Consider the following 112,834-nt stretch of genomic DNA (forward strand, 5'->3'; position numbering starts at 1 on the left):
AGCCGGAGCCGAACACGCCCTTGGGCTCCTTCGCGACGCGGTGCAGGAACACGCGGTCGCCCGGCAGGATGCCGCGCGCGAAGCCGCAGCCCCACACGTCATGCACGGCCTCGCCTGCCTTCACGCGTGCGGCGACGTCGGGCAGTTCGGGCCACGGCCATTTCTTGGGGCTCCAGATCAGCAGGAAAGCGGTCATCGGTTCGGTCGTATGTCGAATGGATCGGACAAGCGCAGCGGGAAGCCGCAAGCTTAATCGAATCCGCCCGTGTGCTCGCGAGTGCACGCGACGCGCGTGGGCGGCTCCCCGGCCGCCGCACGCGGCCCGAGGCACGCAAAAAAGTTGCGCGTACAATCATGGGCCTGAACGCGCCGCTTGCGGTGCGGCTTCCCGTCTTCACCGTCGCGCGCGCCCCGATGCACGCGGACTCCCATTCCGGATACCCATGTCCCACGTCGTCCGGCGCCGGCCCGATGCCCGGCTGATCCTGTTGCTCGGCGCGCTCGCGGCCTGCGGGCCGATCGCCACCGACATGTACCTGCCGAGCCTGCCGTCGATCGCCGCCGGCTTCTCCGTCAGCCCCGGCGCTGCGCAGCGCACGCTGACCAGCTTCATGGCCGGCTTCTCGATCGGGATGCTGCTGTACGGCCCGCTGTCCGACACGTGGGGCCGCCGGCCCGTGCTGCTCGGCGGGATCGCGCTGTTCACGCTCGCGAGCGTCGGCTGCTTCGTGTCGGGCTCGATCGACATGCTGATCGTCGTGCGCTTCCTGCAGGCGCTCGGCGCCGGCGCCGCGTCGGTGCTCGCGCGTGCGATCGCACGCGACGCGCACGAGCCGAGCGACGCGGCGAAGGTGCTGTCGATGGTCGCGATCGTCACCGCGGTCGGGCCGCTGCTCGCGCCGCTGATCGGCGGCCAGATCCTGCGTTTCTCCGGCTGGCGCGGCGTGTTCGTCGTGCTGGCCGCGTTCGGCGCGATCTGCGCGACGACCGCGTATCTGCGGGTGCCCGAAACCTGGCCGAAGGAGCGGCGCAAGAGCGCGGCCGTGCTCGCGTCGTTCGCATCGTACGGGCGCATCCTGTCCGACCCCGTCGCATGGGGGCACATGCTGTGCGGCGGGATGGCGTTCGCGTCGATGTTCTCGTACATCACCGCGACGCCGTTCGTGTACATCGAGTATTTCCACGTGTCGCCGCAGCACTACGGGCTGCTGTTCGGCCTGAACGTCGTCGGGATCATGATCGGCAACTTCGCGAACACGCGCCTCGTCGGCCGCATCGGTTCGCTGCGCATCATCGCGGCCGCGTCGCTCGTGAGCTGCATCGCGTCGCTCGCGGTCGCGCTCGTCGCGCTGACGGGGTGGGGCGGGCTGTGGTCGATCGTCGTGTGCCTGTTCTTCGTCGTCGGCGTGGTCGGGATCCTGTCCGCGAACTGCACGACCGACCTCATGCACCGCTATCCGCACAACGCGGGCGCGTCGGCAGCCGTGTTCGGCGCGATGCAGCTCGCGCTCGGCGCGCTGGCGAGCGTCGCGATCGGCGCGCTCGCGGACGGCACGCCGTTCGCGATGGGCGTGACGATCGGCGTGTCGGGCCTGCTGTGTTTCGCCGGGCGCTGCCTCGTGCTGCGCTGGCACGGCCGACCGGTGAAAGCGGGCGCCTGAGCTGCCCCGCCAGCCGGGCCGCGCAATGAAAAACGCCACCGCGCGCGATGCGCCGGTGGCGTTTTTCGTCGGGACGCGGGCAGCGGCGCTCGCCGTGCCGCGCGTCAGTCCCGCGCGACGTCCTTCGCCGCCGGCGACGCGCCGTGGCTCAGCCAGTCGAGCACGTCGGCCGTTTCGTCGTCGGTGGCGCGCGCCTTCGCCTGCGCGACGGCCTCGGGCAGTTCGCCGTTGGTCGACGCGCGACGGATCGCGACACCGACCGCGAGGATGTCGATCATCAGCAGATGCAGGATCCGCGAGATCATCGACAGCTGCGATTCGCGCATCTCGATGTGGTCGGTCTCGAGCGCGACGGTCGCGCGCTTCGCGAGCGGCGTGTTGCTCGACGTGATCGCGATCACCTTCGCGCCGGCCTGCATCGCGACGTCGAGCACGCGCAGCAGCTCGGGCGCGCGCCCCGACTTCGACACCGCGACGATCACGTCGCCCTTGCCGAGCAGCGCGGCCGACGCGGCCTGCATGTACAGGTCGCCGTACGCGATCGTCGGAATCCCGAAGCGGAAGAACTTGTAGTGCGCGTCCTGCGCGACGATGTTCGAATTGCCGAGCCCGTAGAACTCGATACGCCGCGCGCCGTTCAGGATCTCGATCGCGTTTTCGACGTGCTCGAAATTCAGGTGCTCGCGCAGTTGCAGGATCGCGGACACCGTGTTGTCGAGCACCTTCGCGCCGAAATCGGTGGCCGTGTCGCCGAGATGCACCTGGCTGTGGCTCATCGGAATCGTACCGGTGAGCCCGGTCGCGAGCTTCAGCTTGAAGTCCGACAGACCCTGGCAGCCGAGCGAGCGGCAGAAGCGGATCACCGTCGGCTGGCTCACGTCGGCCTTGCGCGCGATGTCGACGATCGGGTCGTTGATGATCGACCGCGGATGGTTCAGCGCGAGATCGGCGACGCGTCGCTCGGCCGGCGTCAGCGCGTCGCGCATCTGGCGGATCCGCTCGAACACGGCAGACGACGCGCCGCCCGAACGATTCGACAACTGCTCCGCGAGAATCGCCGACACGCCGAGGAACGCCGGGTATTCGGCGGTGATCAGGTAGGTCGGGATGTTCGCGAGATAGTGCGCGAAGCGGCCCTTCGCCTCGAAGCGCGCACGGAACGACGAGCGGGTGAACAGCTCGCCGAGCTTCAGTGCGACACCGCCGCCGATATAGACGCCGCCGAGCGCGCCGAGCGTCAGCGCGACGCTGCCGGCGAACGAGCCGAGAATCCCGCAGAAGCATTCGACCGTCTCGAGCGCGAGCGCGTCGCCCGCATGCGCGCGCTCGACGATCTCCACCGTATCGACGGACGCGGCGACGCGCTTCTTGTCGCGCGCGGCGAGCGCCCGGTAGATGATCTCCATGCCGGGGCCCGCGCACACGCGTTCGAACGATACGTGCGGAAATTTCTTGCGCGCGTATTGCAGCACCAGATCCTCGCGCTCGTCCTGCGGCGCGAACGACGCATGACCGCCTTCGCTGCCGAGCGCGATCCAGCGGTCGTCCGCCGGAATCAGGCCCGACACGCCGAGCCCGGTGCCGGGCCCGAGCAGCCCGATCACGCTGTTCTGGCGGCGCGTGCCGCCGCCGATCTGTACGCGCTGCGCATCGGTCAGGCCGGGCAGCGCCATCGCGAGCGCGGTGAAGTCGTTGACGACCAGCAGCGTGTCGAAGCCGAGCGCGCGACGCGTCGCCTCGATCGAGAAGCGCCAGTCGTGATTGGTCATCGTGACCTGATCGCCGTCGACGGGGTTCGCGATCGCGATTGCCGCGTGGTTCACGCGGCTGATCTTCACATCCTTCAGATACTTGCGGATCGCGTCGGTGATCGTCGGATAGTCGGCGCCGGGATACACGCGGATTTGCGTGATCTCGCCCGGGCCGGTTTCCAGCGCGAAACGCGCGTTGGTGCCGCCGACGTCCGCGAGCAGGCGCGGGCCGTCGGCATGCTGACCCGCGACGACCGCCTTACTTTGCGCACCAGTAGACATCGAGCTGGGTCCCCTTGTCGTTGGCCAGTTGGGAAATCGCGTTCTTCTGCAGCGACGCGGCCGCGGCGTCGAGCACGTCGCGCTTGCGGGCACCCGCGATCAGCAGGAACAGCCGCTCGACGCGCTTGAGCGCATCGAGCGAATAGCTCACGCGTGCATGGGGCGCCGCGCCCGGATGCACGGCGACGAAACGCTCGGGCGTCGTGATCGCGTGGTCCCATTCGGGCGCGTCGGCGAAGATCGACGCGGTGTGGCCGTCCTCGCCCATGCCGAGCACCGCGACGGTCGGCACGCGGTAATCGGCGTTCGCGTTGAGCGCGGCGACCTGCGCGTCGAGCGTGGTGCGCGTGTCGACGAGCGGCAGGAAGCGGGCAGGGGCCGCCGCGTGCTGCAGCAGCGTGTCGCGCACGAGTTGCGCGTTGCTCGCCGCGTCGTCGTCCGGCACCCAGCGGTCGTCGACCAGCGTGACGTCGACGCCGGCCCAGTCGAGCGCCGCATGCGACAGCGTGTGCAGGAACGGGCGCGGGCTGGTGCCGCCGGACACCGCGAGCGTCGGGCGCGCGGGGCCGGCGAGCGCCGCGCGCAGCGCGTCGCCGACGGCGCGCGCGAGCGCTTCGCTTTGCGCTTCCTGGGTGTCGAAAGCGTGGATCTCGATCACATCTCCTCCGGACTGCTTTGTCTGTTCAAATCGTACGAATCGTGAAGCGTGTTGCCGCGTACGGTGGCGTACGCGGCAACGGGTTGCATCAGTTTTCTTCTTCGAGCCAGCAGGTGTCGTGCTGCGCGAGCATCGCGCTCGACGCGGCCGGCCCCCACGTGCCCGCCGCGTACGGCTTCGGCGGCTTCAGCGTGCGCGCCCATTCGTTCAGGATCGGCTCGACCCACTGCCATGCGGCTTCCTGTTCGTCGCGACGCACGAAGAGGGCGAGCCGGCCGTTGATCACGTCGAGCAGCAGGCGCTGGTACGCCTCCATCTGCCCTTCCTTGAAGAACTGGTCGAACGCGAGGTCGAGGTGCACGCTCGCGAGATTCATCCCTTCGCCCGGCTGCTTCGCGAGGCAGTACAGGCGGATCGTCTCGTTCGGCTGCAGCCGGATCACGAGACGGTTCGCACCGGGGCGCAGCGCGGAGGCTCCGAGCGCCGAGTGCGGCACCGGGCGGAAGTTGACGACGATCTCCGCGACGCGGTCGGCCAGACGCTTGCCGGTGCGCAGGAAGAACGGCACGCCGGCCCAGCGCCAGTTCTCGATCTCGACCTTCAGCGCGACGAAGGTTTCGGTCTGGCTGTCGGGCTTCACGCCCGGCTCGGTCGCGTAGGCCGGCACCTGCACGCCCTTGATCACGCCCGCATGATACTGGCCGCGCACCGCGACCTTGCCGATGTCGCGCGGATCGACCGGCTTCAGCGCACGCAGCACGCGCAGCTTCTCGTCGCGCACCGAGTCGGAATCCATCGAGTGCGGCGGCTCCATCGCGACGATCGACAGCAACTGCAACAGGTGGTTCTGCACCATGTCGCGCAGCGCGCCCGTATTGTCGTAGAAATCGCCGCGCGCTTCGACGCCGAGCTCCTCGGCGATCGTGATCTGGATGCTCTCGACCCATTCGCGGCGCCACAGCGGCTCGAACAGCGCGTTGCCGAAGCGCAGCGCGAGCAGGTTCTGTACCGGCTCCTTGCCGAGGTAGTGGTCGATCCGGTAGATCTGGCCTTCCGCGAAGATCTCGCCGACCGCGTCGTTGATCGCGTTCGACGACTTCAGGTCGTAGCCGAGCGGCTTCTCGAGCACGATGCGCGAGCCTTCGTTCAGGCCGACCGACGCGAGCGCCTTGCAGATCGGCACGAACAGCGACGGGCCCGTCGCGAGGTAGAACACGCGGATGCCGGGCAGATGCGCGATCGCGTCGCGCAGCACGACGTAGTCCTCCGCGCGGCCGAGATCGAGGTTCACGTATTCGATGCGCTCGAGGAACGACTTCCAGGCGCTTTCGTCGAACGCGTTGCCGGCTGCCTTCGCCGCATGCGGTTTCACGTGCGTGTCGACCCACTCGAGATAGTGGGCCCGGTCCGATTCGTGTCGCGCGACGGCGATGATCCGGCCGCCTTCCGCGAGCATGTTGCCGCGGTGCGCTTCGAACAGCGCGGGCAGAATCTTGCGCATCGACAAATCGCCGGTGCCGCCGAAAAGTACGAAGGTAAAGCTGGAATCGGTATGCATGTGTCTCCGCCGTGTTGGGGTGCTGGGAAGCGATCCGTAGTGCGATAAAAATATTTTTGACACTGAATTGTAGTTTAACTACAATCCGCCGCAAGGGGTAGCACCTGGGTGAAGAAAAAAAGAAGTGCGGTCGATGAGCTGCGCGAGCTTCGCTTCCGGGAACGCCTTGTGCCGAATGTTATCGGACATTGACGAAGCGCATCGTCCGCGCGCCGTCGAGCCCCGGGCTCGTGCCGCATCGCGGCGGGCCAGAAACACAAAGAGGAGACACGCCGTTGAATCTCGATTCACGCTTTCTGTAAGAGCCCGGCCGGTCATCGGCCCGTACGCTGCATGCGTCCCGCGGCTCGATTTCCCCGTCGTTATCAAGAAGCCGGTTCCCGGTCAGGGAACTTCACGAGTTGATTCAGTCTGGAGGAGATAAGTAATGAAAGTTCGCTCGATCATGGGCGCGCTCTGCGCCGCAGGCCTGATGGCTGGCGCCGTGGCGGCGCAGGCAGCCGAAAACGTAACCGTGCTGCACTGGTGGACCTCGGGCGGCGAGTCGAAGGCCGTCGGCGTGCTGAAGGACGACGTGCAGAAGCAGGGCTACGTGTGGAAGGACTTCGCGGTCGCGGGCGGCGCCGGCGCCGCGGCGATGACCGCGCTGAAGACCAAGGTGATCAGCGGCGACGCGCCGTCGGCCGCGCAGATCAAGGGTCCGCTGATCCAGGACTGGGCCGACCAGGGCGTGCTCGTCAACATCGACTCGGCTGCCGGCGACTGGAAGCAGAACCTGCCGCCCGAAATCGACAAGATCATCAAGTACAAGGGCCACACCGTCGCCGCGCCGTTCTCGGTGCACCGCGTCAACTGGCTCTACATCAACAAGGCCGCGCTCGACAAGGTCGGCGCGAAGGTGCCGACCACCTGGCCCGAATTCTTCGCGGTGGCCGACAAGCTGAAGGCCGCGGGCATCCAGCCGATCGCGATGGGCGGCCAGCCGTGGCAGGACCTGACGCTGTGGGAAGACGTCGTGCTGTCGCAGGGCCCGGCGTTCTACAAGAAGGCGCTGGTCGATCTCGACCAGGCGACGCTGACGTCGCCGCAGATGCTGTCGGTGTTCGACACGGTGCGCAAGATCCAGGGCTACTTCGACACCGGCCGTAACGGCCGCGACTGGAACCTCGCGACCGCGATGGTCATCAACGGCAAGGCCGGCATGCAGTTCATGGGCGACTGGGCGAAGGGCGAGTTCGAGAACGCCGGCAAGAAGTCGGGCAAGGACTATATCTGCGCGCCGGTGCCGGGCACGGCGAACGCATACACGTTCAACGTCGATTCGTTCGTGTTCTTCCAGCAGAAGGGCGAGAAGAACGCGACGCCGGGCCAGCTCGCGCTCGCGAAGACGATCATGACGCCGGACTTCCAGGAGCAGTTCAGCCTGCTGAAGGGCTCGGTGCCGGTGCGTCTCGGCGTGAAGATGGACAAGTTCGACGACTGCGCGAAGAAGTCGTATGCCGACGAGCAGACCGCGATCAAGTCGGGCGGTTTCGTACCGTCGCTCGCGCACGGCATGGCGCAAGGCGACGCGACCGCCGGCGCGATCACGGACGTCGTGACGAAGTTCATGAACTCGCAGCAGGATTCGAAGAGCGCGGTCGCCGCGCTCGCGAAGGCCGCGAAGGTCAAGTAACGCGCGCCAGGCGCCCGGCCGGAAACGCTTCATCGGCCGGGCGTTTTTGCATGTGCAGCAAACGGGCTCGCCCGCGGGCTCGTGCCGTACCCGGCGCCGGCCCGGCCTGCGCCGCCCTCGTTCCAGGAGTCGAATCAAGTGGCTGCCCCTCTTAGCGGAAACGGATCCGGCGCTGCCGCCGCACGGCGTACGTCGCCGATGTCGGCCTTCGCCGATCGCTGGATCCCGAAGCTCGTGCTCGCGCCGAGCGTCGCGATCGCCGTGGTGTTCATCTACGGCTTCATCCTGATTACCGGCTATCTGTCGCTGACCAATTCGCGGCTGTTGCCCAACTACGAATTCGACGGCTTCGGCCGTTACACGGACCTGTTCCAGAACGACGTGTGGTGGACTTCCGCCGCGAACCTCGGCTGGTTCGGGATTCCGTTCATCGCGATCTGCGTCGCGCTCGGGCTGTTCCTCGCGATCCTGCTCGATCAGCGGATCCGCAACGAAGGCGCGCTGCGCGCGATCTTCCTGTACCCGATGGCGCTGTCGTTCATCGTCACCGGCACCGCGTGGCAGTGGATCCTGAACCCGGGGCTCGGCCTCGAGAAGGTGATGCACGACTGGGGCTGGACGAGCTTCTCGTTCGGCTGGCTCGACGATCCGGACAAGGCGATCTTCTGCGTGGTGATCGCGGCCGTGTGGCAGTCGACCGGCTTCGTGATGGCGCTGTTCCTCGCGGGGCTGCGCGGCGTCGACGGCGAGATCTTCAAGGCCGCGCAGGTCGACGGCGCGACGCTGCCGACCATCTACCGCAAGATCGTGATCCCGAGCATGCGGCCGGTGTTCTTCTCGGTGCTGCTGATCCTCTGCCACATCACGATCAAGACCTTCGACCTCGTCGTCGCGCTGACGGCAGGCGGCCCGGGCACGTCGTCGTCGCTGCCGGCCATGTTCATGTACACGTTTTCGTTCAATCGCGGCCAGCTGGGCTTGGGCGCGGCGTCCTCGGTGATGATGCTCGCGACCGTGGTCGCGGTGCTGGTGCCGCTGATGTATATGGAATCGAGGAGCACCCGCAATGCAGCCTAAGATGACGATCAGCCGGGCGGTGATCTATGCGGCACTGATCCTGTTCGCGCTGTATTTCCTGTTCCCGATCTACGTGATGCTGTCGACGTCGTTCAAGGACCTCGACCAGTTGCGCACCGGCAACCTGCTGACGCCGCCCACCACGTGGACCGTCGACCCGTGGGTGAAGGCATGGAGCGGCGCCTGCACCGGCGTGCGCTGCGACGGGATGAAGCCGTTCTTCCTGAACTCGCTGCAGATGGTGATTCCGGCCGTGCTGATCTCGTCGCTGATCGGCGCGTTCAACGGCTACGTGCTCACCCACTGGCGCTTTCGCGGCGCGGACGCGCTGTTCACGATGATGCTGGTCGGCTGCTTCATCCCGTTCCAGGTGATCCTGCTGCCGATGGCGCGCCTGCAGGGGATGCTCGGCCTCGCCAACACGATTCCGGGCCTCGTGTTCGTGCACGTCGTGTACGGGATCGCGTTCACGACGATGTTCTTCCGCAACTTCTACGTGAGCGTGCCGGCCGAACTCGTGAAGGCCGCGCGCATCGACGGCGCGGGCTTCTTCACGATCTTCACGAAGATCCTGCTGCCGGTGTCGCTGCCGATCTTCATGGTGTGCCTGATCTGGCAATTCACGCAGATCTGGAACGACTTCCTGTTCGGGATCGTGTTCTCCGGCGTCGATTCGATGCCGATCACGGTGGCGCTGAACAACCTCGTCAACACGTCGACGGGCGTGAAGGAATACAACGTCGACATGGCCGGCGCGATCATCGCCGCGCTGCCGACGCTGCTCGTCTACATCGTCGCCGGCCGCTACTTCGTGCGCGGGCTGACGGCGGGCGCGGTGAAGGGGTAAGCGCGGCTTTATCCGATACGACGAACCGGCCGCGCAGGACGCGCGGCGCATCGAAACGAACCCGACGCGGCGCCGGAGCGCGCCGCGCGAGACGAGACAGAGGATTCACAGCATGGCAAGCCTTTCCATCCGTGACGTGTACAAGACCTACCCGAACGGGGTGCCGGTCCTGAAGGGTGTCGACATCGAGATCGAGGACGGACAGTTCCTGATCCTGGTCGGCGGCTCGGGCTGCGGGAAGTCGACGCTGCTCAACATGATCGCCGGCCTCGAGACCGTGACGAGCGGCGAGATCTGCATCGACGGCAAGGTCGTCAACGACCTGTCGCCGAAGGATCGCGACATCGCGATGGTGTTCCAGTCGTACGCGCTGTATCCGTCGATGACGGTGCGCGAGAACATCTCGTTCGGGCTGAACATCCGCAAGGTACCGAAGAACGAACAGCAGCAGATCGTCGAGCGCGTGTCGCAGATGCTGCAGATCCAGCATCTGCTCGACCGCAAGCCGGGGCAACTGTCGGGCGGCCAGCGCCAGCGCGTCGCGATGGGCCGCGCGCTCGCACGCGATCCGTCGCTGTTCCTGTTCGACGAACCGCTGTCGAACCTCGACGCGAAGCTGCGCATCGAGATGCGCGCGGAAATCAAGCTGCTGCACCAGCGCCTCGGCACGACGATCGTCTACGTGACGCACGACCAGATCGAGGCGATGACGCTCGGCGATCGCATCGCGGTGATGAAGGACGGTGTCGTCCAGCAGTTCGGCGCGCCGCAGGAGATCTACGATTCGCCGTCGAACCTGTTCGTCGCGGGCTTCATCGGCGCGCCGCCGATGAACTTCATTAATGGCAAGCTGGTCGAGCAGGGCAGCGGGATCGCGCTCGAGATCGACACGGGCCTCGCGCGCAGCGCGCTGCTCCTGCCGTTCGACGCGGCGAAGCTGAAGTCGCACGTCGGCCGCGAAGTGATTCTCGGGCTGCGTCCGGAGCGCATCACCGATGCGCGCAGCGCGCACAACGGCGAGGCGTCGCGGCTGCAGCCGATCGACGTGCGCGTCGACGTGACCGAGCCGACCGGCCCCGACACGCACGTGTTCGCGCAAGTGAACGGCAAGCGGATCGTGAGCCGCGTGCATCCGGCCGCGAACCCGCAGCCGGGGCAGACGCAGTCGCTGCTGTTCGACGTGTCGAAGGCGGTGCTGTTCGATCCGGCGTCGGAAGAGCGGATCGCGTGACGCGGCGTTCGCGCTGAACGAAGGAGAAGGGGCCGTTTCGAACGGCCCCTTTTTCGTTTCGGCGATGCAGCCGACGCGTCGGCGGAGGCGTCGGTCAGTGCGGCAACCGCACGTCGAACTTGAACGTCGCGAGCCGTGCGACGAGGATGAAGCCGGTCGCGAGCAGCACGCTGTACACCGAGTCGAACTGCAGCCACACGAGCAGCAGGTAGAACCAGCAGCCGACGAACGCGCAGGTCGCGTACGGCCGCGAATCGCGCAGGATCAGCGGGATGTCGTTGCACAGCACGTCGCGGACGATCCCGCCGACCACGCCGGTAATCACGCCCATCATCACCGCGATGAAGCGCGGCATCTCGGCGTCGAGCGCGATCGCCGTGCCCGAGATGCTGAAGATGCCGAGCCCGATCGCATCGGCGATCAGCAGCAGCCGTTCGGCCGACAGCCGCGACAGCATCCGCAGCACGAACGGCGCGAACAGCGCGAGCACGAAGATCGCGATCACGTAGTCGTCGTGCACGACCCAGTAGAACGGCCGGCGCTCGAGCAGGATGTCGCGCAGCGTGCCGCCGCCGAATGCGGTCGCGAGCGCGACGACGAACGTGCCGACCGAGTCGAGGCGGTTCTTGCGCGCCTCGATGAACCCCGAAATCGCGAAGGCCAGCGTGGCGATCGCCTCCAGTACCGCGATCGCGAGCGTCAGCCTAGGATGCGGCACGCGGCCCCCGGTCGGCCGGCGCCGCGTGCGGCTGCAGCAGCACCAGCACCGCGCCCGCGCCGCCGTCGTGGCCGCGGGCCTCGCAGAATGCGATCACCTCTTCCTTCTGCACGAGCCATGCGCGCACCTTGCCCTTCAGCACGGGCTCCTTGCCGATCGAGCCGAGCCCCTTGCCGTGGATCACGCGCAGGCAGCGCAGCCCTTTCTTGCCGGCTTCGCGGATGAATTCGGCGAGCGCATCGCGCGCTTCGTCGCGCCGCATGCCATGCAGATCGATCTGCGCCTGCACGATCCATGCGCCGCTCCTCAGCTTGCGCACCACCTCGCGGCTGATGCCGGGGCGGTGGTAGTACAGCGATTCGTCGCTGTCGAGCAGCGTCTCCGGATCGAATTCGTCCGACAGCGTCGCGTTCAGCACGGCTTCCTCGTCGCGCTGCGTCTGTTTCGGCACCGGGTCGGGCGGCATGCGGCCGGACGACGCGCGCGGCGGCGCGTTCAGCGGCCGGATCGCGCCGATTTCGTTGCGGAACAGGTTCGCGTCGGCTTCCGCCTTGCGCTCGGCCTTCGCGGCTTCGATACGCGCGCGTTCGCGACGATCGGCTTCGCCTTGCAGCGACTTACGCAACGCACCGAGGCCCGCGAGGCCCTGGCCGCGCAACGCGGCCGCATCGGGCGCGGGCGGCGGCGCCTCGGGCGCCGGGGTCACGGGACGGGCAGCGATCTTCCGCTTCGCGGGATCGCTCGGATGGGGCTGGTTCTTCGCCATGATTCGGTAACGGGGCAGGCGCGTTCGGGCGCGCGGGCACAAAAAAGCCGCTGCGCGGCGGCAGCGGCTTTCCGGTCGAGCCCGCTTCGCGGCAGCGGACGCCATTGTAGCGTCCGGCGCGGCAACGCTCCCGGCTTACTTCTTGTCGTGCAGGCTTTCCAGGTAGCGCTGCGCATCGAGCGCGGCCATGCAGCCCGTGCCCGCGCTGGTGATCGCCTGGCGGTACACGTTGTCCTGCACGTCGCCCGCGGCGAACACGCCCGGCACGCTCGTCGACGTCGCGTTGCCTTGCAGGCCGCTCTTCGTCAGGATGTAGCCGTCCTTCATCTCCAGCTGGCCCTGGAAGAGGTCGGTGTTCGGCTTGTGGCCGATCGCGACGAACACGCCCTGCACGTGCAGGTCTTCCGTCGCGCCGGTCTTCACGTTCTTGATGCGCAGGCCCGTGACGCCCGATTCCTCGCCCGTCACCTCGTCGAGCACGTGATCCCACTTGATGTCGACGACGCCTTCCTTTTGCTTCTCCAGCAGGCGGTCGATCAGGATCGGCTCCGCGCGGAACTTGTCGCGGCGATGGATCACCGTGACCTTCTTCGCGATGCCGGTCAGGTAGAGCGCTTCCTCGACGGCCGTGTTGCCGCCGCCGATCACCGCGACTTCCTGGCCGCGATAGAAGAAGCCGTCGCAGGTCGCGCAGGCCGACACGCCCTTGCCCATGAACGCTTCCTCGGACGGCAGGCCGAGATACTGCGCCGACGCGCCGGTCGCGATGATCAGCGAGTCGCACGTGTATTCGCCCGAGTCGCCGATCAGGCGGATCGGCTGCTCGTGCAGCTTCGCGGTATGGATGTGGTCGAAGACGATTTCGGTGTTGAAGCGCTCGGCATGCTCGAGAAAGCGCGCCATCAGCTCCGGACCCTGCACGCCGTTCGCGTCGGCCGGCCAGTTTTCGACGTCGGTCGTGGTCATCAGCTGGCCGCCCTGCGCGATGCCGGTGATCAGCACCGGCGACAGGTTGGCGCGTGCCGCGTAGACGGCGGCCGTGTAGCCGGCGGGGCCGGAACCGAGAATCAGGACTTTGGCGTGTTTGGGCGTGGACATGTGCGAATCCGTAAAAGGCGGCCGCGGCGGGCGGGGTAGGGCTCGCCGTACGATCCGGGTTGACCGGGATGCCGTCATAGATGGGTATCAGACGCGCATTATAAAGGCCCCGTTGCTGCGCTGCCGAACGAGAGTTTCAATCGTGACGATAGTGTTTCGCGGGCGGCCGGCCGGCGCGGCAAGCAGGGCGGGGCGCCAGCGACGACCCCGGCACCGCCGCATCGGGCGGCGCACTGCCACAGTCGAGCGCGAGTGACGGGCCGGCGCGTGTCGGGCTCGCACGCGCGGTATCCCGGTATCCGCTCGATGCGTGATCCCGGCCCTCTTATGTAACCGTCATTTACACTTGGCGGCGCGGTGCAGCGTTTACAATAAGCGCGATCGAACGACAGGCGGGCGCACGGCCCGTCCTCTTTATACGGATTCATGGCAAAAGCTCCTTATTCCGCCCAGGCACAGGCGTTGCCGCACCGGATGTCGAAGCTCCTCACGGAGATCCGCTGGATTCTCCAGGTCGCGCTCTGCGCCTTTCTGGTGATGGCCCTGCTGAGCTACAGCCGGCGCGATCCAAGCTGGACGCATGCCGCCCAGGTCGATCACATCTCGAACTGGGCCGGCCGCGTCGGCGCGTGGACGGCCGACATCATCCTGCTGCTGTTCGGCCTGTCGGCCTACTGGCTGATCGTGCCGCTCGGGCGGCGCATCGCCGTCAACTACCGCCGCATCACGCGCCACGACGCGATTCCGGACGAACCGGAGCGCCCGATCGGCTGGCTGACCGAAATCCTTGCGTTCGTGCTGGTCGTGCTCGCCTGCGACGGCATCGAGGCGCTGCGCATGTGGTCGCTGAAGGTGCAGTTGCCGCGTGCGCCGGGCGGCGTCGTCGGCGAGGCCGTCGCGGGTGCGATGTCGCATGCGTTCGGCTTCACGGGCGGCACGCTGTTGCTGCTGATCGCGCTCGCGATCGGCCTGTCGCTGTATTTCCGCTTCTCGTGGCTGTCGGTCGCCGAGCGGGTCGGCGGCGCGATCCTGTCCGCGGTCAACGTCGCGAAGCTGCGCCGCGAGGCCGAGCGCGACCGCAAGCTCGGTGAGGCCGCGGCGGTGCGCCGCGAAGGCAAGGTCGAGGAGGAGCGCGTGCGCATCGAGGATCACGAGCCGGTGACGATCGTGCCGCCGGTCGTCACGCCCGCGAAGTCCGAGCGCGTCGAGCGCGAGCGCCAGGTGCCGTTGTTTACCGACCTGCCGGGCGATTCGACGCTGCCGCCGGTGTCGCTGCTCGATCCCGCGCCGAAGACGCAGGAAGCGATTTCCGCCGATACGCTCGAATTCACGTCGCGCCTGATCGAGAAGAAACTGAAGGACTTCGGCGTCGAGGCGAGCGTCGTCGCCGCGTATCCGGGCCCGGTCGTCACGCGCTACGAGATCGAACCGGCCACCGGCGTGAAGGGCAGCCAGATCGTCAACCTCGCGAAGGATCTCGCGCGTTCGCTGTCGCTCGTGTCGATCCGCGTGGTCGAGACGATTCCCGGCAAGAACTACATGGCGCTCGAGCTGCCGAACCAGCGCCGCCAGACGGTGCACCTGTCGGAGATCATCGGCTCGGAGGTGTATGCGGCCGCAGCGTCGGCGCTGACGCTGAGCCTCGGCAAGGACATCGGCGGCAAGCCGGTGTGCGCGGATCTCGCGAAGATGCCGCACCTGCTGGTGGCCGGTACGACCGGTTCGGGCAAGTCGGTCGGGATCAACGCGATGATCCTGTCGCTGCTGTACAAGGCCACCGCCGAGCAGGTGCGCCTGATCCTGATCGATCCGAAGATGCTCGAGATGAGCGTCTACGAAGGCATTCCGCACCTGCTGTGCCCGGTCGTCACCGACATGCGCCAGGCCGGCCATGCGCTGAACTGGACGGTCGCGGAGATGGAGCGCCGCTACAAGCTGATGAGTAAGCTCGGCGTGCGCAACCTCGCCGGCTACAACAACAAGATCGACGAGGCGGCGAAGCGCGAGGAGAAGATCCCGAACCCGTTCAGCCTGACGCCGGACGATCCCGAGCCGCTCGGCCGGCTGCCGAACATCGTCGTCGTGATCGACGAGCTGGCCGACCTGATGATGGTCGTCGGCAAGAAGGTCGAGGAGCTGATCGCGCGGATCGCGCAGAAGGCGCGTGCGGCCGGCATCCACCTGATCCTCGCGACGCAGCGGCCGTCCGTCGACGTGATCACCGGCCTGATCAAGGCGAACGTGCCGACGCGGATTGCGTTCCAGGTGTCGTCGAAGATCGACTCGCGCACGATTCTCGACCAGATGGGCGCCGAATCGCTGCTCGGGATGGGCGACATGCTGTACCTGCCGCCCGGCTCGGGATTGCCGGTGCGCGTGCACGGCGCGTTCGTCGCCGACGACGAAGTGCATCGCGTCGTCGAGAAGCTCAAGGAGCAGGGCGAGCCGAATTACGTCGAGGGCCTGCTCGAAGGCGGCACCGCCGACGGCGACGAGGGCTCGGCCGGCGCGGGAACCGGCGAAGGCGGCGGCGAGTCTGATCCGCTGTACGACCAGGCGGTCGAGATCGTCATCAAGAACCGCCGCGCGTCGATCTCGCTCGTGCAGCGTCATCTGCGGATCGGCTACAACCGCGCGGCGCGGCTGCTCGAGCAGATGGAACAGTCGGGGCTCGTGTCGGCGATGTCGTCGAGCGGCAACCGCGAAATTCTTGTGCCGGCGCGCGACGCGGAATGAGTCCGCGGCGCCGGCCACCCAGGGAGAAAACCGCAATATGCAGCAACATTCGTTCGCAATGTCTCTTCGTTCGACGCGGCGCTGGCTCGGCGCGGCGCTCGCCGGCGCATCGCTGATGCTCGCGGCGACGCACGCGTTCGCGGGCGGCACCGTGCAACTGAAGGCCTTCGTGTCGCAGGTACGTTCGGCGAAGGGCGATTTCACGCAGCAGATCGTCAAGGCGCCGGCCAAGGGCGCGAGCGCCGCGCAGGCCGCGCCGAAGCCCACCGACAATTCGAGCGGCACGTTCGTGTTCTCGCGGCCTGGCAAATTCATCTGGACGTATCAGAAGCCGTACCAGCAGGTGCTGCAGGCCGACGGCGACAAGCTGTACGTGTACGACCGCGACCTGAACCAGGTCACCGAGCGCAAGCTGAACGGCGCACTCGGTGCGAGCCCGGCCGCGATCCTGTTCGGCAGCAACGATCTCGACAAGAGCTACACGTTGCGCGATGCCGGCGAGAAGGGCGGCATCGAGTGGCTCGAGATGCTGCCGAAGGCGCAGGACACGCAGTTCCAGCGGATCGGCATCGGCTTCCGGAACGGCACGCTCGCCGCGATGGAGCTGCACGACGTGTTCGGCAACGTGACGCTGCTGACCTTCACGAACATCCAGACGAACCCGCCGCTGAAGGGCGATACGTTCAAGTTCGTCGTGCCGAAGGGCGCGGACGTGATCAACGGCTGACGGGCGCCGCGCGCTGCTTTTCCGCAAAGGGCCTGCCGGCGACGGCAGGCCCGTGTCGTTTCTGTGGGTGGGCACCGGCCCGGACACCGGGCGCGGCGGCGCCGTCGTGCGGCTGTCATAATGTCGAGTCCGGCGGCCGGTTCGGCCGCCATCGTTTGATGTGGAGCGAGGGTTCATGTCCGACCTGTTTCAAGTCGAGCCGCGCCGGCCGCTCGCCGAGGCGCTGCGGCCGAAAACGCTCGCCGAGGTGATCGGCCAGACGCATTTGCTGGGCGAAGGCAAGCCGCTGCGGCTCGCGTTCGAATCGGGCAAGCCGCATTCGATGATCCTGTGGGGGCCGCCCGGCGTCGGCAAGACGACGCTCGCGCGGCTCACCGCGCTCGCGTTCGACTGCGAGTTCATCGCGCTGTCCGCGGTGCTCGGCGGCGTGAAGGACATCCGCGAGTCGATGGAGCAGGCGAAGGACACGCTGAACCGCACCGGGCGCCACACGATCCTGTTCGTCGACGAGATCCACCGTTTCAACAAGGGGCAGCAGGATGCGCTGCTGCCGTTCGTCGAGTCGGGCCTCGTGACCTTCATCGGCGCGACGACCGAAAACCCGAGTTTCGAGGTCAATTCGGCGTTGCTGTCGCGTGCGCAGGTGTACGTGCTGAAGTCGCTGAACGACGACGAGATGCGCCAGTTGCTGAAGCGTGCGCAGGACATCGCGCTCGACGGCCTCGCGTTCGACGACAAGGCGATCGATACACTGGTCGGCTACGCGGACGGCGACGCGCGCCGCTTCCTGAACCTGCTCGAACAGGCGCAGACGGCGGCGACGTCGGCCGGGGTCGCGACGATCGATGCCGATTTCGTCAGCAGCGCGATGACGCTGAACGCGCGGCGCTTCGACAAGGGCGGCGACAACTTCTACGACCAGATTTCGGCGCTGCACAAGTCGGTGCGCGGCTCGAGCCCGGACGGCGCGCTGTACTGGTTCTGCCGGATGCTCGACGGCGGCGCGGATCCGAAGTATCTCGCGCGGCGCATCGTGCGGATGGCATGGGAAGACATCGGCCTGGCCGATCCGCGCGCGTTGCAGGTGGCGAACGACGCCGCCGAAACCTACGAGCGGCTCGGCTCGCCGGAAGGCGAACTCGCGCTCGGGCAGGCCGTGATCTATCTCGCGTGCGCGGCGAAGAGCAACGCCGGCTACAACGCGTTCAACCAGGCGATGGCGTTCGTGAAGCAGGACAAGTCGCGCGAGGTGCCCGTGCACCTGCGCAACGCGCCGACCAAGCTGATGAAGGAGCTCGGCTACGGTCACGCTTATCGTTACGCGCACGACGAGCCGAACGCGTACGCGGCCGGCGAGACGTACCTGCCGGACGGGATGCGCGAGCCGCGCTGGTATCAGCCGGTGCCGCGCGGGCTCGAATCGAAGATCGCCGACAAGCTTGCATGGCTGCGCGAGCTCGATCGCGAGGCCGGCAAGAAGGACTGATGGCGCCGCGCGGGGCGCTCCGGCCTGCGCCGCCGCGGATGCGTCAGCGCTTGTTGCGGCCCGGCGGTTGTTTCTTCCAGTATTCGAACGGCTCTTCGTGGCATTCGATGTCGAGTTCGGCGACTCGCGCATGCAGGCGTTCCTGCGCGTCGGCGATCGCGAGGTTGTAGATCGCCGGCGCGATTTCCTGGACGAAGAAATGCAGCAGCGCGCCGGCCTGGATGTTGCCGATCGGCTCGTCCATGTTTTCTGTGAAATAACGTTGCAGCGACGCGATCGCGCGGTCGCGTAGATCCTTGTCGAGTTCGATGGTCATCGGATTCCCTGGAGGCTGTGACGCGGAGCCGGCGCTCCGCTCGATTCGGTTGCCGCGAGCCGGCGCGGGCGTATCGCGAGCGTATTGCGATCCGTCATCGCGAGGCGCGCGGCCATTCGCCGGCCGCCGATGCGGCGGACCGCCAGTGCGATACTGCCATGGCCGCCCATTTGCGACATCGTCCGTCCGGACGGTGCCGTGGCGGCCGCGGGGTGCGTTAGAATTCCCGTCTTACACAACGATTTTCCAAGTCCTCCCATGCTCGACATCCAGTTGCTGCGCAAAGACCTCGACGGCGTCGCCAAGCGCCTCGCCGATCGCGGCTACACCCTCGACGTCGCCGCGTTCTCCGCCCTCGAGGCGGAGCGCCGCGCGATCCAGACCCACACCGAAGAGCTTCAGGCGCGCCGCAACAGCCTGTCGAAGCAGATCGGCGCGATGAAGGGGAAGGGCGAGGACACGTCGGCCGTGATGGCCGAGGTCGGCGGGATCGGCGACGACATGAAGGCGTCGGAAGCCAAGCTCGGCGAGATCCAGGCGCGCCTGTCCGACCTGATGCTGGGCATGCCGAACGTCGCGCACGAAAGCGTGCCGGTCGGCAAGGACGAAGCCGACAACGTCGAGGTGCGCCGCTGGGGCACGCCGCGCCAGTTCGACTTCGAGGTGAAGGATCACGTCGACGTCGGCACGCCGCTCGGTCTCGATTTCGAGACGGGGGCGAAGCTCGCCGGTGCGCGCTTCACGATGCTGCGCGGCCCGATCGCACGCCTGCACCGCGCGCTCGCGCAGTTCATGATCGACACGCACACGCAGCAGCACGGCTATACCGAGACGTATACGCCGTACATCGTGAATCCCGAGATCCTGTACGGCACGGGCCAGTTGCCGAAGTTCGCGGACGACATGTTCCGCGTCGAGAAGGGCGGCGCGGAAAACACGGTCACGCAATACCTGATTTCCACGTCCGAGATTTCGCTGACGAACACCGTGCGCGAGTCGATCGTCGACGCATCCGCGCTGCCGATCAAGCTCACCGCGCATTCCCCGTGCTTCCGTTCGGAAGCCGGTTCGTACGGCCGCGACACGCGCGGGATGATCCGTCAGCACCAGTTCGACAAGGTCGAGATGGTGCAGGTCGTCGCGCCGGAAACGTCGTACGCGGCGCTCGACGAGATGGTCGGCCACGCGGAAGCGATCCTGCAGAAGCTCGGCCTGCCGTACCGCGTGATCACGCTGTGCACGGGCGACATGGGCTTTTCGGCCGCGAAGACGTTCGACCTCGAGGTGTGGCTGCCCGCGCAGAACACCTATCGCGAGATCTCGAGCTGCTCGAACACCGAGGCGTTCCAGGCGCGCCGGATGCAGGCGCGGTTCCGCAACGCGCAAGGCAAGCCGGAGCTCGTGCATACGCTGAACGGTTCGGGCCTGGCGGTCGGCCGCACGCTCGTCGCGGTGCTGGAGAACTACCAGAACGCGGACGGCTCGGTCACGGTGCCGGAAGTGCTGCGTCCGTACATGGGTGGCATCGAGCGGATCGACGCGCCGGCACAGGCGTCGTAACGCGGGCCTTCCGAAGCCCTGCAAAAAAATTTGCCGAAAGGGCTTGTCAGCCAAGAAAAGATCGTTTTATAATCTTTTCTTTCGCGGAAACGACCAACCGCGAAATGCAGTAAGGAAGGAGAGGTGGCAGAGTGGTCGAATGTACCTGACTCGAAATCAGGCGTACGGTTTCCCCGTACCGTGGGTTCGAATCCCACCCTCTCCGCCAAAATACGAAGCCCCTTGATCCGGAAGGATCAAGGGGTTTTTCGTTTTGAGCCGCCGGTGCAATGTGTCGATTGCCGATGCGGCGACGGCAGGCCGGCTACCGGCGCATCGGGTCGTGCCGAGACAATAGCGATTCCACTGCGCGCACGATGGTGCCGCATCGTCGATGCAGTCTCGCTGCATGACGAGCCGACCCGCCGGCGACGAACCGACCGTCGGAAGTCCTGACGGTTATTTTGCCGATTGAGGTCATCGCGGTCGTGGATCTTCGCAGCGCTCGTCGAGCGCGCCACGGCCACGCCGCAGAAGGACCATGTTCGATTAGGCGTGACGGCGTAGCTGCCACACCGAGCGCGCGCAAAACCGGCGCGTCGACCGTTTCAAGCCGCGTCCGCCGGCTTCTCCCCCATCCCGAACGATCACGCCGCCGCCGGATACTGCGCCAGCACCCTGTCGCGGATCGACGGCTTGATGTTCGAGTGCGCCATGTCGCCGCGATAGTGCGCGACCACGCGCGGGTTCATCACGCGATACCAGAGCGGCGGGACGTACGCGAGCAGGATCATCGTCGCGTAGCCGGCCGGCAACTGCGGCGCATCGTCGAAGTGGCGCAGTGCCTGGTACGAGCGCGTCGGATTCGCGTGATGGTCGGCGTGTCGCTGCAACTGGTACAGGAACAGGTTCGTGACGACGTGATTGCTGTTCCACGAATGCTGCGGTGTGCAGCGTTCGTAGCGGCCGCTTGGCAGCTTGCGACGGCCGAGCCCGTAGTGTTCGACGTAGTTCACGACTTCGAGCAGCGACGCGCCGTAGACGGCCTGGATCACGAGGAACGGGATCGCGACCTTGCCGGCCACCGCGATCGCGATGCCCCACACGACCGCAGTCATCGCCCACGCGTGCAGCACTTCGTTGCGCCAGGTCCACGGCGAATGCCCGAGCCGTTCGAGGCGAGCCTTTTCGAGCCGCCACGCCGAGCGGATGCTGCCGGTCACCGTGCGCGGCAGGAATGCCCAGAACGACTCGCCGTAGCGCGCGCTCGCCGGATCCTCGGCCGTCGCGACGCGCACGTGATGGCCGCGATTGTGCTCGACGTAGAAGTGGCCGTAAGCGACCGGCGCGAGCGTGATCTTCGCGAGCCAGCGTTCGAAGCGGTCGGTCTTGTGTCCGAGCTCGTGCGCGGTATTGATCGAGATGCCCGTCGCGGCGCCGAGCGAGAGCGCGAAGCCGACGTAGTCGTACCACGCGAGCGTATGCGTGCCGACGATCCACACGCACATGAAGAACGCGACGTATTCGACGAAAGTCGCGAGATAGACGATGTGCCGGTAATAGCGCTCGCGTTCGAGATGCGGCACGACGGCTTCGGGCGGATTGTCGCGATCGTCGCCGATCAGCGTGTCGAGGATCGGGATCACGCCGAACGCGAACAGCGGGCCGAACCACCAGAACACGTGAAGGCCCGTTGACAGCGCGAGCTGCGCGGCGAGGATCGGCAGCGTGATCGTCAGCGCGCCGAGCAGCCACAGATAACGCTTGCCATCCGACCAGCCCGAAGCCGGTCCGTCGGTCATTGCCATTGTCTCCCTCCAGTCGGCCGGCCCGCGGGCGGCCGCATGCAACATCGTTCGAATCCTCGTGGTCCGCGACGCGCGCGGCAGCCGGATCGTCGTCCGGTTCTGCCTGTTATACGACCGGTGCGCGCGCTTGCCAAACTCCGGCGCTAGGCGCGTCGCTCCAAACGACGGGGTGCGCGCAACATGCGTCGGGGAGGGGCCGACGCGCGCTGATTGAAACATGCCGACGCGGGTGGATCGGCCCTCGGCGGCGAGATGTTTGTCGGAGGAATGACTCCGCAGGCGGCAAGCACAGGTCGGTACGGCGAGTTACAACAAATGTTGCGTTGCAATAGAGAGGTCGACGAAGGAGGGGCGCAGCGGGCTTTTCGTTTGCTTATATTACGGAGCATTACGGTCGCGGCGATGCAATGCAACGCGGCTCGAAACCGGACGACCGCGCGTCGCAAGGAGAACGACGCGAAGCGTCGGATCGCCAGATCGCGCTCACCGTCGGCGGGCCTGCGTCGATGTGCTGATGCTGCACCTGCACACCGGGCGGCGCGTATCGCCGCTGATGACATCTGCCGCCTTTCGATCCGCGCCGCCATTTGAAAATTACGATTTGACTCATGCCCCGCTTTCGGTTGAAGCTACTAGCTTGCTGTCCGAAGGGGGCTGTGCCTGCATGAGTTCGACCTTGACCGTTCGTCGTATCGCTGCCGATCAGGGCGGCGTGTATCGCGAACTCCGCGCCGCGTCGCTGCGTGAGCCCTACGCACCCGGCGAAGCGCCGGAGGCCGAATTGCTGACCGTCGAAACGGACGAGGCGTCGGCGATTGCCGCGCAGCGCGCCGTGTCCGACGAGTCGACGACTTTCCTGCTGTACACCGAAGGCCACCCGGCCGGCATGATCGGCGCGTATTTCGACAACAGCCCCGATCGGCGCGCGTTCGTCAGCGAATTGTGGGTCGCGCATGCGGTGCGTCACCTGCGCGGCGGCGTGCTGCTGCTGGAGACGGCCACCGCATGGCTCGCCGAGCGCGGCGCCACCGACGTCTACGCGTGGATCGCCGATGCGAACCGCAACGCGATCCGCTTCTACGAGCGTGCCGGCTTCGGCAACACCGGCGAACACGCACCGATCGCACGGATGCCCGGCGCGATGAAATCGCTGTTCGTGTCGCAGGTGAAGCACTGACGCGACCTCAAAAAGGCCACAGCGTGGCGCGATGACAGCCCGGTCGCCCACCGGCCCGCCCGCTGGCCGGTGGCGCGTCCGCGCGGGTCGCCGCCACGCCTCGTCCCAAAAATAATGGCCGCACGCGTGGACGCCTGTAAAATACGCAAAAAATTTTTGCAGAGTGTCCATGTCGCTTAAAAAATCGCCATTCTTCGAGCTGCGCAGCGGATCGGTCGATACGTTGCTGTTCACCGTGAAGACGACCGATCTCGATGCGTTGCGTACCGAACTGGTCAAGCGCTTCGAAGCGACTCCCGAGTTTTTCGCCGACGATGTCGTCGCGATCGACGTCCGCCGCCTGGCTGACGGCGAACGCGTCGCGCTCGCGGACATCCGGCAGATGCTGAACGACGTGCGGATGCGTCCGGTGGGCGTCGTCGCACTGGCAACGCAGGGCTGGGCGGGGGAAGCCGGCCTGCCGTTGCTGGAGGCGCGCGATCGCCGCGCGCCGGCCGCGAAACCTGCCGACGAAGCGGAACCGGCGGCCGTGCCAGCCGCCGAAACCGCCGCCGCTGCGGCAACCGCAGCGGCGCCCGAACAGTCGTCGGAGCCCGCGCCGACGCTCTCGCAGGCCGGCGGCCAGACGCTGGTGATCGACCGGCCGCTGCGTTCGGGGCAGCAGATTTACGCGAAAGGAGACCTCGTGGTGCTCGCGCCGGTCAGTCACGGCGCGGAAATCATCGCGGAAGGCAATATCCACATCTACGCGCCGTTGCGCGGCCGCGCGCTCGCGGGCGTGCACGGCAATCACGACGCGCGCATTTTCTGCACGTGTCTCGAACCGGAACTGATTTCGATCGCGGGTATCTATCGAACGACCGAGAACCCGCTGCCCGCCGACGTACTGGGCAAATCGGTGCAGATCCGGCTCGAAGAGGAAAAACTGATGATCGAACCGCTGCGGCTGACGTGATTCACGCGGTGCGCTCCGGATCGATCGGCTCTCATTGACGAACACAGGGTATTGGGTAAATGGCAAAAATCATCGTGGTGACCTCGGGCAAGGGCGGCGTGGGCAAGACGACGACGAGCGCGAGCTTCGCGTCGGGCCTCGCGCTGCGCGGCCACAAGACGGCCGTGATCGACTTCGACGTCGGCCTGCGCAACCTCGATCTCATCATGGGCTGCGAGCGTCGCGTCGTGTATGACCTCGTGAACGTGATCCAGGGCGAAGCGAACCTGAACCAGGCGCTGATCAAGGACAAGAAGTGCGAGAACCTGTTCATCCTGCCGGCGTCGCAGACGCGCGACAAGGATGCGCTGACGCGCGACGGCGTCGAGAAGGTGCTGAACGACCTCGTCGCGATGGACTTCGAATACATCGTCTGCGATTCGCCGGCCGGTATCGAGGCGGGCGCGCTGCACGCGATGTACTTCGCGGATGAAGCGCTGATCGTCACGAACCCGGAAGTGTCGTCGGTGCGCGACTCGGATCGCATTCTCGGCATCCTGTCGTCGAAGACGAAGCGCGCGACCGAAGGCAAGGAGCCGATCAAGGAGCACCTGCTGATCACGCGTTACAGCCCGAAGCGCGTGAGCGAGGGCGAGATGCTGTCGCTCGAGGACATCAGCGAGATCCTGCGCATCAAGCTGATCGGCGTGGTGCCCGAGTCGGAGGCCGTGCTGCACGCATCGAACCAGGGTCTGCCGGCCGTGCACATCGACGGCACCGACGTCGCGGAAGCGTACAAGGACGTCGTCGCGCGCTTTCTCGGCGAGGACAAGCCGCTGCGCTTCACCGATTACCAGAAGCCGGGCCTGCTGCAGCGCCTCTTCGGCAGCAAGTAACGGAGGCCGCCCATGTCCATCCTTTCGTTTCTCCTCGGCGAGAAGAAGAAGTCCGCATCGGTCGCGAAGGAGCGCCTGCAGCTCATCATCGCGCACGAGCGGGTCGGCGGCCGGCCGCCGGCCGATTACCTGCCCGCGCTGCAGAAAGAGCTCGTCGCGGTCATCTCGAAGTACGTTCATATTTCCGACGATGACATTCGCGTGAGCCTCGAGCGCCAGGACGATCTCGAAGTCCTCGAAGTGAAGATCGAGATCCCGCAAGCCTGACGCTTGCGCGCGTCCTTCCGCACGGCGGCGCCCGCCGCCGTGCGCGTCTTACGCCCTGTTGCACTTTCGGGCACGCCGTAACACGGCGCCTGTCGGCCGTAATCGACCCTCCCGCATTGAACGAATACGCTCGCGTGACTTGTTCAACCCGGAGGTTGTGATGGCCGTTTCTACCGTTTCACGTCGTATCGTTTCGCTCGCGCTGTTCGCTGCGGGCCTGTCAGCCGTCGTCGCGCCGTGTGCCGCGCATGCGGACGAGATGCTCGTCGGCATGCCCGTGCTCGCGCCGCAGGGGCGCATGGTCATCGCGGAGCCGGTCGCCGTGCGCACCGCGGAAATCGTCGTCGTCGCGCCGAATGCGCCGCCGCCCGTGCGCTACGAGGTCGTACCGGCCACGCGCGTGGGCTATGTGTGGGAGCGCGGGCACTGGCACTGGGATCATGGCCGCTACGTGTGGATCGGCGGCCACTGGGAAGCCGAGCGCGTGGGCATGCAATGGGTGCCGGGGCATTGGGACCAGCGCGGCCCGAACTGGTTCTGGACGCGTGGCCACTGGGCTTGACGGAGGCGCGCGATGAAAAGAACCGCAATCGCCATCGTGCTCGTCGCGATCACGCTGGCCGGGTGCATCGTCGTGCCGGCGCGGCCGGTCTACTACCGGCCGGCACCCGTCGTGATCTACTGAGCGTCGCGGGGGCCGTGCCGCTGCGCCGGACCGTCTGCGTCGGTCGCGGCCGGCCCGGCATCGTGCGGCGCATGCGCGGCGCTATCGGCCGCCGCGGCGGCCGGCTCGTCGCCGCCTTCGTCGCGCAGCGTGTCGAGCGGATCGGCGGGGGCCGCGTTCGCATCCTGGGGTTCGGTCACGTCGGTCACGTTGCCCGCAGTGGCCGCTGCGGCGGCCGCTGCCGGCGCGGCGGCAGCGGCCGGCGGCGCGAGATAGCGCTGCGCGAGCGTTTCGTAGAGCGGTGGCGCGAAAAAGCGCGAGACCCGGCTCGATACCAGTGCGGTCGCCATCAGCGAAATCACCAGCGCATGACCGTTGATCATTTCCATCACGATCACGAACGACGTGATCGGCGACTGCGTGACGGCGGCGAGATAGCCGACCATCGCGAGCGCGATCAGCATCGGCAGGCTCATGTTGCTGAACACGGCGTGCAGCAGGTTGCCGAAGCCGGCGCCGATCGACAGCGACGGCGCGAAGATCCCGCCAGGGATGCCCGGCAGGTACGACGCGACCATCGAGATCATCTTCAGGAACGGATAGAACACCGACAGCTGCTGGCTGCCGTCGAGCAGGCCGCGCGCCTCGGCATAGCCGCTGCCGAACGTCGTGCCGCCGGATACGAGGCCCACGACGGCGATCGCGAAGCCGCACAGCGCGGCGAACGCGATCGGCCGCTCGCGATACAGGCCCAGCAGTTGCGCGGGCAGCCAGCGTCCCGTGTTGAGCAGCAGCCAGCAGAACAGGCCGCCCGCGATGCCCGTCACGATCGCGGTGACCAGTACCGCGACCGCCAGCAGTTTCGGGAAATGGAGGCCGGCGTCGATCGTGCCGAAATACGTGTAGTTGCCGTTCAGGCCGAGCGCGACGACGCCGGCGAGGATGATCGCGGTGATCAGTACGCCGCTGGCGCGCGCGGAGAAACTGCGGGTCAGCTCCTCGATCGCGAACACGATCCCGGCGAGCGGCGTATTGAAGGCGGCCGACAGCCCGGCCGCCGCGCCGGCCAGCACCAGCTGGCGTTCGATCTGCGCGTTCGAGCGCGGGTAGAAGCGCCGCAGGTTGAACATCAGCGCCGCACCCACCTGTACCGTCGGCCCTTCGCGACCGATCGTGAAGCCGCCCAGGATGCCGAGGAACGAGATCAGCACCTTGCCGAACAGGATGCGCAGCGTCAGCAGCCGGGCGCCGAATGCGCTCGGGCGTGCATGCAGCGTCGCGATCACCTGCGGGATGCCGCTGCCCTCGGCGCCGCGAAAAAAGCGCCGCGTGATCCATGCCGACATCGCGGCGATCGCCGGTGTCAGCAACAGCGGCAGCCAGACGGCGTGATCGCGCATCGCGCGGAAGGTCTCGTAACCCCAGTCGATCAACCGGGCGTACAGTACGGCGGCGAGGCCGACGACGATCGCGCCCAGCCAGAAAACACCATATTGGCGCCAGATTCGCAGTGAGCGGCGGGTGAGGGCGGGAAACAGCGCGGGGAGGGCGGGGCGCGGCATTGGGGCGGGCCGGAGGAGCAAAGAGTCGATTATAAAAAGAACCGGATGCCGGCGGGGACGACAAAAGCCCGAATGGGGCGACAAAAATTCACAAAACAGATGCAATTTGTTGCAAATGTAATGCCCGCGTAATGTCTGCACATAGCAACCGTCGTTAGCATGCCGAGATGGCCAGTCGAGGATTCCCCCGCAAATCGTGAAACGCATCCTTATCGTGAAAGTGACGTCGCTCGGTGACGTCGTCCAGACGCTGCCTGTCGTTGCCGACCTGCATCGCGCCTTCCCCGGCGTGACGGTCGACTGGGCCGTGGACGAATCGTGCGCGGAGGTCGTACGCTGGCATCCGGGCGTGAGCGTCGTCCTGTGCGCGCCGCTGCGCCGCTTCAAGAAAATGCGCAACGCCGGTGACCTGAAGGCGATCTCGGCATCGATCGGTGCGTTGCGTGCGCATCGGTACGACGCGGTCATCGATCTGCACGGCGTCTACAAGAGCGCGATCATTTCGTCGCTGGCGCGCGCCGCGCGCCGCGTTGGCTATCAGACGCAGGATCTCGGCGAAACGGGCGCGCGCTTCGCGTATTCGCACCGTTTCGGTCCGCGACCGGACTGCGATGCATGGCACGGGATGCGCGTGAGTGCCGGCGAAGCGCTCGGCTACGTGCCCGAAGGGCCTGCCGCGTACGGCATCGTCGCGCCGCGGGACGCGAGCCTGCCAGCCGCCGTGACCGACGGCGGGCCGTTCATGCTGCTGTTCCATGCCACGTCCAACCCCGACAAGAAGTGGCCGGCCGAGCATTGGGCCGCCCTTGCCACGCAGATGATGGCGCGCGGCGTGCGCGTGCTGCTGCCGTGGGGATCGGCGGCCGAGCACGACGATGCGCGGGATATCGCCGCCCGTGCGCCGGGCGCGATCGTGTTACCGGCGATGACGGTGCGTGAGCTCGGCGCGGCGCTTGGCCGGGCTGCGCTCGTGGTGGGCGTCGATACGGGGTTCGTGCACATGGCGCATGCACTGCAGCGGCCGACCGTGATGATTTTCGTCGCGACGTCGCGCCACCATTGCGGCATCGGCGGTGCGCCGACGGCGCTGTCGATCGGCGAGCCGGGCGCGATACCGACCGTCGGCGAGGCGCTGGACGCGATCGACACGGTCTGCCCGGCCTACGGCGCGTTGCGCGCGCGGCTGTCCGCCTGACGCGGCGCGGCGGCCGCGATCAGGCCAGCAACATCTCGACCGTGACGACGGCGGCAATGGCCGCCAGATTCGCCAGCAGCGCCTCGAACACGAGGCCGCGCCAGGTCTTCGGCCGGAACCGCAGCGCGAGCAGTAGCGCGCCACCCAGCGCGAGTGCGAGGATCAGGACGAGATCGGCGTTGGCGAGGCGGATATTCATGGCGGCGGCTCCTGTCGGGGGCGGGATCCGAGGGCGCGTAACGACGCGCCCAGGATCGAGTATAGAGAGCGCTCGCCGCCGCACAACCCGGGGCGCCCCGGAGGGTCAGACGAGCGACGCGTCCCGCGTTTCGCGCATCAGCAGTACGCCGATCAGGCTGATCGCCGCGGCCACCGACACATAGCCGCCGACCCACGACAGCCCGCCATGCGCAGCCAGCAGTTGCGCGATATACGGTGCGATCGACGCACCGAGAATCCCGCCGAGGTTGTACGCCACGCCCGCGCCCGTATACCGGACGTTGGTCGGGAACAATTCCGGCAGCAGCGCGCCCATCGGGGCGAACGTCACGCCCATCAGGAACAGCTCGATCGTCAGGAACAGCGCGACGAGCGGCATCGAGCCGCTGCCGAGCAGCGGCTCCATCGCGAATCCCGACAGCAGCGCCGCGATCGCGCCGACGACCAGCACCGGCTTGCGACCGAAGCGGTCCGACGCCCAGGCGGACAGCGGCGTCGCGAGGCCCATGAAGACGACCGCGAAGCACAGCAGGCCGAGGAAGCTCTGGCGCGGAATATGCAGCGTCGACACGCCGTACGACAGCGAGAACACCGTCGAGATGTAGAACAGCGTGTAGCAGACGACCATCGCGAGCGCGCCGAGCAGCGTCGGCTGCCAGTGCTGCGTGACGAGCGTCGCGACCGGCACGCGCACGCGCTCGTTGCGATCGAGTGCGGCCTGGAACGCGGGCGTTTCGGTGATCTTGAGTCGCACGTACAGGCCGAGCGCGACGAGCACCGCGCTGACGAGGAACGGGATGCGCCAGCCCCAGCTGCGGAACTGCTCGTCGGACAACGACAGCGCGAGCGCGAAGAACAGCCCGTTCGACATCAGGAAGCCGACCGACGGCCCCAGTTGCGGGAACATCCCGAACCAGCCGCGCTTGCCCTGCGGCGCGTGCTCGGTCGCGAGCAGCGCCGCACCGCCCCATTCGCCGCCGAGGCCGATCCCCTGGCCGAAGCGCAGCACGCACAGCAGTACCGGCGCGAGCGCACCGATCGCGTCGTAGCCGGGCACGAAGCCGATCGCGGTGGTGGACACGCCCATCACGAGCAGCGATGCGACGAGCGTCGATTTGCGGCCGATGCGGTCGCCGAAGTGCCCGAACAGGAACGAGCCGATCGGGCGCGCGATGAACGCGATGCCGAACGTGACGAACGCGGACAGCGCCTGCGCCGTCGCCGAGCCGTGCGGGAAGAACACGGGGCCGATGACGAGCGCGGCGGCTGTCGCGTACACGTAGAAATCGTAGAACTCGATCGCGGTGCCGATGAAGCTCGCGAACACGATGCGCCGGTGGCTGACGGCGCCGGCCGAACCGGTTGCGTGTGCAACGGCCGGGGGGGATGCGGACATGGATGTCTCCGTTTTGTCGTTGGGGCGGTCGGCCGAGCATGAACTCGGGCAGGCGCTTGCCTGCCGGGAACAGCCGGGCAGATGATGATGCGGATGACGCGGTGGCGGCGTGGACGCGCGCCGTGGCGCGGACGTCACCCGCCGGTCGACGATGGAGACGGGTACGTCGCCGCCCGGTGCCGGCGTGGTCGGCTCGCTTGCCGGGTGGGGCGCGCGAACGCACGCGCGGCGTGATGGCCGCGCGAGTGCGGAAAATTATAGCCACCGCCGCCGCTCACCCGCAATCGGGTCGCGGCGGCGCGTCAATCGATCGATTGCGCCTGCGCGGACGCGGTGCTTTGCAGCTGGAAGTGACCGTCGTCGTTGAAGAGCCAGCCTTCCATCAGTTCGAGCCGGCCGTTGCCGTCGAGCAGCCGCGACGGCGGCGCCGGCAGCGGCGCCGAGCGGCGCAGCGACGCGAGCGCGAGCGCTTCCGCTTCGCTGTCGCCGTTGCTGCGATAGACGGATGCATTGATGACGCGGCCGCTGCCGTCGACGGTGAAGGCCACGACGACGAGCGAACGCAGCATGGCCTGCGGTGTGCCGTGCAGCATCCCGGACGGATTGCGTTCGGCGACACGATGGGCGACCTCGACGCGATACTGGTCGAGGCTGCCGCTGCGTGTGACGGACGGAATCGTCAGGACCGAGCGTAGCGACGAAGGTGGCGTGATCGTGCACGCGGCAAGCAGGGCGACGGCGGCCAGCGCGGCAACACGCAGCCGGGCGACGCGCGGACGGAGAAGGGGGCGCATGAGGTGACGGCCAGGAGGGACGATAAAAAAATGATAGGCGCACCGACGCGACGCGATATGGGGAGAAACGCATAGCGCGCGGGACCGGTCGCTGCGATCGCTGATGATGGCGGCCGGGCGCCGCGTCGAGCAACGTGCGTGTGCATGGTGCGCCCCGATGCGACGCGACATGTGACAGCGCCACATCGGGGCACGCGCGTGTTGCGAAGTTGAAAGCCACGGCATGCCGCGATCCGTCCGGGCGGGCGGCGCGCTCGGCCGATGCGGCAATTTCGGCTGGCCGTCCGCTCGATCGCAAGCGATGCGGGCCGGCCGCGTCAGAAGCCGTGCGTCACGAGCGACAGTACCGACAGGTCGGGATGTGTGCCGTCGATGATGCTCTTGCCGATGTGCACGGCTTCGTGGGCGGCCTCGTCGAGGCTCGCGAAGCTTTCCTCGCCGTCCGCGTGGAACGGCACCGCATGGCCGGGCAGCGCGGGATTCGCACCCGGATGACATACGTAGCCGGTGTAGGTATAGCGCGTGTCGCTGCCGGGCACCGCGGCCGGCACGACATGGATCTCGAAGCCTTCGTAATCGACGTGGTTCGTCGCGGTCGACAGGTCGGTCATGGCGATCTCCGTGTGCCGTACGCAAGGGTGGCGCGTGCGGCATCGAATACGCGGCGGCGTTCGTGTCGCCGTGTTGAACGAATTCTAGGCGATGGCGGGGTGGGTCGGGAGGCGTGCGGCGGTGGTGTGGCGACTTCCGGCCGGGTGCGCATACCATGCCGATTCGGCGCCGACGATCGGGCGCCGATTCCATTGGCGAGCGACGGAAGCGGGGATTGTCGTATTGATCGCGTGCGGCGCCGCCGCCCCGGCGTGCCAGCCAGGTGCCGCGCAGGGCACGGCGCAAACGCGCGTTCCGACTCGATCGACAGGCGTGTCGCACCGCGACATCGCTACTTGCAGCGCGCGTCCTTGCGTTGCACGACGACGATCACCGGATACTTCTGGCCGTGATCGAGTTCCACGCGCGCGACGACGGTCAGCGTCGCAGGATCGGAATCGTCGTATACGCTGACCTGTTCGTTGCGAAGGTAGGTCACGCCGGTGCAGTTCGACGTGCGCCCGTCGTCGCCCACCTTGCACTGAAGCTCGTTGTCCTTCAGGTAGTTGTACGGCGACGGACTGGCGAGGTATTCGCTCAGGCCGCGCGGCGAACCGCCGACGCCGGTTACGTACGCGATCGCGCACGACGCCTGTGCGTCGCTGCCGGCGGCGGTGTCGGCCGCTGCATGCGTGCTGACGACGGCCAGCACGGCGACGAGCGACGAGACGAGGAAGGGCTTCATGACGTGGATTTCCCGTTTCGCGAATCGGAGCGCGGGATTGTAACGGCATCCGGCGGGGCGCGTCGGAATGTGCGGAGCGCACGTGTGCGGCCAAACAAAAACCCCGTCATTCCGGGAATGGACGGGGTTGGGCGAACTTCCTGGCGGAAGCGGTGAGATTCGAACTCACGGACAGTTTCCCGTCGCTGGTTTTCAAGACCAGTGCCTTAAACCGCTCGGCCACGCTTCCACACGAGGCGGCATTGTAACCGAAATGCCGCCGGGTTCATCCGGTCAGTCGTCGCGCAGGAACAATTCCTGCAGGTCGTTGAGGAAACGCTGGCCGAGCGGCGTCGGCGCGATCCGGGTGAAATCGCGTGTGATCAGTCCACGCCGCTCCGCTTCCTTCAGCGCCGGCTCGATCGTGCTCATCGGCAGGCCCGTGCGTTCTACGAAGCTGTGCACGGGGAAGCCCTCGACGAGCCGCAACGTGTTCAGCATGAATTCGAACGGCAGGTCGCGCGCGCCGACTTCACGCTCTTCCTGCACGGCCGTGCCGGCCTTCGCCTGCTCGATGAAGGTCGCCGGATGCTTGTAGCGCGCCTGCCGCAGGATCCGGTTCGGGAACGACAGCTTCGTGTGGGCACCCGCGCCGATCCCGAGATAGTCGCCGAAGCGCCAGTAATTCAGGTTGTGCTTGCACTGATGATTCGGCTTCGCGTATGCGGACACTTCGTAGCGCTCGTAGCCGGCTTCGGCCGTGCGCGCATGAATCCATTCCTGCATGTCGGCCGACGCGTCGTCGTCGGGGACGACCGGCGGGAACTTCGCGAACAGCGTATTCGGCTCTAGCGTCAGGTGATACAGCGACAGGTGCGGCGGCGCGAACGACAGCGCGGTCTCGATGTCGGTGCGGCATTCGTCGAGCGTCTGGTTCGGCAGCGCGAACATCAGGTCGAGGTTGAAGTTGTCGAAATTCTTCGCGGCGATCTCGACGGCCGCGCGTGCCTGCGCGGTGTCGTGAATCCGGCCGAGCGCCTTCAGGTGCGCCTCGTTGAAGCTCTGGATGCCGACCGACAGGCGATTCACGCCGCTCGCGCGGAACTGCGCGAACTTCGCGGCTTCGAACGTGCCCGGATTCGCTTCGAGCGTGATCTCGGCATCGGCGTCGAGCGGCAGCAGCGCACGCACGTCGGACAGCATCCGATCGAGGCCGGCCGCCGACAGCAGGCTCGGCGTGCCGCCGCCGATGAACACGGTATGCACCTGCCGACCCCACACGAGCGGCAGCGCCTGCTCGAGGTCGGCACGCAGCGCGTCGAGATATTCCGCTTCCGGAAACCGCTCGCCTTTCCATTCGTGCGAGTTGAAATCGCAGTACGGGCACTTGCGCACGCACCACGGGAAATGCACGTACAGCGCGAGCGGCGGCAGCGACGTGAGGCGCACCTGGCCGGGCGACGTGAAGGTCGCGACGACGCGTGCACCGGTTTCCGCGGCCTGGCTCATGCCACCTCCTGCGGCGAAGCGATATCGGGGACGGTCATGCTTCCTCCGCGAGCCGTGCGAGCAGCGCCTTCAGCGCCAGCGCGCGATGGCTGTGCGTGTTCTTCACGGCCGGCTCGAGTTCGGCGGCCGTCGCGCCGAGCGACGGCAGGTAGAAATACGGGTCGTAGCCGAATCCGTGTTCGCCGCGCGGCGTATCGACGATCTCGCCGGCCCAGCGCCCTTCGGCGAACAGCGGTTCCGGATCGTCCGCATGGCGCACGAGCGCGAGCACGCAGCAGTAGTAGGCCCGCCGGTCGTCGACGCCGCGCAACTGCTCGACGAGATACGCATTGTTCGCCGCGTCGCCCTTGGCGCGGCCCGCACGCTGCGCATAGCGCGCCGAATAGACGCCCGGCGCGCCGCGCAGCACGCGCACGCACAGGCCGGAATCGTCGGCGATCGCCGGCAGCCCGGTGAGCCGCGACGCGTGGCGCGCCTTGGTCAACGCGTTCTCGATGAACGTGCCGAACGGCTCTTCCGCCTCCGGCACCGCGAGGTCGCCCTGCGGGACGATCTCGATGCCGACCGTCGAGAACAGCGCGGTGAATTCGCGCAGCTTGCCCGGGTTGTTCGATGCGAGCACGATGCGCGACAGCGGCGCGAGGGTGAGGTCGTCAGGCATGGCTCGTGCCCAGGACATCTTTTTGCAACCGCACGAGCTCGGCGATCCCGCCCTGGGCGAGGTCCAGCAGCGCATTCATCTCGGCGCGCGAGAACGGCACGCCTTCGGCCGTGCCCTGCACTTCGACGAAGCCGCCCGCGCCCGTCATCACGACGTTCATGTCGGTGTCGCAGCGCGAATCTTCCGCGTAGTCGAGATCGAGCACGGGCGCGCCTTCGTACACGCCGACCGAGATCGCGGCGACATGGTCGGTGATCGGCGAGCGTGCGAGCTTGCCGGCCGCGATCAGCGTCGACACGGCGTCGTGCGCAGCGACGAACGCGCCGGTGATGCTGGCCGTGCGCGTGCCGCCGTCGGCCTGGATCACATCGCAGTCGATGTGGATCGTGCGCGGGCCGAGCGCCTCGAGATCGAATACCGCGCGCAGCGCGCGGCCGATCAGGCGCTGAATTTCCTGCGTACGGCCCGTCTGCTTGCCGCGGGCGGCTTCGCGGTCGCTGCGCGTGTGGGTCGCGCGCGGCAGCATCCCGTATTCGGCGGTCAGCCAGCCTTGCCCGCGCTCGCGCAGGAACTCGGGCACGCGTTCGGCGACGCTTGCGGTGCAGAGCACCTTGGTGTCGCCGAATTCGACCAGCACGGAGCCTTCGGCGTGTTTCGTGTAGTGGCGCGTGAGGGCGACCTTGCGCAGTTCGTCGGCGCGGCGGCCGCTCGGGCGGGAAACGGAAGACGTCATGGGGAAATCGCGGAAGGGGAGGAAACCCCGATTTTAGCGCCGAACGGCGGGCGCGCCCGGCGGGACGGTCCGCAAAAATGGGATAATGCGCGCTTCCCGCCCCGCGCCTTTCGATGCGCCGGGCGCCTCGATGTATTCCCCGCCCGCGAGGGCACCAGACGGCGAGACGAATCATGATCTACAGCATGACGGGCTACGCGAGCGCGACGCGCGAACTCGCGACGGCCACCGGCAACGGCGGCACCAGCGTGTCGGTCGAACTGCGCACCGTGAACTCGCGCTTCCTCGATCTCAATTTCCGGATGCCGGACGACGTGCGCGCGTGCGAACCCGCGCTGCGCGAAATGCTGATGAACAAGCTGTCGCGCGGCAAGGTCGACGTGCGCATCAACCTGCAGCGCGGCGAGCAGGGCATCGGCGCGGGCGCGCTGAATCAGTCGGCGCTCGGCCAGCTTGCCGATCTCGAACGCGCGGTGCTCGATTCGTTCCCGGGCGTCGGCCGCCTGCGCGCGGGCGAAATCCTGCGCTGGCCCGGCGTGCTCGCCGAGAGCGGGGTGTCGGCCGACGCGATCCGCGACGCGGTGCTCGCATGCGGCAAGGAAGCGATCGCCGAGCTCGTCGTCGTGCGTTCGCGCGAAGGCGCACAACTGGCGACGATGCTGCTGTCGAACGTCACCGAGATGGAAGCGATCGTCGCGCGCATCACGCCGCTCGTGCCGGAGCTGATCGCGAAGCACCAGCAGAAGATCGTCGAGCGGCTGCAGGAAGCGCTCGGCCTCGCGGCGCCCGAAGGCGGCTCGACGGTCGTCACGCGCGAGGAAGCCGCGGAGCGCATCCGTCAGGAAGTGACGATGTACGGGATCCGGATCGACATCGCGGAAGAGTTGTCGCGGCTCACCGCGCACCTGAACGAAACGCGTCACGTGATCGAGAAGGGCGGCCGCGTCGGCAAGCGTCTCGACTTCATGATGCAGGAACTGAATCGCGAAGCGAACACGCTCGGCTCGAAGGCGGCGGCGAAGGAACTCGCCGACGCGTCGATGGCGCTGAAGCTGCTGATCGAGCAGATGCGCGAGCAAGTGCAAAACCTGGAGTAAAAGCAACATGACCGAATCCCATCGCGACGGCCACGCGTCGCATTCGCTGCACGGCGGCGTCTATCCCGGTAACCTGTTCATGGTCGTCGCACCGTCGGGCGCCGGCAAGTCGACGCTCGTGAATGCGCTGCTGTCGAAGGACAGCGACATCTGCCTGTCGATCTCGTACACGACGCGCAAGCCGCGCCCGGGCGAGCAGGACGGCCAGCACTACCACTTCACGACCGTCGAGGATTTCCGCGCGCGTCACGCGGCGCACGAATTCCTCGAGAGCGCGGAAGTGCACGGCAACTACTACGGCACGTCGCGCGTCTGGATCGAAGAGCAGATGAAGAACGGCCACGACGTGCTGCTCGAAATCGACTGGCAAGGTGCGTTGCAGGTGAAGAAGCAGTTCCGCAACGCGGTCGGCATCTTCATCCTGCCGCCGTCGCTCGATGCCCTCGAGGAGCGCCTGAAGAAGCGCGGCCAGGACGAACCGAACGTGATCACGCGACGCCTGCTGGCCGCCGGCAGCGAGATCGCGCACGCGTCGGAAGCGGAATACGTGGTGATCAACGAGAATTTCGAGCGTGCGCTCGCGGAACTCGAATGCATCGTCGCGGCGACGCGCCTGCGTTTTGCTTCGCAGTACGCGCGACACACGGAGCTGTTCATCGAGCTCGGCATCCATCTGCCCCACGCGGAATGACGCGGGGCACGAGGGACATAAGGTAGAATAAGGACTATATTCAGAAGGAATTACCAACATGGCTCGCATTACCGTCGAAGACTGCCTGAAGCAAATCCCGAATCGCTTCGAACTGGCGCTCGCCGCCACTTATCGCGCGCGGCAACTCGCGCAAGGCCATACGCCGAAAATCGAAAGCCGCGACAAGCCGACCGTCGTCGCGCTGCGCGAAATCGCCGCCGGCCAGGTCGGCGTCGAGATGCTGAAGAAGGTGCCGGTGTAACGCGCATCCGGCCCGTTCCAGCCATGTAGTCCACGCGCGCAACGACTCGACCTGGAGGCGAATATGAGCACCACCCCATCGTCCGCCTCCGCGGATCCGACCACCGAAGCCCCGGCCCAGTCGCCTGCGCGCCAGTACATCGACGCGGTCCTCGAACAGTCCTTCCGGCATCTGTTCGGGCCGACCGCCACGCCCGAGCAGCCGCGCAAGCACGGCGTCGTTTCGATCGCGAAACTGACGGCCGTGCTTGCCGAATATCTCGCTCCGGACGAAATCAAAGAGGTCAAGGCGGCGTTCCACTTCAGCGACGAAGCCCACCTCGGTCAATATCGCCAGAGCGGCGAGCCCTACATCACCCATCCCGTCGCCGTCGCGGAAATCTGCGCCGGCTGGAAGCTCGACGCGCAGGCCGTGATGGCCGCGTTGCTGCACGACGTGATGGAAGACCAGGGCGTGACCAAGAACGAGCTGGCCGAGCGGTTCGGCCCGAAGGTCGCCGAGCTGGTCGACGGCCTGTCGAAGCTCGACAAGATGGAATTCCGCAGCCGCGAGGAAGCGCAGGCGGAAAACTTCCGCAAGATGCTGCTCGCGATGGCGCGCGACGTGCGCGTCATTCTCGTCAAGCTCGCCGATCGCCTGCACAACATGCGCACGCTCGGTGCGGTGCCGATGGAAAAGCGCCGTCGCGTTGCACGCGAAACGCTCGACATCTACGCGCCGATCGCGCACCGGCTCGGGTTGAACAACACGTATCGCGAGCTGCAGGACATGAGCTTCGCGAACTTCAACCCGCATCGCTACGCGACGCTCGAGAAGGCCGTGAAGGCCGCGCGCGGCAACCGCCGCGAAGTGATCAGCAAGATCCTCGAGGCCGCGCAGCGCGCGATGGCCGACGCGAAGATCGACGCCGAGATCACCGGCCGCGAGAAGACCATCTACAGCGTCTACCGCAAGATGCGCGACAAGCAGCTGTCGTTCTCGCAGGTGCTCGACGTGTACGGCTTCCGGGTCGTCGTCGACAGCCCCCTCGACTGCTACACGTGCATCGGCGCGCTGCACGCGCTGTACAAGCCCGTGCCCGGCAAGTTCAAGGATTACATCGCGATCCCGAAGATCAACGGCTATCAGTCGCTGCACACGACGCTCGTCGGCCCGTTCGGTGCGCCGATCGAGTTCCAGGTGCGCACGCGCAAGATGCACGAGATCGCCGAGGCGGGGGTCGCCGCGCACTGGCTGTACAAGAACGGCAGCGCGGATCTCAGCGATGTGCAGAAGCGCGCGCATCAGTGGCTGAAGTCGCTGCTCGACATCCAGAGCGAAGCTGGCGATTCGAGCGAATTCCTCGAGCACGTGAAGATCGACCTGTTCCCCGACGCGGTCTACGTGTTCACGCCGAAGTCGAAGATCATGGCGCTGCCGCGCGGCGCGACGGCGCTCGATTTCGCGTATTCGATCCACAGCGATCTCGGCAACCAGTGCGTGGCCGTGAAGATCAACAACGAGCTGCTCCCGCTGCGCACCGAATTGAAGAGCGGCGACATCGTCGAGGTGATCACCGCGCCGTATTCGAAGCCGAACCCCGCGTGGCTCGGCTTCGTACGTACCGGCAAGGCGCGCTCGGCGATTCGCCACTATCTGAAGACGATGCGCCTGAACGAGTCCGTGCAACTGGGCGAGCGGCTCGTCGACCAGAGCCTGAAGGTCTATGGTCTCTCGCTGGCCGATATCGAGCCGGAAGTGTGGGAGAAGCTCGTGCAGTGGACGGGTAACAAGAGCCGCCAGGAGATCTTCGCGGACATCGGCCTCGGCCGTCGCGTCGCCGCGGTGATGGCCAAGCGCATCGAGGTGCTGATGAGCGGCCGCGACGCGGACGACGATCTCCCGAAGTCCGAGCGGCATCCTGCGCATCACGCGCCGCCGGTCGTGATCACCGGCACCGAAGGGATGTCCGTGCAGTTGTCCGCCTGCTGCCGGCCGATTCCGGGCGACGCGATCATGGGTTACATCGGCATCGGTCTGGGTATGGCGATTCATACGACGGATTGCCGTGTCGCGCAGCGCATCCATCGCCGCGATCCGGGGCGCTGGATCGACGTCGAGTGGGCGCCGCAGCCGGGCCGCCTGTTCGATGTCGCGGTGAAGGCGCTCGTGAAGAACACGAAGGGCATCTTTGCGCGCGTCGCGGCGGACATCACGTCGGCCGACGCGAACATCGTCCATATCGCGATGGACGAGGATCTGACGCACGAATCGACGGTGCTGCGCTTCGTGATCCAGGTCAGCGACCGCGTGCATCTCGCGAACGTGATGCGGCGCGTGAGAACCAATCCGGACGTGATGCGGATCATGCGCGAGCGTTCGACCGACGACGGTGCGCACGCGCGCCATGACGGCGGCATGCGTATCGAGCGCGAGCGGCAGGATTACTGACGCCGACGCGCGGGGGCGGGCGAATTCGACGATCGACGGACGGCGGCCTATGGCCGCCGTTTTCATTGGGGGCTGCCGAACGTGCGGCCGACGTTGCCGGCGCTTTGCCGAGGGTGCCCGGGCCGATGGCGCGAGCGAGGGAAGGCGAGCGCAAAAAGAAAAAGGGCTTTCCCGGAGGAAAGCCCTTTTAAGGTGGCGCGGCTGGCAGGATTCGAACCCACGACCCCTTGGTTCGTAGCCAAGTACTCTATCCAACTGAGCTACAGCCGCACGCAAAACGGTACTGCTTCAACTGTCGGGCCTTCTGCGATGGGAAGGCCCCCAAAAAAGTGGCGCGGCTGGCAGGATTCGAACCCACGACCCCTTGGTTCGTAGCCAAGTACTCTATCCAACTGAGCTACAGCCGCACGCAAAACGGTACTGCTTCAACTGTCGGGCCTTCTGCGATGGGAAGGCCCTCGAAAAAGTGGCGCGGCTGGCAGGATTCGAACCCACGACCCCTTGGTTCGTAGCCAAGTACTCTATCCAACTGAGCTACAGCCGCACGCAGAAGCGGAAGTATAGCAGAGTCGTATAAAAAGGGAAGCCTTATTCGCGAATAAGGCGGCATGGCGTCGGTCGGCCGCCCTTCGTGTACCCTTGGGGATCGGTCATTCACGTTGAATCTGCATCATGAACAAGGCGTTTGTCAAAGAGTCGGACGGTGACGACGACGATCTCGACCAGGCCCAACCCGCGATTCCGGCGGGCGCGAAGAACTACATCACGCCGGCCGGCCACAAGCGGCTGCGCGACGAGCTGCTGAACCTCATCGACGTCGAGCGTCCCGAGGTCGTGCGGCTCGTATCGTGGGCCGCGTCGAACGGCGACCGGTCGGAAAACGGCGACTACATCTACGGCAAGCGGCGGCTTCGGGAGATCGACCGCCGGATCCGCTTCCTGACGAAGCGGCTCGACCTCGCGGAAGTCGTCGACGCGAGCCGGCAGGAGAACGTCGATCAGGTGTTCTTCGGCGCGACGGTCGATTACGAGACGCCGGACGGCGAGGATCACACGGTGACGATCGTCGGGATCGACGAGGTCGATCTCGACCGCGGCTGCGTCAGCTGGATTTCGCCGGTCGCACGCGCGCTGATCAAGGCGAGGATCGGCGATACCGTCACGCTGATGACGCCGGCCGGCCCGCAGCCGATCGATATCCTCGATGTGCGTTACCCGGCCGCGGACAGCCGGACGTGAACCGCATGGTCGGCGCTGCGCCGGGCCGTCCGGCCGTCCGCGAGACCTGCTTCCCTCCCCGAAAAAAAAGCGCCTCGCGAGGCGCTTTTTGTGCCGAAGCCGCTCCGGTCAGAAACGGTGACGCAGGCCGGCGGTTACCGCGATCTGCTTGTTGGTCGACGAAGCGCCGCCGAGACCATTGACATAGGCGCCGAGGCCCAGGCCGTCCGTGCTGACTCGCTGATACACGCCTTGTACATACACGTCGGTTCGCTTGGACAGCGCATAGTCGGTCTGCAGGTTGAATTGATTCCAGCCCGGATGGCGGCCGTCCAGGAAGCCTGCGGTGTACGTGTACGACCCGGCCAGCGACAAGGCCGGCGTGAGCGCGTAGCGTGCGTTGACTTCGTAGTTGTTGAAGCGGGCAAACGTGCCGTCGAGAGCCAGGCCGTTCGACACGCCCGACGCACCCGCAGAGATGCCGAGCGCCCGGTTCACGCGCGATTGCGTGAATACGAAGCCGGCGGTGGCCGGGCCGAACGTGTAGTTCAGGCCGCCGCCGAACACGCGCTGACGCTTGCCGACGAACGTGTTGTCGCCTGCCACCGCGCCGGCGCTGTTGGTCACCGCAGCCGACGTGAGCCCGGAGATGTCATTGTTCAACTGCAGGTAGCCGGCGCCGATATTGAAGCCGGCGTAGGAATACGACACGCCCGCGCTGTATGCGCGATTGTTCGAGAACTGGGTGCTGTTCGAGAAGCCGTACAACGCGCCGAACTTCAGGCCGCCGAAATTGACGCTCGTATATTTGACCGAATTATTGATCCGGAACGAATTGTTCAGGTTGTCGTTGTCGAACGGGTGGGCAAACTGGGTGCCGCCGAATTGCGTGCCGGTCAGCGACAGCGGCCCGATGTAGTCGACGACGCTATCGTATTGGCGACCGAGGGTGACGGAGCCGAACTGGTCTTGCGACAGGCCGACGAACGCCTGGCGGCCGAATTCGCGGCCGTTCTGGCCGAGCGTGCCGTTGGCGATGTTGAAGCCGTTTTCCAGTACGAAGATTGCTTTCAGGCCGCCGCCGAGATCTTCCGTGCCGCGCAGGCCCCAGCGGCTGCCATTGATCTGGCCGCTGCGTTCCGACCATGAGCTGTGCCCGCCCTGATTGTTCGTGTAGGTGATGCCTGCATCGATCAGGCCGTACAGCGTCACGCTGCTTTGAGCATGGGCTGCGGTAACGAACACGCCCGACAACGCGGTGACGATCAGGGTTTTTTTCATGGATATGTCTCCAAACACGATGATGTCGATCGAACCTGCGGCGGACTGGCCGTGTTTTGCTTGACGCTGTAGCCGGTCCGGCAGAACGGCGGTGCGCTTATCAGAAAGCCGTCTGCAGTGTACGGAGTGTGCGGAGCAGGGGTGTCTTACGCTTTAAGAAATAATGTATTTTGGAATCCGCAAAAATCAGAAAAACCGCGCAAACGGTTGCCCAGTAAGGGTTTGCGGCAGTGCAGCGAAGGGAAGTGACGATCAGGACTGCCGAGCGGGCGTTGCGAGATTGCGACAGACGATCAACAGCGGGCGGGAGTCGCGATAGCGCGATTATTGACACATCGGCAATAGAGGTTTGTGTGGGGCATGGATAATGAAAGGTAGTTCTCTCGCTATACTGCAATCTCTGCTTTCCGAAGCAGACTTTTTCGTTGACGGAAAAGATCTCCAAACCTTTGTCGGCGCGACTTCCCAGTCGCGCTTTTTTTTTGTCCCGCTGCCCGGTGCGCTACGGCGTGTACGAGCGGCGCTTGCGTTTGCCCGCAGGCGCGGCGTCTTCTGCTTCGATCGGCGGCGGCGTGTAGGTCCAGTCTTCCATCACGTAGTGACGGGCATCCAGAGGCGATGCGAGCAGGTTCTGCCAGTGATCGCCGTGCCACGTCGTATCGAATTCGGTGTCGCACGGCGCTTCGCGCGCGGACTCGGCCAAGGCGCGGGACTTGCGACGTACGCGCCCGAGCCGGCTCGCGAAGCGCATGATTCCGTCCAACCACATGACCCTCTCCTTCCTTTCGGCGTTGATTCAGGATCGCAACGTCCCCGGATTTCTGCAACCCGGAAAAAACCCGAGGATTTTACCGAATCGATTTGTCCCCGGTAGGAATTTCACGCCCAGCATTAATGATGATCCGGTCCCGGTAATATTGACAGGTTTTTGATGCGCATCAATTAATCAAAGGCGACGGTGTACCGATTCCAGTGGTATTAGCGCCTTTTCGAGAAAGCGATCGCTAAAAATTTTCTTGACGCACCCGGATTGTCCAATTTATAAAGTCAGCACTCCGTCCTCGGGCGGCATGCTGGTACGGGTGCTGGCGCGATGTTTCGGGATTTCGGGAAACGGCTATAAAAATAGCTTTTTTGATCTTATCGAGTGGGGAACGAAGACATGGATACCGGTATCGTGAAATGGTTTAACGATGCTAAAGGTTTTGGCTTTATTACGTCGGACAATGGTGGTGAAGATTTGTTTGCGCACTTTTCCGAAATCCGGATGGAAGGCTTCAAGACGCTGAAGGAAAACCAGCGTGTTTCGTTCGACGTCAAAGTCGGGCCGAAAGGCAAGCAGGCAGCGAATATCCAGGCGGTCTGACGCGCCTCGCATTGCCGATCACGTCCGGCCCCCGCATCGCGGGGGCTTTTTGTTTTCCGGGGACGGAACGAACCGGCCGGGCTGGCCGCGAGTACGCATGCCGGTGCATACTCATGGAAGCATCGTTTCCTTGTCTTTTCATGTCCGATTCCCGTCCGTCCGATCCCGCCAGTGAGCAGCCGCTCGTCTTCGTCGACCTTGAAACCACCGGCGGCTCGTCCGCCGACCACCGGATCACCGAAATCGGCGTGGTCGAAATCGGGCCGCTCGGCGTGTCGACGTGGACGAGCCTCGTCAATCCGGGGCAGGCGATTCCGCCGTTCATCCAGCAACTGACGGGCATCTCGGACGCGATGGTGCGCGATGCGCCGACGTTCGCGTCGCTCGCGCCGGCGCTGTTCGAGCGGCTCGATGGCAAGTTGTTCGTCGCGCACAACGCGAGCTTCGATCGCGGCTTCCTGCGCGCCGAATTCGAGCGTACCGGCCTGGCGTTCAATCCCGACGTGCTCTGTACGGTGCGGCTGTCGCGCGCGCTGTTTCCGCGCGAATCGCGGCACGGGCTCGATGCGTTGATCGAGCGGCATGGGCTCGTTCCGGCCGCGCGCCACCGGGCACTGGCCGATGCCGACCTGCTCTGGCAGTTCTGGCGCCAACTGCACGACATCGTGCCGCTCGAGCGGCTGCGCGACCAGATTGCGCGGACGACACGCCACTTCCGTTTGGGCGGCGACCTGACCGAGGCCTGGCTGGATACCGCGCCGGCAGGGTGTGGCGCGTATGCGCTCTTCGGCGAGCGTGACGAAGCGCTGTATGTCGGCCGCAGCGTGCGCGTACGGCAGCGGCTGCGCGCGCTGTTGACCGGCGAGCGCCGCTCGTCGAAGGAAATGCGGCTGGCGCAGCAGGTGCGCCGCGTCGAATGGCGCGAGACCGGCAACGAGCTGGGGGCGATGCTTGCCGAAGCGCAATGGATCGCCCGCTTGCGCCCGTCGTACAACCGGCGCCCGGCGGTCGACGCCGCTCGCGGGGGCGGTGCGCCCTGGCCGTTCGAGGGGGCTGTCGCGTTCGAGGCGAGCGGCGAGCGTCGCCTGTTTCATGTGATCGACGGCTGGTGCTATCTCGGTTCGGCGGAATCGCTCGATGCAGCCGCGCGGCTGGTGGCCGACGCGGCGGGCGGCGGGTTCGAACCCTTCACTCATCGCCTGCTGCAGACGCATCTCGCGCGCGGCCTGCAAGTGATTCCGCTCATGGCACTGACGCCGGCGCACTGAGCGCCACGGCGCGATCCGCGCCGGCCGCGTCAGCCGATCGCGCTGGCTCCGCCGGCGGCGCACACATGCGACAGCGCGGTATCGAGCGCCTGCGTTTGCGTGGAATCGTAGCGCGTGAGCGTCTTCCAGTTTGCGATGCTGCGCGCGAGCCGCGCCTGGCAGTCGGGCGCATCGCGCAGCGGGGCGACCTGCGCGAGACCGGCGAGCATTTTCTGCGTCAGCCGATCGAGTGCCGGGCGCGTGCTGGTCGCGAGATCCGGCGGCGTGCCTTCCGGCGGCCGCGTCGTGCGCCAGGTCGCGAACAGTGCGTTCTGCACGTCCTTGCTTGCGGTGATCTGATCCTCGAAGAACGTGCGGGCGAATGCGGGATCGACGCCGGCCTGGACGGCGCGTTTTTCGACTGCGGTGAGCAATGCCGCTTCGCGCGGCCGGTCCTCGATGGCCTTGTGATTCGCCCATTTCCATCGCGCGACCGGTTCGGCGAGCGCGAGGCGCTGCGACGCGAGCGCCACGACGTTGGTGAGGGCGGTGTCGTCGCCGTCTGCACGGGCGATATGAGGAGACGAAAAGAGGGCGACGCCGAGCACGGCGACAGCGAGGCTGGCACGAATGGCTTGCTTCATCGGAACGATCGGGAGAGCCGGGCGGGCCGGACGTGGAAAACCAGAAGGATAGACGAAGACAGTCGCGCGGCGCAGCGTCGCGACAGGAGAATCAGCCGGCGAGCTGATCCGGCACCGTCAGGCTGTTGCGGCCCGGGTGCGAGGCGAATTGCGCGCGAAGCGCACGAATGAACCGCACGATAACGATGATCGACACGTGGCGGTTACAGAACCGAACTGACGTTCACTTCGGCGCGTACAGCTTGTGCTGCTCGTCGAAGAATGCCCGAACGTGCTCGGGCAATTCGGCGAGAAATTCCACGCCGACGGGTTCCGGATCCGGGCTCATCACTTGCTCGGGCGGGGGCATGCGAGTTGGTCTTTCGTCCATGATCGTTTCTCCAGCAGGTGCAATGATTATCAACCTCGCGCTCGGATTTATGCCAGCGGCGAATCGTTAGATTTTGTCTCTGTTGTATTAACGGCACATGCGCTCAGACGCGCAGTGCGATGCCCGGTATTGCACGCTGCACAATCGGCAACAATCGGACTGCTTGTTATACTTGCGCGCACTTTTTTCTGGACCGCGATGAGACGAACGACGCGATGGATCGGCCTCGTATGGCTGGCGCTGGTACTGAACGTACTGTCGCCCGTCGTCGGCTACGCGCGTCTCGCGTCGAGCGGCTCCGGCGGCGCGCTCACGCTCGAGTTGTGCAGTGCAGCGGGCGCCCGTCAGGTCGTGCTCGCGCAAGCGGGCGACGAGCGCGACACGTCGTCGTTCGACCATGCCGGCGTCCCGCATTGCGTGTACTGCCCCGGCTTCGCGGCGAACGTCGCGCTGGGTACGAGCCTGCCCGCGATGCCGGGCTTCGTGTGCACGTTCGCGTATCGGATAGCCGCGCCGATCGTTGCCGATGTGCGCCGCAAGGGCATCCGTCTCGCGCAGCCGCGCGCCCCGCCTGAAAACGTTCCGGTCTGATTGATGTCGTCCGCGCGCCCCGGTGGCGCGCGAGCCGCCCGCGGCCCTGGTCCGCGCGTCGCGCCGTTCGTGCGCGGCTCGCGCGCTCGTGTCCGGCGGCGTCCGATCACGTTTTCAGGAACTCACTCATGTCGTCTACTCTTGCCGCGCGACCGTCGCGCGGCCGGCTCGCGCTTGCATGCGCGGCCGCTTTCGCATGGCCGGCCGCTCACGCGGCTTCGATGGACGATGGACGCGCCGAAGCCGCCCGCAGCGGTGGCGTCGGCCGTCCCGCCACCGCCGCATCGGCTGCCGCTGGCGTCGCTGCGTCGGCCGCACCGGCCGGCGATACGCTGACCGCCGTCAGCGTGACCGCGCAACGGCAACCGGTCGACCCGGATACGCCGGCCGTCGTCACGTCGATCACGCGCGAGCAGATCGATGCGCACACCAACGTCACCACCGAGGACGCGCTGAAGTACGCGCCGAACCTGATGGTTCGCAAGCGCTACATCGGCGACCGCAACAGCATATTCGCGGGCCGCGACTTCAACGAATTGCAGAGCGCGCGCGGGCTCGTCTATGCCGACGGCGTGCTGCTGTCGAACCTGCTCGGGTCGAGCTATGCGTATCCGCCGCGCTGGTCGCTGATTCCGCTCGACGACATCGCGCGCGTCGACGTGCTCTATGGCCCTTTTTCCGCGCTGTATCCGGGCAATGCGATCGGCTCGACCGTGCTGCTCACCACGCGCCGCCCGGAACGGCTCGAGGCGTCGCTGTCGACGCAGTTCTTTACGCAGCGCTACCACGACGGCTACGGGTTCGCGGACAGCTTCGGCGGCAATCATCAGACCGCGCGAATCGCGAACCGCGTCGGCCGGTTCTGGTTCGCGCTGTCGCTCGACCGGCTGGAGAACGACGGACAGCCGATGCAGTATGCGAGCCCCAATTCGGCCTACAACCCGAAACTGGGTGCCGCCGTGCCCGTGACGGGCGCCGCGACCGACATCGGACCCAACGGCAAGCCGCGGACGATCGTCGGCGCACAGACGATCGAGCGGACCGAGCAGCTCAACGAGACGGTCCGGATGGGCTATGCGTTCACCGATCATGTCGATGCGACGCTGACGCTCGGGCATTGGGAGAACCATTATCGGCAGCACGGCGAGACCTTCCTGCGCGATGCGGCCGGCCATCCGGTCTACGGCGGCAACGTGTCGATCGGCGACCGGAACATGACCGTCGCGCCGAACGCCTTCGCGCCGCAGCGTGGCGACCAGGAGAACTGGCTGTATGCGCTCGGGCTGAACGGCCGGCTCGATTCCGGCTGGCGGCTGTCGGGCGTCGTGTCGGCGTACGACGTCTCGCGCGATGTGCTGCGCGCGGCCTCGACCGTGCAGGGCGGCGCGGGCACGCTGTTCCAGGGCGACGGCACCGGCTGGCGCACGCTCGACCTGAAGGCGGAGGCGCCCGAAGTGAGGGGGCATGCGTTCACGTTCGGCTATCACTACGACAACTACTTCCTGCGCAACGTCACGTACAACACGGCTGACTGGCTGGCCGGGCCGACCACGTCGCTCGCGAGCGTCTATCGCGGCGACACGCGCACGCAGGCGCTGTTCGGGCAGGACACGTGGCGTTTCGCGCCGGGCTGGTTAGCGACGCTCGGGCTGCGCTACGAGCGCTGGGATGCGTACGGCGGCGCGCTCGGCAACGCGAACGGCACGCTCGGCTATGCGGACCGCAGCGCGAATGCGCTGTCGCCGAAAGTCGCGCTGCAGTGGGATGCGACCGAGGTCTGGCGTTTCCGGCTGTCGTTCGCGACCGGCACGCGATTCCCGACGGTCGGCGAACTGTTCCAGGGCACGATTTCGAACAACGCGATCGTCAACAACAACCCGAACCTGCGGCCGGAAAAGGCGATCGACTGGGATTTCACCGCCGAGCGCGACGTGGGCGTCGGCGTCGTGCGTGCCAGCGTGTTCCAGAGCGACCTGCGCGATTCGATCTACAGCCAGACGACGGTGTCGGGCGCGACGACCGTCACGAACATCTCGAACGTCGACCGCGTACGCGTACGCGGTGTCGAACTCGCGTTCAGCGGCGAGAACGTCGGGCTGCACGGGTTCAACGTCGATGCGAACGTATCGGCGAGCAACGCGCAGATTCTCGCCGATGCCGCGAACCCGGCCTACGTCGGTTCGCGTTTCCCGCGCATTCCGCGCATGCGCGCGAACCTGCTCGCGTCGTATCGCTTCGACGAGCACTGGCTCGCGAGCGTCGGCGTGCGCTATTCGGGACGCCAGTTCAACACGCTCGACAACAGCGACGTGAATCCGGACGTCTACGGCGGGACGAGTTCGTTCACGGTCGTCGATCTGAAGGCGCGCTACCGCTTCGATCGTCACTGGAGCGCGTCGGCCGGCATCGACAACCTGACGGACCGCCGCTACTACACGTTCCACCCGTATCCGGGCCGCACTTTCTATGGAGAACTGAAATGGTCGCTGTGAAATCGTTCGCGGCAGACCGTGCGCCGTGGTTGGCGGCGCTGTCACCCGCCGGCGCGCACGGTGGGCCGAGGCCGCCGATCCGGTCGCCGCGCATATGAGCATGCAGGCCGCCCCGCGCAGGAAGCAGCCGCTCGCGACCGGCGCCGCGTTCGACGCGCGGTGCCCGCTTTGGGTCGCCTGGGTAGACGGTGCTCATGTCGTCGACCCACGCGACGATGCGGGCCGCACGCTGTCCGCGCCCGTCACCGTCTACACGGTGCCGGAGCGGATCTACACGCGCGCCGACAATCGCCCGAAGCACGCGACGAGCCCGGACCGGCGTGCGGTATACGTATCGTGGTCGATGCCGCCCGATGCGGGATGAAGAGGGGATGCCGCGCACCGTATCGATCGGGCGCGAAGGTGTGCGCGAAGGGGATTGCTGGCGGCCGGCGTGCTCGATGGTTGGCGGCAGCAAACGCAACGCTGACGGAGCCGGCCGCGCGCCGGCCCGATGCGAAAACGCGTCCGAAGGCGCGTGGGGAGAGAAACGTCAGGCCGCTCGCCTGAATAGCCGGATCACGAACAGCAGGATCACCGCGCCGATGACCGCGACGATCACCGAGCCGATGAAGCCGCTGCCGATGCTGATGCCGAGCAGTCCGGCAAGCCACCCGCCGATGACCGCGCCGACGATGCCGACGATGATGTCGACGATCAGCCCGAAGCCGCCGCCCTTCACGAGCAAGCCGGCAAGCCAGCCGGCGATCGCGCCGATGATGAGCCACATAATCAAGCCATGAGTCATGGTGGTCCTCTCCTTGGGGTTGAGTCGAAATGACCGCGCGTCGGCTGCCGCATGCCGAAAAACTGATTGAAAGCGGCTGCGACCGCCGCGCCGCCCACGCAATGTAACGCGATAGACGGGTCAGGATCGTTAAGTAATGTTATGCATCCTTAAGCAGATTTGCCAAGGGGATTTGTCTGCGTAGGGCACGATTCGTGCGCCCACGTTTGGCGAAATGGATTTGTAAGAATTGGCCGCCGCTGGAGTCCGTCGGCTGCGTCGCAATCAGTCGCGCGACCGTCGCGCATCGCCGCTCGCCTCGATCGAAAGCAGTGCAAAACGGGCGAGGCGGCACGACTCGTCGCTTCGCCGATCCGGGGCATCGTGTGGCGCGGATCGGCGTAGGGCGGTCATATCCGATGTCCGTCATCGTTCGGAATCCTGAAGAATGGGCTTCGGTCGCGGTGTGCGGTGGAGCGGGGGATCGACCGTTGCGGCCATGTCGTCGGTGCGTGCGTCGCGTCCGAGATGGACGGTGCCGTTGCGTGCGCCGTCGAGGTCGGCCAGTTGGCCATCGTCGCCATGGCCGCCGCGCAGGCCGTGACGCTGCGCACCGCGAGGGGCGATGCGATCGCTGGTGGCCGTCGCGTGCGTGGAAACGTCGTGCCGATGCGTCAGCGAGGTTGCGTGGAGAACGGCTGACGCGACGATCGGCAACGAGCAAGGCTACGTGCGCGGTTGCCGAACGCGCATGTGATCGCGCGCGGCGTAAGCGGCGATCGGACGGGGCGTCGTCGAACGACTTCAGGATTTCGGCGCCGGAAAAGAGAAAAGGTCTGACAAGCGATGCTTGTCAGACCTTTATGTCTTGGTGCCGGAGATAGGAGTCGAACCTACGACCTTCGCATTACGAATGCGCTGCTCTACCAACTGAGCTACACCGGCAGCAGAGAAATGAAATTATATGGTGAAATCCGCGATCTTGGCAATAGGTTTTGCGAAATTTTTTCAGCTTGCTGCGGCTGCTTCGCGAAACCCTCGATCCGGCGGACTTTCCGCTTTCACTTCACTGCGACGCGACCCGTTAGGGCCACATCGCGAAGGCGCGATTGTACTGATGTCTCGCGCCTCCGTCCAGTGCTGCAGTGCAATTATTTTGCTTCGTCGTGATAGCCGGTCACGCGCTCGACTTCGTTCTTCGAGCCGAGGAACACGGGCACGCGCTGGTGCAGGCCGGTCGGCTGCACTTCCATGATGCGCTGCGTGCCGGTCGTCGCGGCGCCGCCCGCCTGTTCGACGATGAACGACATCGGGTTCGCTTCGTACATCAGGCGCAGCTTGCCCGGACGATCGGGCGTGCGCTTGTCGGCCGGATACATGAAGATGCCGCCGCGATTCAGGATCCGGTGCACGTCGGCCACCATCGACGCGATCCAGCGCATGTTGAAGTTGTCGCCGCGCGGGCCGTCCTTGCCGGCGTTCAGTTCGTCGACGTAGCGCTTGACCGGGTCGTACCAGTGGCGGGCGTTCGACGCGTTGATCGCGTATTCGCGCGTATCGGCCGGGATCTGCATGTTGCTCTGCGTGAGCACCCACGAGCCGACTTCGCGATCGAGCGTGAAGCAGTTCACGCCGTTGCCGGTCGTCAGCACGAACACCGTCTGCGGGCCGTAGACGGCGTAGCCGGCCGCGACCTGCTGCGTGCCGGGCTGCAGGAACGATTCTTCGGTCGCCTGCTTGCCGTCCGGGCAGCGCAGCACCGAGAAGATCGTGCCGATCGACACGTTCACGTCGATGTTCGACGAGCCGTCGAGCGGATCGAACACGAGCAGGTATTCGCCGCGCGGGTAGTTCGCCGGGATCGGGAAGAACGTTTCCATTTCTTCCGACGCCATCGCGGCGAGGTTGCCGCCCCATTCGTTCGCGTCGAGCAGGATTTCGTTCGACAGGATGTCGAGCTTCTTCTGCACTTCGCCCTGGACGTTCTCGCTGCCGGCGGTGCCGAGCGCCTCGCCGAGCGCGCCCTTCGATACGTTGTAGCTGATCGCCTTGCACGCGCGGGCGACGACTTCGATCAGCAGGCGCAGGTCGGCGGGGAGGTTGTTGGTCTCACGTTGCTGTTCGATCAGGAACTTCGACAGCGTGGTGCGGCGGGCAATGGACATGACAGACTCCGAAAGGCCAAAGAATCCTTGAATGGCCGCAATTTTACCCGTCGCGCTTCCGATGCCGCCGGCTTTTTTCGTCCGGTTACATGGCCGGGCCGCCGAATCGGGCCGGGGTCGGCCGGCGATGACGGCGGGGCGCGCATCGCGACGCAGGGACGCCGCGCGGTCCGACCCCGCGCGTGCGTCTGCTTTCAGGACGGGTCACGCGCAATAAAAAAGCCGGCGCCGCGTCGGGCGGCGCCGGCTCGATCGCGCGGACGCGACAGCGTCGATCGCCCGACTTACGCGAGCGCTTTCTCGACGATCTCGCGCACGTCACGCGATTTCGCGCCGGCGGCGACCTGTTCGAGCGCTTCGTGCATCCGGTCGCGCAGCGTCGGCGTGAAGCGGCGCCACAGTTCGAGCGAGCGCGCGAGGCGTGCCGCGACCTGCGGGTTGATCGCGTCGAGCGCGAGCACCTGTTCGGCCCAGAACGCGTAGCCCGAACCGTCCGCCGCGTGGAATTGCGCGGGGTTGGCCGCGCAGAAGCTGAAGATCAGCGAGCGCGCACGGTTCGGATTCTTCAGGTTGAACGCGGGGTGCGCGAGCAGCTTGCGCACCTTCGCGAGCGTCGGCTGCGCGGGCGTGCCGCGTTGCGCCGCCTGCATCGCGAACCACTTGTCGATCACGAGCGCCTCCTTCTCGAAGCGACGGTAGAAGTCGTCGAGCGCGTGCTCGGCCGGCCCGTTCGCGCCCGCGGCGGCCGCGGACAGCAGCGCGCCGAGCGCAGCCGCGCGATCGGTCATGTTGTTCGCCGCGTCGTACTGGGCCGTGGCGAGGCGCACGGCATCGGCCGGATCGTCGAGTTCGGCGAGATACGCGAGCGCGAGGTTCTTCAGCGCGCGGCGGCCCGAGGCTTCCGGCGTCGGCTCATAGGCGCCGGGCGTCTGGTGCCGTTCGTATGCGGCGAGCCAGTCGGCGCGCAGCGCGCTCGCGAGCTGGCGGCGCACGAACTGGCGCGCGCGATGCACGGCGGCCGGGTCGGCCTCGGCCATCTGGTCGGCGAGATAGGTCTCCGACGGCAGCGTCAGCGCGAGTTCGCGGAATGCCGGCGACAGGCTTTCATCGGTCAGCACGCGACGGAACGCGGCGACGAAATTCTCGCCGAGCGCGAGCGGCGCATCGGCGGCGGCACGTGCGGCGAGCGTCAGCAGCGCGCGTGTCGCGAGGCGCTGGCCGGCCTCCCAGCGGTTGAACGGATCGCTGTCGTGCGCGAGCAGGAACGCGAGATCGTCGTCGCTGTAGTCGTACTCGACGATCACCGGCGACGAGAAGTTGCGCAGCAGCGACGGCAGCGGCGCTTCCGGCACGTCGACGAACGTGAAGGTCTGCTCGGTATCGGTGAACTCGAGCACGCGCGTCGTGCCCGATGCGGCGGCTTCGCCGTCCAGACGCAGCGGCAGGTCGCGGCCGTCGCGGCCGATCAGGCCGATCGCGAACGGGATCAGCAGCGGCCCCTGCTGCGTTTCGCGCGCGGCCGGCGACGCGTCGCCGTAGCCTTGCGCGAGGGTGATCGTATAGCGGCGCGCGGCCGCGTCGTACGCGGTGCGCACCGACACGCGCGGCGTGCCGGCCTGGCTGTACCAGCGCTCGAATTGCGCGAGGTCGCGCCCGTTCGCGTCGGCCATCGCGTGACGGAAGTCGTCGCAGGTCACCGCGTGGCCGTCGTGGCGCTTGAAGTAGAGATCCATCCCCTTGCGGAAGCCGTCGCGGCCGAACAGCGTCTGGTACATCCGCACGACTTCCGAGCCTTTCTCGTAGACCGTCATCGTGTAGAAGTTGTTGATCTCGACGTAGCTCTCCGGGCGCACCGGGTGCGCCATCGGGCCGGCATCCTCGGCGAACTGGAGTTGGCGCAGCACGCGCACGTCCTCGATGCGCTTCACCGCGCGGGCCGCCGATTCGACGTCGTCGCCCGCGGCCATGTCGGCCGAGAATTCCTGGTCGCGGAACACCGTCAGGCCTTCCTTCAGGCTCAACTGGAACCAGTCGCGGCAGGTCACGCGGTTGCCGGTCCAGTTGTGGAAGTACTCGTGGCCGACCACCGACTCGATGTTCGCGAAATCGGTGTCGGTCGCGGTCTCGGGGTTCGCCAGCACGTACTTCGTGTTGAAGATGTTGAGCCCCTTGTTTTCCATCGCGCCCATGTTGAAATCGCCGACCGCGACGATCATGAAGCGGTCGAGATCGAGCTCGAGACCGAAGCGCTTTTCGTCCCAGCGGATCGAGTGGATCAGCGAATCCATCGCGTGGCGCGTCTTGTCGAGATCGGCCGGTTCGACCCACACCTGCAGCAGCTTTTCCTTGCCGGAGCCGGTCGTGATCGTTTCCTCGATCGCGACGAGCTTGCCCGCGACCAGCGCGAACAGGTAGCTCGGCTTGCGGAACGGGTCTTCCCATTTCGCGAAGTGGCGGCCGTCGGGCAGGTCGCCCGAATCGACGAGGTTGCCGTTCGACAGCAGCACCGGGTACGCGGCCTTGTCGGCACGCAGCGTGACGGTGTACGACGCCATCACGTCGGGGCGGTCGAGGAAGTAGGTGATGCGGCGAAAGCCTTCGGCTTCGCACTGCGTGAAGAAGTTGCCGCTCGACACGTAGAGGCCCGACAGCGTCGTATTCTGATCGGGGGCGCACGCGCTTTCGAGCGTCAGCTCGAACGCCTCGGGCACGTTCTCGACCGTCAGGCCGTGTTCGTGCGCGCGCACCGCGCCGTGCGGCGCGCCATCCAGCCGCGCGCCGAGGAATTCGAGCGCCTCGCCCATCAGTTCCAGGTGGGGCGCGGGCGCGGCGTCCGGATTGCGGCGCACGCGCATCGTATTCCTGACGATCGTGCGGGCCGGCGCGAGATCGAATTCGAGTGCAACGGCATCGATGAGGAAGGCCGGCGGCGTGTAGTCGGCGCGGCGGATCACGGTGGAGGAGGCGTTGTCGGACATGGTCGTCGAGATCGGTGGAGTGGGGATCGGGCCCGCGGCGCGGGCCGGGCGAACCGGGCCATTGTACAAAGGCTTGCCGCCGCGTGCCGCTGCGAACTTTTTACCGCTTCCGGGAGTCCGCGTATTATCGGCATCCCGTGCGCTTCGCGTGGTGCGACGAACGGGTGACGGATCGACGAGGATCGACATGAAACGCGAATGGATACAACGCGGTGCGGGCTGGGTTGCGGTGCTGTGCGTGGCGCTGCTGGCGGGCTGCACGAGCTACGTGACGACGCAGGTCACGGCCTTCTCCGACTGGAGCGGCAGCGACGCGACACGCACTTACGCCTTCACGCGCACCGACGCGCAGAAGCACAGCATCGAGCAGTCGACCTACGAGCCGATCGTCGCGAACGAATTGTCTGTGTACGCGTTCCGCCAGGTGCCGGCCGCGCAGGCGCGCTATCTGGTCGGCCTGACGTACGGCGTCGGCAGCGATCTGGTGACGGTGCCGCAGCCGGTCTACTACGACCCGTGGTTCATGGGGCCGGGGCCGTACTGGCGGGGCGGGCCGTGGGGCCCGTGGGGGCCATGGGGCGGGATGCCGGCCGGCTATGTCGCGCAGACCTACCAGGTGTTCGATTACACGCTCGGCATCCGGATCACCGAGCGCGCGACCGGCAAGGAGGTCTACAACGTGACCGCGCGCACCACCGGCGACAACGGCGCGCTGCTGTACGCGATGCCGTTCCTCGCGCGCAGCGCGCTCGCCGATTTCCCGTTGTCGAACGGCGCGATCCGCACCGTGCGGCTGCCGGTCGACAAGCGCGGCGGGCCGGCCGCGCCGGCCGCCAACGAGCGCGCGGTGCCGGCGGCCCCGGCGTCGGGCGCGGCGGTCGCGAAGTAACGCGATCGCGGTACGGGCGCGGCCGCGCGGCCGCGCGGCCGCGCCGCTCGCTCGCCTGCATCGAGCGGGCGTCAAACCTGCGTCAAACCTGCGTCAAACCCCGATACCCAGCAGCGCCAGCACGCCGAGCACGACGAACAGCACGGCCGCGATGCCGTGCACGAGCTTCGTCGGCAGACGGTGCGCGAAGCGGTCGCCGAGCAGGATCGCCGGCACGTTCGCGAGCATCATTCCGAACGTCGTGCCGGCCACGACGCCGATGTAATCCTGGAAGCGCGCCGCCAGCGCAACGGTCGCGATCTGCGTCTTGTCGCCCATTTCGGCGAGGAAGAACGCGACGAGCGTCGCGCCGAACACGCCGAGCCGCGAGCGGGTCGCATTGGCTTCGTCCTCGTCTAGCTTGTCCGGCACGAGAATCCACAGCCCCATTGCGATGAACGAGAACGCGAGCGCCCAACGCATGATCGACGGCGTGACAAGTACGCCCAGCCATTCGCCGAGCGCACCGGCGAACCCGTGATTCACGAGCGTCGCGACGAGCACGCCGAGAATGATCGGCATCGGCTTGCGATAGCGCGCAGCCAGGACGAGGGAAAGCAGTTGGGTCTTGTCGCCGATTTCAGCGAGGGCGACGGCGCCGGTGGAGATCAGGAAGGCTTGAGACACGAATGGGGTTCCACGGGCCGTTGTTGTGCGTGCGAGCGACGATCCACCGCGCGCCGGGCCCTGATGCGGCGCGCTGTGAACCATCGGTCTCGCCAGGCCAACGTGGCTGCGCCCGCCATGGCCGAACGGCCAAGTCTGTTGACGGACGCCTCCGTCACGATGCGCGCCGGTGGCGCGGGACATCGAGCGGAGCGGCTACTCCCCAATGAGCGGCGAATTCTAGCACGGCGCATTGCACGCGGGAAAGCGGTCCGGCCGCCGTGCATTCGATCGCCGGCATGCACGGCGGCGAAGCTGCCGCGCTGCCGGAACGGCGTGCCCGCCGGGCGTTACGCGGCGGTGGGGCGGCGAGCGGCGCCGCGCTCGTGCACGAGTTCGCCGGCCGCATAGGTGCGGTACACCGCGCGGTCGTCGCCGAGCAGCGCGAACGCGAACAGCAGTTCCTCGAGCGAATCCGCGCGCTTCGTGCGGCGCGCGAGCAGCGGCGTCGCCTGCGGGTCGAGCACGACGAAATCGGCTTCGGTGCGCGGCTGGAGCGTGCCGACCGTGTCCGTGAGGTCGAGCGCCTGCGCAGCGCCGGCCGTCGCGAGCCAGAACATCCGCGTGGCGGTCAGATGATGGCCCGACAGCCGCGCGACCTTGTGCGCCTCGTTCATCGTCTGCAGCATCGAGAACGACGTGCCGCCGCCGACGTCGGTCGCGAGCGTGACGGGCACGTCGTATTCGCCGGCCTTGTCGAAATCGAACAGCCCGCTGCCGAGGAAGAAATTCGACGTCGGGCAATGCGCGACGACGGTGCGCGTCTCGGCCATCCGGCGGCGATCCTCGTCGTCGAGGTGGATGCAGTGGCCGTACACCGCGCGCGGACGCAGCAGCCCGTAGCGGTCGTAGATGTCGAGATAGCTGCGGTGGCCGGGGAACAGCTCGGCCACCCATTTCACCTCGTCGACGTTTTCCGCGACGTGGCTTTGCACGAACACGTCCGGATGGCGGCGCGCGAGTTCGCTGCACGCCTCGAGCTGCGCCTCGGTCGACGTCGGCGCGAAGCGCGGCGTGAGCGCGTACATCTGGCGCCCCTTGCCGTGCCAGCGGTCGATCAGCTCGGCGCTGTCGTCATAGCCAGATTGCGCGGTGTCGCGCAGGAATTCGGGGCAGTTGCGGTCCATCAGCACCTTGCCCGCGATCATCCGCAGGTCGCGTGCGTCGCTCGCCGCGAACAGCGCATCGGCCGACTGCTTGTGCACCGTGCAGTAGACGAGCGCGCTCGTCGTGCCGCACGCGAGCAGTTCGTCGACGAAGAACTCGGCGACTTCGCGCGCATGCTCGGGGTCGCCGAACTGGCGCTCGGTCGGGAACGTGTACTTGTCGAGCCACGGCAACAGGCCCGGGGCCGGCGACGCGATCATGTCCGTCTGCGGATAGTGGATGTGCGTGTCGATGAAGCCGGGCACGATCAGCTTGTCGCGCAGGTCGTGGACCACCGCGTCGCGCGCAAGCGTCGCGGCGAGCCGTGCATACGGGCCGGCCGCGACGACCTTGCCGGCGTCGACGATCAGGAGCCCGTCGGTCTCGTAGTTCGCGGCCTGGCTCGATTGCGCCGGGTCGCCGTTGAAGGTCAGCAGTTGGGAACGGAAAGCGGTTTGCGTCATGACGAAAGGTCCTGCATCAAGGTAAGGCGAACGGAAGAAGGCGATCGACGCCGCGTGGCGGCGGGACGGTGCTTCGCGAGCGGCGGCGGCACGCGACGTGCGGCACGGCCGGGGCAACGGCGCGGGTGAACGTGGCGGCCGGGGCCGCCAACGAGTGGTTGCCCGCGCACCTCGCGGCCGTTGCGTCCGCAACCGGTGCGCCCGCATCCGGTACGACGGCGAACGGCACGGCAAGCCGCGACGGCCGGTGCAAGCAGGCGACGACGCGCTGCACGGTCGCTCCGCCTGTACGCAGCCGGCCGGCCCGGCGCCAGGCCGAACCGGTGATCGCGAAGCGAATGTCGTTGCCGTGTTTCATCCGTCTAGCGTTCCTCGATGCGGGTCGTCACGCGGCCTTCCAGTAAGCGTCGAGGCGCGCGTACAGTGCGTCGCGCTGCGCCGGCTCGATGAACGACGCCTCGAAGCCGTTGCGGATCACCGCATGGACTTCGGCGTCCGTGAGTTGCAACCCTTCGGCCGTCGCGAAGTAGTTTTCGTTGACGTAGCCGCCGAAATAGGCCGGATCGTCGGAATTGATCGTCACCGCCACGCCACGGTCGAGCAGGGCCTTCAGCGTATGCTTCGCCATGTCGTCGAACACGCACAGCTTCAGGTTCGACAGCGGGCAGACGGTGAGCGCCGTGCGCGTCTTCGCGAGGCGTTCGACGAGCGCCGCATCTTCGATGCTGCGCACGCCATGGTCGATCCGGTCGACCTTCAGCACGTCGAGTGCTTCGTAGATATACGCGGGCGGACCTTCCTCGCCCGCGTGCGCGACGAGCTTCAGCCCGAGCGCGCGCGCCTTCTCGAACACACGTGCGAACTTCGTCGGCGGATGGCCGAGCTCCGACGAATCGAGGCCCACGCCGATCAGGCGATGACGATAGCGTTCGAACAGCGGCAATGCGGATTCGAACGTCGCGAGCGCATCTTCTTCGGACAGGTGGCGCAGGAAGCACAGGATCAGTTTGCTCGACAGCCCGCGTCGTTCGGCATCGGTGAGTGCGCGCTCGATGCCCGCGACGACCGTCTCGATCGGCACGCCACGCTCGGTGTGCGTCTGCGGGTCGAAGAACAGTTCGGTGTGGACGACGTTGTCGGCGAGCGCGCGTTCGCAGTACGCGGCCGTCATGTCGTAGAAATCCTGCTCGGTGAGCAGCACGCTCGCGCCGGCGTAGTAGATGTCGAGGAACGATTGCAGGTCGGTGAACGCGTATGCGGCGCGCAGCGCATCGATCGAATCGTACGCGAGCTTCACGCCGTTGCGCTGCGCGAGCGCGAAGATCAGCTCGGGCTCGAGCGAGCCTTCGATATGGATATGCAGCTCCGCTTTCGGTGCGCGGGCAATCTTGTCCTTGAATGTCGGGGTCATGGCGTCGTTCTTGGTCGGTCAGTAGGATGGGGAAGCCTGCGCGGACGCATTCGCTTCGACGGCCTGCAGCAACTGCGCGGCCACCGAGATCGCGATCACTTCGGGCGCCTTGTCGACGATGCCTTCGACGCCGATCGGGCAGCGCATCCGCGCGAGCTGGGCCGGGTCGATGCCGATCGCGGCGAGGCGATGATCGAACTGCGCGCGTTTCGTGTGCGAGCCGGTCATCCCGAAGTATGCATAGTCGCCGCGTCGCAGGATGCGCTCGGCCAGCGCGAAATCGAGTGCGTGGTCGTGCGTCATCACGACGAAGTAGGACTGCGGCGGCGCTGCATCGACCGCGTCCGCCGGGGAAGCGGCCGCGTCGATCGCGAGGTTGCCGATGCCGGCGAGCGCGTCGGCCGGCGGGAATACCGCATCGGGCCGGTCGATCCAGCGCACGTGGCACGGCAGCGTCGCCAGCACCTTCACGAGCGCGGTGCCGATGTGCCCGGCGCCGAACAGCATGACGGGGAACGCGTACGGGGCGATCGTTTCGGTCATCAGCGATACGCCGCCGGTTTCCCACAGCAGGCAGTCGGCGCGCGCGGCTTCCGATTCGGGCTCGCTCAACAGCGGCGCGCCCGGCGAGGGGCCGAATGATACGCTACGGACGGTCGCGGCGCCGGCCGCGACGCGCTTCGCGAGCGACATGATCCAGCCGAGATCGCCGACGTCGAGCCGCTCGAATGCGAGCACCACGGCGCCGCCGCAGCACTGCCCGAGGCTCGGGCCGAGCGCGAGCCGCTCGAGCCGGCGTGCGTGCGGCACGTGCGCGCCGTCCTTCAGCAGGTGCCGCGCGATCTCGATCGCCTTCCATTCCAGATGACCGCCGCCGATCGTATGGCGTGCCGTGTCGCGCGTGACGAGCATCTTGGTGCCGGCCTCGCGCGGCGCGGAGCCGTCGGTGTGCGCGACCGTCACGAGCACGGCCGCTTCGCCGTGCGCGAGCAGTTGCTGCAGATCGCCGAGCCAGGCTTCCATCAGCACGCTCCGTTCGGGACGACGCGGCACGACACGCGGCGCGGGCTGGCGGGCGCGGCGGCAACGAGGACGGACGGGAGCGGGGCAGCCCGGCTGCACGGCCGATGCGGTGCGGCGGCCGGGGACCGACGGCGTGCGCGAACGGCGCCGCCGGACGCGCGGACGCCATGAGGGTGACGGATGCGGATGGTTTGCGTTGTCATGATGAATCCAGTCGACATTGCGGATCGGGCGCGCGTTACGCAGGCAGCGGTGAGACCGCCTGGCCTCGCGCACGTAGATCGCCATCCAGTCCCGAAGATAGCACCGCCACGCGGCGGGAACATGGGCGGGCGGTGATCCGGGCTATCAGGCGGCGACCATGTCGATCATAGGCCCGCTGCGCGGGATCGGGGCGCCGAGGCATGCACATCGGGCCGAAACGCCCGCGTGACGGGCGCGAGCGCGGCGATTGCGCGACGCACGCCGGCTCGGCGATCCGGACGGCGGCGGGGTAGGGGTTTACACGCGACGACCGGGCGAGGCCGGCGCAGGCACCCGCCGCGACCGGGTGGCGACTCGCCGGCGCCGCGCGGCCCATTCGGCCGGGCCGCGCAGGCCGTGGGCCGGCAAAACGGCCGGCCGGTCAGCTCGCGAGCTTGCGGCGATGGCGCCAGAGGCTCGCGACGACCGCGATCAGGATCACGGCGAAGCCGATCAGCGCCCAGCCGGGCAGCAGGATGCCGAAGATCGGCGGGTAGACGGTCTCGCACAGCCCGGCGACCTTGAACATGCCGGGGAACCACTGCGCGGGCGGCAGGCTGTCGACGATCGGCTGCAGCGTGTCGAAGCCGCAGCTGAAGCCCGGATTCATCTGGATCGACAGGTGTCGCGCGGCCGTGGCGACGCCGCCGGCCGCGGCGATCGCGATCAGCAGTTCGAGCACCCAGATGCCGCGCCAGTTGCGGATCCCCGCGGCCAGGAACGCGAAGATCCCGATCGCGCAGAAGAAGTAGCGCTGGATGATGCACAGCGGGCACGGGTCTTCGTTCTTCACGTACTGCAGGTACAGCGCGCCGGCCAGCAGGGCGATGCACACCCATCCGAGCAGCATCAGCAGGCGGCGTTCGCGGCGTAGTGCAAGCGTGTAGTCGTTCATGTCGGCGGGGTTCCTCGTCGGTCGGTCCGGAAAACAATCGCGCGATTTTAGCGCGAACGGTCTGGCACGAAACTGACGGCGCGCGTGCGGCACCCTGCCGCACCGCGCGCGGGCCGCCGGCGATCGGCCGGCCACCGGCTGGCGCGGTCAGCGGATCGTGTTCAGCACGGCTTCGACCGACTGGCCGATCGCGAGCAGCGCATCGTCGCGATGCGGCGCCGCCGCGAGCATCAGGCCGACCGGCGCGGCATCGCGCGGATGGCACGGCAGCGACAGCCCGCATGCATCGAGGAAGTTGAATGCGCTGGGGTTGCGCAGGATCAGCGCGTTGGTGCGCGTGAACGCGTCGTCGTCCGTTTCGAGTTCGGCGATGCGCGGCGGCACGACCGGCACCGTCGGCGCGACGAGCGCATCGAAGCGCGACCAGACCGTGTGCGCGGCTTCGTCGAGCATCGCGGCGCGTGCGGCGAGCAGGTCCAGATAGTCGGCGGCCGTCGCGGGCTCGCCCTTCAGGATCCGCGTCAGCACGCGTGGGTCGTACCGGTCGCGATGGGTGGCGAGCAGCGGGCGATGCCATGCGTACGCTTCGATCGGCGAGAAGCCGAAACGGTTGATCTCCGGCAACCGGTCGAGCGCGGGGAAGCGCACTTCGGTGACGATCGCGCCGGCGGCTTCGAGATGCTTGAGCGCGGTGTCGAGCGCAGCCGCGACGTCGGCATCGACGCCGTCCGTCACGTAGTTCGTCAGCACGCCGAGCCGCACGCCCTCGAGCGGCCGGGCAGCCGGCACGTGCGGCTCGAGCCCCGCGAGCATCCGGTCGACGAGCGCGCAGCACGCGACCGTCAGGCCGATCGGGCCGAACGAGTCGAGCGTCGTCGACAGCGGCACGCCGCCTTGCGTCGGAATCCGGCTCGCGGTCGGCTTGAAGCCCGTCAGCCCGCACAGCGCGGCCGGAATGCGGATCGAGCCGCCGGTGTCGGTGCCGAGCGCGACCGCAGCCATCCCGTCGGCGACCGATGCGGCCGCACCCGACGACGAGCCGCCCGAAATCCGTGCATCGCCCGGCACGTCGCGATGATACGGCGAGCGCGGGGTGCCGAAGTGCGGATTCAGCCCGAGCCCCGAGAACGCGAACTCGCTCATGTTGGTGCGGCCGACCAGCACCGCGCCCGCGCGCTTGAGCCGCGCGACGGCGACCGCATCGGTGTGCGCGACCGGCGCGCCGTCGAGTACGCGCGAACCCGCGCGCGTGACCTGGCCCGCGACGTCGAACAGATCCTTGACCGACACGGGAATGCCCGCGAGCGGCGACAGCACGGTGCCCGCGGCGCGCAGCCGGTCGTGTGCGTCGGCGGCCGCGCGGGCGTTGTCCGCATCGACTTCGGTGAAGACGACGGCGCCCTGGCCCGACGGATCGGCGATCCGGTCGAGTGCGGTGTCGACGAGCGCGCGGCTCGTGGTCCGGCCGGCGGCGAGATCGGCGGCGAGCTGGGCGAGCGGGGGGAAGGGCGTGAAAGTGGTCATGGCGGCTCAGGGGCGAAGATGTTGAAGAAGCGTGGAGCGAAACGAATCGATATGGCGTTCGACGGCTGCGCGCGCGCCGGCGGCGTCGCGTGCGGACAGCCGATCGAACAGCGCGCGGTGCTCGTGCTGGACGTCGGCGAGATGGTGCGGTTCGGACAGCGTGACGAACCAGAAGCGCAGCGAACGATCGTGCAGTGCGCGCAGGATGTCGGCGAGCACCGCGTTGCGTGCGGCCGCGGCGATCGTCTGATGAAACGCGCGGTCGAGCGCCATCATGCCCTCGACGTCGTGCGTGTCGACGCAGGCCTGCCCGTCGTCGAGCAGCGCGGCCAGGCGCGCGAGATCGTCGGGCGTTGCATGGCGCGCGGCGAGTTCGGCGCAGTGCGCTTCGTTGATGCGCCGCACGTCGATCACCGCGACGATGTCGTCGAGCGACAGCGGCTGCACCATCAGGCCCTTGCGCGGCATCACGGACAGCAACCCTTCGAGCACGAGCCGATGCACGGCCTGGTGCACCGGTGTGCGGCCGATCCCCGTGCGGGCGACGAGATCGGCTTCGTTGAGCGCGGCGCCCGGCTTCAGGCGCATCGTGATGATGTCCCGCTGAATCAGCGCGTACGCGCGCTCGGCGAGGCTGGCCGGCGACGCGGCGGCGCGGTCGCGGGCGACGTCGGTGAGGGTGCTCACACGGGGTGCGGCGCAAGGGCCGGAAGGGGCGCGATCATGGCGCGGATGGCTCGGAAAGGATGAACGATCTCTGGATATTATTGTGATATATCAGCGATGTCCAGCATGGTCGATACGAGGCGGGCGCGTGACCGGGCCGCTCTCCGGCGCGACTGGCCAACGACTTGCAACAATATCGACAGGATGTTGCCGGTTTGCCGCGCGATCGTGCACTGAAGCATAATGAATCCTCGTCTATCCCTACGCGCGAGCGACGCATCAGACCATCGTCATGAGCGAAAACACGCCTTCTCCGGCCGGTCTGCCCGGCACCTCTTCCGCTTCTTCCGATTCCCCCCGTCCCGATCCGGCGAAAACGCCCGCTGCGCCGGCCACGCAGGCCGCCGCGGAGAACGTCGCCGACGACGGCGCGTCGCCCGTCACGGCCGCATCCGAGCCGGGTGCGCCCGGCGCGGCGGGCGCCGTCGGTGATGGCGCCGCCTCGGCCGCGCCGCCGAAGCCCGGCTCGCCGCCGCCCGGCTTCGGCGCGCCGCCCGATTTCGACACGCCTCGGCCGCCGCCCGCGAACGCGCAGAATGCGCCGCCGGCCTACCTGAAGCAGAGCGACACGCCGTGGTCGGTGTTCGGCCGGATCGTCGCGGCCCGCGCGCGACGGCTGTTCGACCGTGCCGGCCAGCGCATCACGCAGCGCACGCTGCGCATCGGCGTGTCGGCGCGGATCTTCCATCCGGAGCCGGGCGCGAAGGGGTTGCGCGGCAAGACGCTGCAGTATCTCGAGGAGTCGATCGCCCACTGGGTGATGTCGCGCGACGTGCTCGTGTTCATGATTCCGACGGTCGGCCATCAAGGCATGATCCATCCGAGCAACATCCGCCTGCGCGATTACGCGAAGCATCTCGACGGCCTGCTGCTGCAAGGCGGCGCCGACGTGTCGCCGCAGACCTACGCGGCGTCGGATGCGCGCCCCGAATGGCCGGGCGATCGCGTGCGCGACATGTACGAGCTCGAACTGCTGCACGAATTCGTCGAGTCCGGCAAACCCGTGCTCGGCGTGTGTCGCGGCTGCCAGCTGATCAACGTCGCGTTCGGCGGCTCGCTGTACCAGGACATCGCCACCGACGTGCCGACCGCGAACGCGCACGTGAGCGAGCATTACGACCAGCATCGCCACGCGATCCGCTTCCCCGACTCGTCGACGCTCGCGAGCATGTTCCCGGGGCGCAGCGAAGCGATCGTCAACTCGATACACCACCAGGCGATCCGCGATCTCGGCCGCGATCTGAACATCGAGGCCGTGTCGGCCGGCGACGGGATCATCGAAGGCATTCGCCATCGGCGTTCGCCGTTCGTCGTCGGCGTGCAGTGGCATCCGGAGTTTCATCGTGCGGGCGGCTCGGAACTGCTGGACTGCACGCCGCTGCTCGATGCGTTCCTGCGCGCGGCGCGCGAAACGCGTCTGTAGTACGCGGCATTTTTCGCGTCGCACGACGGCCGGCCGCATCCCGATAAATTCGAGATGCGGCCGTTTCGTTTTGAACGATAATCGCGAGTTCCGATTCGTTCGCCGGAGTCTGACGTTGGCTTTCCGAAACTTCTTCCCTGCACGATGCGCGACGTGGATCGTCGCGCTGGTTGCCTGCGCACAAGCGGGCACGGCCTGGTCCGCCGATGCGACCGCACCTGCCGCCGGTACGCGTCCGGCGGTCACGAGCCTGAGCGGCGGCTCGCAGCCGGCGGCATCGGCCGCGACGGACGCCGCCGCGCAAGGCAACGTCGCCGAGCTGACGCAACTGCTGCACGACGGCCGGATCGTCGAGATGCGCACGACGTACAACGGCAGCTACGGCGCGAGCCTGATGTTCGATCCGCGGGAGATGACGTACTACGTCGCGCTGTTCCAGGACAAGAACCTGTGGCGTGTGATCCGTTCGCAGGAAAAGAACCGCGCGGAGATGGTGTACGCGAACTTCGTCCAGCAGACGGCGCAGCTTGCCGATATCGAGATCCGCCGGACCGAGCTGCAGGCGCAGAAGGCATTTCTTGAACGCGTGATCGCGCTGCAGGCGAATCGTGCGCAGCAGTTGCAGGCCGACTTGAGCATCGCGCGCAGCCAGCAGGCCGAAGTCGCGCAGCGGCAGAAGTCGGCGCAGGAGCAGGCGCAGGCGCTGCAGGTCGAGAAGCGGGCTGCGCAGTTGCAGTTGCGCGATCTGCAGGAGCAGGTGCGGCAACTCGAGAAGCAGACCGAGACGGGGCTGTCCGCGCACAAGTAACGATTCGTCGAACGGACGGAGCGAGACGAGCAAAAACCCGGCGAAGCGATCTTCGCCGGGTTTTTTATTGCGCGGGCGTCAGTGAGCGAACGCGTCCGGCGCGTCGGTCACGCGACGGTGCGACAGTTGCGACGTCCAGTCGAAACCGGCCGCGGGCGGCGGCGCCGGGCGCGCGGGCTGGGTGGCGCGCAGCGCGTTCGCCATGGCAATCAACGTGGCCGGATCGTCGAGCGAGTCGCGGGTATCGCGCGTGTCTGCCAGACGCGGCGGGGGAGCGAGCCGATCGGGTGTGCCGGTGGGGCGCGCGCTGCGCTGGGTCGACGGATGTGCGGCCAGCCGCGGCACGACCGGTGTGCGGGGCGGTGCTTTCGTTGCGCGCGGGCTGGTTGCCCGACGTGGCGAGGCAGGGTGGACCTGCCGCGCGTCGGCCGCCGCTTGCGGGTGAAGCGACGCCGGGCGAACTGCGATGCGATGCGTGGCTGGCGGCGATCCGATCGTGTTCGCGACAGGCGTCGCCACGTTGCGCTGCGGCATGACGTGCGTCGACGTACCAGATCGTGCCGTAGCGGCGTGAATCGTGCCGGTCGATGTTGCGACGACATCGGCCGAACTGCCGGCTGCTTGCGTCGCGTATGCAGGACCGAACCCCGCAGGCGGGTCGTACACGCCGATCAGCCCGCCGATGATGCCGAGTGCGCCGATGCTCCAGCAGACGGCGTAGATCGCGCGCCGATCGTGAGGGCGGCGCACGCGACGGGTGGCTGCCGCAGCCGGCGTGACGGCCACCCCGACCGAAGCCGGCAGCGATACCACCGCAGGCAGCGGTTGCCATCGGCACGCGTGGTGTGGCCGGTCGACATCGATGCAGGACGTCGTCAGTGTCGCGAGGCAGGGCCTGCCGGGCCGTGTGCCGGGCGCACCGGGGAGTCGCCATTCGCGGCCGAACGGCGGGACGTGATCGAGCGGGGTGGCGCGCGGGCGGGCGAGCGCGCCTTCGACCGGGACGAGAGGCAATGGGGTCATGAAAAGAGTACGCCGTGCGACACGGGCGACCGTGCCGGCGCGGCGCGGAAATGTCGTCGCAAATCCTGCATTGTGGTCGGCAGGCGAATGCCGGTCGATCAGATCAATCTGATTCTCGTACCCGTTTCGGGGCGACGTGTACGAGACGGATACCGCGACGGTCATGACAGGGCGCCACAAGGCAAATGTCGGGCTGACGTGGCATGATTCGCGAATCATGCCGGTGGCGCACCGTTACGCGCCGCCGGCGGGCAGCGATGCCCGTGCGCACCGGCTCGGCCCGGCGCGTCGTGCATCGTCGGATTCATGCGGTGCGGTATGCGCCGTCCGAGCTGAGCGAGAAAACATGTCCACTGCGTCCCCTGCCATCGCGCAGGAATCGAAAGTCCGCACCGTCTTCCGGGTCGTCAGCGGCAACTTCCTGGAAATGTACGACTTCATGGTCTACGGGTATTACGCGTCGGCCATCGCGAAAACGTACTTTCCGAGCGGCAACGCCTTCGCATCGCTGATGCTGTCGCTGTCGGTATTCGGCGCGGGCTTCCTGATGCGGCCGGTCGGTGCGATCGTGCTCGGCGCGTATATCGACCATCACGGCCGCCGCAAGGGGCTGATCCTGACGCTCGGGCTGATGGCGATCGGCACGCTCACGGTGGCCGCGATACCGGGATACGCGACGATCGGCGTGCTTGCGCCGGTGCTCGTGCTGTTCGGCCGGTTGCTGCAAGGTTTCTCGGCGGGCGTCGAACTCGGCGGCGTGTCGGTCTACCTGTCGGAGATCGCGACGAAGGGCCACAAGGGGTTCTACACGTCGTGGCAGTCGGGGAGCCAGCAGGTGGCCGTCGTGTTCGCCGCGTTCGTCGGCGTCGTGCTGAACCGCGCGCTGCCGGTCGAGGAAATGACCGCGTGGGGCTGGCGCATTCCGTTCCTCATCGGCTGCCTGATCGTGCCGTTCCTGTTCCTGATCCGCCGGTCGCTGAAGGAGACCGACGAATTTCTTGCAAAGCGTCACCGCCCGACGATGGGCGAGATCATGCGCTCGATGCTCGACAACTGGGGTGTCGTGGTGGCCGGCATGGGGATGGTGATCATGACGACGGTGTCGTTCTACATGATTACCGCCTACACGCCGACCTTCGGCAAGGAAGTGCTGCACCTGTCGTCGCTCGACGCGCTGGTCGTGACCGTCTGCGTCGGGATCTCGAACCTCGTGTGGCTGCCGCTGTCCGGTGCGCTGTCCGACCGCATCGGCCGTCGCCCCGTGCTCATCGCGTTCACCGTGCTGACGTTGCTGTCGGCTTACCCGGCCGTGCTGTGGCTCGTCGGCGATCCGTCGTTCCTGCGGCTGCTCGCGGTCGAGCTGTGGCTGTCGTTCCTGTACGCGTCGTACAACGGGGCGATGGTCGTCGCGCTGACCGAAGTGATGCCGGCCGACGTGCGTACGGCCGGCTTCTCGCTCGCGTACAGCCTGGCAACGACGATCGGCGGCTTCACGCCGGCGATCTCGACGCTGCTGATCCACCAGACGGGCAATAAAGCGGCGCCCGGGATGTGGTTGAGCGTGGCCGCGATCTGCGGCTTGATCGCGACGCTCGTGCTCTATCGCACCGCCGACGCGCGCAACCAGTACAAGTCGGCCTGACGGCGGCCGGTCTATCGCGCGGCGTCGGCCGCGCATCGCATCGAAAAAAGGGAGCGCCATGCGCTCCCTTTCTCGTTGGCGGTCATGCCTCGCGCAGCATGTCGGCCACCGCGGCCGCCACGTCGAGCCATGCGCCCGGCGCAGGCTGGCGGGCGATCCTGGCCTGCGGATACCACGGGCAGTCGTCGCCGGTGAACCAGCGCCAGTCGGGCGCGAACGGCAGCATGACCCACAGCGGCTTGCCGAGCGCGCCCGCGAGGTGCGCGACGGCCGTGTCGATCGTGACGACGCCGTCGAGCCGTTCGATCAGCGCCGCCGTATCGGCAAAGTCGTTCAGCCGGCCGTCGAGGCGATGCACGCGCGGATGTGCGTCGACGCGCGCTCGTTCGTCGTCGTCCAGCGCAGGCTGCAGCACGATCCAGTCGATGTCCGGCAGCGCGAGCAACGGCGCGAGCGCGTCGAACGGCATCGAGCGGTTTTCCTGCGCCTGCCGGCGCCCCGACCATGCCAGGCCGAACTTGCGTTTCGACTGCCCGCCGAGCGACCCGCGAAAGCGCCGCCGGGCGCCGTCGGGCGCATCGAGATAGCGCGAGCCGACGATGTCTTCCGGCTGAAGCCCGAGCAGGAACGGCAGGCTCATCAGCGTGCAGCCGACGTCCGCGACAGGCGGCTTCGCGGCGCCTTGCGCGATGAGCGTCACGCGCCAGCGCGACGCGGCCGGCGTCAGCAGTGCGACGAGTTCCGGCTGGACTTCGAGCACGACGCGCGCGCAGCGTGCGCGGGCCAGCGGCACGAAGCGCACGAACTGCAGCGTGTCGCCGAACCCCTGTTCCGCGCGAATCAGCAACGTACGCGACGCAATCGGCTCGCCCTGCCAGCGCGGCAGCGCGCCGAGCGGCGTCGCGCCGGGCGTCTCGTGGCGCGCTTCGTAGGCGGGCAGGCCGCGCGTGAAGTCGCGCAGCGTCAGCAGCGTGACCGCGCGATGCAGCCGCGCGAGCGTGAGATCGGGCGCGACGCGCAGCGCCTGGTCGAATGCGCGCAGCGCCATCTCGTGCGCGCCGAGCGCGTGATGCGCGTTGCCGAGATTCAGCCACGCGAGCCCGAACGACGGATCGAGCCCGACGGCGCGTTCGTAGTAGGGCAGCGCGTCGCGGTGGCGCGCCTGCGCGCAGAGTGCGTTCGCGAGCCCGAACAGCGCGAGCGGAAACGGCGGGTGCAGCGCGAGCGCGGCTTCGAAGGCGGCGGCCGCCTCGGCATGCCGGCCGACCGCGTCGAACGTGTTGCCGAGATTGAAATGCGCGGCGACGAACCGCGGCTGCGCGGCGATCGCGGCCTGGAAGTGCGTGATCGCCTCGTCGGCGCGACCCATCGCGCTCAGCGCCATCGCGAGATTGTTGTGCGCGCCCGCATGCCCGGGCCGGAGCTCGAGCGCGCGACGGAACGCGGCGAGCGCGTCGTCGTGGCGGCCGAGCGCGTTCAGCGCGTTGCCGAGATTGTTGTGGATCGATGCGTCGTCGGGCGTGAGCTGCAGCGCGCGGCCGAAGGCGTCGATCGCATCGTCGTGACGCTGCACCGCCGCATAGGCGTTGCCGAGGTTGTAGTGCGCGAGCGGAAACTCGGGCGCGAGCGTCAGCGCGTTGCGAAAGCGGTCGATCGCTTCGTCGAGCCGGCCGAGCGCTTTCAGCGCGTTGCCGAGATTGAGCTGCAGCGCGGCATCGTCCGGACGCAGCGCGACGGCGCGGCCGACGAGATCGGCCGCCTCGGCGTGCTGGCCCTGCTGGTGCCGCAGCACGCCGAACAGGTGCAGCGCGTCGGCGTCGGCGGGGTTGGAGGCGAGCGCGTTGCGATAGCCGTGCTCGGCCTCGGCGAGGCGACCCGCGCGGTGCGCGGCGTATGCCCGGTCGAATGCGGAATCCATGACGCGAAAACTGGCGGAAAGCGCGTATTTTCCCACACCGTGCGGCGCGGGCGCGTATCGGCCGGTCGGCATATGGCCCCGTGACGCGGAGCGGCGTAGACTTGCAGAGTCGCGTGTCATCGAGGGTCTCATGGCTGACACACTGTCCGATATCCCACCCGTGCTGATCGTCGGCGCGGGGCCGACCGGCCTTGCCGCGGCGATGAGCCTCGCGCGTGCCCGCGTGCCGGTGCGCATCATCGATCGTCTCGTCGCGCCGGCGCCGTTTTCGCGTGCGATCGGCATCCAGGCGCGCACGCTCGAGCTGCTGGAGCAGCATCGTGCGGTCGAACCGTTTCTCGCGCTCGGCCATCGCGCACATGCGGCCGAGCTGCATGCCGACGGCCGCGTGATCGCACGGCTCGATTTCGATCCGCTGCAAACGCGCTATCCGTATCTGATGTTTCTCGATCAGAGCATCACCGAGCGGCTGCTCGCCGAACACCTGGCCACATTGGGCGTGACCGTCGAACGCGGGACGACGCTGACCGCATGCGACGCGGGCGGCACGTCGCTCGACGTGACGCTGCGCCGCGCCGACGGCCGCGAAGAGTCGTTCACCCCGTCATACCTGATTGCCGCCGACGGCGCGCACAGCACGGTCAGGCATCTCCTCGGCCTCGGCTTTGCCGGGCATGCGTTCGAACAGACTTTCCTGCTTGCCGATTTCGCGGCGATACCCGAATGGTCGGACGAGGAGATCCATCTGTTCACGACGCCCGCAGGCATCGCGGGCCTGTTTCCGATGGGAGGCGGCCGTTACCGGCTCGTGGCGGACCGGCCGCCCGGCAGCGGTGCGTCGCCCGACGCACCGGCTCCGTCGCTCGCGGAATGCGACGCGATCATCCGCGCGCGCGTCGGCGCGTCGATCTCGCCAAGCGATCTCGCGTGGTCGTCCTATTTCCACCTGCACAGCCGGATGGTCGACCGGCTGCGTCATGGCCGCGTGTTCTTCGCGGGCGACGCCGCGCACGTCCACAGCCCGGCCGGCGCGCAGGGCATGAACACCGGCATCCAGGAGGCGTTCAACCTCGGCTGGAAGCTTGCGCGCGTCCTCGGCGCAGGCGCGCCCGAGCGGTTGCTCGACACGTATCACGCGGAGCGCCATCCGATCGAGCGCGACGTGTTGCGGCAGACTGGTTTCGTCACCCAGGTGGTCGAAGCCGAACGCGGTGCGATGAAGCTGCTGCGCGATCATGTCGTGCCGCTGCTGGCGTCGTTCGGGCCGATGCGCGACGCGCTCAGGCGCACGGTGAGCGAACTCGGCGTGCAGTATCGGAAGAGTCCGCTCACGCTCGAGCGCGTGCTCGACGGCGGCCCGCGCGCGGGCGAGCGCGCGCCCGATGCGCTCGTGCACGTGCTCGACGGGCCGCTCGGTCGGGCGCCCGGCACGGCGCGGCTATACGATCTTCACGATCCGGCGAGTTTCACGCTGTTGCTGCTGGAAGAACCGGTGAATACCGACGCCGGCGAAGTGCCGCCGATCCCGGCCGATGCGCAGGCGCTCGTGCAGGGGCTCGAACGGATCATGCCGGAAGCGGTGCGCGTGTGGCGCGTCGCCGATGCCGAAGGCGACGGTGCGGCGGGGCTCGCGCAGGAATACGGCCGCTCGCGGCCGTCGTTCTATCTGCTGCGGCCCGATGGCTATGTCGCCGCGCGGGGGCGCACGGCGACCGACGCCAACGCATTGCTGCGCCACTGCGAAAGCTGGTTCGCGGGCATGTCGGTGTCCGCCTAGCCGGGCGGTCAGGCGGGCGCCGTGGCAGGGACGAGCGACGCGCGATGCGCGGCGACCGCATCGCGCACGATCGGCATCGCGCGTTGCCCGGCTTCGCTCGACGGGTCGTCGAGCGCGGCGAGCAACGCGCGTCGCATCCGCGGCTCCCAGAAGCGCCGGATATGCTCAGCGATCCCGGTCAGCGCTTCGTCGCGATCGGGCATCGATTCGAAGAATGCGCCGATCTGATTGGCCATGTCGATCAGGTGGTCGTTGTCCATTGCGGCCTCACTTGCCTGTCGTGACGGCGGCCGGCGCGGCGGCGCGGCGCTCGAGCAAGTCGAGCTGCTCCGAGTTGAAGCGCGCATACGCGCGCTGCCAGTCGGACGGCTGCGCAACCGGCATCACCTGCACGGCAGTCACCTTGTATTCGGGGCAGTTCGTCGCCCAGTCGGAGCTGTCCGTCGTGATCACGTTCGCGCCCGATTCGGGAAAGTGGAACGTGGTGTACACGACGCCCGGCTGCATGCGCTCCGTCACGAGCGCGCGCAGCACCGTCTGCCCCGCGCGCGATTCGATGCCGACCCAGTCGCCGGTGCGGATCCCGCGATCCTCGGCATCGTGCGGATGGATCTCGAGGCGATCCTCTTCGTGCCACCGCACGTTTTCGGTCCGGCGCGTCTGCGCGCCGACGTTGTATTGCGACAGGATGCGGCCCGTCGTCAGGATCAGCGGATAGCGCTGCGTGACCTTCTCCGGCGTCGGAATGAACTTGGTGATCACGAACCGGCCCTTGCCGCGCACGAACGTGTCGATGTGCATGGTCGGCGTGCCTTCCGGCGCGTGTTCGTTGCACGGCCACTGGATGCTGCCGAGTGCGTCGAGCTTGTCGTACGACACGCCCGAGAAGGTCGGCGTGAGCCGCGCGATCTCGTCCATGATTTCCGACGGATGCGTGTAGTGCATGTCGTAGCCGAGCGCCTGCGACAGCAGCAGCGTGACTTCCCAGTCCGCGTAGCCCGCGAGCGGCGGCATCACCTTGCGCACGCGCGAGATCCGGCGTTCCGCATTCGTGAACGTGCCGTCCTTCTCGAGGAACGTCGAGCCCGGCAGCAGCACGTGCGCGTATTTCGCGGTTTCGTTCAGGAAGATGTCCTGCACGACGATGCATTCCATCGCCGACAGCGCGGCCGCGACATGCTGCGTGTTCGGGTCCGACTGGACGATGTCCTCGCCCTGGCAGTAAAGCCCCTTGAAGCTGCCGTCGAGCGCGGCGTCGAACATGTTCGGGATCCGCAGCCCGGGTTCCGGCTGCAGCGTGGCCGCCCACGCCTGCTCGAACTGCGTGCGCACGACTTCGTCGCCGATGTGGCGGTAGCCGGGCAGTTCGTGCGGGAACGAGCCCATGTCGCACGAACCCTGCACGTTGTTCTGGCCGCGCAGCGGATTGACGCCGACGCCTTCGCGGCCGACGTTGCCGGTCGCCATCGCGAGGTTCGCGATGCCCATCACCGTCGTCGAGCCCTGCGCGTGTTCGGTCACGCCCAGCCCGTAATAGATCGCGGCGTTGCCGCCCGTTGCGTACAGGCGCGCGGCGGCGCGGACCAGCTCGGCTGGCACGCCCGTCACGTCCGCTGTCGCCTCGGGCGAATTGTCGGCATGCGCGACGAAGTCGCGCCATTGCTCGAACGCGCGCGTCTCGCAGCGCTCGGCGACGAATGCGTCGGCCACCAGCCCTTCGGTGACGATCACGTGCGCCAGTGCATTGACGATCGCGACGTTGGTGCCCGGACGCAACTGCAGGTGGTGCGTGGCCTTCACGTGCGGGCCGTCGACCACGTCGATGCGGCGCGGGTCGATCACGATCAGCTTCGCGCCTTCGCGCACGCGCCGCTTCAGCCGCGAGCCGAACACCGGATGGCCGTCGGTCGGGTTCGCGCCCATCACGACGATCACGTCGGCCTGGCCGACCGATGCGAACGTCTGCGTGCCGGCCGATTCGCCGAGCGTCGCCTTGAGGCCATAGCCGGTCGGCGAGTGACACACGCGCGCGCAGGTATCGACGTTGTTGTTGCCGAATGCGGCGCGCACGAGCTTCTGCACGAGATAGGTTTCCTCGTTCGTGCAGCGCGACGACGTGATGCCGCCGATCGAGTCGCGGCCGTACTTCTGCTGCAGCTTGCGGAATTGCGTCGCCGCGTAGGTGAGGGCTTCGTCCCAGCTCACTTCGCGCCACGGATCGGTGATCTTCTCGCGGATCATCGGCTTCGTGATGCGGTCCTTGTGCGTCGCATAGCCCCACGCGAAGCGTCCCTTCACGCATGCGTGGCCTTCGTTCGCGAGACCGTTCTTGTGCGGCGTCATGCGCACGACCTGCGTGCCCTTCATCTCGGCCTTGAACGAGCAGCCGACGCCGCAGTACGCGCAGGTCGTGATCACCGAGTGCTCGGCCTGCCCGAGCTGCACGACGGATTTTTCCTGCAGCGTGGCCGTCGGGCAGGCGGCCACGCATGCGCCGCACGACACGCATTCCGACGCCATGAACGATTCGCTTTCGCCCGCGGCGACGCGCGATTCGAAGCCGCGTGCGGCGATCGTCAGCGCGAACGTGCCCTGCGTTTCCTCGCACGCGCGCACGCAGCGGTTGCAGACGATGCATTTCGACGGGTCGTACGTAAAGTACGGGTTCGACTCGTCCTTCGTGTCCTTCAGGTGATTCGCGCCGTCGAAGCCGTAGCGCACTTCGCGCAGGCCGACCACGCCCGCCATGTCCTGCAGCTCGCAGTCGCCGTTGGCCGGGCAGGTGAGGCAGTCGAGCGGGTGGTCGGAAATGTACAGCTCCATCACGTTGCGGCGCAGCGACTGCAGCCGGTCCGACTGCGTGCGCACCTTCATGCCGGCTTCGGCGGGTGTCGTGCACGACGCCGGATAGCCGCGCCGGCCCTCGATCTCGACGAGGCACAGCCGGCACGAGCCGAACGGCTCGAGCGAATCGGTCGCGCAGAGCTTCGGGATGTTGATGCCGGCTTCGATCGCCGCGCGCATCACCGACGTGCCGGCTGGCACGGTGACCGGCTGGCCATCGATTTCGAGCGTGACGTCGGTGTCGGCATGCCGTTGCGGCGTGCCGTAGTCGGTATCGTCCAACGGATCGCGGGCGCGCGCCTGTGCGGCGCTCTTGCACGCGCATTGGCCCGAGCCGCAGCCGCCTTGGCGGACGTTGTTCGTGTCGAGGGACATGCAGGGCTCCTTCTGGGTCAGGCCGCAGCCTTGACCGGGCCCGACGCGGCATCCTTGCCGGCAGCGAGCCCGAAATCTTCGGGGAAATGGTCGAGCGCGGACAGCACCGGGTACGGCGTCATGCCGCCCATCGCGCACAGCGAGCCGGCGAGCATCGTGTCGCACAGGTCGCGCAACAGCGTGACCTGCCGCTCCGACGTATCGCCGTCGCGAATCCGCGCGATCGTCTCGACGCCGCGCGTCGAACCGATCCGGCACGGCGTGCACTTGCCACACGATTCGATCGCGCAGAACTTCATCGCGTATTCGGCCAGCTCGGCGAGATTCGACGTGTCGTCGTGCAGCACGATGCCGCCGTGGCCGACCACCGCGCCGATCGCCGTGTACGCCTCGTAGTCGAGCGGCACGTCCCACTGGTGGTCGGGCAGGTAGGTGCCGAGCGGGCCGCCGACCTGTGCGGCGCGTGCCGGCCGGCCGCTGGCCGTGCCGCCGCCGAAGTCGAACAGCAGTTCGCGCAGCGTGACGCCGAACGCGAGCTCGACGAGGCCGCCGTGACGGATGTTGCCTGCCAGCTGGAACGGCAGCGTGCCGCGCGAGCGGCCCATCCCGTAGTCGCGATAGAACGCGGCGCCGCGCGCGAAGATCACCGGCGCCGTCGCGAGCGTGATTACGTTGTTGATCACGGTCGGCTGGCCGAACAGGCCCGCGAGCGCGGGCAGCGGCGGCTTCGCGCGCACGACGCCGCGCTTGCCCTCGAGCGATTCGAGCAGCGCCGTTTCCTCGCCGCATACGTACGAGCCCGCGCCTTTCGCAACGTGCAGCTCGAACGCGTGCGCGGAGCCGAGCACGTGCTCGCCGAGCCAGCCGGCTTCGCGCGCGCGGCCGATCGCGGCTTCGAGCGTGGCGATCGCGTGCGGGTATTCGCTGCGCACGTAGATGTAGCCGACCGTCGCGCCGGTGGCGACGCCCGCGATGATCATCCCTTCGATCAGGCAGTACGGATCGCATTCCATCAGCAGGCGGTCGGAGAACGTGCCCGAATCGCCTTCGTCCGCGTTGCAGACGATGTATTTCTGCGTGGCGCGCGCTTGCCGCACGGTACGCCACTTGATGCCGGCCGGAAACGCCGCGCCGCCGCGGCCGCGCAGCCCCGACTCGATCAGCGTTTCGCATGCGGCGTCGCCGTCGAGCGCCAGTGCGTTCTTCAGGCCGGCGAGGCCGTCGTGTTGCAGGTAGTCGTCGATCGACAGCGGATCGGTCAGGCCGATGCGCGCGAACGTGAGCCGCTGCTGGCGCGCCAGATAGGGCAGCGCGTCGACGAGGCCGACGCCGCTCGGATGCGTGCCGCCTTCGAGCCAGTTGGCGTCGAACAGGGCCGGCACGTCGGCGGCCGACAGGTTCGCATAGCCGACGCGGCCCGCGGCCGTCCCGACTTCGACGAGCGGTTCGAGCCACAGCAGCCCGCGAGAACCGTTGCGGATCACCTCGACCGCGACGCCGCGCCGTTCGGCTTCGGCCGTGATCGCGGCGGCGAGCGCGTCGGCGCCGAGTGCCAGCGCGGACGAATCGCGCGGAACGTAGATGCGGGTCGTCATGCGGCCTCCGGCGTGTGGGCGACCGCGTCGGCCAGCAGGGCGTCGAACTTCTCCGGCGTGACCTTTGCGTGGAGCACCCCGTTGACCGTCATCGACGGCGATTGCGCGCACAGCCCGAGGCAGTAGACCGATTCGAGCGCGACGTCGTCCGGCGTGTGGGCGGCGGCGGCATCGCCGTGCGCGGCGTCGAACCGGCAGCCCGTGCGGGCTTCCGCGTGGGCGGCGAGCGTTTCGCAGCCCATGCTGCGGCACGCTTCGGCGCGGCACATCTGGATCGTCACGCGTGCGGGCGGCGCGGTGCGGAAATGGTGGTAGTAGGTCAGGACGCCGTGCACTTCCGCGCGCGACAGGTTCAGCGCCTTTGCGAGCGGCGCGACGCAGCCCGGCGGCACGTAGCCCGCCTCGTCCTGGATCGCGTGCAGGATCGCGACGAGCGACCGGCCGGCGTGCGCATGGCGCTCGACGAGCGCGTCGGGCGCGGGGGAATTCGGGGACATCGGTTATGCTCCTCCAAAGTCTCATATGCGCTCGAAATTCATATAGTGCGCAGCGGGACTTCGTTCTGATTGATTTCGACCAACGATAAGCGGAAGATTTCGCGGTCGCAATAGGAAATCGGGGTGCATAATTGATTCGGATCGAATGCGACGCGTATCTGACCGTACGCGACACGGAAGGCCGTTCGGCCAGTCTGTCCGACGTCGCTCCGCTGCTGGAGCTCGTGGCCGATACGGGCAGCATCGCGCAGGCCGCGCAAGCCAAGGGGCTGTCGTACCGGCACGCGTGGGGCATGCTGCGCGCGCTGGAATCGTGCATCGGCGGGGAATTGATCGAAACCGCGCGCGGCAAGGGTTCGACGGTGTCGGCGCTCGGGCAGGCGGTCGTCGATGCGCAGCGTCTGGCACGCAGCCGCCTCGACGGAAACCTGCGCACGCTGGCGGCCGAGGTGGCCAGCGAGCTGAACCGGCGGCTCGCGCAGCGCGACGGCGCCGTGCGCATTCATGCGTCGCACGGTTACGCGGTCGCGACGCTCGTTTCCGCGCTCGTCGATGCGCAGGCGGCCGTCGACATCAAGTATCGCGAAAGCGTCGAGGCCGTGCAGGCGCTCGCGCGCGGCGAATGCGATCTCGCGGGCTTCCATTTGCCGCGCGGCGCGTTTCGCGCGCAGTGCGCGCAAATCTACCGGCCCTGGCTCGACGACACGCGCCACGTGCTGATTCACCTGACGCGCCGCCAGCAGGGGCTGTTCGTCCCGCGCGGCAACCCGAAGCAGGTGCGCGGGCTGGCGGATCTGGCGCGCGACGACATCCGCTTCGTCAACCGCCAGCCGGGATCGGGCACGCGCATGTTGCTGGATCTTGCGTTGCGCGCGATCGGCATCGACCCGGAGCGCATCGACGGCTATGCGTCGGCCGAACTCACGCATTCGGCGATCGCGGCGTTCGTCGCGAGCGGAATGGCCGATCTGGGGTTCGGCGTCGAGCCGGCTGCCCATCATTTCGGGCTCGACTTCATCCCGATCGTCGACGAGGACTATTACTTCGCATGCGAACGCGCACGGCTCGATGTGCGGCCGCTCGCCGATGTGCTGGCACTGCTGCGTGACGCACGCTTCGTCGAGCGTGTCGCGCATCTGGACGGCTACGATCCGGCCGCGTGCGGCGCGCTGGAGCCCATCGCCGCCGGGCTGGCCGGCCGCGACGACGCGAGTGGCGCGGACGGCAATTCGCGGTAACGAAGACGCGATCGAGCCGCGCTGCAACAGTGGGGGAATTGCGCTACGCTTGCCGCTTGATCAACGTTCCAACAAGCACGCCGTTCAGGCGTCATCCCGCCATGAAATTTTCCGTTCCCCTTGCCGCGGCAGCGTTGACCGCGGGGCTGCTGGTCGTCGCTTCGCCGTTTGCGTTCGCGCAGAATTCCCCGGGGGTGCCCGGCGGTATCCTCAGCGAACAGTTCCGCCTGAACGAACATCCACAGATGCCGTTCGCGGCGTCGGCGCCGTCGGAGAAATATCAGAGCGGCAAAAAGTCGGCATTGCGCCGCAAGGGTGACCTGGGCGACCCGAACGGCTGCAACCTGAAGTGCCCGATGGATGCCCGGTAACGGGCAGGCGGCGTGTGTGCGCGCGAGCGAGGCGCGCCTGTCTTCGGCACAGCGGTTTGATCAACTGGCAGACGGCAGCAGACGCTCCACTTGATTCCACTCTATTCGAGCCCCGCGAAGCCTGCCGCTTCGCGGGGCTCGTGCATTTGCGGCCCTTCACGCGATACGGGGTGGACGAAGCGGCCATTCGCCCGCATTGCCGTTCCGACGCGAATCTAGGGTTAACCCGCAAATCAGGAAGGATGTCTTCCTGAAACCTGCCTTATTCTTAAGCATCCACCTACATAAACTTCGGTTTGTCGGCGCTGATCAAGGTGTTCACCGCCGAATCAGACAAATCTGGAGGTAGGTCATCATGAAGTCGCTCGTTCAAGCCGTTGTCGTTGCTGCTGCTCTCGTTGCTCCGGTCGCTTCGTTCGCCCAGTCGGGTTCGACGATCACCCGAGCGCAGGTGCGCGCCGAACTGGTTCAACTCCAGCAGGCCGGTTACAACTCAGCCCGCGGCGAAGATCCGCACTATCCGGAAGCGATCCAGGCCGCCACGGCCCGTATCGCTGAGCAGCAGCGCAGCGCGCTGGCACAAGCTCAAGGCGCCGACGCCAGCGGCTACGGTGCGCAGGCACAGGGCGCATCGGCGTCGGGTTCGCGCGCAATGGGCGTGCGCCCGGCCAGCGCGGAAGAAATGAAGTCGCTGTATCGCGGCAGTTAAGCCGCGTATCGCCCGGTATGGGCAGGTGCGGGCGCGGCGCTGCGCCCGACGCCCGAACCATCAGGCCGGTCACCGCCCGGCGCAGCGATGATCGCGCGGGCGCGGCAGAACATCCGTCACCTCCTGCCGCCGGATATCGGCGGCATTCCGCCCGGCCCATCCGTGGCTGGGCGCTTTTTCGGAGGGAGTCGGACGTGCGTTTCGCCGGAAACAAAAAACCCCGCAGACTTCCGTCATGCGGGGTTCGTGCGACGAGCGCGGAATTTGGTGGAGGCGGCGGGAATCGAACCCGCGTCCAGAAGCGCTCCACGACTAGTTCTACATGTTTAGTCCAGTCTTTTGATTTAACCGCAGCGACGCGGACGAACACGCTGCACTACGGCGATTCGCTGGATTTTCGACCCTGGCGTCGCGACGCCGACAGGGCTTAACTGACGTAAATGACCTCTGGCGGTATTGCTACCGGTCTTGCGACACTAGCCCGTCAGTGAACTAGGCAGAGGACGGCGGCCCTTAGGCTGCCAGTGCGAACGTATCGTCGTTTGCAGTTACGATTTTCCCATTGATTAACGAGGTGACGGGTCCTCGACATGCCCTAGCCGCTTCACAACCCCTGTCGAAACCAGGTCGCCCCCGCGGATAAGATCAAACATTATAGCCCAACATCGCGCAGCAGGTCCCGCAGTTCCTGCGTCGTGTCGACGAGGTGCTGGGCCTGCCAGTCGACCGGCGCGACGCCGTCGCCGCAATAGCCGTACGCAGCTGCCACTGTGGCCATGCCGGCGGCGCTGCCGGCCTGAATGTCGCGCAGGTCGTCGCCGACGTAGACGATGCGCGCAGGCGCGAGCGCCAACTGGTCGGCCGCATGTAGCAGCGGGGCCGGATGCGGCTTCGAGTGCGGCGTTGTGTCGCCCCCGACGACGCACGCGGCGCGCGGCGCGAGACCGAGCAGCTCGACGAGCGGCGCCGTGAGCCGCATCGCCTTGTTCGTGACGATGCCCCAGCGCACGCCGCGCGCATCGAGTTCGTCGAGCACGTCGCCGATGCCGGGGAACAGCGTCGTATGCACGCAGAGATCGGTTGCGTAGTTGGCCAGGAACTCGTCGCGCATCGCATCGTAGCCGGGCGTGTGCGGATCGATGCCGAACGCGCCGCCGAGCAGGCCGCGCGCGCCGGCCGAGGCCAGCGGCCGCAACACGTCGAGCGACGTTTCGGGTAGGCCGCGCTCGCGCTGCATCTTGTTGACGGCTGCCGCGAGATCGGGCGCCGTGTCGGCGAGCGTGCCGTCCAGATCGAACAGGATCGCATCGCAGTGCAGCAAGCGCGGTTCGTCAGCGATCCGCGCAGTCGAAAGGGGAGTCGTCATGCCGGTCGAAAGGTCATGCGCCGCGTCGGCATGCGACGAGGTAGTTGATGTCGGTGTCGTTCGACAGCGCGAAGCGCTTGCCGATCGGGTGATACGTGATGCCCTTGATCTCGACGATGTGCAGATCCGTCGCGCGCACGAAGCCGGCCAGTTCCGACGGGCGGATGAAGCGCGCGTAATCGTGCGTACCCTTCGGCAGCATTTGTGCGATGTATTCCGCGCCGATCACCGCGAACAGATAGGACTTCAGGTTGCGGTTCAGCGTCGAGAAGAACACCCAGCCGCCCGGTTTCACGAGCGTCGCGCACGCGGCCACGATATCGCCGGGTGACGGCACGTGCTCGAGCATCTCCATGCATGTGACGACGTCGTAGGTGCCCGGTTCGCGCGCGGCGATCGCTTCGGCGGCGATCGCCTCGTAATCGACCGAAATGCCGCTTTCGAGGCTGTGCAGGTCGGCAACGCCGAGCGCTTCGGTCGACAGATCGATGCCTTTCACCTGGGCGCCGAGCCCGGCCATCGATTCGGACAGGATGCCGCCGCCGCAGCCGATGTCGAGCGCGCGCTTGCCGGCGAGGTGCGCATGCGCGTCGATCCAGCCGAGCCGCACCGGGTTCAGGTCGTGCAGCGGCTTGAATTCGGCATTCGGATCCCACCATCGGTGGGCGAGGTCGCTGAATTTCTGGAGTTCGTGCGGATCGGCGTTGGTCATGTCGGCAAACGGGCTACGAGAGGAGGGCGATGCATCGGTGCGTCAGCCCCGAGTATATAAGCGGGCGGACGACGAGGCCAGCGAGCGCCTGGACGGGCATCAATGAAAAAGCCCCGCCGGAGCGGGGCTTTGAAGCAGTCGAAAACCGCGGCTTACTGCGCCGGAACGGTCGTCTTCTGCACTTCTTGCGTACCGACCACTTCGACTTCCACGCGGCGGTCCGGTGCGAGGCAGGCGATGAGTTGCTTGCGGTTCTTCTGGTTGCAGCCGGTCGTGACCGGGTTGCGCTTGCCCTTGCCTTCCGTGTAGATCTTGTTGGCCGGCACACCCTTGCTGACCAGGTACGACTTCACGGCTTGCGCACGGCGCAGCGACAGACGGTCGTTGTACTTGTCCGAACCGATGCGGTCCGTGTAGCCCGTTGCGACGACCACTTCCGTGTTCATGCCCTGGATCTTCGATGCCAGTTCGTCCAGCTTCTGCTTGCCCAGCGGCTTGAGCGTTGCCTTGTCGAAGTCGAACAGTGCGTCAGCTTGATACGTGATCTTCTGGCTCGTGATGGCCGGAGCGACCGGAGCGACCGGCGGCTGCGGTGCCTGGGCGACCAGTGCGCCATCGCACTTCGCGTTGGCGGTGGCCGGCGTCCAGAACGCATCGCGCCAGCAGAGCTCGTTCGTGCCGTTCATCCACACCCATTCGCCCGTGCCGTTCACCCAGTTGTCATTGACGGCTTGACGCGACGCCGGCACCGACTGTGCCGAAGCGGATGCAGCCATAACTGCGGTAGCTGCAATGAACGCGAGCTTTGAAAGTTTATTCATATTTCTCCTCTCGAAATTGAGATTACCGCAGGTTTACTGCGAGCCTGTTGACGGTGACAAGTCATACATTGCTCGAAGTATAACATTGGTGCGGCACAAAAAACGCGGCACCGCTCTGTGTAGACTTCGAGCAGCGTCTAACTTTCAGTGCGTTGGCATTTTGCCATATCGTTCCCTTCCTACGAAAAAAAATCCTCCCCACCCCAAGATCGCTTCAACTTTGTGGTGCATGCGCAACACCGGCCTGCCGTAACTTTTAGAGATTGTCAAGAGCGTGGCCGGGAAATCGTACGAATGCATGCCATCGTTTACTCGCGCGCGTGAAACACGGCGGATGGGATCGTATGCGACGTCTCCAGTCGCGCGCGATTTCGGCCGATTCGCCGCCGCCGCGATTTTTGCTGTTTACATATAGAGGGGGAGCGGATTGGCGGCTGATGGGCGCATGTTAGAATCTCGCGTTGCGTTGCGCATGCAGCGCCCACGCGAAAGGCGTTCGCCGTCTTCGCTCCGAAACGATACGGATACATGGATCAATTCGCCAAAGAGACCCTGCCCACCTCCCTCGAGGAGGAAATGCGCCGTTCGTATCTCGATTACGCGATGAGCGTGATCGTCGGACGTGCCCTTCCGGATGTCCGCGATGGCCTGAAGCCCGTGCACCGGCGCGTATTGTTCGCGATGCACGAACTGAACAACGACTGGAACCGCGCGTACAAGAAATCGGCGCGTATCGTCGGTGACGTGATCGGTAAATATCACCCTCACGGTGATACCGCGGTCTACGACACGATCGTGCGGATGGCGCAGGACTTCTCGCTGCGCTACATGCTGATCGACGGGCAGGGCAACTTCGGCTCGATCGACGGCGACAATGCCGCGGCGATGCGTTACACCGAAATTCGCATGGCGAAGATCGGTCACGAACTGCTCGCCGACATCGACAAGGAAACGGTCGATTTCGAGCCGAACTACGACGGCAACGAAACGCAGCCGTCGGTCCTGCCGTCGCGTATTCCGAACCTGCTGATCAACGGCTCGTCGGGCATCGCGGTCGGCATGGCGACCAACATTCCGCCGCACAACCTGAACGAAGTCGTCGACGCGTGCCAGCATCTGCTCGGCAATCCGGAGGCGACGATCGACGAGCTGATCGAGATCATCCCGGCGCCGGACTTCCCGACGGCCGGCATCATCTACGGCGTCGCCGGCGTGCGCGACGGCTACCGCACCGGGCGCGGCCGTGTCGTGATGCGCGCGGCCACGCATTTCGAGGAGATCGACCGCGGCCAGCGGATGGCGATCATCGTCGACGAGCTGCCGTACCAGGTGAACAAGCGCTCGCTGCTTGAGCGGATCGCCGAGCTCGTCAACGAGAAGAAGCTCGAAGGCATTTCCGACATCCGCGACGAGTCCGACAAGAGCGGCATGCGCGTCGTGATCGAGCTCAAGCGCGGCGAAGTGCCGGAAGTGGTGCTGAACAACCTGTACAAGGCGACGCAGCTTCAGGACACGTTCGGCATGAACATGGTCGCGCTCGTCGACGGCCAGCCGAAGCTGCTGAACCTGAAGGAAATCCTGCAGTGCTTCCTGTCGCATCGACGCGAAGTGCTGACGCGCCGCACGATCTACGAACTGCGCAAGGCCCGCGAGCGCGGCCACGTGCTCGAAGGTCTCGCGGTCGCGCTCGCGAACATCGACGAGTTCATCGCGATCATCAAGGCTGCACCGACGCCGCCGATCGCGAAGCAGGAACTGATGGCGAAGCCGTGGGATTCGTCGCTCGTGCGCGAGATGCTGACGCGCGCCGAGAGCGAGAACGCGGCGGCCGGCGGCCGGTCCGCGTACCGTCCGGAAGGCCTGAACCCGGCGTTCGGGATGCAGACCGACGGGCTGTACCGCCTGTCCGACACGCAGGCGCAGGAAATCCTGCAGATGCGTCTGCAGCGCCTGACCGGCCTCGAGCAGGACAAAATCATCGGTGAGTACCGCGAAGTGATGGCACAGATCGCCGACCTGCTGGACATCCTCGCGCGCCCCGAGCGGATCACGACGATGATCGGCGAGGAGCTGACGTCGGTGAAGGCCGAATTCGGCGACGCGCGCCGCTCGAAGATCGAGCTGAACGCGACCGAGCTGAACACCGAGGATCTGATCACGCCGCAGGACATGGTCGTCACGATGTCGCATGCGGGCTACGTGAAGTCGCAACCGCTGTCCGAGTACCGCGCGCAGAAGCGCGGCGGTCGCGGCAAGCAGGCGACGCAGATGAAGGAAGACGACTGGATCGAGACGCTCTTCATCGCGAACACGCACGACTACATCCTGTGCTTCTCGAACCGCGGCCGCGTGTACTGGGTCAAGGTCTATGAAGTGCCGCAGGGCTCGCGCAACTCGCGCGGTCGTCCGATCGTCAACATGTTCCCGCTGCAGGAAGGCGAGAAGATCAACGTCGTGCTGCCGGTCAAGGAATTCTCGGCCGACAAGTTCATCTTCATGGCGACGTCGCTCGGCACCGTGAAGAAGACGCCGCTCGAAGCATTCAGCCGCCCGATGAAGAAGGGCATCATCGCGGTCGGCCTCGACGATGGCGACTACCTGATCGGTGCGTCGATCACCGACGGCGCGCACGACGTGATGCTGTTCTCGGATTCCGGCAAGGCAGTGCGTTTCGACGAGAACGACGTGCGTCCGATGGGGCGCGAGGCGCGCGGCGTGCGCGGCATGCAACTCGAGGACGGGCAGCAGGTCATCGCGATGCTGGTCGCGGGCAGCGAGGAGCAGACCGTGCTCACCGCAACCGAGAACGGCTACGGCAAGCGCACCCCGATCACCGAATACACGCGTCACGGCCGCGGCACGAAGGGCATGATCGCGATCCAGACGTCCGAGCGCAACGGCAAGGTCGTGGCCGCCACGCTGGTCGACGCCGAGGATCAGATCATGCTGATCACGACGGCCGGCGTGTTGATTCGCACCCGTGTTTCCGAGATACGCGAGATGGGGCGCGCCACGCAAGGTGTTACACTCATCAGTCTCGATGAGGGTACCAAGCTCTCTGGCCTGCAGCAGATCGCGGAGGCCGAAGAGGGAGAGGGCGAGGCCGACGAGGCGTCGGACGGCGAAGCCTGAAGAACGGATGAGACTCTGGCCGCCGCGGGCGAAAAGCGCCGCGGCCGGCGAGCAACCATTCATATTTCCAAAAGGGAGTGATGATGCAAAAGCAATTCAAGCAACTGGTTCTGCTGGCTGCACTGGTGCCGACGTTCGCGATGGCGCAGGCGCTGTCGAATTCCGCACCGGCTGCTCCGGCGGCAGCTGCGCCGATCGACGCCGACAAGAAGGCGGCGATCAAGGATCTGCTCGACGCGATCGACGCGCCGAAGCTCGTGTCGGCAATCGGCAACAGCGCCGAAATGCAGGCCAAGCAGCTCGTGCCGGCGATCCTGTCGGACGCGCTGTCGGAAAACAAGACGCTGAACGACAAGCAGAAGCAGGCTGCCGTTCCGACGCTGCAGAAGAACGCGGTGCCGAAGCTGGTCGACGGTGCAGGCAAGGTGTTCGGCACGCAGCAGTTCCAGAGCGACGCGATGTCGGCTCAGTACGACGCGTACGCGAAGTACTACAGCACGTCGGAGATCAAGGATCTGACGACGTTCTACAAGAGCCCGACGGGCCGCAAGTTCATCCAGGTTCAGGATCAGGTCGGTCGCGACGTGGTCAACGGCCTGATGCAGAAGTACATGCCGCAAGCGATCCAGGCAACGCGTACGCAGGCTGACAAGGAAGTCGCAGCAGTCAAGCCGGGCAAGTAAGCTGTCCGGGCACGCCCCCGGCCGTTCGGCCAGGTTTGGCGGGAGCCTGACGACAGTGCGATAATGGCCGTTTGCGCGCGAGCGCAAGCGGCCATTTCTTTTCTGGCGCGTTTTGCCGGCGGCAAGCCGGTCGCGTCCCTCCCGAGGTTTTCACGATGCGCGTCTTTAATTTCTCCGCCGGCCCCGCGGCGATGCCCGAGGAAGTGTTGCGGCAGGCCGCCGACGAAATGCTCGACTGGCACGGCAGCGGCATGAGCGTGATGGAGATGAGCCATCGCGGCAAGGAGTTCATGTCGATCCACGAGGCCGCGCTGACCGACCTGCGCGACCTGCTCGGCGTGCCGGCGAGCCACCGGATCCTGTTCCTGCAGGGCGGCGGCATCGCGGAAAACGCGATCGTGCCGATGAACCTGCTCGGCTCGCGCAAGACGGCCGACTTCGTCGTGACGGGTTCGTGGTCGCAGAAATCGTTCGGCGAGGCGAAGAAGTTCTGCACGCCGCATCTGGCCGCGACCGGCAAGACGGAGGGCGGCTTCACGCGCGCGCCCGCGCGCGCCGAATGGCAGCTGTCGGACGATCCCGCCTACGTGCATCTGTGTACCAACGAGACGATCGACGGCGTCGAGACGTTCGAGATCCCCGATCTCGGCGACGTGCCGCTGGTCGCGGATGTCTCGTCGCACATCCTGTCGCGCCCGATGGACGTCGCGAAGTACGGCGTGCTGTTCGGCGGTGCGCAGAAGAACATCGGGATGGCCGGCGTGACGGTCGTGATCGTGCGCGAGGATCTGCTCGATCGCGCGCTGTCGATCTGTCCGTCCGCATTCGAATGGAAGACCATCGCCGCGAACAACTCGCTGTACAACACGCCGCCCACCTACGCGATCTACATCGCGGGCCTTGTGTTCCAGTGGCTGAAGCGGCAGGGCGGCCTCGAAGCGATCGAGGCCCGCAATATCGAAAAATCGAAGCTGCTCTACGACACGATCGACGCGAGCAGTTTCTATCTGAACAAGGTCGAGCCGGCAGCACGTTCGCGGATGAACGTGCCGTTTTTCCTGGCCGACGAAACGCGCAACGAAGACTTCCTTGCCGGCGCAAAGGCGCGCGGGCTGCTGCAGCTGAAGGGCCACAAGTCCGTCGGCGGCATGCGGGCGTCGATCTACAACGCGGTGCCGCTCGAGGGCGTGAAGGCGCTCGTCGAGTACATGAAGGACTTCGAGCAGCGCGGCGCCTGACCGCGGCGCTGTTCAAACAGCACGGCAAAACGCATGGACGACGAACTGAATTCCCGCCTGAAACCGCTGCGCGACCGCATCGACGCGATCGACGCGCAGCTGATTGCGCTCCTGAACCAGCGCGCCGCGGTGGCGCTGGAGGTGGGCGAGGTCAAGAAGCATTTCAACGCGCCGGTGTTCCGGCCGGAGCGCGAGCTGCAGGTGATCGCGCGGCTGCAGGACATGAGCGCGGGGCCGCTCGCGAGCGAGCACATCAGCGCCATCTGGCGCGAGATCATGGCGGCGAGCCGCGCGCTCGAGCAGACGATCCACGTCGCGTTCCTCGGGCCGGTCGGCACGTACAGCGAGCAGGCGATGCTCGAGTATTTCGGTCAGTCGATCGAAGGGTTGCCGTGCCCGTCGATCGACGAGGTGTTCCGCTCGGTCGAGGCCGGGGCGTCCGCGTTCGGCGTCGCACCGGTCGAGAATTCGACCGAAGGCGCGGTATCGCGCACGCTCGACCTGCTGTTGCAGACCCAACTGGTGATCAGCGGCGAGCTCGCGCTGCCGATCCATCACAACCTGCTCACGCAGAGCGGCACGCTCGACGGCGTGAAGCGTGTCTGCGCGCATGCGCAGGCGCTCGCGCAATGCCAGCAGTGGCTCGCGGCGAATGCGCCGCAGCTCGAGCGGCAAGCCGTGGCGAGCAACGCGGAAGCCGCGCGTCTGGCCGCGGCCGATCCGACCGTCGCCGCGATCGCGGGCGATCGCGCGGCCGCGCATTACGGCCTGCAGATTGCGTTCTCGCTGATCCAGGACGATCCGCACAATCGCACGCGCTTCGTGATCGTCGGCAAGCAGCCGGCCGGCCAGAGCGGTCACGACCAGACGTCGCTGATCGTGTCGGTGAAGAACGAGCCGGGCGCCGTGTTCAAGCTGCTCGAGCCGCTCGCGCGGCACGGCGTGTCGATGACGCGCTTCGAGTCGCGTCCGGCGCGCGTCGGTACGTGGGAGTACTACTTCTACATCGACATCGAAGGGCATCGCGACGATGCGGCGGTGGCGGCCGCGCTGGCGGAACTCGGCCAAAAGGCTGCGTTCCTGAAGATACTCGGTTCGTATCCGCGCGCACGCTGACGCGGCGGCTCGTCGCCTGCGGTGCGCAGGCGGCGCGCGAAGAAGCGGGCAGGGCAGGCCGATCGGCGCTGCCGAAGGCGGGGGCGGGCGGTATCCGGCGCAGGTTGCGCCGGGTGCGGGCCGGTTGCCCGGAATCTGGAATTCCGCGTGCTGGGCGTCGTCCCGCACGCGTAACTTGGCTCTTGTCGTGTCAGGCTTTGCATTCAACAAACTGGTCATCTTCGGCGTCGGCCTGATCGGCGGATCGCTGGCCCGCGCGCTGCGCGAACGCGCGCCGGGCGGCGCGGGCGAGATCGTCGGCGTGGGCCGTTCGCGTGCATCGGTCGAGCGCGCGCTGTCGCTCGGCGTGATCGACCGCGCAGCGGCGCTCGACGACGACGCTCAGGTGCGCGACGCCCTTGCCGGCGCCGATCTCGTCTTGCTGGCCGCGCCTGTCGCACAGACGGGCCCGTTGCTCGCACGTATTGCGCCGTGGCTCGACGGCGCGACGATCGTCACCGATGCAGGCAGCACCAAGTCCGATGTCGTTGCGGCTGCGCGCGACGCGCTCGGCGCGCGGATCGTGCAGTTCGTGCCGGGTCATCCGATCGCCGGACGCGAGTCGAGCGGCGTCGAGGCTGCGTTGCCGGACCTCTACGTCGGCCGCAACGTCGTGCTGTGCCCGCTGCCGGAGAACGCGCCCGAAGCGGTGGCCCGGATCGACGCGATGTGGCGCGCGACCGGCGCCGACGTGCGCACGATGACCACCGAACAGCACGATCGCGTATTCGCGTCGATCAGCCATCTGCCGCACGTGCTGTCGTTCGCGCTCGTCGAGCAGATTCTCGGCGAGGCCGACGCGGAACTGAAATTCTCGTATGCGGCCGGCGGTTTTCGCGATTTCACGCGCATCGCGGCGTCGAACCCGGAAATGTGGCGCGACGTGTGCGTCGCGAACCGCGCGGCGCTGCTCGACGAACTCGACGGCTACACACGCGTGCTCACGCGGTTGCGCGCGGCGATCGACGCCGGCGACGGCGCGGCGCTCGAAGCCGTATTCACGCGCTCGCGCGCCGCGCGCAAGGCATGGCAGGAACGCGGCGGCACGCCCGCTGCCGAACCGGTCAAGAAATAACAGGACGATTCCCATGGACTATCTCGATCTCGGCCCGTACTCCAGCGCATCGGGCACCGTGCGCCTGCCCGGCTCGAAGAGCATTTCGAACCGCGTGCTGCTGCTCGCGGCGCTTGCCGAAGGCGAAACGACGATCACCAACCTGCTCGACTCCGACGATACGCGCGTGATGCTCGATGCACTCGGCAAGCTCGGCGTGAAGCTCGCGCGCGACGGCGACACCTGTGTCGTCGCCGGCACGCGCGGCGCGTTTACCGCGAAGACGGCCGACCTGTTCCTCGGCAACGCGGGCACGGCCGTGCGGCCGCTGACCGCCGCACTCGCGGTGAACGGCGGCGACTACCGTGTGCACGGCGTGCCCCGCATGCACGAGCGGCCGATCGGCGATCTCGTCGACGGCTTGCGCCAGATCGGCGCGCAGATCGACTACGAGCTGAACGAAGGCTACCCGCCGCTGAGGATCAAGCCCGCGACGATCTCGGTCGATGCGCCGATCCGCGTGCGCGGCGACGTGTCGAGCCAGTTCCTCACCGCGCTCCTGATGACGCTGCCGCTCGTGAAGGCGAGGGACGGCCGGATCGTCGTCGAAGTCGACGGCGAGCTGATCTCGAAGCCGTACATCGACATCACGATCCGGCTGATGGCGCGCTTCGGCGTGAGCGTCGAGCGCGACGGCTGGCAGCGCTTCGTCGTGCCGGCCGGCGTCCGCTACCGCTCGCCGGGGCGGATCATGGTCGAGGGCGACGCGTCGTCCGCGTCGTACTTCCTCGCGGCCGGGGCGCTGGGCGGCGGCCCGCTGCGGGTCGAGGGCGTCGGGCGGGCGAGCATCCAGGGCGACGTCGGCTTCGCGAATGCGCTGATGCAGATGGGCGCGAACGTGACGATGGGCGACGACTGGATCGACGTGCGCGGCATCGGCCACGATCACGGCAAGCTCGAGCCGATCGACATGGACTTCAATCTGATTCCCGACGCGGCGATGACCATCGCGGTCGCGGCGCTGTTCGCGAACGGCACGAGCACGCTGCGCAACATCGCGAGCTGGCGCGTGAAGGAGACCGACCGCATCGCCGCGATGGCGACCGAGCTGCGCAAGGTCGGCGCGATCGTCGAGGAAGGCCCCGACTATCTCGTCGTCACGCCTCCGGAAAAGCTCACGCCGAACGCGGCGATCGATACGTACGACGATCACCGGATGGCGATGTGCTTCTCGCTCGTCAGCTTGGGCGGCGTGCCCGTGCGGATCAACGATCCGAAGTGCGTCGGCAAGACGTTCCCCGACTATTTCGACCGCTTCGCCGCGCTCGCCAAAGCCTGATCCGACTGTTCCGATGAAATCGACCCGACCCTTTCACCCGACTCCCGTCATCACGATCGACGGCCCGACCGCCTCCGGCAAGGGCACCGTCGCGGCGCTCGTCGCCGCGCACCTCGGCTTCCACCTGCTCGACAGCGGCGCGCTGTACCGGCTCGCGGCGCTCGCGAGCGTGCGCTACGGAATCGCCGCGGAAGACGTCGACGCGCTGGTGAAGCTGATCGACGATCTGCACATCACGTTCCGTGAAGGCTGCGCGCAGCTTGACGGCGTCGACGTGTCGAACGACATCCGTGCCGAAGCGGTCGGCAACCGCGCGTCGGCCATTGCCGTGCACGGCCCCGTGCGCACCGCGCTCGTCGCGCGCCAGCGGGCGTTTCGCAAGACGCCGGGCCTCGTGGCGGACGGGCGCGACATGGGCACGGTGATCTTTCCCGACGCCGTGCTGAAGGTGTTCCTGACGGCCAGCGCCGAGGCGCGCGCGACCAGACGGCATAAGCAATTGATGCAAAAAGGTTTTTCTGCTAACATAGATGACTTGCTCCGGGATCTTCGTGAACGTGACGCGCGCGACAGCAATCGCGCAGCCGCGCCGCTGAAGCCTGCGGCAGATGCCAAGCTGCTCGATACGTCGGCACTTTCGGTCGATGAAGCCGTCGATCAGGTGCTGCAGTGGTACCGGGCGCTTGGCCAGCCAGCCTGAGAAGGCGGGCGGCAGTAGGTGCTCCGCGCGTAAGTGCAGAGCGTGTTTCGAACCCTTAACCCCGTGTGGTCTTCGATCTGGCCCTTTCAGCCTGCCATTCCGGCCGGCGTGGCACAGCGAGCCATGCACAATCAGATTTTTATGTCCGACCTGCAAACCTCCACCCCGAATACCGAATCCTTTGCGGCTCTGTTCGAAGAGTCGCTGACCCGCCAAGACATGCGCGCCGGCGAAGTGATTTCCGCCGAAGTCGTGCGCGTCGACCACAACTTCGTGGTCGTCAATGCAGGCCTGAAGTCCGAGGCTTACATTCCGATCGAGGAATTCCTGAACGATCAGGGCGAGGTTGAGGTGCAGTCGGGCGATTTCGTGTCCGTCGCGATCGACGCACTCGAAAACGGCTACGGCGACACGATCCTGTCGCGCGACAAGGCGAAGCGCCTTGCATCGTGGCTGTCGCTGGAAAAGGCGCTCGACAACAACGAGCTCGTGACCGGCACGATCACCGGCAAGGTGAAGGGCGGCATGACCGTGATGGTCAACGGCATCCGCGCGTTCCTGCCGGGTTCGCTGGTCGACACGCGTCCGGTCAAGGACACGACCCCGTACGAAGGCAAGACGCTCGAGTTCCGCGTGATCAAGCTCGATCGCAAGCGTAACAACGTCGTGCTGTCGCGTCGTGCAGTGATCGAGGCAACGCAAGGCGAAGAGCGCGCGAAGCTGCTCGAGACGCTGAAGGAAGGCGCGATCGTCAACGGCGTGGTCAAGAACATCACCGATTACGGCGCGTTCGTCGACCTCGGCGGCATCGACGGCCTGCTGCACATCACCGACATCGCATGGCGTCGTGTGCGTCACCCGAGCGAAGTCCTGTCGGTTGGCCAGGAAGTCACCGCGAAGATCCTCAAGTTCGACCAAGAGAAGAACCGCGTCTCGCTGGGCATCAAGCAACTGGGCGACGATCCGTGGGAAGGCATCTCGCGCCGTTACCCGTCGGGCACGCGCCTGTTCGGCAAGGTCACGAACATCACCGACTACGGCGCATTCGTCGAAGTGGAATCGGGCATCGAAGGCCTCGTCCACGTGTCGGAAATGGACTGGACGAACAAGAACGTTGCGCCGTCGAAGGTTGTCCAGCTGGGCGACGAAGTCGAAGTCATGGTCCTCGAGATCGACGAAGACCGTCGTCGTATCAGCCTCGGCATGAAGCAGTGCAAGCCGAATCCGTGGGATGACTTCAGCCGCAACTTCAAGAAGGGCGACAAGATCACGGGCGCAATCAAGTCGATCACCGACTTCGGCGTGTTCATCGGTCTGCCGGGCGGCATCGACGGCCTGGTCCACCTGTCGGATCTGTCGTGGAGCGAAGCCGGCGAAGAAGCCGTTCGCAAGTACAAGAAGGGCGACGAAGTCGAAGCAATCGTGCTCGGTATCGACGTCGAGAAGGAGCGCATTTCGCTCGGCATCAAGCAGCTCGAAGGCGACCCGTTCAGCAACTACGTTGCAATGAACGACAAGGGCTCGATCGTCGACGGCGTCGTGAAGACGGTCGATGCGAAGGGTGCGGTCGTCACGCTGACGGGCGACATCGAAGGCTACCTGCGTGCGTCGGAAATCTCGCAGGATCGCGTCGAAGACGCACGCAACGTGCTGAAGGAAGGCGACAAGGTCAACGCGATGGTGATCAACATCGATCGCAAGTCGCGCGGCATCAACCTGTCGATCAAGGCGAAGGATTCGGCCGAACAACAGGAAGCGATCCGCGGCCTGCAGTCGGACTCCAGCGCTGCTGCGACCGGTACGACCAACCTCGGCGCGCTGCTGAAGGCGAAGCTCGACGGCCAAAACCAGTAAGCCTTACGAGGTCTGCTGAAGTATGACCAAATCCGAGTTGGTCGCGCAGCTGGCATCGCGATTTCCGCAACTTGTCCTCAAGGATGCGGATTTCGCGGTGAAAACGATGCTCGATGCGATGTCCGACGCCCTGGCGAAAGGGCATCGCATTGAAATTCGGGGTTTCGGCAGCTTTGGCCTCAATCGTCGCCCGGCGCGTGTCGGACGCAACCCGAAGTCGGGGGAGAAAGTGCAGGTGCCCGAGAAGTTCGTGCCGCACTTCAAACCTGGCAAGGAATTGCGTGAACGCGTCGACGGTCGCGCCGGTGAACCGCTGAAGGCTGACGATCCGGACGACGAGCGTTGAACGTCGTTCGGTGTGCCCGGAACCTGTCCGGCGAAGGCTGAAAAGAAAAGCGCCCCTTGCGGGCGCTTTTTTCATTTCCGGCCACCGATGCGCAACGCCGCACACAGGATGTGCGCAGCCGCGGAAACGCTTCCTTTACAATACGGGTCGATTCGGTGCGACGAAGGGGAGTCGCGCGCCGCGGCAAACCTCAACAAAGAGAGGGCTTCATGAAGTTTATCGTCTGGCTGATCCGGGTATTGGTGTTCGTCCTGCTGCTGGTGCTTGCGCTGGCCAATACGCAAACCGCGACGCTGAATTTCGTTGCCGGCTATGCATGGCAAGCGCCGCTGATCCTGATCGGCCTGGCATTCTTCGCCGTCGGGCTGCTGGCCGGCCTGCTGTCCGCGCTGCCTTCGATCTTCCGCCTGCGTCTCGAGAACGGTCGTTTGAAGCGCGATCTGCGTGCGGCGCGCGAAACGCCTGCCGTCATCGACCAGCCGCCGATGCCGCCCGTCATTTAACACGGACGCCGCGCGATCATCGCGCGGTTTTCGTCTCTGCTTCGATATTTCGCATGGATCTGGATTTCTGGTGGTTGCTCGCGATTCCGGTCGCGTTCGCGCTCGGTTGGGCGGCGTCACGCTATGACCTGAAGAATCTCCTGTCGGAGAGCGCCAACCTGCCGCGTTCGTATTTTCGCGGCCTGAATTTTCTGTTGAACGAACAACCCGACAAGGCGATCGATGCGTTCATCGAGGTTGCCAAGCTCGATCCCGAAACGGTCGAGCTGCACTTCGCGCTCGGCAACCTGTTTCGCCGTCGCGGCGAGACCGACCGCGCGATTCGCGTGCACCAGAACCTGCTGAGTCGCACCGATCTGCCGGTCAACGAACGCGACCACGCGCTGTACGAACTGGGCCAGGATTTCCTGAAAGCCGGCTTGCTGGATCGCGCGGAAGAGGCGTTCCACAAGCTCGCGGACGGCGACTACGCGCTCGGCGCGCAGCGGGCGCTGCTGACGATTTACGAGATCGAGAAGGACTGGAACAAGTCGATCGATACGGCGAAACGCATCGAGTCGATGAGCGACAAGCCGCTCGGCATCGAAATTGCGCAGTTTCACTGCGAACTCGCGCAGGACGCGCTGCAGCGCAAGAATGCCGCCGCAGCGGCCGAACAGTTGCGCCTTGCGTTGACCGTGAATCCGCAGAACGTGCGTGCGACGGTCCTGTCCGGCGACGCGGCGGAAGCGGCGGGCGATCACGCGGGCGCGATCGAGCATTGGAAGCGCGTCGAAGCGCAGAACCCGGCGTATCTGCCGCTCGTGGCCGACAAGCTGATGAAGGCATACGTCGCGCTCGGCAAGAACGTCGAAGGTGCGGAGTTGCTGATGGGGTACGTCGATCGTTATCCGTCGAACGACCTGCTCGACATCGCCTATCAGCATATCGCCGGGTTGCGTGGCCAGGATGCGGCGCACACGCTCGCGCGGACGCAGATGGAAAAGTCGCCGAACCTGTCGGGGATGCTGCACCTGCTCGATGCGCAGATCGCGGCGGCCGAGGAACCGCGTCGTAAGGAACTTGAAATGATGCGTGCGCTGATCAAGCAGCGCACGAAAAATCTGCCACGGTATACGTGCCAGAATTGCGGTTTCCGGGCACGGCTCTTCTATTGGCAGTGCCCCGGATGCAGCGGCTGGGAAACCTATGCGCCGCGCCGCGTCGAACCTGCGATGCCGGGCTGATCCCGGCCGCGGAGCCAACGCGCTGCGGTTGCCGCCGGGCTCGCTCCGGCGGCCAAGTTAGTCAATTACCGGGAAGTACCGGAACATCTATGAAAATCACCATCATCGGCACCGGCTATGTCGGCCTCGTCACGGGCGCCTGCCTCGCGGAGATCGGTCACGACGTCTTCTGTCTCGACGTCGATCCGCGCAAGATCGATATCCTGAACAACGGCGGGATGCCGATTCACGAGCCGGGGTTGCTGGACATCATCGCGCGCAACCGCACGGCGGGGCGTCTGCGCTTCTCGACCGACATCGAGGCGAGCGTCGCGCATGGCGAGATCCAGTTCATCGCGGTCGGCACGCCGCCCGACGAGGACGGCTCGGCCGATCTGCAGTACGTGCTCGAGGCCGCGCGCAACATCGGCCGCCACATGACGGGCTTCAAGGTGATCGTCGACAAGTCGACGGTGCCGGTCGGCACCGCACGGCGCGTGCGCGGCGTGGTCGACGAGGCATTGGCTGCACGCGGGCTCGCGGGCAGCGTCGCGCATCGCTTCTCGGTCGTGTCGAACCCGGAATTCCTGAAGGAAGGCGCCGCGGTCGAGGACTTCATGCGCCCGGACCGGATCATCATCGGCGTCGACGACGACGACACCGGCACGATCGCGCGCGAGAAGATGAAGAAGCTCTACGCGCCGTTCAACCGCAATCACGAGCGCACGATCTACATGGACGTGCGTTCGGCCGAATTCGCGAAGTATGCGGCGAACGCGATGCTTGCGACGCGCATCTCGTTCATGAACGAGATGTCGAATCTCGCCGACAAGGTCGGCGCCGACATCGAGGCCGTGCGCCGCGGGATCGGCTCCGATCCGCGCATCGGCTATCACTTCCTGTATGCGGGCGTCGGCTACGGCGGCTCGTGCTTCCCGAAGGACGTGCAGGCGCTGATCCGCACCGCCGGCGAGAACGGCCAGCCGCTGCGCATCCTGGAGGCCGTCGAGGCCGCCAACCATGCTCAGAAGGACGTGCTGATCGGCAAGATCGAGCAGCGCTTCGGCGCCGACCTGACGGGGCGCGAATTCGCGGTCTGGGGCCTGGCGTTCAAGCCGAACACCGACGACATGCGCGAGGCGCCCAGCCGCCGCCTGATCGCCGCGCTGCTCGAACGCGGTGCGACCGTGCGCGCTTACGATCCGGTCGCCGTCGACGAAGCGCGGCGCGTGTTCGCGCTGGATTTCGGCGACGATGCGCACATGCTGGCGCGACTGCATCTCGTCGACACGCAGGACGCCGCGGTCACGGGCGCGGACGCACTCGTGATCGTGACCGAGTGGAAGGAATTCCGCAGCCCCGATTTCACGCGCCTGAAGGCCGAACTGAAGGCGCCGGTGATCTTCGACGGGCGCAATCTGTACGAGCCGGACGCGATGGCCGAACTGGGCATCGATTACTACGCGATCGGCCGGCCGTATGTCGATCCCCAGTCGTTCTCCCGTGGCTGAACGTACGATGGATACTCTTCGCGAAGTCGTTCCGGTGCCGCGCGAGCAACTCGCGCGCTCGCGTGTGCTCGTCGTCGGCGACGTGATGCTCGACCGTTACTGGTTCGGCAACGTCGATCGCATTTCGCCTGAAGCGCCGGTGCCGGTGGTGCACGTGCAGCGTCAGGAGGAGCGGCTCGGCGGTGCGGCCAACGTTGCGCGCAATGCCGTGACGCTCGGCGGCCAGGCCGGGCTGCTGTGCGTCGTCGGTTGCGACGAGCCCGGCGAGCGGATCGTCGAGCTGCTCGCCGGCAGCGGCGTGACGCCGCATCTCGAGCGCGATCCGGCGTTACCGACCACGATCAAGCTGCGCGTGCTCGCGCGTCAGCAGCAGTTGCTGCGCGTCGACTTCGAGGCGATGCCGACGCACGAGGTGCTGCTCGCGGGGCTCGCGCGCTTCGACGCGCTGTTGCCGCAGCACGACGTCGTGCTGATGTCGGATTACGCGAAAGGCGGCCTGACGCACGTCACGACGATGATCGAGAAGGCGCGTGCGGCCGGCAAGGCGGTTCTGGTCGACCCGAAGGGCGACGACTGGGAACGCTATCGCGGCGCATCGCTGATCACGCCGAATCGCGCGGAACTGCGCGAGGTGGTCGGGCAGTGGAAATCGGAAGACGACCTGCGCGCGCGCGTCGCGAATTTGCGTGCGGCGCTCGGCATCGACGCGTTGCTGCTCACGCGCTCGGAAGAGGGCATGACGCTCTTTTCCGCGGGCGGCGAACTGCATGCGCCGGCGCTCGCGCGCGAAGTGTTCGACGTGTCGGGCGCGGGTGACACCGTGATCGCGACGGTCGCGACGATGCTCGGCGCCGGTGTGCCGCTCGTCGACGCCGTGGTGCTCGCGAATCGCGCGGCCGGCATCGTGGTCGGCAAGCTCGGCACGGCCACGGTGGACTACGACGAACTGTTTCACTGAGTGCATTCGGCGGCGCGACGAGCGCGCTGCACGAGTGGCTCGCACTTTTCAGGCAGGACGATCATGACCCTCATCGTTACCGGCGCAGCCGGTTTCATCGGCGCGAACATCGTCAAGGCGCTCAACGAGCGCGGCGAGACGCGCATCATCGCGGTCGACAACCTGACGCGCGCGGACAAGTTCCGCAATCTCGTCGACTGCGAGATCGATGACTATCTCGACAAGACCGAATTCGTCGAACGCTTCGCGCGCGGCGATTTCGGCAAGGTACGCGCGGTATTTCATGAAGGTGCCTGTTCGGACACGATGGAAACCGACGGCCGCTACATGATGGACAACAACTTCCGCTACAGCCGCGCGGTGCTCGATACCTGCCTCGCGCAGGGCACGCAGTTCCTGTATGCATCGTCGGCCGCGATCTACGGCGGCTCGACGCGTTTCGTCGAGGAACGCGACGTCGAGGCGCCGCTGAACGTATACGGCTATTCGAAGTTCCTGTTCGACCAGGTGATCCGTCGCGTGCTGCCGAGCGCGAAGAGCCAGATCGCGGGCTTCCGCTATTTCAACGTGTACGGCCCGCGCGAGACGCACAAGGGACGCATGGCGTCGGTCGCGTTCCACAACTTCAACCAGTTCCGCGCGGAAGGCAAGGTGAAGTTGTTCGGCGAGTACAACGGTTATGCGCCGGGCGAGCAGACGCGCGATTTCGTGTCCGTCGAGGACGTGACCAAGGTGAACCTGTTCTTCTTCGATCATCCGGAGAAGTCGGGCATCTTCAATCTCGGCACGGGCCGGGCGCAACCGTTCAACGATATCGCGTCGACGGTCGTGAACACGCTGCGCGCACTCGACAACCAGCCGCCGCTGACGCTCGCGCAGCAGGTCGAGCAGGGATTGATCGAATACGTGCCGTTCCCCGATGCGCTGCGCGGCAAGTACCAGTGCTTCACGCAGGCCGACCAGACGAAACTGCGCGCGGCCGGCTACGACGCACCGTTCCTGACCGTGCAGGAAGGCGTCGACCGCTACGTCCGTTGGCTATCCGGCCAGGTTTAAACCGGCGCGTTGCATCGATAGACTGGGTCTCACGGTCGGCAGCCGCCGGCCGTTTTTCTTCGGAGATCCAGCACATGATCAGGAAATGGTTTGCCGCGGCGGTCATGCTCGGCGCAGTGGCGTCGGCCTGGGCGGCCGTCGACGTTAACACCGCGAACGAGGATGCGCTCGTCGGTATCAAGGGCATCGGTCCGGCGCGGGCGAAGGCGATTCTCGACGAGCGCGGCGCACGCGGCCCGTTCAGGAATGCAGACGATCTCGCCACGCGCGTGAAGGGCATGGGCGGGCATACCGTCGAGCGGCTTCAGCAGGAAGGGCTGACGATCGGTGCGGTGGCGGGCGCGGCGCCGTCGGCCGCAGGCAAGCCGGCGGCAGCGAAACCGGCCGTCGCACCGGCTCGCACCGCGCAGAAATAACGGGTCGCACGTATCCGCAAAGGGCTCCTTCAGCCGCCGTCGTTGCGACGGCTTCCCGCGGCATGCCGCGGGTTTTTTGCATGGGGCGGCGTACGCGGCGATCGCGCACCGCGCGGCGCGTATTCCATCGTCGCAATGGGGTTGCCGGCGCGCGTGCTGGTGCTGGTTTACAATCGATCGATTGATCGGCCTCGTACTCACGGTATATCCATGGCTTACAAAACTATCGAAGACACGATCGGCAATACGCCGCTCGTGCAACTGGTCCGCCTGCCGGACGACGAGATTCGCGCTCGCAACAACGTGGTGCTCGCGAAGCTCGAGGGCAACAATCCGGCAGGTTCCGTGAAGGATCGCCCGGCGCTGTCGATGATCGGCAAGGCCGAGGCGCGCGGGCGCATCAAGCCGGGCGATACGCTGATCGAGGCGACGAGCGGCAACACGGGCATCGCGCTCGCGATGGCCGCGGCGATCCGCGGCTACAAGATGGTGCTGATCATGCCGGAGGATCTGTCGGTCGAGCGCCGCCAGAGCATGGCGGCGTATGGCGCCGAAATCATCCTGACGCCGGTGAAGGGCGGGATGGAACTGGCGCGCGACCTCGCGGAGCAGATGCAGCGCGAAGGCAAGGGCGTGATCCTCGACCAGTTCGGCAACCCCGACAATCCCGTCGCGCACTACGAAGGAACGGGGCCGGAGATCTGGCGCGATACCGAGGGGCGTATCACGCACTTCGTGTCGGCCATGGGCACGACGGGCACGATCATGGGCACGTCGCGCTACCTGAAGGAACAGAATCCGGCGATCGAGATCGTCGGTGCGCAGCCGGAAGACGGCTCGCGCATTCCGGGCATTCGCAAGTGGCCGGAAGCGTACATGCCGACCATTTTCGATCGCAGCCGCGTCGACCGCGTCGAGAGCGTGAGTCAGGCTGCGTCGGAAACGATGACGCGCCGGCTCGCGGCGGTCGAAGGTATCTTCGCGGGCATTTCGTCGGGCGGCGCATGCGAAGTCGCGTTGCGCATTGCGCGCCAGGTCGAGAATGCGACGATCGTGTTCATCGTCTGCGATCGTGGCGACCGCTACCTGTCCACGGGCGTGTTTCCCGCCTGAGCGAATGGGGGCGCGGCCCGCGCATCGATAAAAAAAGCGCCGCTTCTGCGGCGCTTTTTCTTGGGGCGGCCAGTGCTTACTGCGACTGCGTTCCGGCAGCGGCGGGTTGTAGCGCGCCGCTCGCTTCCATCTGTGCTTTCACTGCCTCGCCGAGCTGGTACACGGTGAGCGCGTAGAAGAAACTCCGGTTGTAGCGCGTCAGCACATAGAAGTTCTTCAGGCCAAGCATGTATTCGGTCGCGCGCCCGGGCGTCGGCAAGTCGACCACGGTAACCGGCGTGCCGGCTTCGGTCGTGATGTTGACCGTCGGCTCGTTCAACGTCATGCCCGCGCGCAGCAGTTGCGACAGCGCCCAGTGCGGTTCGGGCTGGCCGTCGGCGGCGGCCTGCGCGATGCCCAGGCTGCCTGTATCGGGCGTGATCTGCCAGACCACCGGACGGTCCGTTTCCCAGCCGTGCTGCTTCAGGTAGTTCGCGACGCTGCCGATCGCATCGACAGGACTGCTGCGCAGATCGACGTGGCCCGTGCCGTCGAAGTCGACCGCATATTCGCGGATGCTGCTCGGCAGGAACTGCGGAATCCCGATCGCGCCGGTGTACGAGCCGAGCACGGTGGTGGGGTCGAGCTGGTTGTCGCGGGTCCAGACCAGGAAGTCTTCGAGGTTCTTGCGGAACGTGGCCTGGCGGCTGTCGCGGTTCGGCGTGTCCGGGTAGTCGAACGTGAGCGTCGTCAGCGCGTCGAGCACGCGGAAATTGCCCATGTAGCGGCCATAGATGGTCTCGACGCCGATGATGCCGACGATCACCTCGGGCGGCACGCCGAACTGCTCGGACGCGCGCTGCAGCGTGGCCTGGTTCGCTTTCCAGAACTTCACGCCCGCGTTGATGCGGATCGGCTCGATGAAGCGCGAGCGATAGACGCGCCAGTTCTTGACCGTCGGCGACGGGGCCGGCTTTACGAGCTTGACGGCCGTCGCCGAGTAGCTGATGCGCGAGAACAGCGCATGCAGGCTTGCCGAATCGAAGCCGTTGCGGCTCACCATCTCGTCGATGAACGCGTCGACCTTCGCATTGTTCGCGTAACGCTGTGGAACGATTTCCTCTTCGAAGGTCTGGCCTTGCGGCGTCTCCTGCTGCGGTTGGGCTTGGGCGACGAGCGTGCCGGCGGGCTTCGCCGGCTGCGTCTGCGCGACGGCAGGTGCGGTGCCGAGGGCAGCGGCGAGGGCAGCGGCGACGAGCGGAGCGCGAACCCGGAACAGCGCGGAAAGAAGGGCGGCAGGCTTGCTGGAATTCATGTCGAAGCGGGCGGACAGAGCGATTGTGTTCGGCGCAGTATACCCGACGCATCCGGCGCGCCGGGCCGAAGCTGGCCCCCGTTGTGGTAAGTTAGCGGCGAATTCGCGGCAGACGATGGACATCATTGATGGAGACCTGCGACGCACCGTGCGCCGCGGATGACAGCTTATGGCAACCGCTTTCTATACGCACCCCGACTGCATGCTGCACGAGATGGGGGAATGGCATCCGGAATGTCCGGCCCGCCTGTCGGCGATCCAGGATCAATTGATTGCGAGCCGCATCGACGACCTGATCGTGCACGAAACCGCACCGTTCGCGAGCGAGGTCGCGCTGGGCCGGGTGCATACGCAGGCGCACATCGACTACATCCGGAGCATGACGCCGGTCGACGGTTACGTCGAGATCGATCCCGACACGCTGATGAATCGCGACACGTGGCGCGCGGCACTGCGCGCGGCCGGCGCCGCGATCGCGGCGACCGACGCGGTGATCGAAGGCCGCTATGCGAATGCGTTCTGCGGCGTCCGTCCACCCGGCCACCATGCGGAGCCCGCGCGCGCGATGGGTTTCTGCTTCTTCAACAACGTCGCGATCGCCGCGCGGCACGCGCTCGACGTACACGGCATCGAGCGCGTCGCGATCGTCGATTTCGACGTGCATCACGGCAACGGCACCGAGGCGGCGTTCGCGAACGACGAGCGCGTGCTGATGTGCAGCTTCTTCCAGCATCCGCTGTATCCGTTCTCGGGCGTCGATCATCAGGCGCCGAACATGGTCAACCTGCCGATGCCCGCACGCAGCAACGGGATGGCGATCCGCGAAGCCGTCGACATGTTCTGGCTGCCGCGCCTCGACGCGTTCAAGCCGCAGATGCTGTTCGTGTCGGCCGGCTTCGATGCGCATCGCGAGGACGATATCGGCAATCTCGGCCTCGTCGAAGCCGATTTCGAATGGCTGACCGCGCGGATCGTCGACGTGGCGCGCCGGCATGCGCAGGGCCGTATCGTCAGTTGCCTCGAGGGCGGCTACAACCTGTCCGCGCTCGGGCGCAGCGTCGTCGCGCACCTGCGCGTGCTGGCCGGGATCTGATTCGCGATTGACCGGCCGGGCCGGGCGCGTTCAGCGCGCCGGCACGCGCGCATGAATCCACGCGATCAGCGCGTCGATCACGCGGTCGCGTTCGAGATCGTTCATCGTTTCGTGGAAGCCGCCTTCGTACAGCGTCAGCGTACGATCGGGCGAACCGACGTGCGCGCCGAACGCCCGGCTGCCGTCGGGTTCGGTCAGCTTGTCCTCCGTGCCGTGATAGACGAGCACCGGCACGCGCAGCGCACCGCGGCCGCTCTCGATGCGCGCCATCGCATCGAGGATTTCCGCGCCGGTGCGGGCGGGCACGGCGCCGTGATGCACGAGCGGGTCGGCGCGATTGGCCGCGACGACGGCCGGATCGCGCGACAGCAGGGCCGCATCGATCCTGATCGCGGGGAAAGTAGGCCATGCACGGCTGATGAGGCGGCTGAGCGCAAGCATCCAGCGCGGCACGTCGCGCCCCGGCGCAAGCGCCGGGCTCGACAGCACGAGGCCGGCCAGCGCGTGGCCGCGAGCCGGTGCACGTTCGATCGCGTAGAGCGCCGCGATCGCGCCGCCCATGCTGTGCCCCATCAGGAACAGCGGCGCATCGCCGCGCGCGGCTTCGGCGACCAGCGCATCCGCGTCGTTCAGGTAGCCGTCGAAACGCTCGACCCACACGCGTTTGCCCGGCGACTGGCCATGCCCGCGCAGATCGATCGCAAGCACGTCGATGCCGGCTGCGTTCAGCCGGCCGGCGAGCGCGGCATAGCGGCCCGCGTGTTCGGCGAGGCCGTGCACGAGCGCGATCGTCGCGCGCGGCGGCACGCTGCCGTCGCCGGCCGGCCAGCGGTACGACGCCAGTTCGAGCCCGTCCGCGGTACGCAGTCGGCCCATGTGCGGCGCGGGCGCCGAAGGCGCCGATCCGGCGATGGCGGCGGGTGCGGCGGCCGGCGTGGTGGTGGCGCTCATCTGGCGTGTCTCCGGTTCGTTGGCAAGTGCGTTCCCGATCATAGTCGCGACCTTCCCATGGGGGCGAAGCGGCGCCCCTCTAATTTCGTCCGGTTATGAAAAGATCGAAATCGATTATTAAGGGGAATGAGGGGTTTGCGGTAAAATCGCCGGCTATTCCAGATGCATCGGCGGCCGACTGGCGGGCCAACTCGCCGGCCGGCCGCCGTTTTGTTTACATGATCGAATTACGCAATCTTTCGCAGCGTTTCCCCGGCCCGGGCGGTTGGGTCGAAGCGTTGCGCAACGTCAACCTGACGATCCCGCAAGGCGAGGTGTTCGGCATCATCGGCCGAAGCGGCGCCGGCAAGAGCACGCTCGTGCGCACCATCAACCTGCTTACGCGGCCGACCGAAGGCAATGTCGTCGTCGGCGGGCGTGACCTGATGCTGCTGTCGGCCAGTGCGCTGCGCGAGGCGCGCCGCGAGATCGGCATGATCTTCCAGCACTTCAACCTGCTGTCGTCGCGCACGGTGTTCGACAACGTTGCGCTGCCGCTCGAACTGGCCGGCGCGAGCCGTGCCGACATCGAGGCCGCCGTGTTGCCGCTGCTCGACCTGGTCGGGCTGTCCGCGCAGAAGGATCGCTATCCGGCGCAGATCAGCGGCGGCCAGAAGCAGCGCGTCGGCATCGCCCGCGCGCTCGCGAGCCAGCCGAAGGTGCTGCTGTCGGACGAGGCGACGTCCGCGCTCGATCCCGAAACCACGCGTTCGATCCTCGATCTGCTCAAGCGCATCAACCGCGAACTCGGACTGACGATCGTGCTGATCACGCACCAGATGGAAGTGATCAAGCAGGTCTGCGATCGCGTCGCGGTGCTCGACGCGGGGCGCGTGGTCGAAGAGGGCCGCGTGATCGACGTGTTCCTGCAACCGCATCACGAAGTCACGCGCGCGCTGATCGGCGACGTGATCGCGCAGGAGCTGCCGCCCGCGCTGAAGGCGCGCGTGGCCGAGCGGCTGAAGACGGGCAGCGGGCATCTGCTGCGGCTCGCGTTCACGGGCTCGGGTGTCGACCAGCCGATCCTGTCGGAAACGATCCGCCGGTACGAACTCGATTTCAACATCCTGCACGGCCAGATCGACGAGATCCAGGGGCAGGCATTCGGTTCGCTCGCGGTGCTCGCCGGCGGCGAGCCGGGCAAGGTCGGGCAGGCGCTCGCGTTCCTGCGCGAGCAAGGTGTGGTGGTAGAGGAGCTTTCGTATGTTGAGTGAGATGTTCGATATGTTCGTGCAGTCGTTCTGGGAGACGCTGATCATGGTCGGCATCTCCGGGGCGGTCGGCGCGCTCGTCGGCCTGCCGCTCGGCGTGCTGCTCTACCTGACCGACCGCCAGGGCGTGTTGCAGAACCTGGCGGTGAATCGCGTGCTCGGCGGCATCGTGAACGCGGTCCGCTCGACGCCGTTCATCATCCTGCTGGTCGCGGTGATTCCGTTTACGCGGCTCGTCACCGGTTCGTCGATCGGCACGGCCGCGGCGGTCGTGCCGCTGACGCTCGCGGCCGCGCCGTTCATCGCACGTCTCGTCGAAACGGCGCTGCGCGAGGTCGATCGCGGGCTGATCGAGGCCGCGCAGTCGATGGGCGCGACCACGTCGCAGATCGTATTCAAGGTGCTGTTGCCCGAATCGCTGCCGGGCGTCGTCGCGGGCCTGACGATCACGTTCGTGTCGCTCGTCGGCTATTCGGCGATGGCGGGTGCGATCGGCGGCGGCGGGCTCGGCGATCTCGGGATCCGCTACGGGTACCAGCGCTATCTGCCGGAAGTGATGTGGACGGTCGTCGCGATCCTGATCGTGTTCGTGCAGATCGTGCAATCGTTCGGCGACTGGCTGGTGCGCCGGCTGAGCCACAAATAAGACCAAACCGATCCGATAGGAAAGACACGATGCAACGACGCTTCATGCTGAAGTTTGCGGCGGCGCTGGGCGCGGCCGCGCTGTTCGCGGGCGCGCATGCGCAGGCGGAAACCATCAAGGTGGGGGTGACGGGCGGTCCGCACGCGCAGATCATGGAAGTGGTGAAGAAGGTCGCGGCGAAGGACGGCCTGGAGATCCGCATCGTCGAATTCTCCGATTACGTGCAGCCGAACGCGGCGCTCGCGTCGGGCGACCTCGACGCGAACAGCTACCAGCACGATCCGTATCTGCAGGCGCAGGTGAAGGATCGCGGCTACAAGCTGCTCAAGGTCGCGGACACCGTCACGTTCCCGATGGGCATCTATTCGAAGCGCGTGAAGTCGCTGGCCGAACTGAAGCCGGGCGCGCGCGTCGCGGTTCCGAACGATCCGACCAACGGCGGTCGCGCGCTGCTGTTGCTGCAGAAGCAGGGGCTGTTGAAGCTGCGCGCGGATGCTGGGCTGAAGGCGACGCCGCTCGATATCGTCGACAATCCGCGCAAGCTGAAAATCGTCGAGCTCGATGCGGCGCAGATCCCGCGCTCGCTCGGCGACGTCGACGCGGCCGCGATCAATACCAACTACGCGATGGAAGCGGGGTTGAAACCGAAGCAGGACGCGATCGCGATCGAGGGCCCGAACGGCCCGTACGCGAACATCCTTGCGATCCGCGAGGTGGACCGGAACAAGCCGTGGGTCGCCAAGCTGATTGCGGCGTATCACTCGGCCGACGTGAAGCAGTTCATCGAAGGCAAGTTCGGCGGCGCGGTCGTTGCTGCCTGGTAACCGGTGGAGTGCGGACGCCCGGCGGGATTAGAGTCGATGATCGAAAACCCGGGCTTTGCGTCCGGGTTTTTTCTCTTTTAAAATAGAACGACCGTTCGCTATCATTGGCGCGTCGCCAAGAAGCGGTATCCTCGACAACCATGATGGTTGGGGCCGCTTGGCCGCGCAGTCATGAGGTCGCGCTATAAAATGGCCTCTGGTCGTATTCGTAACTTTGGAGCGTGTGCATGAAAATCCTGGTGCCAGTGAAAAGAGTGGTCGACTACAACGTGAAGGTCCGCGTGAAGTCGGACAACACGGGTGTCGACATCGCGAACGTGAAGATGTCGATGAACCCGTTCGACGAAATCGCCGTTGAAGAAGCCGTGCGCCTGAAGGAAGCGGGCGTGGCGACCGAAGTGATCGCGGTGTCGGTGGGCGTCGCGCAAGCGCAGGAAACGCTGCGCACGGCGCTGGCGATCGGCGCGGATCGCGCGATCCTCGTCGAGTCGAACGACAGCGTCGAGCCGCTGGCCGTCGCGAAGATCCTCAAGGCGCTGGTCGACAAGGAACAGCCGCAGCTCGTGATCCTCGGCAAGCAGGCGATCGACGACGATTCGAACCAGACGGGCCAGATGCTCGCTGCGCTGGCCGGCCTGCCGCAGGCGACGTTCGCGTCGAAGGTGACGATCGCCGACGGCAAGGCAACCGTGGCACGTGAAGTCGACGGCGGCGCGGAAACGCTGTCGCTGACGCTGCCGGCAGTCGTGACGACCGACCTGCGCCTGAACGAGCCGCGCTACGTGACGCTGCCGAACATCATGAAGGCGAAGAAGAAGCCGCTCGAAACGGTGAAGCCGGAAGACCTGGGCGTTGACGTCACGCCGCGTCTGAAGACGCTGAAGGTTGCCGAGCCGCCGAAGCGCGCAGCCGGCGTGAAGGTGCCGGACGTGAAGACGCTGGTCGAGAAGCTGAAGACCGAAGCCAAGGTGCTGTAAGAGGGAGCGGAAAGAAATGACGATTCTGGTGATTGCAGAACACGACAACGCGTCGATCAAGGCCGCGACGCTGAACACGGTGGCGGCTGCTGCGAAGATCGGCGGCGACATCCACGTGCTGGTCGCGGGCCACAATGCGCAAGCGGCTGCCGACGCGGCCGCGAAGATCGCAGGTGTGTCGAAGGTGCTGCTGGCCGACGCGCCGCAGCTCGAAGCAGGCCTCGCGGAAAACGTCGAAGCGACCGCGCTGAACATTGCAAAGGACTATTCGCACATCCTCGCGCCGGCGACGGCCTACGGCAAGAACATCGCGCCGCGTATCGCCGCGAAGCTGGACGTTGCGCAGATCTCGGACATCACGGCAGTCGATTCGGCCGACACGTTCGAGCGCCCGATCTACGCGGGCAACGCGATTGCGACGGTGCAGTCGAGCGACCCGATCAAGGTCATCACGGTGCGTGCGACGGGCTTCGATCCGGTGGCGGCGGAAGGCGGCAGCGCAGCGGTCGAGAAGATCGAAGCGGCAGCCGACGCCGGCAAGTCGCAATTCGTCAGCCGTGAAGTGACGAAGCTGGACCGTCCGGAACTCACCAGCGCGAGCATCATCGTGTCCGGCGGCCGCGGCCTGGGCAGCGGCGAGAACTACACGAAGGTGCTGGAGCCGCTGGCGGACAAGCTCCAAGCGGCACTCGGCGCATCGCGCGCGGCAGTCGACGCCGGCTACGTGCCGAACGACTACCAGGTCGGCCAGACCGGCAAGATCGTCGCGCCGCAGCTGTACATCGCGGTCGGCATCTCGGGCGCGATCCAGCATCTGGCGGGCATGAAGGATTCGAAGGTGATCGTCGCGATCAACAAGGATCCGGAAGCACCGATCTTCAGCGTGGCCGACTATGGCCTCGTCGGCGATCTGTTCTCGCTCGTGCCGGAGCTCGTGACCGAGCTCGGCTGACGCGGCGTGACGCTTCAGCGGTAAAGCACACGAGAAGAGGGGCGCGACGAGCGCCCCTTTTTTGTTGTGTCTGTCTCGTCCTGAAATAGGTTGACGCTTTTTCGCCGAAGCGAAGAGGCGCGAGCGTCGCTCGTCAGGAAGATTCCGGATCGTACCGTGCCGTGCGGAACGTATCGTCGCGCACGCACGACTGGTAGCGTCGATTCGATCGCCGTGCGACGGCAGCATGCGCACGTTGACTGAAGCCTCGTGCCGAATCGACATTCGCGGTCGCTGCACGTCGCAGCCGCCGAAGCGAAAAAGGCGCCCTCGGGCGCCTTTTTCGCTGATGCAACGGGCCCGCATCGCGGGCCGTTCCGATTTACGCGTATGCCGGGCGCGTCTGGCTGGGCACGTCCTTCAGATAACGATGCACCGACAGGTCGTCGGCCTGGATCGCGGGCATCTTGCCCGAGATCAGGTCCGCGAGCAGTTGGCCCGAGCCGCACGACATCGTCCAGCCGAGCGTGCCGTGGCCGGTGTTCAGGAACAGGTTCGACACCGGCGTGCGGCCGACGATCGGCGTGCCGTCCGGTGTCATCGGGCGCAGGCCTGTCCAGAACGTGGCCTTCGACGTATCGCCGCCGCCCGGGAACAGGTCGTTCACGCACATCTCGAGCGTTTCGCGGCGCGCCGCGCGCAGCGTCTTGTCGAAGCCGACGATTTCCGCCATGCCGCCGACGCGGATGCGCTGGTCGAAGCGCGTGATCGCGATCTTGTAGGTCTCGTCGAGCACGGTCGACACGGGCGCGGCGGCTTCGTTGACGATCGGCGCGGTGATCGAATAGCCCTTGAGCGGATAGACGGGAATCTTCATCAGGTTCGAGATGAAGCGGGTCGAATACGAGCCGAGCGCGACGACGTACGCGTCGGCACGCACCGTCTCGCTGCCGCACTGCACGCCGGCGATCTTGCCGCCCGCGATCGCGAGCGCATCGATCGGCGTGTTGTAGCGGAACTTGACGCCGAGCGATTCGGCGAGGGCGGCGAGGCGCGTCGTGAACAGCTGGCAATCGCCTGTTTCGTCGCCCGGCAGGCGCAGGCCGCCCGTCAGCTTGTGCGAGACGGCGGCGAGCGCTGGTTCGGCTTTTTTCAGTTCGGCCGGCGACAGCAGTTCGAACGGCACGTTCGCTTCCTGCAGCACGGCGATATCCTTCGCCGCGCCGTCGAGTTGCTGCTGCGTGCGGAACAGTTGCAGCGTGCCGCCCGTGCGGCCTTCGTACTGGATGCCGGTGTCGGCACGCAGCGCCTGCAGGCAGTCGCGGCTGTATTCGGCGAGACGGACCATGCGCCCCTTGTTGACCGCATAGCGCTCGGCCGTGCAGTTGCGCAGCATCTGATACATCCACTGGAGCTGGAAGCGCGTGCCGTCGAGGCGGATCGCGAGCGGCGCGTGCTTTTCGAACATCCACTTGACGGCCTTCAGCGGCACGCCGGGCGCGGCCCACGGCGCGGCATAGCCGGGCGAGATCTGGCCTGCGTTCGCGAAGCTCGTCTCCAGTGCCGGGCCGGCTTCCCGGTCGATCACAGTGACTTCATGGCCGGCGCGCGCAAGGTAATACGCGCTTGCCACGCCCACTACACCGCTGCCCAGAATGACGACTCGCATAGCTGCTCCAGATGGAAGGGACCAGATTGAGGCCGGGCGCACCTGCGGCTCCGTGTAACCTCTAGCTGATCTAGTTTTTCGAGCTATGGTATTGTCGAATGTGCAGTTTTTGTTATCGTATTTTTTCGGTTTTCAGCATAAACAAATGAGAACGCAACGTCAGCCCGTACGCTCGCTCGACAAGCTCGACCGGCGCATTCTGAAACTGCTCCAGGACGACGGCCGGATGGCGATGAAAGATCTCGCGGAACAGGTCGGACTGACCGTCACGCCATGCATCGAGCGCGTGCGGCGCATGGAGCGCGACGGCGTGATCACCGGTTATCACGCGCGGGTCGACCCGGGCCAGCTGGGCGCCGCGCTGCTGGTGTTCGTCGAGATCACGCTCGGCCACAAGGGCGGCAACATGTTCGAGCAATTCCGCCGGGAAGTGATGAAGATCGACGAGGTGCTCGAATGCCATCTCGTTTCCGGCGATTTCGACTACCTGATCAAGGCGCGGATCGGCGAGATGGCCGACTACCGGAAGCTGCTCGGCGACATCCTGCTGCAGTTGCCCGGTGCCGTGCAGTCGAAGAGCTACGTCGTGATGGAAGAAATCAAGGAAACGCTGACGATCGCCGTCGGCGAGTGACGTACCGGCGGCCCGTTTGTCGGGCCCTTTATCCCGCCCTTGGCATGCTGCGCCCAATACTGTATAAATGTACAGTATTGGGCGCAGGCGAATGGGTGGGCACATGGACGATCGGTCCGACAACGAATTTCCGGTAGCGCCGCCCGTGCCCCGCAAGGGGCGCGGTGCGGTCGACAACCTGCAGGGGCGGTACGAAATCGCGCAGCGCGAAGCGGTGGACGACGGCTGGACGCACGAGTCCGACGATGCCGATTTCCCCGCGCCGCTGCGCACGCAGGTATTCGAGGAGCGGGCGAAGAGCATCCTGACGCACAATCAGTCGCCCGATATTCCGTTCAGCGTGTCGCTCAATCCGTATCGCGGCTGCGAGCACGGTTGTATCTACTGCTTCGCGCGGCCGACGCACAGCTACCTCGGGCTGTCGCCGGGGCTCGATTTCGAAAGCCGCATCTACGCGAAGGTGAATGCGGCCGAACTGCTCGAGCGCGAGATTTCGCGCAAGCGCTACGTGCCGGAGCCGATCGCGCTCGGCGTCAACACCGACGCATACCAGCCGGTCGAGCGCGACCTGCGCATTACGCGCAGCGTGATCCAGGTGATGCACGATCGCGGGCTGCCGTTCGCGGCGATCACGAAATCGTCGCTGATCGAACGCGATCTCGACCTGCTCGCACCGATGGCCGAACGCGGGCAGGTGATGGCGGCGGTCACGATCACGACGCTCGATGCCGAGCTCGCGCGCACGCTGGAGCCGCGTGCGGCCACGCCGGCGCGGCGGCTGCGCACGATCCGCGCGCTGCGAGATGCGGGCGTGCCGGTCGGCGTGAGCATTGCACCGGTGATTCCGTTCGTGACCGAGCCCGACATGGAGCGCGTGCTGGAGGCCTGTGCGGAAGCCGGCGCGACGCATGCGAGCTACATCATCCTGAGATTGCCGTGGGAGGTTGCGCCATTGTTCAAGCAATGGCTTGCCGCGCATTTTCCCGATCGCGCGGAGCGCGTGATGAACCGCGTGCGCGACATGCGCGGCGGCAAGGATTACGACTCGGATTTCTCGAAACGGATGAAGGGCGAGGGGATCTGGGCCGACCTGTTGCGGCAGCGCTTTCGCCAGGCCGTCAAGCGGCTCGGGTTGAACGAACGCACGAACGGTATCCTCGATCTGTCGCGGTTCAGCGGTGCGCCTGCCGCCGGGGTGCCGGCACCGCGTGTCGCGGTGCGTGCGGCCGGCGCGAAGCCGCGCGACGACATGCAGTTGAACCTGTTCTGACCGGCGAGCCATGCAGTCGCCGGTGTGTCGTAT

Annotated in this window: 102 protein-coding genes, 6 tRNA genes, 1 other RNA gene, 1 pseudogene and 1 riboswitch (1 of these 111 cut by a window edge); of the genes and pseudogenes, 58 read left to right on the plus strand and 52 right to left on the minus strand. The window is 66.6% G+C overall.

Going from position 1 to position 112,834, the window contains the following annotated elements; genetic code table 11:
* Positions 1-196: the beginning of a hypothetical protein gene (locus tag WT24_RS11140; RefSeq protein ID WP_059499903.1), read on the minus strand. Its footprint begins 257 nt before the window's first position; 196 of the gene's 453 nt are visible here — the first part of the coding sequence; it begins with the start codon at positions 194-196; its stop codon lies off the left edge, out of view.
* Positions 197-443: 247 nt separating this feature from the next.
* Between WT24_RS11140 and WT24_RS11145 the strand changes: the two genes are divergently transcribed.
* The gene (locus WT24_RS11145) at positions 444-1,661 is read left to right on the plus strand and encodes a Bcr/CflA family multidrug efflux MFS transporter (RefSeq protein WP_059499904.1); all 1,218 of its coding nucleotides are present in this window, start codon (positions 444-446) and stop codon (positions 1,659-1,661) included.
* 104 nt (positions 1,662-1,765) lie between these two features.
* Here WT24_RS11145 and WT24_RS11150 read toward each other — a convergent pair whose 3' ends face one another.
* The 3 genes from WT24_RS11150 to zwf form a co-directional block, all read right to left on the minus strand.
* Positions 1,766-3,694 (minus strand): bifunctional transcriptional regulator/glucokinase, encoded by a 1,929-nt coding sequence (locus WT24_RS11150; protein WP_059499905.1) that lies wholly within the window; start codon positions 3,692-3,694, stop codon positions 1,766-1,768.
* Positions 3,672-4,352: a 6-phosphogluconolactonase gene (pgl, locus tag WT24_RS11155; RefSeq protein ID WP_059791594.1), complete on the minus strand. Its 681-nt coding sequence runs from the start codon at positions 4,350-4,352 to the stop codon at positions 3,672-3,674. The genes WT24_RS11150 and pgl overlap by 23 nt, the downstream gene beginning before the upstream one ends.
* Before the next feature lie 88 nt (positions 4,353-4,440).
* Positions 4,441-5,910 carry a glucose-6-phosphate dehydrogenase gene (zwf, locus tag WT24_RS11160; protein ID WP_059499907.1) on the minus strand — a complete coding sequence of 490 codons (1,470 nt, stop codon included), beginning with the start codon at positions 5,908-5,910 and terminating at the stop codon, positions 4,441-4,443.
* A 427-nt stretch (positions 5,911-6,337) separates the two neighbouring features.
* On the opposite strand from zwf, the gene WT24_RS11165 reads away from it, so the two are divergent.
* From WT24_RS11165 to WT24_RS11180, 4 genes are all read left to right on the plus strand, one after another.
* Positions 6,338-7,585 carry an ABC transporter substrate-binding protein gene (locus tag WT24_RS11165; RefSeq protein WP_059499908.1) on the plus strand — a complete coding sequence of 416 codons (1,248 nt, stop codon included), beginning with the start codon at positions 6,338-6,340 and terminating at the stop codon, positions 7,583-7,585.
* 138 nt (positions 7,586-7,723) lie between these two features.
* Positions 7,724-8,662, plus strand: coding sequence for a carbohydrate ABC transporter permease (locus WT24_RS11170; protein WP_059499909.1), 939 nt, complete (start codon positions 7,724-7,726; stop codon positions 8,660-8,662).
* On the plus strand, positions 8,652-9,509 hold the full coding sequence (locus WT24_RS11175; RefSeq protein ID WP_011544828.1) for a carbohydrate ABC transporter permease: 858 nt from the start codon (positions 8,652-8,654) through the stop codon (positions 9,507-9,509). Before WT24_RS11170 ends, WT24_RS11175 begins: the two co-directional genes overlap by 11 nt.
* A gap of 112 nt (positions 9,510-9,621) precedes the next feature.
* Positions 9,622-10,740, plus strand: coding sequence for an ABC transporter ATP-binding protein (locus tag WT24_RS11180; RefSeq protein WP_059791592.1), 1,119 nt, complete (start codon positions 9,622-9,624; stop codon positions 10,738-10,740).
* A gap of 94 nt (positions 10,741-10,834) precedes the next feature.
* Here WT24_RS11180 and WT24_RS11185 read toward each other — a convergent pair whose 3' ends face one another.
* The 3 genes from WT24_RS11185 to trxB form a co-directional block, all read right to left on the minus strand.
* Entirely contained in the window at positions 10,835-11,458 is a 624-nt protein-coding gene (locus tag WT24_RS11185) for a trimeric intracellular cation channel family protein (RefSeq protein ID WP_006491172.1), read from the minus strand.
* Positions 11,445-12,224, minus strand: a complete 780-nt coding sequence (locus WT24_RS11190) for a Smr/MutS family protein (protein ID WP_034206656.1) — start codon at positions 12,222-12,224, stop codon at positions 11,445-11,447. Before WT24_RS11190 ends, WT24_RS11185 begins: the two co-directional genes overlap by 14 nt.
* 135 nt (positions 12,225-12,359) lie before the next feature.
* Positions 12,360-13,322: a thioredoxin-disulfide reductase gene (gene trxB / locus WT24_RS11195; RefSeq protein ID WP_059499913.1), complete on the minus strand. Its 963-nt coding sequence runs from the start codon at positions 13,320-13,322 to the stop codon at positions 12,360-12,362.
* 426 nt (positions 13,323-13,748) lie between these two features.
* Here trxB and WT24_RS11200 point away from each other — a divergent pair, with 426 nt between their 5' ends.
* The 3 genes from WT24_RS11200 to WT24_RS11210 all read left to right on the plus strand — a co-directional run bounded on the left by WT24_RS11200 (position 13,749) and on the right by WT24_RS11210 (position 18,271).
* The gene (locus tag WT24_RS11200) at positions 13,749-16,058 is read left to right on the plus strand and encodes a DNA translocase FtsK (RefSeq protein ID WP_059499914.1); all 2,310 of its coding nucleotides are present in this window, start codon (positions 13,749-13,751) and stop codon (positions 16,056-16,058) included.
* A gap of 37 nt (positions 16,059-16,095) precedes the next feature.
* Positions 16,096-16,785: an outer membrane lipoprotein chaperone LolA gene (gene lolA / locus WT24_RS11205; protein ID WP_060033511.1), complete on the plus strand. Its 690-nt coding sequence runs from the start codon at positions 16,096-16,098 to the stop codon at positions 16,783-16,785.
* Between the two features lie 175 nt (positions 16,786-16,960).
* Positions 16,961-18,271: a replication-associated recombination protein A gene (locus tag WT24_RS11210; RefSeq protein ID WP_059499916.1), complete on the plus strand. Its 1,311-nt coding sequence runs from the start codon at positions 16,961-16,963 to the stop codon at positions 18,269-18,271.
* Between the two features lie 43 nt (positions 18,272-18,314).
* Here the strand turns inward: WT24_RS11210 and WT24_RS11215 are convergent, their stop codons facing one another.
* Positions 18,315-18,587 (minus strand): DUF2164 domain-containing protein, encoded by a 273-nt coding sequence (locus WT24_RS11215; protein ID WP_059499917.1) that lies wholly within the window; start codon positions 18,585-18,587, stop codon positions 18,315-18,317.
* A gap of 258 nt (positions 18,588-18,845) precedes the next feature.
* Between WT24_RS11215 and serS the strand changes: the two genes are divergently transcribed.
* Both serS and WT24_RS11225 read left to right on the plus strand, forming a co-directional pair.
* Positions 18,846-20,147, plus strand: a complete 1,302-nt coding sequence (gene serS / locus WT24_RS11220; protein ID WP_059499918.1) for a serine--tRNA ligase — start codon at positions 18,846-18,848, stop codon at positions 20,145-20,147.
* Positions 20,148-20,264: 117 nt separating this feature from the next.
* A tRNA-Ser gene (locus tag WT24_RS11225) sits at positions 20,265-20,355 on the plus strand.
* A 418-nt stretch (positions 20,356-20,773) separates the two neighbouring features.
* Here WT24_RS11225 and WT24_RS11230 read toward each other — a convergent pair.
* On the minus strand, positions 20,774-21,934 hold the full coding sequence (locus tag WT24_RS11230) for an alkane 1-monooxygenase (protein ID WP_060033514.1): 1,161 nt from the start codon (positions 21,932-21,934) through the stop codon (positions 20,774-20,776).
* Positions 21,935-22,487: 553 nt separating this feature from the next.
* On the opposite strand from WT24_RS11230, the gene WT24_RS11235 reads away from it, so the two are divergent.
* The 5 genes from WT24_RS11235 (at position 22,488) to WT24_RS11255 (ending at position 25,770) form a co-directional block, all read left to right on the plus strand.
* Entirely contained in the window at positions 22,488-23,111 is a 624-nt protein-coding gene (locus WT24_RS11235; RefSeq protein WP_257127200.1) for a GNAT family N-acetyltransferase, read from the plus strand.
* Between the two features lie 169 nt (positions 23,112-23,280).
* Positions 23,281-24,066: a septum site-determining protein MinC gene (minC, locus tag WT24_RS11240; protein WP_059499921.1), complete on the plus strand. Its 786-nt coding sequence runs from the start codon at positions 23,281-23,283 to the stop codon at positions 24,064-24,066.
* Between the two features lie 59 nt (positions 24,067-24,125).
* Positions 24,126-24,941, plus strand: coding sequence for a septum site-determining protein MinD (minD, locus tag WT24_RS11245; RefSeq protein WP_006476635.1), 816 nt, complete (start codon positions 24,126-24,128; stop codon positions 24,939-24,941).
* Positions 24,942-24,953: 12 nt separating this feature from the next.
* Positions 24,954-25,208 carry a cell division topological specificity factor MinE gene (minE, locus tag WT24_RS11250; protein WP_006476634.1) on the plus strand — a complete coding sequence of 85 codons (255 nt, stop codon included), beginning with the start codon at positions 24,954-24,956 and terminating at the stop codon, positions 25,206-25,208.
* A 160-nt stretch (positions 25,209-25,368) separates the two neighbouring features.
* Positions 25,369-25,770 (plus strand): YXWGXW repeat-containing protein, encoded by a 402-nt coding sequence (locus WT24_RS11255; RefSeq protein ID WP_060033517.1) that lies wholly within the window; start codon positions 25,369-25,371, stop codon positions 25,768-25,770.
* 116 nt (positions 25,771-25,886) lie between these two features.
* Here WT24_RS11255 and WT24_RS11260 read toward each other — a convergent pair whose 3' ends face one another.
* Positions 25,887-27,434 carry a chloride channel protein gene (locus WT24_RS11260; RefSeq protein ID WP_060033520.1) on the minus strand — a complete coding sequence of 516 codons (1,548 nt, stop codon included), beginning with the start codon at positions 27,432-27,434 and terminating at the stop codon, positions 25,887-25,889.
* 196 nt (positions 27,435-27,630) lie between these two features.
* On the opposite strand from WT24_RS11260, the gene waaC reads away from it, so the two are divergent.
* Positions 27,631-28,629: a lipopolysaccharide heptosyltransferase I gene (waaC, locus tag WT24_RS11265; RefSeq protein WP_060033524.1), complete on the plus strand. Its 999-nt coding sequence runs from the start codon at positions 27,631-27,633 to the stop codon at positions 28,627-28,629.
* A 19-nt stretch (positions 28,630-28,648) separates the two neighbouring features.
* Here the strand turns inward: waaC and WT24_RS11270 are convergent, their stop codons facing one another.
* From WT24_RS11270 to rph, 9 genes are all read right to left on the minus strand, one after another.
* Positions 28,649-28,828, minus strand: coding sequence for a hypothetical protein (locus tag WT24_RS11270; RefSeq protein ID WP_059499925.1), 180 nt, complete (start codon positions 28,826-28,828; stop codon positions 28,649-28,651).
* Positions 28,829-28,933: 105 nt separating this feature from the next.
* Positions 28,934-30,244, minus strand: a complete 1,311-nt coding sequence (locus tag WT24_RS11275) for an MFS transporter (RefSeq protein ID WP_059499926.1) — start codon at positions 30,242-30,244, stop codon at positions 28,934-28,936.
* A 302-nt stretch (positions 30,245-30,546) separates the two neighbouring features.
* Positions 30,547-31,038 (minus strand): energy transducer TonB, encoded by a 492-nt coding sequence (locus WT24_RS11280; RefSeq protein WP_059499927.1) that lies wholly within the window; start codon positions 31,036-31,038, stop codon positions 30,547-30,549.
* A gap of 317 nt (positions 31,039-31,355) precedes the next feature.
* Positions 31,356-31,649, minus strand: a complete 294-nt coding sequence (locus WT24_RS11285; protein WP_059499928.1) for a hypothetical protein — start codon at positions 31,647-31,649, stop codon at positions 31,356-31,358.
* Positions 31,650-31,981: 332 nt separating this feature from the next.
* Complete coding sequence (locus WT24_RS11290) at positions 31,982-32,374, minus strand: hypothetical protein (RefSeq protein ID WP_059499929.1); 393 nt, start codon at positions 32,372-32,374, stop codon at positions 31,982-31,984.
* Between the two features lie 141 nt (positions 32,375-32,515).
* Positions 32,516-32,603, minus strand: a tRNA-Ser gene (locus WT24_RS11295).
* Between the two features lie 44 nt (positions 32,604-32,647).
* Positions 32,648-33,862 (minus strand): radical SAM family heme chaperone HemW, encoded by a 1,215-nt coding sequence (gene hemW / locus WT24_RS11300; protein ID WP_059791578.1) that lies wholly within the window; start codon positions 33,860-33,862, stop codon positions 32,648-32,650.
* Positions 33,863-33,896: 34 nt separating this feature from the next.
* Positions 33,897-34,523 (minus strand): RdgB/HAM1 family non-canonical purine NTP pyrophosphatase, encoded by a 627-nt coding sequence (gene rdgB / locus WT24_RS11305; protein WP_059499952.1) that lies wholly within the window; start codon positions 34,521-34,523, stop codon positions 33,897-33,899.
* Positions 34,516-35,256 (minus strand): ribonuclease PH, encoded by a 741-nt coding sequence (rph, locus tag WT24_RS11310; protein WP_059499953.1) that lies wholly within the window; start codon positions 35,254-35,256, stop codon positions 34,516-34,518. Before rph ends, rdgB begins: the two co-directional genes overlap by 8 nt.
* A 173-nt stretch (positions 35,257-35,429) precedes the next feature.
* Between rph and WT24_RS11315 the strand changes: the two genes are divergently transcribed.
* The 4 genes from WT24_RS11315 to WT24_RS11330 all read left to right on the plus strand — a co-directional run bounded on the left by WT24_RS11315 (position 35,430) and on the right by WT24_RS11330 (position 39,736).
* Positions 35,430-36,353 (plus strand): YicC/YloC family endoribonuclease, encoded by a 924-nt coding sequence (locus WT24_RS11315; RefSeq protein ID WP_059499954.1) that lies wholly within the window; start codon positions 35,430-35,432, stop codon positions 36,351-36,353.
* A 7-nt stretch (positions 36,354-36,360) separates the two neighbouring features.
* Positions 36,361-37,044, plus strand: coding sequence for a guanylate kinase (gene gmk, locus WT24_RS11320; protein WP_046545150.1), 684 nt, complete (start codon positions 36,361-36,363; stop codon positions 37,042-37,044).
* 58 nt (positions 37,045-37,102) lie between these two features.
* Positions 37,103-37,306: a DNA-directed RNA polymerase subunit omega gene (gene rpoZ / locus WT24_RS11325; protein WP_006025620.1), complete on the plus strand. Its 204-nt coding sequence runs from the start codon at positions 37,103-37,105 to the stop codon at positions 37,304-37,306.
* A 63-nt stretch (positions 37,307-37,369) separates the two neighbouring features.
* A complete protein-coding gene (locus tag WT24_RS11330; protein ID WP_059499956.1) occupies positions 37,370-39,736 on the plus strand; it encodes a bifunctional (p)ppGpp synthetase/guanosine-3',5'-bis(diphosphate) 3'-pyrophosphohydrolase in 2,367 nt (788 codons plus the stop codon).
* Positions 39,737-39,929: 193 nt separating this feature from the next.
* Here WT24_RS11330 and WT24_RS11335 read toward each other — a convergent pair.
* From WT24_RS11335 to WT24_RS11345, 3 genes are all read right to left on the minus strand, one after another.
* A tRNA-Arg gene (locus tag WT24_RS11335) sits at positions 39,930-40,006 on the minus strand.
* A gap of 60 nt (positions 40,007-40,066) precedes the next feature.
* Positions 40,067-40,143, minus strand: a tRNA-Arg gene (locus tag WT24_RS11340).
* Positions 40,144-40,203: 60 nt separating this feature from the next.
* A tRNA-Arg gene (locus tag WT24_RS11345) sits at positions 40,204-40,280 on the minus strand.
* A gap of 128 nt (positions 40,281-40,408) precedes the next feature.
* On the opposite strand from WT24_RS11345, the gene greB reads away from it, so the two are divergent.
* Positions 40,409-40,975: a transcription elongation factor GreB gene (gene greB / locus WT24_RS11350; protein ID WP_059499957.1), complete on the plus strand. Its 567-nt coding sequence runs from the start codon at positions 40,409-40,411 to the stop codon at positions 40,973-40,975.
* A gap of 108 nt (positions 40,976-41,083) precedes the next feature.
* Here the strand turns inward: greB and WT24_RS11355 are convergent, their stop codons facing one another.
* Both WT24_RS11355 and WT24_RS11360 read right to left on the minus strand, forming a co-directional pair.
* The gene (locus tag WT24_RS11355; RefSeq protein ID WP_059499958.1) at positions 41,084-42,235 is read right to left on the minus strand and encodes a porin; all 1,152 of its coding nucleotides are present in this window, start codon (positions 42,233-42,235) and stop codon (positions 41,084-41,086) included.
* Positions 42,236-42,737: 502 nt separating this feature from the next.
* Positions 42,738-43,004, minus strand: a complete 267-nt coding sequence (locus WT24_RS11360) for a hypothetical protein (protein ID WP_034206682.1) — start codon at positions 43,002-43,004, stop codon at positions 42,738-42,740.
* A 393-nt stretch (positions 43,005-43,397) separates the two neighbouring features.
* Between WT24_RS11360 and WT24_RS11365 the strand changes: the two genes are divergently transcribed.
* Together WT24_RS11365 and WT24_RS11370 are read left to right on the plus strand one after the other, a co-directional pair.
* Positions 43,398-43,601 (plus strand): cold-shock protein, encoded by a 204-nt coding sequence (locus WT24_RS11365; protein ID WP_059499959.1) that lies wholly within the window; start codon positions 43,398-43,400, stop codon positions 43,599-43,601.
* A gap of 140 nt (positions 43,602-43,741) precedes the next feature.
* A complete protein-coding gene (locus WT24_RS11370) occupies positions 43,742-44,869 on the plus strand; it encodes an exonuclease domain-containing protein (RefSeq protein ID WP_060033527.1) in 1,128 nt (375 codons plus the stop codon).
* Between the two features lie 29 nt (positions 44,870-44,898).
* Here the strand turns inward: WT24_RS11370 and WT24_RS11375 are convergent, their stop codons facing one another.
* Together WT24_RS11375 and WT24_RS34865 are read right to left on the minus strand one after the other, a co-directional pair.
* Positions 44,899-45,492 (minus strand): chorismate mutase, encoded by a 594-nt coding sequence (locus tag WT24_RS11375; RefSeq protein ID WP_059836830.1) that lies wholly within the window; start codon positions 45,490-45,492, stop codon positions 44,899-44,901.
* A gap of 223 nt (positions 45,493-45,715) precedes the next feature.
* The gene (locus WT24_RS34865; protein WP_006476612.1) at positions 45,716-45,862 is read right to left on the minus strand and encodes a hypothetical protein; all 147 of its coding nucleotides are present in this window, start codon (positions 45,860-45,862) and stop codon (positions 45,716-45,718) included.
* Positions 45,863-46,060: 198 nt separating this feature from the next.
* On the opposite strand from WT24_RS34865, the gene WT24_RS11380 reads away from it, so the two are divergent.
* The 3 genes and pseudogenes from WT24_RS11380 to WT24_RS11390 form a co-directional block, all read left to right on the plus strand.
* Complete coding sequence (locus WT24_RS11380; protein ID WP_060033530.1) at positions 46,061-46,453, plus strand: DUF2946 domain-containing protein; 393 nt, start codon at positions 46,061-46,063, stop codon at positions 46,451-46,453.
* 128 nt (positions 46,454-46,581) lie between these two features.
* The gene (locus tag WT24_RS11385) at positions 46,582-48,945 is read left to right on the plus strand and encodes a TonB-dependent receptor (protein WP_060033533.1); all 2,364 of its coding nucleotides are present in this window, start codon (positions 46,582-46,584) and stop codon (positions 48,943-48,945) included.
* Positions 48,933-49,303 (plus strand): annotated as a pseudogene (locus tag WT24_RS11390) (exo-alpha-sialidase); the annotation flags it as partial. The gene WT24_RS11385 and the pseudogene WT24_RS11390, both read left to right, overlap by 13 nt.
* A gap of 174 nt (positions 49,304-49,477) precedes the next feature.
* On the opposite strand, the gene WT24_RS11395 reads toward WT24_RS11390, so the two are convergent.
* From WT24_RS11395 to pepN, 5 genes are all read right to left on the minus strand, one after another.
* Complete coding sequence (locus tag WT24_RS11395; protein ID WP_006476609.1) at positions 49,478-49,732, minus strand: GlsB/YeaQ/YmgE family stress response membrane protein; 255 nt, start codon at positions 49,730-49,732, stop codon at positions 49,478-49,480.
* A gap of 405 nt (positions 49,733-50,137) precedes the next feature.
* Positions 50,138-50,428 carry a hypothetical protein gene (locus tag WT24_RS34305; protein ID WP_156441786.1) on the minus strand — a complete coding sequence of 97 codons (291 nt, stop codon included), beginning with the start codon at positions 50,426-50,428 and terminating at the stop codon, positions 50,138-50,140.
* 152 nt (positions 50,429-50,580) lie between these two features.
* Positions 50,581-50,656: transfer RNA gene (locus WT24_RS11405), tRNA-Thr, on the minus strand.
* A 206-nt stretch (positions 50,657-50,862) separates the two neighbouring features.
* Complete coding sequence (locus WT24_RS11410; RefSeq protein WP_006485729.1) at positions 50,863-51,876, minus strand: class 1 fructose-bisphosphatase; 1,014 nt, start codon at positions 51,874-51,876, stop codon at positions 50,863-50,865.
* A 284-nt stretch (positions 51,877-52,160) separates the two neighbouring features.
* Positions 52,161-54,854, minus strand: coding sequence for an aminopeptidase N (pepN, locus tag WT24_RS11415; protein WP_060033540.1), 2,694 nt, complete (start codon positions 54,852-54,854; stop codon positions 52,161-52,163).
* A 187-nt stretch (positions 54,855-55,041) separates the two neighbouring features.
* Between pepN and WT24_RS11420 the strand changes: the two genes are divergently transcribed.
* On the plus strand, positions 55,042-55,743 hold the full coding sequence (locus WT24_RS11420; RefSeq protein WP_059499966.1) for a DUF4136 domain-containing protein: 702 nt from the start codon (positions 55,042-55,044) through the stop codon (positions 55,741-55,743).
* A gap of 93 nt (positions 55,744-55,836) precedes the next feature.
* Here WT24_RS11420 and WT24_RS11425 read toward each other — a convergent pair whose 3' ends face one another.
* The 8 genes from WT24_RS11425 to WT24_RS11460 all read right to left on the minus strand — a co-directional run bounded on the left by WT24_RS11425 (position 55,837) and on the right by WT24_RS11460 (position 63,841).
* On the minus strand, positions 55,837-56,409 hold the full coding sequence (locus tag WT24_RS11425) for a TMEM165/GDT1 family protein (protein ID WP_059499967.1): 573 nt from the start codon (positions 56,407-56,409) through the stop codon (positions 55,837-55,839).
* 78 nt (positions 56,410-56,487) lie between these two features.
* A riboswitch (yybP-ykoY riboswitch) is annotated at positions 56,488-56,625 on the minus strand.
* A 113-nt stretch (positions 56,626-56,738) separates the two neighbouring features.
* On the minus strand, positions 56,739-58,058 hold the full coding sequence (guaD, locus tag WT24_RS11430; protein ID WP_059499968.1) for a guanine deaminase: 1,320 nt from the start codon (positions 58,056-58,058) through the stop codon (positions 56,739-56,741).
* Between the two features lie 16 nt (positions 58,059-58,074).
* Complete coding sequence (locus tag WT24_RS11435) at positions 58,075-58,416, minus strand: hypothetical protein (protein WP_257127470.1); 342 nt, start codon at positions 58,414-58,416, stop codon at positions 58,075-58,077.
* Between the two features lie 27 nt (positions 58,417-58,443).
* The gene (locus WT24_RS11440) at positions 58,444-59,469 is read right to left on the minus strand and encodes an adenosine deaminase (protein WP_060033543.1); all 1,026 of its coding nucleotides are present in this window, start codon (positions 59,467-59,469) and stop codon (positions 58,444-58,446) included.
* Between the two features lie 18 nt (positions 59,470-59,487).
* A complete protein-coding gene (xdhC, locus tag WT24_RS11445; protein WP_059499970.1) occupies positions 59,488-60,492 on the minus strand; it encodes a xanthine dehydrogenase accessory protein XdhC in 1,005 nt (334 codons plus the stop codon).
* 625 nt (positions 60,493-61,117) lie between these two features.
* Positions 61,118-61,630: a disulfide bond formation protein B gene (locus tag WT24_RS11450; protein ID WP_059499971.1), complete on the minus strand. Its 513-nt coding sequence runs from the start codon at positions 61,628-61,630 to the stop codon at positions 61,118-61,120.
* 147 nt (positions 61,631-61,777) lie between these two features.
* The gene (locus WT24_RS11455) at positions 61,778-63,154 is read right to left on the minus strand and encodes an amidase (protein ID WP_060033546.1); all 1,377 of its coding nucleotides are present in this window, start codon (positions 63,152-63,154) and stop codon (positions 61,778-61,780) included.
* Between the two features lie 6 nt (positions 63,155-63,160).
* Positions 63,161-63,841 (minus strand): GntR family transcriptional regulator, encoded by a 681-nt coding sequence (locus WT24_RS11460; RefSeq protein ID WP_059499973.1) that lies wholly within the window; start codon positions 63,839-63,841, stop codon positions 63,161-63,163.
* 271 nt (positions 63,842-64,112) lie between these two features.
* Between WT24_RS11460 and WT24_RS11465 the strand changes: the two genes are divergently transcribed.
* Entirely contained in the window at positions 64,113-65,303 is a 1,191-nt protein-coding gene (locus WT24_RS11465) for a gamma-glutamyl-gamma-aminobutyrate hydrolase family protein (RefSeq protein ID WP_059499974.1), read from the plus strand.
* Between the two features lie 115 nt (positions 65,304-65,418).
* Positions 65,419-66,111, plus strand: a complete 693-nt coding sequence (locus WT24_RS11470) for a DUF2968 domain-containing protein (protein ID WP_060033549.1) — start codon at positions 65,419-65,421, stop codon at positions 66,109-66,111.
* Between the two features lie 78 nt (positions 66,112-66,189).
* On the opposite strand, the gene WT24_RS11475 is transcribed toward WT24_RS11470, so the two are convergent.
* Complete coding sequence (locus tag WT24_RS11475) at positions 66,190-67,134, minus strand: hypothetical protein (RefSeq protein WP_179949339.1); 945 nt, start codon at positions 67,132-67,134, stop codon at positions 66,190-66,192.
* Positions 67,135-67,480: 346 nt separating this feature from the next.
* On the opposite strand from WT24_RS11475, the gene WT24_RS11480 reads away from it, so the two are divergent.
* Positions 67,481-68,776, plus strand: coding sequence for an MFS transporter (locus WT24_RS11480; RefSeq protein WP_060033552.1), 1,296 nt, complete (start codon positions 67,481-67,483; stop codon positions 68,774-68,776).
* Positions 68,777-68,858: 82 nt separating this feature from the next.
* On the opposite strand, the gene WT24_RS11485 is transcribed toward WT24_RS11480, so the two are convergent.
* Entirely contained in the window at positions 68,859-70,766 is a 1,908-nt protein-coding gene (locus tag WT24_RS11485) for a tetratricopeptide repeat protein (RefSeq protein ID WP_059791550.1), read from the minus strand.
* A gap of 58 nt (positions 70,767-70,824) precedes the next feature.
* On the opposite strand from WT24_RS11485, the gene WT24_RS11490 reads away from it, so the two are divergent.
* Complete coding sequence (locus WT24_RS11490) at positions 70,825-72,471, plus strand: FAD-dependent monooxygenase (RefSeq protein WP_060033555.1); 1,647 nt, start codon at positions 70,825-70,827, stop codon at positions 72,469-72,471.
* 8 nt (positions 72,472-72,479) lie between these two features.
* On the opposite strand, the gene WT24_RS11495 is transcribed toward WT24_RS11490, so the two are convergent.
* Genes WT24_RS11495 through WT24_RS11510 form a run of 4 tightly spaced genes read right to left on the minus strand, consistent with a single transcriptional unit; the run spans position 72,480 to position 77,782 of the window.
* A complete protein-coding gene (locus WT24_RS11495; RefSeq protein ID WP_060033557.1) occupies positions 72,480-72,731 on the minus strand; it encodes a formate dehydrogenase subunit delta in 252 nt (83 codons plus the stop codon).
* A 7-nt stretch (positions 72,732-72,738) separates the two neighbouring features.
* On the minus strand, positions 72,739-75,690 hold the full coding sequence (gene fdhF, locus WT24_RS11500; protein ID WP_060033560.1) for a formate dehydrogenase subunit alpha: 2,952 nt from the start codon (positions 75,688-75,690) through the stop codon (positions 72,739-72,741).
* A gap of 17 nt (positions 75,691-75,707) precedes the next feature.
* Positions 75,708-77,285 carry an NADH-quinone oxidoreductase subunit NuoF gene (locus tag WT24_RS11505; protein WP_060033563.1) on the minus strand — a complete coding sequence of 526 codons (1,578 nt, stop codon included), beginning with the start codon at positions 77,283-77,285 and terminating at the stop codon, positions 75,708-75,710.
* Entirely contained in the window at positions 77,282-77,782 is a 501-nt protein-coding gene (locus tag WT24_RS11510; RefSeq protein ID WP_060033566.1) for an NAD(P)H-dependent oxidoreductase subunit E, read from the minus strand. Before WT24_RS11510 ends, WT24_RS11505 begins: the two co-directional genes overlap by 4 nt.
* 131 nt (positions 77,783-77,913) lie before the next feature.
* On the opposite strand from WT24_RS11510, the gene WT24_RS11515 reads away from it, so the two are divergent.
* From WT24_RS11515 to WT24_RS11525, 3 genes are all read left to right on the plus strand, one after another.
* The gene (locus WT24_RS11515; RefSeq protein ID WP_060033568.1) at positions 77,914-79,020 is read left to right on the plus strand and encodes a substrate-binding domain-containing protein; all 1,107 of its coding nucleotides are present in this window, start codon (positions 77,914-77,916) and stop codon (positions 79,018-79,020) included.
* Positions 79,021-79,121: 101 nt separating this feature from the next.
* Complete coding sequence (locus tag WT24_RS11520) at positions 79,122-79,391, plus strand: hypothetical protein (protein WP_059791540.1); 270 nt, start codon at positions 79,122-79,124, stop codon at positions 79,389-79,391.
* A gap of 355 nt (positions 79,392-79,746) precedes the next feature.
* Positions 79,747-80,100: a DUF4148 domain-containing protein gene (locus WT24_RS11525; RefSeq protein WP_059791538.1), complete on the plus strand. Its 354-nt coding sequence runs from the start codon at positions 79,747-79,749 to the stop codon at positions 80,098-80,100.
* Positions 80,101-80,365: 265 nt separating this feature from the next.
* Here the strand turns inward: WT24_RS11525 and ssrA are convergent.
* The 4 genes from ssrA to ompA all read right to left on the minus strand — a co-directional run bounded on the left by ssrA (position 80,366) and on the right by ompA (position 82,999).
* Positions 80,366-80,735: a transfer-messenger RNA gene (gene ssrA, locus WT24_RS11530) on the minus strand.
* 17 nt (positions 80,736-80,752) lie between these two features.
* Positions 80,753-81,466, minus strand: coding sequence for a phosphoglycolate phosphatase (gene gph / locus WT24_RS11535; RefSeq protein WP_060033571.1), 714 nt, complete (start codon positions 81,464-81,466; stop codon positions 80,753-80,755).
* A 13-nt stretch (positions 81,467-81,479) separates the two neighbouring features.
* Entirely contained in the window at positions 81,480-82,178 is a 699-nt protein-coding gene (ubiG, locus tag WT24_RS11540) for a bifunctional 2-polyprenyl-6-hydroxyphenol methylase/3-demethylubiquinol 3-O-methyltransferase UbiG (protein WP_059501696.1), read from the minus strand.
* A 152-nt stretch (positions 82,179-82,330) separates the two neighbouring features.
* A complete protein-coding gene (gene ompA / locus WT24_RS11545; RefSeq protein WP_006400736.1) occupies positions 82,331-82,999 on the minus strand; it encodes an outer membrane protein OmpA in 669 nt (222 codons plus the stop codon).
* Between the two features lie 528 nt (positions 83,000-83,527).
* Between ompA and gyrA the strand changes: the two genes are divergently transcribed.
* The 16 genes from gyrA to cysM all read left to right on the plus strand — a co-directional run bounded on the left by gyrA (position 83,528) and on the right by cysM (position 101,262).
* The gene (gyrA, locus tag WT24_RS11550; protein WP_059501694.1) at positions 83,528-86,131 is read left to right on the plus strand and encodes a DNA gyrase subunit A; all 2,604 of its coding nucleotides are present in this window, start codon (positions 83,528-83,530) and stop codon (positions 86,129-86,131) included.
* A gap of 83 nt (positions 86,132-86,214) precedes the next feature.
* Complete coding sequence (locus WT24_RS11555; protein WP_006486966.1) at positions 86,215-86,814, plus strand: DUF2059 domain-containing protein; 600 nt, start codon at positions 86,215-86,217, stop codon at positions 86,812-86,814.
* A 155-nt stretch (positions 86,815-86,969) separates the two neighbouring features.
* Positions 86,970-88,052 (plus strand): 3-phosphoserine/phosphohydroxythreonine transaminase, encoded by a 1,083-nt coding sequence (gene serC, locus WT24_RS11560; protein WP_059501692.1) that lies wholly within the window; start codon positions 86,970-86,972, stop codon positions 88,050-88,052.
* Between the two features lie 33 nt (positions 88,053-88,085).
* A complete protein-coding gene (pheA, locus tag WT24_RS11565; RefSeq protein WP_059501691.1) occupies positions 88,086-89,168 on the plus strand; it encodes a prephenate dehydratase in 1,083 nt (360 codons plus the stop codon).
* Between the two features lie 187 nt (positions 89,169-89,355).
* Positions 89,356-90,282, plus strand: coding sequence for a prephenate dehydrogenase/arogenate dehydrogenase family protein (locus tag WT24_RS11570; protein ID WP_060033573.1), 927 nt, complete (start codon positions 89,356-89,358; stop codon positions 90,280-90,282).
* A 13-nt stretch (positions 90,283-90,295) separates the two neighbouring features.
* On the plus strand, positions 90,296-91,600 hold the full coding sequence (gene aroA / locus WT24_RS11575; RefSeq protein ID WP_059501687.1) for a 3-phosphoshikimate 1-carboxyvinyltransferase: 1,305 nt from the start codon (positions 90,296-90,298) through the stop codon (positions 91,598-91,600).
* 13 nt (positions 91,601-91,613) lie between these two features.
* Positions 91,614-92,300, plus strand: a complete 687-nt coding sequence (gene cmk / locus WT24_RS11580; RefSeq protein ID WP_059574065.1) for a (d)CMP kinase — start codon at positions 91,614-91,616, stop codon at positions 92,298-92,300.
* 141 nt (positions 92,301-92,441) lie between these two features.
* A complete protein-coding gene (gene rpsA / locus WT24_RS11585) occupies positions 92,442-94,154 on the plus strand; it encodes a 30S ribosomal protein S1 (protein WP_011544885.1) in 1,713 nt (570 codons plus the stop codon).
* A gap of 22 nt (positions 94,155-94,176) precedes the next feature.
* Positions 94,177-94,500, plus strand: coding sequence for an integration host factor subunit beta (locus tag WT24_RS11590; protein ID WP_006486894.1), 324 nt, complete (start codon positions 94,177-94,179; stop codon positions 94,498-94,500).
* Between the two features lie 209 nt (positions 94,501-94,709).
* Positions 94,710-95,003: a lipopolysaccharide assembly protein LapA domain-containing protein gene (locus tag WT24_RS11595; protein WP_012328123.1), complete on the plus strand. Its 294-nt coding sequence runs from the start codon at positions 94,710-94,712 to the stop codon at positions 95,001-95,003.
* Between the two features lie 53 nt (positions 95,004-95,056).
* Positions 95,057-96,229 carry a lipopolysaccharide assembly protein LapB gene (gene lapB, locus WT24_RS11600; protein ID WP_059501683.1) on the plus strand — a complete coding sequence of 391 codons (1,173 nt, stop codon included), beginning with the start codon at positions 95,057-95,059 and terminating at the stop codon, positions 96,227-96,229.
* A gap of 89 nt (positions 96,230-96,318) precedes the next feature.
* Positions 96,319-97,719: a UDP-glucose/GDP-mannose dehydrogenase family protein gene (locus WT24_RS11605; protein WP_060033576.1), complete on the plus strand. Its 1,401-nt coding sequence runs from the start codon at positions 96,319-96,321 to the stop codon at positions 97,717-97,719.
* Positions 97,720-97,726: 7 nt separating this feature from the next.
* Positions 97,727-98,677, plus strand: a complete 951-nt coding sequence (gene rfaE1, locus WT24_RS11610; RefSeq protein WP_059501680.1) for a D-glycero-beta-D-manno-heptose-7-phosphate kinase — start codon at positions 97,727-97,729, stop codon at positions 98,675-98,677.
* 63 nt (positions 98,678-98,740) lie between these two features.
* On the plus strand, positions 98,741-99,733 hold the full coding sequence (rfaD, locus tag WT24_RS11615) for an ADP-glyceromanno-heptose 6-epimerase (RefSeq protein WP_006496538.1): 993 nt from the start codon (positions 98,741-98,743) through the stop codon (positions 99,731-99,733).
* Between the two features lie 74 nt (positions 99,734-99,807).
* Entirely contained in the window at positions 99,808-100,149 is a 342-nt protein-coding gene (locus WT24_RS11620; protein WP_060033579.1) for a helix-hairpin-helix domain-containing protein, read from the plus strand.
* 210 nt (positions 100,150-100,359) lie between these two features.
* Positions 100,360-101,262: a cysteine synthase CysM gene (gene cysM / locus WT24_RS11625; RefSeq protein ID WP_059501676.1), complete on the plus strand. Its 903-nt coding sequence runs from the start codon at positions 100,360-100,362 to the stop codon at positions 101,260-101,262.
* Positions 101,263-101,338: 76 nt separating this feature from the next.
* On the opposite strand, the gene mltB is transcribed toward cysM, so the two are convergent.
* Positions 101,339-102,682 (minus strand): lytic murein transglycosylase B, encoded by a 1,344-nt coding sequence (gene mltB, locus WT24_RS11630; protein ID WP_082742157.1) that lies wholly within the window; start codon positions 102,680-102,682, stop codon positions 101,339-101,341.
* A 43-nt stretch (positions 102,683-102,725) separates the two neighbouring features.
* Between mltB and WT24_RS11635 the strand changes: the two genes are divergently transcribed.
* Entirely contained in the window at positions 102,726-103,649 is a 924-nt protein-coding gene (locus tag WT24_RS11635) for a histone deacetylase family protein (RefSeq protein ID WP_034206723.1), read from the plus strand.
* Between the two features lie 30 nt (positions 103,650-103,679).
* Here the strand turns inward: WT24_RS11635 and WT24_RS11640 are convergent, their stop codons facing one another.
* Complete coding sequence (locus tag WT24_RS11640; RefSeq protein ID WP_059501726.1) at positions 103,680-104,600, minus strand: alpha/beta hydrolase; 921 nt, start codon at positions 104,598-104,600, stop codon at positions 103,680-103,682.
* A gap of 218 nt (positions 104,601-104,818) precedes the next feature.
* On the opposite strand from WT24_RS11640, the gene WT24_RS11645 reads away from it, so the two are divergent.
* From WT24_RS11645 to WT24_RS11665, 5 genes are all read left to right on the plus strand, one after another.
* Positions 104,819-105,853: a methionine ABC transporter ATP-binding protein gene (locus WT24_RS11645; protein WP_034206725.1), complete on the plus strand. Its 1,035-nt coding sequence runs from the start codon at positions 104,819-104,821 to the stop codon at positions 105,851-105,853.
* Positions 105,843-106,496, plus strand: a complete 654-nt coding sequence (locus WT24_RS11650) for a methionine ABC transporter permease (RefSeq protein ID WP_006486982.1) — start codon at positions 105,843-105,845, stop codon at positions 106,494-106,496. Before WT24_RS11645 ends, WT24_RS11650 begins: the two co-directional genes overlap by 11 nt.
* Positions 106,497-106,525: 29 nt before the next feature.
* Positions 106,526-107,320 (plus strand): MetQ/NlpA family ABC transporter substrate-binding protein, encoded by a 795-nt coding sequence (locus WT24_RS11655; protein ID WP_060033583.1) that lies wholly within the window; start codon positions 106,526-106,528, stop codon positions 107,318-107,320.
* A gap of 227 nt (positions 107,321-107,547) precedes the next feature.
* Positions 107,548-108,297, plus strand: coding sequence for an electron transfer flavoprotein subunit beta/FixA family protein (locus tag WT24_RS11660; protein WP_059501667.1), 750 nt, complete (start codon positions 107,548-107,550; stop codon positions 108,295-108,297).
* Positions 108,298-108,313: 16 nt separating this feature from the next.
* A complete protein-coding gene (locus tag WT24_RS11665; RefSeq protein WP_060033586.1) occupies positions 108,314-109,249 on the plus strand; it encodes an electron transfer flavoprotein subunit alpha/FixB family protein in 936 nt (311 codons plus the stop codon).
* 361 nt (positions 109,250-109,610) lie between these two features.
* On the opposite strand, the gene WT24_RS11670 is transcribed toward WT24_RS11665, so the two are convergent.
* Positions 109,611-110,897, minus strand: coding sequence for a D-amino acid dehydrogenase (locus WT24_RS11670; RefSeq protein ID WP_059501664.1), 1,287 nt, complete (start codon positions 110,895-110,897; stop codon positions 109,611-109,613).
* Between the two features lie 145 nt (positions 110,898-111,042).
* Between WT24_RS11670 and WT24_RS11675 the strand changes: the two genes are divergently transcribed.
* Complete coding sequence (locus WT24_RS11675) at positions 111,043-111,531, plus strand: Lrp/AsnC ligand binding domain-containing protein (protein ID WP_012492860.1); 489 nt, start codon at positions 111,043-111,045, stop codon at positions 111,529-111,531.
* Between the two features lie 91 nt (positions 111,532-111,622).
* A complete protein-coding gene (locus WT24_RS11680; RefSeq protein ID WP_059791515.1) occupies positions 111,623-112,801 on the plus strand; it encodes a PA0069 family radical SAM protein in 1,179 nt (392 codons plus the stop codon).
* Positions 112,802-112,834: the final 33 nt, after the last annotated feature.

It is taken from the genome of Burkholderia sp. MSMB1078WGS (assembly GCF_001528895.1).
GTDB lineage: Bacteria > Pseudomonadota > Gammaproteobacteria > Burkholderiales > Burkholderiaceae > Burkholderia.

Bases quoted from the DNA above. Each gene is read 5' to 3' on its own strand.
- WT24_RS11670 (WP_059501664.1), bottom strand. From the start codon at position 110,897: ATGCGAGTCGTCATTCTGGGCAGCGGTGTAGTGGGCGTGGCAAGCGCG.
- minC (WP_059499921.1), top strand. From the start codon at position 23,281: ATGTCGCTTAAAAAATCGCCATTCTTCGAGCTGCGCAGCGGATCGGTC.
- rfaD (WP_006496538.1), top strand. From the start codon at position 98,741: ATGACCCTCATCGTTACCGGCGCAGCCGGTTTCATCGGCGCGAACATC.
- WT24_RS11490 (WP_060033555.1), top strand. From the start codon at position 70,825: ATGGCTGACACACTGTCCGATATCCCACCCGTGCTGATCGTCGGCGCG.
- rfaE1 (WP_059501680.1), top strand. From the start codon at position 97,727: ATGGATACTCTTCGCGAAGTCGTTCCGGTGCCGCGCGAGCAACTCGCG.
- WT24_RS11645 (WP_034206725.1), top strand. From the start codon at position 104,819: ATGATCGAATTACGCAATCTTTCGCAGCGTTTCCCCGGCCCGGGCGGT.
- WT24_RS11660 (WP_059501667.1), top strand. From the start codon at position 107,548: ATGAAAATCCTGGTGCCAGTGAAAAGAGTGGTCGACTACAACGTGAAG.
- gyrA (WP_059501694.1), top strand. From the start codon at position 83,528: ATGGATCAATTCGCCAAAGAGACCCTGCCCACCTCCCTCGAGGAGGAA.
- rph (WP_059499953.1), bottom strand. From the start codon at position 35,256: ATGACGTCTTCCGTTTCCCGCCCGAGCGGCCGCCGCGCCGACGAACTG.
- cmk (WP_059574065.1), top strand. From the start codon at position 91,614: ATGAAATCGACCCGACCCTTTCACCCGACTCCCGTCATCACGATCGAC.
- WT24_RS11210 (WP_059499916.1), top strand. From the start codon at position 16,961: ATGTCCGACCTGTTTCAAGTCGAGCCGCGCCGGCCGCTCGCCGAGGCG.
- WT24_RS11455 (WP_060033546.1), bottom strand. From the start codon at position 63,154: ATGACCACTTTCACGCCCTTCCCCCCGCTCGCCCAGCTCGCCGCCGAT.
- WT24_RS11145 (WP_059499904.1), top strand. From the start codon at position 444: ATGTCCCACGTCGTCCGGCGCCGGCCCGATGCCCGGCTGATCCTGTTG.
- lolA (WP_060033511.1), top strand. From the start codon at position 16,096: ATGCAGCAACATTCGTTCGCAATGTCTCTTCGTTCGACGCGGCGCTGG.
- ompA (WP_006400736.1), bottom strand. From the start codon at position 82,999: ATGAATAAACTTTCAAAGCTCGCGTTCATTGCAGCTACCGCAGTTATG.
- WT24_RS11280 (WP_059499927.1), bottom strand. From the start codon at position 31,038: ATGCGCCCCCTTCTCCGTCCGCGCGTCGCCCGGCTGCGTGTTGCCGCG.
- pheA (WP_059501691.1), top strand. From the start codon at position 88,086: ATGGACGACGAACTGAATTCCCGCCTGAAACCGCTGCGCGACCGCATC.
- WT24_RS11380 (WP_060033530.1), top strand. From the start codon at position 46,061: ATGAGACGAACGACGCGATGGATCGGCCTCGTATGGCTGGCGCTGGTA.
- WT24_RS11360 (WP_034206682.1), bottom strand. From the start codon at position 43,004: ATGTGGTTGGACGGAATCATGCGCTTCGCGAGCCGGCTCGGGCGCGTA.
- trxB (WP_059499913.1), bottom strand. From the start codon at position 13,322: ATGTCCACGCCCAAACACGCCAAAGTCCTGATTCTCGGTTCCGGCCCC.
- rpoZ (WP_006025620.1), top strand. From the start codon at position 37,103: ATGGCTCGCATTACCGTCGAAGACTGCCTGAAGCAAATCCCGAATCGC.
- WT24_RS11190 (WP_034206656.1), bottom strand. From the start codon at position 12,224: ATGGCGAAGAACCAGCCCCATCCGAGCGATCCCGCGAAGCGGAAGATC.
- WT24_RS11440 (WP_060033543.1), bottom strand. From the start codon at position 59,469: ATGACCCCGACATTCAAGGACAAGATTGCCCGCGCACCGAAAGCGGAG.
- WT24_RS11495 (WP_060033557.1), bottom strand. From the start codon at position 72,731: ATGGACAACGACCACCTGATCGACATGGCCAATCAGATCGGCGCATTC.
- minD (WP_006476635.1), top strand. From the start codon at position 24,126: ATGGCAAAAATCATCGTGGTGACCTCGGGCAAGGGCGGCGTGGGCAAG.
- WT24_RS11520 (WP_059791540.1), top strand. From the start codon at position 79,122: ATGAAATTTTCCGTTCCCCTTGCCGCGGCAGCGTTGACCGCGGGGCTG.
- WT24_RS11635 (WP_034206723.1), top strand. From the start codon at position 102,726: ATGGCAACCGCTTTCTATACGCACCCCGACTGCATGCTGCACGAGATG.
- WT24_RS11590 (WP_006486894.1), top strand. From the start codon at position 94,177: ATGACCAAATCCGAGTTGGTCGCGCAGCTGGCATCGCGATTTCCGCAA.
- WT24_RS11355 (WP_059499958.1), bottom strand. From the start codon at position 42,235: ATGAAAAAAACCCTGATCGTCACCGCGTTGTCGGGCGTGTTCGTTACC.
- WT24_RS11655 (WP_060033583.1), top strand. From the start codon at position 106,526: ATGCAACGACGCTTCATGCTGAAGTTTGCGGCGGCGCTGGGCGCGGCC.
- WT24_RS11665 (WP_060033586.1), top strand. From the start codon at position 108,314: ATGACGATTCTGGTGATTGCAGAACACGACAACGCGTCGATCAAGGCC.
- WT24_RS11285 (WP_059499928.1), bottom strand. From the start codon at position 31,649: ATGACCGACCTGTCGACCGCGACGAACCACGTCGATTACGAAGGCTTC.
- WT24_RS11475 (WP_179949339.1), bottom strand. From the start codon at position 67,134: ATGACCCCATTGCCTCTCGTCCCGGTCGAAGGCGCGCTCGCCCGCCCG.
- WT24_RS11505 (WP_060033563.1), bottom strand. From the start codon at position 77,285: ATGACGACCCGCATCTACGTTCCGCGCGATTCGTCCGCGCTGGCACTC.
- WT24_RS11410 (WP_006485729.1), bottom strand. From the start codon at position 51,876: ATGTCCATTGCCCGCCGCACCACGCTGTCGAAGTTCCTGATCGAACAG.
- WT24_RS11235 (WP_257127200.1), top strand. From the start codon at position 22,488: ATGACATCTGCCGCCTTTCGATCCGCGCCGCCATTTGAAAATTACGAT.
- WT24_RS11275 (WP_059499926.1), bottom strand. From the start codon at position 30,244: ATGTCCGCATCCCCCCCGGCCGTTGCACACGCAACCGGTTCGGCCGGC.
- mltB (WP_082742157.1), bottom strand. From the start codon at position 102,682: ATGATGTCCATCGTCTGCCGCGAATTCGCCGCTAACTTACCACAACGG.
- WT24_RS11270 (WP_059499925.1), bottom strand. From the start codon at position 28,828: ATGAATATCCGCCTCGCCAACGCCGATCTCGTCCTGATCCTCGCACTC.
- WT24_RS11435 (WP_257127470.1), bottom strand. From the start codon at position 58,416: ATGAAACACGGCAACGACATTCGCTTCGCGATCACCGGTTCGGCCTGG.
- WT24_RS11150 (WP_059499905.1), bottom strand. From the start codon at position 3,694: ATGTCTACTGGTGCGCAAAGTAAGGCGGTCGTCGCGGGTCAGCATGCC.
- WT24_RS11230 (WP_060033514.1), bottom strand. From the start codon at position 21,934: ATGGCAATGACCGACGGACCGGCTTCGGGCTGGTCGGATGGCAAGCGT.
- WT24_RS11200 (WP_059499914.1), top strand. From the start codon at position 13,749: ATGGCAAAAGCTCCTTATTCCGCCCAGGCACAGGCGTTGCCGCACCGG.
- WT24_RS11385 (WP_060033533.1), top strand. From the start codon at position 46,582: ATGTCGTCTACTCTTGCCGCGCGACCGTCGCGCGGCCGGCTCGCGCTT.
- ubiG (WP_059501696.1), bottom strand. From the start codon at position 82,178: ATGACCAACGCCGATCCGCACGAACTCCAGAAATTCAGCGACCTCGCC.
- WT24_RS11650 (WP_006486982.1), top strand. From the start codon at position 105,843: ATGTTGAGTGAGATGTTCGATATGTTCGTGCAGTCGTTCTGGGAGACG.
- WT24_RS11480 (WP_060033552.1), top strand. From the start codon at position 67,481: ATGTCCACTGCGTCCCCTGCCATCGCGCAGGAATCGAAAGTCCGCACC.
- WT24_RS11375 (WP_059836830.1), bottom strand. From the start codon at position 45,492: ATGAAGCAAGCCATTCGTGCCAGCCTCGCTGTCGCCGTGCTCGGCGTC.
- WT24_RS11180 (WP_059791592.1), top strand. From the start codon at position 9,622: ATGGCAAGCCTTTCCATCCGTGACGTGTACAAGACCTACCCGAACGGG.
- WT24_RS11595 (WP_012328123.1), top strand. From the start codon at position 94,710: ATGAAGTTTATCGTCTGGCTGATCCGGGTATTGGTGTTCGTCCTGCTG.
- WT24_RS11315 (WP_059499954.1), top strand. From the start codon at position 35,430: ATGATCTACAGCATGACGGGCTACGCGAGCGCGACGCGCGAACTCGCG.
- WT24_RS11165 (WP_059499908.1), top strand. From the start codon at position 6,338: ATGAAAGTTCGCTCGATCATGGGCGCGCTCTGCGCCGCAGGCCTGATG.
- greB (WP_059499957.1), top strand. From the start codon at position 40,409: ATGAACAAGGCGTTTGTCAAAGAGTCGGACGGTGACGACGACGATCTC.
- WT24_RS11680 (WP_059791515.1), top strand. From the start codon at position 111,623: ATGGGTGGGCACATGGACGATCGGTCCGACAACGAATTTCCGGTAGCG.
- WT24_RS11255 (WP_060033517.1), top strand. From the start codon at position 25,369: ATGGCCGTTTCTACCGTTTCACGTCGTATCGTTTCGCTCGCGCTGTTC.
- gph (WP_060033571.1), bottom strand. From the start codon at position 81,466: ATGACGACTCCCCTTTCGACTGCGCGGATCGCTGACGAACCGCGCTTG.
- WT24_RS11675 (WP_012492860.1), top strand. From the start codon at position 111,043: ATGAGAACGCAACGTCAGCCCGTACGCTCGCTCGACAAGCTCGACCGG.
- WT24_RS11395 (WP_006476609.1), bottom strand. From the start codon at position 49,732: ATGACTCATGGCTTGATTATGTGGCTCATCATCGGCGCGATCGCCGGC.
- lapB (WP_059501683.1), top strand. From the start codon at position 95,057: ATGGATCTGGATTTCTGGTGGTTGCTCGCGATTCCGGTCGCGTTCGCG.
- WT24_RS11290 (WP_059499929.1), bottom strand. From the start codon at position 32,374: ATGAAGCCCTTCCTCGTCTCGTCGCTCGTCGCCGTGCTGGCCGTCGTC.
- hemW (WP_059791578.1), bottom strand. From the start codon at position 33,862: ATGAGCCAGGCCGCGGAAACCGGTGCACGCGTCGTCGCGACCTTCACG.
- WT24_RS11620 (WP_060033579.1), top strand. From the start codon at position 99,808: ATGATCAGGAAATGGTTTGCCGCGGCGGTCATGCTCGGCGCAGTGGCG.
- pepN (WP_060033540.1), bottom strand. From the start codon at position 54,854: ATGTCCGACAACGCCTCCTCCACCGTGATCCGCCGCGCCGACTACACG.
- WT24_RS11510 (WP_060033566.1), bottom strand. From the start codon at position 77,782: ATGTCCCCGAATTCCCCCGCGCCCGACGCGCTCGTCGAGCGCCATGCG.
- WT24_RS11525 (WP_059791538.1), top strand. From the start codon at position 79,747: ATGAAGTCGCTCGTTCAAGCCGTTGTCGTTGCTGCTGCTCTCGTTGCT.
- cysM (WP_059501676.1), top strand. From the start codon at position 100,360: ATGGCTTACAAAACTATCGAAGACACGATCGGCAATACGCCGCTCGTG.
- WT24_RS11450 (WP_059499971.1), bottom strand. From the start codon at position 61,630: ATGAACGACTACACGCTTGCACTACGCCGCGAACGCCGCCTGCTGATG.
- WT24_RS11485 (WP_059791550.1), bottom strand. From the start codon at position 70,766: ATGCCGACCGGCCGATACGCGCCCGCGCCGCACGGTGTGGGAAAATAC.
- rpsA (WP_011544885.1), top strand. From the start codon at position 92,442: ATGTCCGACCTGCAAACCTCCACCCCGAATACCGAATCCTTTGCGGCT.
- WT24_RS11330 (WP_059499956.1), top strand. From the start codon at position 37,370: ATGAGCACCACCCCATCGTCCGCCTCCGCGGATCCGACCACCGAAGCC.
- xdhC (WP_059499970.1), bottom strand. From the start codon at position 60,492: ATGGAAGCCTGGCTCGGCGATCTGCAGCAACTGCTCGCGCACGGCGAA.
- WT24_RS11365 (WP_059499959.1), top strand. From the start codon at position 43,398: ATGGATACCGGTATCGTGAAATGGTTTAACGATGCTAAAGGTTTTGGC.
- serC (WP_059501692.1), top strand. From the start codon at position 86,970: ATGCGCGTCTTTAATTTCTCCGCCGGCCCCGCGGCGATGCCCGAGGAA.
- WT24_RS11555 (WP_006486966.1), top strand. From the start codon at position 86,215: ATGCAAAAGCAATTCAAGCAACTGGTTCTGCTGGCTGCACTGGTGCCG.
- WT24_RS11420 (WP_059499966.1), top strand. From the start codon at position 55,042: ATGAAACGCGAATGGATACAACGCGGTGCGGGCTGGGTTGCGGTGCTG.
- WT24_RS11370 (WP_060033527.1), top strand. From the start codon at position 43,742: ATGTCCGATTCCCGTCCGTCCGATCCCGCCAGTGAGCAGCCGCTCGTC.
- WT24_RS11605 (WP_060033576.1), top strand. From the start codon at position 96,319: ATGAAAATCACCATCATCGGCACCGGCTATGTCGGCCTCGTCACGGGC.
- WT24_RS11465 (WP_059499974.1), top strand. From the start codon at position 64,113: ATGAGCGAAAACACGCCTTCTCCGGCCGGTCTGCCCGGCACCTCTTCC.
- minE (WP_006476634.1), top strand. From the start codon at position 24,954: ATGTCCATCCTTTCGTTTCTCCTCGGCGAGAAGAAGAAGTCCGCATCG.
- zwf (WP_059499907.1), bottom strand. From the start codon at position 5,910: ATGCATACCGATTCCAGCTTTACCTTCGTACTTTTCGGCGGCACCGGC.
- rdgB (WP_059499952.1), bottom strand. From the start codon at position 34,523: ATGCCTGACGACCTCACCCTCGCGCCGCTGTCGCGCATCGTGCTCGCA.
- serS (WP_059499918.1), top strand. From the start codon at position 18,846: ATGCTCGACATCCAGTTGCTGCGCAAAGACCTCGACGGCGTCGCCAAG.
- WT24_RS11640 (WP_059501726.1), bottom strand. From the start codon at position 104,600: ATGAGCGCCACCACCACGCCGGCCGCCGCACCCGCCGCCATCGCCGGA.
- aroA (WP_059501687.1), top strand. From the start codon at position 90,296: ATGGACTATCTCGATCTCGGCCCGTACTCCAGCGCATCGGGCACCGTG.
- fdhF (WP_060033560.1), bottom strand. From the start codon at position 75,690: ATGTCCCTCGACACGAACAACGTCCGCCAAGGCGGCTGCGGCTCGGGC.
- gmk (WP_046545150.1), top strand. From the start codon at position 36,361: ATGACCGAATCCCATCGCGACGGCCACGCGTCGCATTCGCTGCACGGC.
- WT24_RS34865 (WP_006476612.1), bottom strand. From the start codon at position 45,862: ATGGACGAAAGACCAACTCGCATGCCCCCGCCCGAGCAAGTGATGAGC.
- guaD (WP_059499968.1), bottom strand. From the start codon at position 58,058: ATGACGCAAACCGCTTTCCGTTCCCAACTGCTGACCTTCAACGGCGAC.
- WT24_RS11215 (WP_059499917.1), bottom strand. From the start codon at position 18,587: ATGACCATCGAACTCGACAAGGATCTACGCGACCGCGCGATCGCGTCG.
- WT24_RS11260 (WP_060033520.1), bottom strand. From the start codon at position 27,434: ATGCCGCGCCCCGCCCTCCCCGCGCTGTTTCCCGCCCTCACCCGCCGC.
- WT24_RS11175 (WP_011544828.1), top strand. From the start codon at position 8,652: ATGCAGCCTAAGATGACGATCAGCCGGGCGGTGATCTATGCGGCACTG.